Source organism: Ancylobacter sp. VNQ12 (assembly GCF_049445835.1).
Taxonomy (GTDB): Bacteria; Pseudomonadota; Alphaproteobacteria; order Rhizobiales; family Xanthobacteraceae; genus Ancylobacter.
The window spans coordinates 111586-222557 of sequence record NZ_JBMSDU010000005.1 but is presented as its reverse complement, the minus strand read 5'-3'; the positions used below and the strand labels follow the sequence as shown (position 1 = coordinate 222557).

114 protein-coding genes, 1 tRNA gene and 2 pseudogenes (2 of these 117 only partly in view) are annotated in these 110972 nt (G+C 67.8%); 59 read left to right on the top strand and 58 right to left on the bottom strand.

What is annotated here, in order from left to right:
- From ACO2RV_RS10250 to hypE, 15 genes are all read left to right on the top strand, one after another.
- Positions 1-395 carry the 3' portion of a hydrogenase small subunit gene (locus ACO2RV_RS10250; protein ID WP_423292501.1) on the top strand. The gene continues 730 nt to the left of window position 1, outside the view, so only the last 395 of its 1125 coding nucleotides appear in the window; its start codon lies off the left edge, out of view; the stop codon is at positions 393-395.
- A complete protein-coding gene (locus ACO2RV_RS10245; protein WP_423292499.1) occupies positions 392-2209 on the top strand; it encodes a nickel-dependent hydrogenase large subunit in 1818 nt (605 codons plus the stop codon). Before ACO2RV_RS10250 ends, ACO2RV_RS10245 begins: the two co-directional genes overlap by 4 nt.
- Positions 2210-2219: 10 nt before the next feature.
- On the top strand, positions 2220-2975 hold the full coding sequence (gene cybH / locus ACO2RV_RS10240) for a Ni/Fe-hydrogenase, b-type cytochrome subunit (RefSeq protein WP_423292497.1): 756 nt from the start codon (positions 2220-2222) through the stop codon (positions 2973-2975).
- Between the two features lie 295 nt (positions 2976-3270).
- Positions 3271-3888, top strand: a complete 618-nt coding sequence (locus ACO2RV_RS10235) for a HyaD/HybD family hydrogenase maturation endopeptidase (protein ID WP_423292495.1) — start codon at positions 3271-3273, stop codon at positions 3886-3888.
- A 5-nt stretch (positions 3889-3893) separates the two neighbouring features.
- Positions 3894-4250, top strand: coding sequence for a HypC/HybG/HupF family hydrogenase formation chaperone (locus ACO2RV_RS10230; RefSeq protein ID WP_423292493.1), 357 nt, complete (start codon positions 3894-3896; stop codon positions 4248-4250).
- On the top strand, positions 4247-4678 hold the full coding sequence (locus tag ACO2RV_RS10225) for a hydrogenase (protein ID WP_423292491.1): 432 nt from the start codon (positions 4247-4249) through the stop codon (positions 4676-4678). The genes ACO2RV_RS10230 and ACO2RV_RS10225 overlap by 4 nt, the downstream gene beginning before the upstream one ends.
- 8 nt (positions 4679-4686) lie before the next feature.
- Positions 4687-5535, top strand: coding sequence for a hydrogenase expression/formation protein (locus tag ACO2RV_RS10220; protein ID WP_423292489.1), 849 nt, complete (start codon positions 4687-4689; stop codon positions 5533-5535).
- A gap of 4 nt (positions 5536-5539) precedes the next feature.
- On the top strand, positions 5540-6346 hold the full coding sequence (gene hybE, locus ACO2RV_RS10215) for a [NiFe]-hydrogenase assembly chaperone HybE (RefSeq protein ID WP_423292487.1): 807 nt from the start codon (positions 5540-5542) through the stop codon (positions 6344-6346).
- Complete coding sequence (locus tag ACO2RV_RS10210; RefSeq protein ID WP_423292485.1) at positions 6343-7329, top strand: hypothetical protein; 987 nt, start codon at positions 6343-6345, stop codon at positions 7327-7329. Before hybE ends, ACO2RV_RS10210 begins: the two co-directional genes overlap by 4 nt.
- Positions 7322-7663 carry a hydrogenase maturation nickel metallochaperone HypA gene (gene hypA / locus ACO2RV_RS10205; protein WP_423292483.1) on the top strand — a complete coding sequence of 114 codons (342 nt, stop codon included), beginning with the start codon at positions 7322-7324 and terminating at the stop codon, positions 7661-7663. The genes ACO2RV_RS10210 and hypA overlap by 8 nt, the downstream gene beginning before the upstream one ends.
- Positions 7663-8628 (top strand): hydrogenase nickel incorporation protein HypB, encoded by a 966-nt coding sequence (hypB, locus tag ACO2RV_RS10200; protein ID WP_423292481.1) that lies wholly within the window; start codon positions 7663-7665, stop codon positions 8626-8628. Before hypA ends, hypB begins: the two co-directional genes overlap by 1 nt.
- A complete protein-coding gene (locus ACO2RV_RS10195) occupies positions 8625-10097 on the top strand; it encodes a sigma-54-dependent transcriptional regulator (protein ID WP_423292479.1) in 1473 nt (490 codons plus the stop codon). The genes hypB and ACO2RV_RS10195 overlap by 4 nt, the downstream gene beginning before the upstream one ends.
- 10 nt (positions 10098-10107) lie before the next feature.
- The gene (gene hypC, locus ACO2RV_RS10190; protein ID WP_423292477.1) at positions 10108-10419 is read left to right on the top strand and encodes a HypC/HybG/HupF family hydrogenase formation chaperone; all 312 of its coding nucleotides are present in this window, start codon (positions 10108-10110) and stop codon (positions 10417-10419) included.
- A 16-nt stretch (positions 10420-10435) separates the two neighbouring features.
- Positions 10436-11572, top strand: a complete 1137-nt coding sequence (hypD, locus tag ACO2RV_RS10185) for a hydrogenase formation protein HypD (protein ID WP_423292475.1) — start codon at positions 10436-10438, stop codon at positions 11570-11572.
- Complete coding sequence (gene hypE, locus ACO2RV_RS10180) at positions 11569-12621, top strand: hydrogenase expression/formation protein HypE (RefSeq protein WP_423292473.1); 1053 nt, start codon at positions 11569-11571, stop codon at positions 12619-12621. The genes hypD and hypE overlap by 4 nt, the downstream gene beginning before the upstream one ends.
- A gap of 19 nt (positions 12622-12640) precedes the next feature.
- On the opposite strand, the gene nikR is transcribed toward hypE, so the two are convergent.
- Positions 12641-13114: a nickel-responsive transcriptional regulator NikR gene (nikR, locus tag ACO2RV_RS10175; protein ID WP_423292471.1), complete on the bottom strand. Its 474-nt coding sequence runs from the start codon at positions 13112-13114 to the stop codon at positions 12641-12643.
- Positions 13115-13262: 148 nt separating this feature from the next.
- Here nikR and ACO2RV_RS10170 point away from each other — a divergent pair, with 148 nt between their 5' ends.
- Genes ACO2RV_RS10170 through ACO2RV_RS10150 form a run of 5 tightly spaced genes read left to right on the top strand, consistent with a single transcriptional unit; the run spans position 13263 to position 16636 of the window.
- Positions 13263-14045, top strand: a complete 783-nt coding sequence (locus ACO2RV_RS10170; protein WP_423292469.1) for a DUF4198 domain-containing protein — start codon at positions 13263-13265, stop codon at positions 14043-14045.
- A gap of 5 nt (positions 14046-14050) precedes the next feature.
- On the top strand, positions 14051-14665 hold the full coding sequence (cbiM, locus tag ACO2RV_RS10165; RefSeq protein WP_423292467.1) for a cobalt transporter CbiM: 615 nt from the start codon (positions 14051-14053) through the stop codon (positions 14663-14665).
- Positions 14662-15213, top strand: a complete 552-nt coding sequence (locus ACO2RV_RS10160; RefSeq protein ID WP_423292465.1) for a cobalamin biosynthesis protein CbiL — start codon at positions 14662-14664, stop codon at positions 15211-15213. Before cbiM ends, ACO2RV_RS10160 begins: the two co-directional genes overlap by 4 nt.
- Positions 15210-15923, top strand: a complete 714-nt coding sequence (cbiQ, locus tag ACO2RV_RS10155; protein WP_423292463.1) for a cobalt ECF transporter T component CbiQ — start codon at positions 15210-15212, stop codon at positions 15921-15923. Before ACO2RV_RS10160 ends, cbiQ begins: the two co-directional genes overlap by 4 nt.
- The gene (locus ACO2RV_RS10150; RefSeq protein WP_423292461.1) at positions 15920-16636 is read left to right on the top strand and encodes an energy-coupling factor ABC transporter ATP-binding protein; all 717 of its coding nucleotides are present in this window, start codon (positions 15920-15922) and stop codon (positions 16634-16636) included. Before cbiQ ends, ACO2RV_RS10150 begins: the two co-directional genes overlap by 4 nt.
- A gap of 43 nt (positions 16637-16679) precedes the next feature.
- On the opposite strand, the gene ACO2RV_RS10145 is transcribed toward ACO2RV_RS10150, so the two are convergent.
- The 7 genes from ACO2RV_RS10145 to ACO2RV_RS10115 are packed head-to-tail and all read right to left on the bottom strand — an operon-like array spanning position 16680 to position 23776.
- Positions 16680-17726 (bottom strand): threonine aldolase family protein, encoded by a 1047-nt coding sequence (locus ACO2RV_RS10145; RefSeq protein ID WP_423292459.1) that lies wholly within the window; start codon positions 17724-17726, stop codon positions 16680-16682.
- Entirely contained in the window at positions 17723-18937 is a 1215-nt protein-coding gene (locus ACO2RV_RS10140; RefSeq protein ID WP_423292457.1) for an aminotransferase class V-fold PLP-dependent enzyme, read from the bottom strand. Before ACO2RV_RS10140 ends, ACO2RV_RS10145 begins: the two co-directional genes overlap by 4 nt.
- A gap of 6 nt (positions 18938-18943) precedes the next feature.
- Complete coding sequence (locus ACO2RV_RS10135; RefSeq protein WP_423292455.1) at positions 18944-19696, bottom strand: amino acid ABC transporter ATP-binding protein; 753 nt, start codon at positions 19694-19696, stop codon at positions 18944-18946.
- Complete coding sequence (locus ACO2RV_RS10130; RefSeq protein WP_423292453.1) at positions 19693-20817, bottom strand: amino acid ABC transporter permease; 1125 nt, start codon at positions 20815-20817, stop codon at positions 19693-19695. Before ACO2RV_RS10130 ends, ACO2RV_RS10135 begins: the two co-directional genes overlap by 4 nt.
- 1 nt (position 20818) lies before the next feature.
- Positions 20819-22003 carry an amino acid ABC transporter permease gene (locus ACO2RV_RS10125; RefSeq protein ID WP_423292451.1) on the bottom strand — a complete coding sequence of 395 codons (1185 nt, stop codon included), beginning with the start codon at positions 22001-22003 and terminating at the stop codon, positions 20819-20821.
- 28 nt (positions 22004-22031) lie between these two features.
- Complete coding sequence (locus tag ACO2RV_RS10120) at positions 22032-23054, bottom strand: amino acid ABC transporter substrate-binding protein (RefSeq protein ID WP_423292449.1); 1023 nt, start codon at positions 23052-23054, stop codon at positions 22032-22034.
- A complete protein-coding gene (locus ACO2RV_RS10115) occupies positions 23051-23776 on the bottom strand; it encodes a GntR family transcriptional regulator (RefSeq protein WP_423292447.1) in 726 nt (241 codons plus the stop codon). Before ACO2RV_RS10115 ends, ACO2RV_RS10120 begins: the two co-directional genes overlap by 4 nt.
- Positions 23777-24114: 338 nt before the next feature.
- On the opposite strand from ACO2RV_RS10115, the gene ACO2RV_RS10110 reads away from it, so the two are divergent.
- The 3 genes from ACO2RV_RS10110 (at position 24115) to ACO2RV_RS10100 (ending at position 27201) form a co-directional block, all read left to right on the top strand.
- A complete protein-coding gene (locus ACO2RV_RS10110; protein WP_423292445.1) occupies positions 24115-24987 on the top strand; it encodes a helix-turn-helix transcriptional regulator in 873 nt (290 codons plus the stop codon).
- A gap of 93 nt (positions 24988-25080) precedes the next feature.
- A complete protein-coding gene (gene alr, locus ACO2RV_RS10105) occupies positions 25081-26340 on the top strand; it encodes an alanine racemase (protein WP_423292443.1) in 1260 nt (419 codons plus the stop codon).
- Between the two features lie 30 nt (positions 26341-26370).
- Complete coding sequence (locus tag ACO2RV_RS10100; protein WP_423292441.1) at positions 26371-27201, top strand: transporter substrate-binding domain-containing protein; 831 nt, start codon at positions 26371-26373, stop codon at positions 27199-27201.
- A gap of 84 nt (positions 27202-27285) precedes the next feature.
- Here ACO2RV_RS10100 and ACO2RV_RS10095 read toward each other — a convergent pair whose 3' ends face one another.
- Positions 27286-28281, bottom strand: a complete 996-nt coding sequence (locus tag ACO2RV_RS10095) for an NAD/NADP octopine/nopaline dehydrogenase family protein (RefSeq protein ID WP_423292439.1) — start codon at positions 28279-28281, stop codon at positions 27286-27288.
- On the opposite strand from ACO2RV_RS10095, the gene ACO2RV_RS10090 reads away from it, so the two are divergent.
- The 5 genes from ACO2RV_RS10090 to ACO2RV_RS10070 all read left to right on the top strand — a co-directional run bounded on the left by ACO2RV_RS10090 (position 28231) and on the right by ACO2RV_RS10070 (position 32130).
- Entirely contained in the window at positions 28231-28545 is a 315-nt protein-coding gene (locus ACO2RV_RS10090; RefSeq protein WP_423292437.1) for a DsbA family protein, read from the top strand. The two genes, ACO2RV_RS10095 and ACO2RV_RS10090, sit on opposite strands and share 51 nt — an antisense overlap.
- Positions 28546-28550: 5 nt before the next feature.
- Positions 28551-29045, top strand: a complete 495-nt coding sequence (locus ACO2RV_RS10085) for a CMD domain-containing protein (RefSeq protein ID WP_423292435.1) — start codon at positions 28551-28553, stop codon at positions 29043-29045.
- A 2-nt stretch (positions 29046-29047) separates the two neighbouring features.
- A complete protein-coding gene (locus tag ACO2RV_RS10080; protein WP_423292433.1) occupies positions 29048-29626 on the top strand; it encodes a peroxidase-related enzyme in 579 nt (192 codons plus the stop codon).
- 13 nt (positions 29627-29639) lie between these two features.
- Complete coding sequence (locus ACO2RV_RS10075) at positions 29640-30971, top strand: MATE family efflux transporter (RefSeq protein ID WP_423292431.1); 1332 nt, start codon at positions 29640-29642, stop codon at positions 30969-30971.
- A 118-nt stretch (positions 30972-31089) separates the two neighbouring features.
- Positions 31090-32130 carry a transglycosylase SLT domain-containing protein gene (locus tag ACO2RV_RS10070; protein WP_423292429.1) on the top strand — a complete coding sequence of 347 codons (1041 nt, stop codon included), beginning with the start codon at positions 31090-31092 and terminating at the stop codon, positions 32128-32130.
- A gap of 19 nt (positions 32131-32149) precedes the next feature.
- Here the strand turns inward: ACO2RV_RS10070 and ade are convergent, their stop codons facing one another.
- From ade to ACO2RV_RS10030, 8 genes are all read right to left on the bottom strand, one after another.
- Positions 32150-33889 carry an adenine deaminase gene (ade, locus tag ACO2RV_RS10065; RefSeq protein WP_423292427.1) on the bottom strand — a complete coding sequence of 580 codons (1740 nt, stop codon included), beginning with the start codon at positions 33887-33889 and terminating at the stop codon, positions 32150-32152.
- Between the two features lie 4 nt (positions 33890-33893).
- Positions 33894-34853 (bottom strand): aldo/keto reductase, encoded by a 960-nt coding sequence (locus ACO2RV_RS10060; RefSeq protein WP_423292425.1) that lies wholly within the window; start codon positions 34851-34853, stop codon positions 33894-33896.
- Between the two features lie 105 nt (positions 34854-34958).
- Entirely contained in the window at positions 34959-35744 is a 786-nt protein-coding gene (locus ACO2RV_RS10055; RefSeq protein ID WP_423292423.1) for a DeoR/GlpR family DNA-binding transcription regulator, read from the bottom strand.
- Between the two features lie 97 nt (positions 35745-35841).
- Positions 35842-37269 carry a class I adenylate-forming enzyme family protein gene (locus ACO2RV_RS10050; RefSeq protein WP_423292421.1) on the bottom strand — a complete coding sequence of 476 codons (1428 nt, stop codon included), beginning with the start codon at positions 37267-37269 and terminating at the stop codon, positions 35842-35844.
- A gap of 4 nt (positions 37270-37273) precedes the next feature.
- Positions 37274-37831, bottom strand: coding sequence for a biotin transporter BioY (locus tag ACO2RV_RS10045; RefSeq protein ID WP_423292419.1), 558 nt, complete (start codon positions 37829-37831; stop codon positions 37274-37276).
- Positions 37828-38439, bottom strand: coding sequence for an energy-coupling factor transporter transmembrane component T family protein (locus ACO2RV_RS10040; protein WP_423292417.1), 612 nt, complete (start codon positions 38437-38439; stop codon positions 37828-37830). The genes ACO2RV_RS10045 and ACO2RV_RS10040 overlap by 4 nt, the downstream gene beginning before the upstream one ends.
- Positions 38436-39134 (bottom strand): energy-coupling factor ABC transporter ATP-binding protein, encoded by a 699-nt coding sequence (locus ACO2RV_RS10035; protein ID WP_423292415.1) that lies wholly within the window; start codon positions 39132-39134, stop codon positions 38436-38438. The genes ACO2RV_RS10040 and ACO2RV_RS10035 overlap by 4 nt, the downstream gene beginning before the upstream one ends.
- A 115-nt stretch (positions 39135-39249) precedes the next feature.
- Entirely contained in the window at positions 39250-39834 is a 585-nt protein-coding gene (locus tag ACO2RV_RS10030; RefSeq protein ID WP_423292413.1) for a TetR family transcriptional regulator C-terminal domain-containing protein, read from the bottom strand.
- Between the two features lie 63 nt (positions 39835-39897).
- Here ACO2RV_RS10030 and ACO2RV_RS10025 point away from each other — a divergent pair, with 63 nt between their 5' ends.
- Entirely contained in the window at positions 39898-40779 is an 882-nt protein-coding gene (locus tag ACO2RV_RS10025; RefSeq protein WP_423292411.1) for a DMT family transporter, read from the top strand.
- Positions 40780-40800: 21 nt separating this feature from the next.
- On the opposite strand, the gene ACO2RV_RS10020 is transcribed toward ACO2RV_RS10025, so the two are convergent.
- Positions 40801-41634, bottom strand: a complete 834-nt coding sequence (locus ACO2RV_RS10020; protein WP_423292409.1) for an aldo/keto reductase — start codon at positions 41632-41634, stop codon at positions 40801-40803.
- Between the two features lie 106 nt (positions 41635-41740).
- Here ACO2RV_RS10020 and ACO2RV_RS10015 point away from each other — a divergent pair, with 106 nt between their 5' ends.
- Positions 41741-42754 carry an NUDIX hydrolase gene (locus ACO2RV_RS10015; RefSeq protein WP_423292407.1) on the top strand — a complete coding sequence of 338 codons (1014 nt, stop codon included), beginning with the start codon at positions 41741-41743 and terminating at the stop codon, positions 42752-42754.
- A 198-nt stretch (positions 42755-42952) separates the two neighbouring features.
- The gene (locus tag ACO2RV_RS10010; protein ID WP_423292405.1) at positions 42953-44863 is read left to right on the top strand and encodes an autotransporter outer membrane beta-barrel domain-containing protein; all 1911 of its coding nucleotides are present in this window, start codon (positions 42953-42955) and stop codon (positions 44861-44863) included.
- 146 nt (positions 44864-45009) lie between these two features.
- On the opposite strand, the gene ACO2RV_RS10005 is transcribed toward ACO2RV_RS10010, so the two are convergent.
- The gene (locus ACO2RV_RS10005) at positions 45010-46857 is read right to left on the bottom strand and encodes a M3 family oligoendopeptidase (RefSeq protein ID WP_423292403.1); all 1848 of its coding nucleotides are present in this window, start codon (positions 46855-46857) and stop codon (positions 45010-45012) included.
- 166 nt (positions 46858-47023) lie between these two features.
- On the opposite strand from ACO2RV_RS10005, the gene ACO2RV_RS10000 reads away from it, so the two are divergent.
- Positions 47024-47761 (top strand): histidine phosphatase family protein, encoded by a 738-nt coding sequence (locus tag ACO2RV_RS10000; RefSeq protein ID WP_423292401.1) that lies wholly within the window; start codon positions 47024-47026, stop codon positions 47759-47761.
- Positions 47762-47805: 44 nt separating this feature from the next.
- Here ACO2RV_RS10000 and ACO2RV_RS09995 read toward each other — a convergent pair whose 3' ends face one another.
- Positions 47806-48069 carry a hypothetical protein gene (locus ACO2RV_RS09995; protein ID WP_423292399.1) on the bottom strand — a complete coding sequence of 88 codons (264 nt, stop codon included), beginning with the start codon at positions 48067-48069 and terminating at the stop codon, positions 47806-47808.
- 125 nt (positions 48070-48194) lie between these two features.
- Between ACO2RV_RS09995 and ACO2RV_RS09990 the strand changes: the two genes are divergently transcribed.
- Positions 48195-48452: a hypothetical protein gene (locus ACO2RV_RS09990; RefSeq protein WP_423292397.1), complete on the top strand. Its 258-nt coding sequence runs from the start codon at positions 48195-48197 to the stop codon at positions 48450-48452.
- Positions 48453-48637: 185 nt separating this feature from the next.
- On the top strand, positions 48638-49705 hold the full coding sequence (locus ACO2RV_RS09985) for an acyltransferase family protein (protein ID WP_423292395.1): 1068 nt from the start codon (positions 48638-48640) through the stop codon (positions 49703-49705).
- 185 nt (positions 49706-49890) lie between these two features.
- Here ACO2RV_RS09985 and ACO2RV_RS09980 read toward each other — a convergent pair.
- The 4 genes and pseudogenes from ACO2RV_RS09980 to cpdR form a co-directional block, all read right to left on the bottom strand.
- Positions 49891-49965, bottom strand: a pseudogene (locus ACO2RV_RS09980) (KGG domain-containing protein); the annotation flags it as partial.
- A 66-nt stretch (positions 49966-50031) separates the two neighbouring features.
- Positions 50032-50124 (bottom strand): annotated as a pseudogene (locus ACO2RV_RS09975) (KGG domain-containing protein); the annotation flags it as partial.
- Between the two features lie 219 nt (positions 50125-50343).
- Positions 50344-50418, bottom strand: a tRNA-Val gene (locus ACO2RV_RS09970).
- Positions 50419-50518: 100 nt separating this feature from the next.
- Positions 50519-50878, bottom strand: a complete 360-nt coding sequence (cpdR, locus tag ACO2RV_RS09965; protein ID WP_423292393.1) for a cell cycle two-component system response regulator CpdR — start codon at positions 50876-50878, stop codon at positions 50519-50521.
- Between the two features lie 363 nt (positions 50879-51241).
- On the opposite strand from cpdR, the gene ACO2RV_RS09960 reads away from it, so the two are divergent.
- The 3 genes from ACO2RV_RS09960 (at position 51242) to hisN (ending at position 54442) form a co-directional block, all read left to right on the top strand.
- Positions 51242-52129, top strand: coding sequence for an N-formylglutamate amidohydrolase (locus ACO2RV_RS09960; protein ID WP_423292391.1), 888 nt, complete (start codon positions 51242-51244; stop codon positions 52127-52129).
- A gap of 838 nt (positions 52130-52967) precedes the next feature.
- On the top strand, positions 52968-53126 hold the full coding sequence (locus ACO2RV_RS09955) for a hypothetical protein (RefSeq protein WP_423292389.1): 159 nt from the start codon (positions 52968-52970) through the stop codon (positions 53124-53126).
- 530 nt (positions 53127-53656) lie between these two features.
- Positions 53657-54442, top strand: a complete 786-nt coding sequence (gene hisN / locus ACO2RV_RS09950; RefSeq protein ID WP_423292555.1) for a histidinol-phosphatase — start codon at positions 53657-53659, stop codon at positions 54440-54442.
- A gap of 21 nt (positions 54443-54463) precedes the next feature.
- Here the strand turns inward: hisN and ACO2RV_RS09945 are convergent, their stop codons facing one another.
- Positions 54464-55405, bottom strand: a complete 942-nt coding sequence (locus ACO2RV_RS09945) for an alpha/beta fold hydrolase (protein WP_423292387.1) — start codon at positions 55403-55405, stop codon at positions 54464-54466.
- Positions 55406-55499: 94 nt separating this feature from the next.
- Positions 55500-55823 (bottom strand): hypothetical protein, encoded by a 324-nt coding sequence (locus tag ACO2RV_RS09940; RefSeq protein ID WP_423292385.1) that lies wholly within the window; start codon positions 55821-55823, stop codon positions 55500-55502.
- Positions 55824-56107: 284 nt separating this feature from the next.
- Between ACO2RV_RS09940 and ACO2RV_RS09935 the strand changes: the two genes are divergently transcribed.
- Positions 56108-56590: an Hsp20 family protein gene (locus ACO2RV_RS09935; protein WP_423292383.1), complete on the top strand. Its 483-nt coding sequence runs from the start codon at positions 56108-56110 to the stop codon at positions 56588-56590.
- 99 nt (positions 56591-56689) lie between these two features.
- Here ACO2RV_RS09935 and ACO2RV_RS09930 read toward each other — a convergent pair whose 3' ends face one another.
- Positions 56690-57535, bottom strand: a complete 846-nt coding sequence (locus ACO2RV_RS09930; RefSeq protein WP_423292381.1) for a hypothetical protein — start codon at positions 57533-57535, stop codon at positions 56690-56692.
- 464 nt (positions 57536-57999) lie between these two features.
- On the opposite strand from ACO2RV_RS09930, the gene gltB reads away from it, so the two are divergent.
- Entirely contained in the window at positions 58000-62745 is a 4746-nt protein-coding gene (gltB, locus tag ACO2RV_RS09925) for a glutamate synthase large subunit (RefSeq protein ID WP_423292379.1), read from the top strand.
- A 160-nt stretch (positions 62746-62905) separates the two neighbouring features.
- The gene (locus ACO2RV_RS09920) at positions 62906-64330 is read left to right on the top strand and encodes a glutamate synthase subunit beta (protein WP_423292377.1); all 1425 of its coding nucleotides are present in this window, start codon (positions 62906-62908) and stop codon (positions 64328-64330) included.
- A 72-nt stretch (positions 64331-64402) separates the two neighbouring features.
- Here the strand turns inward: ACO2RV_RS09920 and ACO2RV_RS09915 are convergent, their stop codons facing one another.
- The gene (locus tag ACO2RV_RS09915; protein WP_423292375.1) at positions 64403-65842 is read right to left on the bottom strand and encodes a GDSL-type esterase/lipase family protein; all 1440 of its coding nucleotides are present in this window, start codon (positions 65840-65842) and stop codon (positions 64403-64405) included.
- 90 nt (positions 65843-65932) lie between these two features.
- Positions 65933-67306, bottom strand: a complete 1374-nt coding sequence (locus tag ACO2RV_RS09910) for a lytic murein transglycosylase (protein WP_423292373.1) — start codon at positions 67304-67306, stop codon at positions 65933-65935.
- A 236-nt stretch (positions 67307-67542) separates the two neighbouring features.
- Between ACO2RV_RS09910 and ACO2RV_RS09905 the strand changes: the two genes are divergently transcribed.
- A complete protein-coding gene (locus ACO2RV_RS09905; RefSeq protein ID WP_423292371.1) occupies positions 67543-68433 on the top strand; it encodes a UTP--glucose-1-phosphate uridylyltransferase in 891 nt (296 codons plus the stop codon).
- A 102-nt stretch (positions 68434-68535) separates the two neighbouring features.
- On the opposite strand, the gene clpB is transcribed toward ACO2RV_RS09905, so the two are convergent.
- Both clpB and ubiG read right to left on the bottom strand, forming a co-directional pair.
- On the bottom strand, positions 68536-71154 hold the full coding sequence (gene clpB, locus ACO2RV_RS09900) for an ATP-dependent chaperone ClpB (RefSeq protein ID WP_423292369.1): 2619 nt from the start codon (positions 71152-71154) through the stop codon (positions 68536-68538).
- A 225-nt stretch (positions 71155-71379) separates the two neighbouring features.
- On the bottom strand, positions 71380-72123 hold the full coding sequence (gene ubiG / locus ACO2RV_RS09895; protein ID WP_423292367.1) for a bifunctional 2-polyprenyl-6-hydroxyphenol methylase/3-demethylubiquinol 3-O-methyltransferase UbiG: 744 nt from the start codon (positions 72121-72123) through the stop codon (positions 71380-71382).
- A 175-nt stretch (positions 72124-72298) separates the two neighbouring features.
- Between ubiG and ACO2RV_RS09890 the strand changes: the two genes are divergently transcribed.
- The 5 genes from ACO2RV_RS09890 (at position 72299) to ACO2RV_RS09870 (ending at position 79589) form a co-directional block, all read left to right on the top strand.
- A complete protein-coding gene (locus ACO2RV_RS09890) occupies positions 72299-73549 on the top strand; it encodes an aspartate kinase (RefSeq protein ID WP_423292365.1) in 1251 nt (416 codons plus the stop codon).
- An 81-nt stretch (positions 73550-73630) separates the two neighbouring features.
- The gene (gene ptsP, locus ACO2RV_RS09885; protein ID WP_423292363.1) at positions 73631-75898 is read left to right on the top strand and encodes a phosphoenolpyruvate--protein phosphotransferase; all 2268 of its coding nucleotides are present in this window, start codon (positions 73631-73633) and stop codon (positions 75896-75898) included.
- 24 nt (positions 75899-75922) lie between these two features.
- A complete protein-coding gene (gene prfA / locus ACO2RV_RS09880) occupies positions 75923-77020 on the top strand; it encodes a peptide chain release factor 1 (RefSeq protein WP_423292361.1) in 1098 nt (365 codons plus the stop codon).
- Complete coding sequence (gene prmC, locus ACO2RV_RS09875) at positions 77017-77868, top strand: peptide chain release factor N(5)-glutamine methyltransferase (protein WP_423292359.1); 852 nt, start codon at positions 77017-77019, stop codon at positions 77866-77868. Before prfA ends, prmC begins: the two co-directional genes overlap by 4 nt.
- A gap of 599 nt (positions 77869-78467) precedes the next feature.
- A complete protein-coding gene (locus tag ACO2RV_RS09870; RefSeq protein WP_423292357.1) occupies positions 78468-79589 on the top strand; it encodes a DUF4167 domain-containing protein in 1122 nt (373 codons plus the stop codon).
- Between the two features lie 87 nt (positions 79590-79676).
- Here ACO2RV_RS09870 and ACO2RV_RS09865 read toward each other — a convergent pair whose 3' ends face one another.
- Positions 79677-80585, bottom strand: coding sequence for an MOSC domain-containing protein (locus tag ACO2RV_RS09865; protein WP_423292355.1), 909 nt, complete (start codon positions 80583-80585; stop codon positions 79677-79679).
- Positions 80586-80777: 192 nt separating this feature from the next.
- Between ACO2RV_RS09865 and thpR the strand changes: the two genes are divergently transcribed.
- The 5 genes from thpR to ACO2RV_RS09840 all read left to right on the top strand — a co-directional run bounded on the left by thpR (position 80778) and on the right by ACO2RV_RS09840 (position 83854).
- Positions 80778-81311, top strand: coding sequence for an RNA 2',3'-cyclic phosphodiesterase (thpR, locus tag ACO2RV_RS09860; protein ID WP_423292353.1), 534 nt, complete (start codon positions 80778-80780; stop codon positions 81309-81311).
- A gap of 89 nt (positions 81312-81400) precedes the next feature.
- Positions 81401-81796: a YkvA family protein gene (locus ACO2RV_RS09855; RefSeq protein WP_423292351.1), complete on the top strand. Its 396-nt coding sequence runs from the start codon at positions 81401-81403 to the stop codon at positions 81794-81796.
- 203 nt (positions 81797-81999) lie between these two features.
- Entirely contained in the window at positions 82000-82518 is a 519-nt protein-coding gene (locus ACO2RV_RS09850) for an invasion associated locus B family protein (protein ID WP_423292349.1), read from the top strand.
- A 110-nt stretch (positions 82519-82628) separates the two neighbouring features.
- Positions 82629-83402: a hydroxyacylglutathione hydrolase gene (gloB, locus tag ACO2RV_RS09845; RefSeq protein ID WP_423292347.1), complete on the top strand. Its 774-nt coding sequence runs from the start codon at positions 82629-82631 to the stop codon at positions 83400-83402.
- Between the two features lie 11 nt (positions 83403-83413).
- The gene (locus ACO2RV_RS09840; RefSeq protein WP_423292345.1) at positions 83414-83854 is read left to right on the top strand and encodes a cupin domain-containing protein; all 441 of its coding nucleotides are present in this window, start codon (positions 83414-83416) and stop codon (positions 83852-83854) included.
- 128 nt (positions 83855-83982) lie between these two features.
- On the opposite strand, the gene ACO2RV_RS09835 is transcribed toward ACO2RV_RS09840, so the two are convergent.
- Positions 83983-84846, bottom strand: coding sequence for a DMT family transporter (locus tag ACO2RV_RS09835; protein WP_423292343.1), 864 nt, complete (start codon positions 84844-84846; stop codon positions 83983-83985).
- Between the two features lie 172 nt (positions 84847-85018).
- Here ACO2RV_RS09835 and ACO2RV_RS09830 point away from each other — a divergent pair, with 172 nt between their 5' ends.
- Positions 85019-85270, top strand: coding sequence for a PepSY domain-containing protein (locus ACO2RV_RS09830; protein WP_423292341.1), 252 nt, complete (start codon positions 85019-85021; stop codon positions 85268-85270).
- 44 nt (positions 85271-85314) lie between these two features.
- Here the strand turns inward: ACO2RV_RS09830 and phbB are convergent, their stop codons facing one another.
- Entirely contained in the window at positions 85315-86040 is a 726-nt protein-coding gene (gene phbB, locus ACO2RV_RS09825) for an acetoacetyl-CoA reductase (protein ID WP_423292339.1), read from the bottom strand.
- 136 nt (positions 86041-86176) lie between these two features.
- A complete protein-coding gene (locus ACO2RV_RS09820; RefSeq protein WP_423292337.1) occupies positions 86177-87355 on the bottom strand; it encodes an acetyl-CoA C-acetyltransferase in 1179 nt (392 codons plus the stop codon).
- 247 nt (positions 87356-87602) lie between these two features.
- Here ACO2RV_RS09820 and phaR point away from each other — a divergent pair, with 247 nt between their 5' ends.
- Entirely contained in the window at positions 87603-88184 is a 582-nt protein-coding gene (gene phaR, locus ACO2RV_RS09815; RefSeq protein WP_423292335.1) for a polyhydroxyalkanoate synthesis repressor PhaR, read from the top strand.
- A 110-nt stretch (positions 88185-88294) separates the two neighbouring features.
- Here the strand turns inward: phaR and ACO2RV_RS09810 are convergent, their stop codons facing one another.
- The 4 genes from ACO2RV_RS09810 to ACO2RV_RS09795 all read right to left on the bottom strand — a co-directional run bounded on the left by ACO2RV_RS09810 (position 88295) and on the right by ACO2RV_RS09795 (position 92667).
- The gene (locus tag ACO2RV_RS09810; RefSeq protein ID WP_423292333.1) at positions 88295-90001 is read right to left on the bottom strand and encodes an EAL domain-containing protein; all 1707 of its coding nucleotides are present in this window, start codon (positions 89999-90001) and stop codon (positions 88295-88297) included.
- Between the two features lie 134 nt (positions 90002-90135).
- Complete coding sequence (locus ACO2RV_RS09805; RefSeq protein ID WP_423292331.1) at positions 90136-91416, bottom strand: alpha/beta hydrolase; 1281 nt, start codon at positions 91414-91416, stop codon at positions 90136-90138.
- A gap of 204 nt (positions 91417-91620) precedes the next feature.
- Positions 91621-91806, bottom strand: a complete 186-nt coding sequence (gene rpmF / locus ACO2RV_RS09800) for a 50S ribosomal protein L32 (RefSeq protein ID WP_144344354.1) — start codon at positions 91804-91806, stop codon at positions 91621-91623.
- 180 nt (positions 91807-91986) lie between these two features.
- Positions 91987-92667, bottom strand: coding sequence for a transglycosylase domain-containing protein (locus tag ACO2RV_RS09795; protein WP_423292328.1), 681 nt, complete (start codon positions 92665-92667; stop codon positions 91987-91989).
- A 137-nt stretch (positions 92668-92804) separates the two neighbouring features.
- On the opposite strand from ACO2RV_RS09795, the gene ACO2RV_RS09790 reads away from it, so the two are divergent.
- The gene (locus ACO2RV_RS09790) at positions 92805-93740 is read left to right on the top strand and encodes a polyprenyl synthetase family protein (RefSeq protein WP_423292326.1); all 936 of its coding nucleotides are present in this window, start codon (positions 92805-92807) and stop codon (positions 93738-93740) included.
- A 98-nt stretch (positions 93741-93838) separates the two neighbouring features.
- Positions 93839-94111, top strand: coding sequence for a hypothetical protein (locus ACO2RV_RS09785; protein WP_423292324.1), 273 nt, complete (start codon positions 93839-93841; stop codon positions 94109-94111).
- Between the two features lie 85 nt (positions 94112-94196).
- On the opposite strand, the gene leuB is transcribed toward ACO2RV_RS09785, so the two are convergent.
- The 10 genes from leuB to ACO2RV_RS09735 form a co-directional block, all read right to left on the bottom strand.
- Positions 94197-95306, bottom strand: coding sequence for a 3-isopropylmalate dehydrogenase (leuB, locus tag ACO2RV_RS09780; RefSeq protein ID WP_423292322.1), 1110 nt, complete (start codon positions 95304-95306; stop codon positions 94197-94199).
- A gap of 387 nt (positions 95307-95693) precedes the next feature.
- A complete protein-coding gene (locus tag ACO2RV_RS09775; protein WP_423292320.1) occupies positions 95694-97265 on the bottom strand; it encodes a GMC family oxidoreductase in 1572 nt (523 codons plus the stop codon).
- Positions 97266-97280: 15 nt separating this feature from the next.
- On the bottom strand, positions 97281-97817 hold the full coding sequence (locus ACO2RV_RS09770) for a Twin-arginine translocation pathway signal (RefSeq protein ID WP_423292318.1): 537 nt from the start codon (positions 97815-97817) through the stop codon (positions 97281-97283).
- Between the two features lie 79 nt (positions 97818-97896).
- Positions 97897-98292 carry a VOC family protein gene (locus ACO2RV_RS09765; protein WP_423292316.1) on the bottom strand — a complete coding sequence of 132 codons (396 nt, stop codon included), beginning with the start codon at positions 98290-98292 and terminating at the stop codon, positions 97897-97899.
- A gap of 135 nt (positions 98293-98427) precedes the next feature.
- Complete coding sequence (locus ACO2RV_RS09760; RefSeq protein WP_423292315.1) at positions 98428-98781, bottom strand: ribbon-helix-helix domain-containing protein; 354 nt, start codon at positions 98779-98781, stop codon at positions 98428-98430.
- A gap of 91 nt (positions 98782-98872) precedes the next feature.
- Complete coding sequence (locus ACO2RV_RS09755) at positions 98873-99259, bottom strand: RidA family protein (protein ID WP_423292313.1); 387 nt, start codon at positions 99257-99259, stop codon at positions 98873-98875.
- Position 99260: 1 nt separating this feature from the next.
- A complete protein-coding gene (gene leuD, locus ACO2RV_RS09750) occupies positions 99261-99866 on the bottom strand; it encodes a 3-isopropylmalate dehydratase small subunit (protein ID WP_423292311.1) in 606 nt (201 codons plus the stop codon).
- 105 nt (positions 99867-99971) lie between these two features.
- Positions 99972-100529, bottom strand: a complete 558-nt coding sequence (locus ACO2RV_RS09745) for a cytochrome b (RefSeq protein ID WP_423292309.1) — start codon at positions 100527-100529, stop codon at positions 99972-99974.
- Positions 100530-100594: 65 nt separating this feature from the next.
- Positions 100595-101038: a metallopeptidase family protein gene (locus tag ACO2RV_RS09740; RefSeq protein ID WP_423292307.1), complete on the bottom strand. Its 444-nt coding sequence runs from the start codon at positions 101036-101038 to the stop codon at positions 100595-100597.
- Positions 101039-101042: 4 nt separating this feature from the next.
- The gene (locus ACO2RV_RS09735; protein ID WP_423292305.1) at positions 101043-101177 is read right to left on the bottom strand and encodes a hypothetical protein; all 135 of its coding nucleotides are present in this window, start codon (positions 101175-101177) and stop codon (positions 101043-101045) included.
- Between the two features lie 119 nt (positions 101178-101296).
- Between ACO2RV_RS09735 and ACO2RV_RS09730 the strand changes: the two genes are divergently transcribed.
- Positions 101297-101719 (top strand): hypothetical protein, encoded by a 423-nt coding sequence (locus ACO2RV_RS09730; protein WP_423292303.1) that lies wholly within the window; start codon positions 101297-101299, stop codon positions 101717-101719.
- 55 nt (positions 101720-101774) lie between these two features.
- On the opposite strand, the gene leuC is transcribed toward ACO2RV_RS09730, so the two are convergent.
- Positions 101775-103196 carry a 3-isopropylmalate dehydratase large subunit gene (gene leuC, locus ACO2RV_RS09725; RefSeq protein WP_423292301.1) on the bottom strand — a complete coding sequence of 474 codons (1422 nt, stop codon included), beginning with the start codon at positions 103194-103196 and terminating at the stop codon, positions 101775-101777.
- An 82-nt stretch (positions 103197-103278) separates the two neighbouring features.
- Entirely contained in the window at positions 103279-103473 is a 195-nt protein-coding gene (locus ACO2RV_RS09720; RefSeq protein WP_423292299.1) for a hypothetical protein, read from the bottom strand.
- A gap of 237 nt (positions 103474-103710) precedes the next feature.
- Here ACO2RV_RS09720 and ACO2RV_RS09715 point away from each other — a divergent pair, with 237 nt between their 5' ends.
- A complete protein-coding gene (locus tag ACO2RV_RS09715; RefSeq protein WP_423292297.1) occupies positions 103711-103953 on the top strand; it encodes a hypothetical protein in 243 nt (80 codons plus the stop codon).
- Between the two features lie 63 nt (positions 103954-104016).
- Here ACO2RV_RS09715 and rplS read toward each other — a convergent pair whose 3' ends face one another.
- From rplS to ffh, 6 genes are all read right to left on the bottom strand, one after another.
- Positions 104017-104424, bottom strand: coding sequence for a 50S ribosomal protein L19 (rplS, locus tag ACO2RV_RS09710; RefSeq protein WP_423292295.1), 408 nt, complete (start codon positions 104422-104424; stop codon positions 104017-104019).
- Positions 104425-104521: 97 nt separating this feature from the next.
- Positions 104522-105241, bottom strand: coding sequence for a tRNA (guanosine(37)-N1)-methyltransferase TrmD (gene trmD, locus ACO2RV_RS09705; RefSeq protein ID WP_423292293.1), 720 nt, complete (start codon positions 105239-105241; stop codon positions 104522-104524).
- Between the two features lie 9 nt (positions 105242-105250).
- On the bottom strand, positions 105251-105793 hold the full coding sequence (rimM, locus tag ACO2RV_RS09700; RefSeq protein WP_423292291.1) for a ribosome maturation factor RimM: 543 nt from the start codon (positions 105791-105793) through the stop codon (positions 105251-105253).
- A 278-nt stretch (positions 105794-106071) separates the two neighbouring features.
- Positions 106072-106440: a 30S ribosomal protein S16 gene (gene rpsP / locus ACO2RV_RS09695; RefSeq protein WP_183190416.1), complete on the bottom strand. Its 369-nt coding sequence runs from the start codon at positions 106438-106440 to the stop codon at positions 106072-106074.
- A 10-nt stretch (positions 106441-106450) separates the two neighbouring features.
- Positions 106451-106930, bottom strand: coding sequence for a hypothetical protein (locus ACO2RV_RS09690; protein WP_423292289.1), 480 nt, complete (start codon positions 106928-106930; stop codon positions 106451-106453).
- On the bottom strand, positions 106927-108474 hold the full coding sequence (gene ffh, locus ACO2RV_RS09685) for a signal recognition particle protein (RefSeq protein WP_423292287.1): 1548 nt from the start codon (positions 108472-108474) through the stop codon (positions 106927-106929). The genes ACO2RV_RS09690 and ffh overlap by 4 nt, the downstream gene beginning before the upstream one ends.
- 278 nt (positions 108475-108752) lie before the next feature.
- Here ffh and ACO2RV_RS09680 point away from each other — a divergent pair, with 278 nt between their 5' ends.
- On the top strand, positions 108753-110267 hold the full coding sequence (locus tag ACO2RV_RS09680; RefSeq protein WP_423292285.1) for a pyruvate kinase: 1515 nt from the start codon (positions 108753-108755) through the stop codon (positions 110265-110267).
- 10 nt (positions 110268-110277) lie between these two features.
- Here the strand turns inward: ACO2RV_RS09680 and ACO2RV_RS09675 are convergent, their stop codons facing one another.
- Positions 110278-110670: a DUF930 domain-containing protein gene (locus tag ACO2RV_RS09675; protein ID WP_423292283.1), complete on the bottom strand. Its 393-nt coding sequence runs from the start codon at positions 110668-110670 to the stop codon at positions 110278-110280.
- A gap of 211 nt (positions 110671-110881) precedes the next feature.
- Between ACO2RV_RS09675 and ACO2RV_RS09670 the strand changes: the two genes are divergently transcribed.
- Positions 110882-110972, top strand: the start of a protein-coding gene (locus ACO2RV_RS09670) for a heme ABC transporter permease (protein WP_423292281.1). It continues 644 nt past the right edge of the window; 91 of the gene's 735 nt are visible here — the first part of the coding sequence; its start codon is at positions 110882-110884; its stop codon lies beyond the right edge, outside the window.

Here is a 110972-nt window from a genome sequence, read left to right as displayed (position 1 = left end):
GCCAGTATGTCGAGGCCTTCGACGACGAGGGCGCGCGCAAGGGCTACTGCCTCTACAAAGTCGGCTGCAAGGGCCCGACCACCTACAATGCCTGCTCGACCACCCGCTGGAATGACGGCGTCTCCTTCCCGATCCAGTCCGGCCATGGCTGCATCGGCTGCTCGGAAGACGGTTTCTGGGACAAGGGCTCCTGGTATGCCCGCCTCACCGACCTCAAGGGCGTCGGCTTCGGCATCGAGGCCAATGCCGACCGCGTCGGCCTGGCCGCGGCCGGCGTCGTCGGCGGCGGCATCGCGCTGCACGCCGCGGTGAGCGCGCTCAAGCGCGCCCGCCACAAGGACGGCGATCAACAGAACACCGCCGCCGATCACGGGAACAAGGGAGAGGCGGCATGACCATCCAGACGCCGAACGGCTTCACGCTCGACACCTCCGGCAAGCGCATCGTCGTCGATCCGGTCACCCGCATCGAAGGCCATATGCGCTGCGAGGTGAACGTCGATTCCAACAACATCATCCGCAATGCCGTCTCCACCGGCACCATGTGGCGCGGGCTCGAAGTGATCCTCAAGGGCCGCGACCCGCGCGACGCCTGGGCCTTCGTCGAGCGCATCTGCGGCGTGTGCACCGGCTGCCACGCGCTCACCTCGGTGCGCGCCGTCGAGGACGCGCTGCAGATCAAGATCCCGAACAACGCCTTCCTGATCCGCGAGATCATGGCCAAGGTGCTGCAATGGCACGACCATGTCGTGCATTTCTACCACCTGCACGCGCTCGACTGGGTCAACCCGGTCAATGCGCTGAAGGCCGACCCCAAGGCGACCTCGCAGCTCCAGCAGATGGTCGGGCCGGACCACCCCAATTCCAGCCCCGGCTATTTCCGCGACGTGCAGAACCGGCTGAAGAAATTCGTCGAGAGCGGCCAGCTCGGCATCTTCAAGAACGGCTACTGGGACAACCCGGCCTACAAGCTGCCGCCCGAAGCCGACCTGATGGCGGTGACGCACTATCTGGAAGCCCTCGACTTCCAGAAGGAGATCGTCAAGGTCCACACCATCTTCGGCGGCAAGAACCCGCACCCGAACTACATGGTCGGCGGCGTGCCCTGCGCCATCAACATGGACGGCGACATGGCCGCCGGCGCCCCGCTCAACATGGAGCGCCTCAACTTCGTGAAGCTGAAGCTCCAGGAGGCGTTCGAGTTCTCCAAGAACGTCTATGTGCCGGACGTGATCGCCATCGCCTCCTTCTACAAGGGCTGGCTCTATGGCGGCGGCCTTTCGGGGCAGAACGTCATGGACTATGGCGACTACGAGGCGATCCAGGGCAAGAAGAGCACCGACCGCCTGCCGGGCGGCGTCATCCTCAACGGCAACTGGGATGAAGTGCACCCGATCGACACCCGCGATCCCGCCCAGGTGCAGGAATTCGTCGCCCATTCCTGGTACACTTATGGCGACGGCAATGCCGACAAGGGCCTGCATCCCTGGGACGGCGTCACCGAGCCGCAATACAAGCTCGGCCCCGACGCCAAGGGCACCCGCACCGACATCCAGCAGATCGACGAGAACGCCAAATACTCCTGGATCAAGGCGCCGCGCTGGAAGGGCAACGCGGTCGAGGTGGGCCCGCTGGCGCGCTACATCCTCGCCTATGCGCATGGTGTCGACTACGTGAAGGGCCAGGTCGACGACTCGCTCGGCCGCTTCAACGCGCTCGCCGGCACCAGCCTCACCGCCAAGCAGGCGCTGCCGACCACCATCGGCCGCACGCTCGCCCGTGCGCTGGAGGCGCATTACTGCGCCCAGATGATGCTGGACGACTTCGACAACCTGATCGCCAACATCAAGGCCGGCGACAGCTCCACCGCCAATGTCGAGAAATGGGACCCCGCCACCTGGCCGAAGGAAGCCAAGGGCGTCGGCACGGTGGCGGCGCCGCGCGGCGGCCTCGGCCACTGGATCAAGATCAAGGACGGCCGGATCGAGAACTACCAGTGCGTGGTGCCCACCACCTGGAACGGCGGCCCGCGCGATCCCAAGGGCAATATCGGCGCGTTCGAGGCCTCGCTGATGAACACGCCGATGGAGCGCCCGGAGGAGCCGGTGGAGATCCTGCGCACGCTCCACTCCTTCGATCCGTGCCTCGCCTGTTCCACCCATGTCATCTCGCCCGACGGGGAAGAGATGGCGCGGGTGACGGTGCGCTAGGGAGGTGGCGATGAGCGACATCTCCCCCACCCTCGGCGGCACGGCCCCTCCGCCCGCCCCGGCTGTTCCGGTGGAACGCGACGGGGCCGGGCGCAAGCTGACCACGCTCTATGTCTATGAGGCGCCGGTGCGCCTGTGGCACTGGGTGAACGCGCTGTCCATCGTGGTGCTGTGCATCACCGGCTATCTGATCGGCTCGCCCTTGCCCACGCTCTCCGGCGAGCCGAGCGCGCATTACCTCATGGGCACCATCCGCTTCCTGCACTTCGCGGCAGGCTACATCTTCGCCGTGGGTTTCCTGGGGCGGATCGCCTGGGCCTTCTTCGGCAATCGCTATTCGCGCGAGCTCTTCACCTTCCCGTTCTGGCGCAAGAGCTTCTGGCGCGGGCTGTTCGTCGAGGTGCAGTGGTACATGTTCCTGAAGCCGCGGCCGTTGAAGTTCGTCGGCCACAACCCGCTCGCCCAGCTGTTCCTGTTCTGGGTGATGGTGGTGGGCTCCATCTTCATGATCGGCACGGGCTTCGCCCTCTATTCCGAGGGCACGGGCATGGGCTCCTGGCAGGACACGCTGTTCGGCTGGATCATCCCGCTGCTCGGCGGCAGCCTGGCGGTGCACGCCCTGCATCACCTCGGCATGTGGGTGATCATCGTGTTCGTGCTCATCCACGTCTATTCGGTGATCCGCGAGGACATCATGTCCCGGCAGTCCATGGTTTCCGCCATCACCAACGGATACCGCAGCTTCCGAGACGACGATCCTGCCTGAGCCTCCTTCCGGCTTCAGGCGGCAGCCGTGCGGGGGCACGGTGATATGGGCGCGGCTTCGGCCGCGCCCTTTTTTGATGGATTTGTACCTTCCAATTTTCCGAGAAACTGGAAATTATCTTTCCAGAAGGAAATTCAGCCCTGACGCATCATCCTTGTTTTCATACGTATTACCAATGAGTTGGATAGCACTCGCAGCCTTGGCACGGAGATTGAATTAAGAAGCATTAGAAAGAACGGCACAGACCGTTCGCGCATAGGGACTTCAAGGAAACACGCTCGGGAGGCGTCGGCCCATGGACGACGAACGCATTCTTGTCCTCGGCATCGGCAACATCTTGTGGGCCGACGAAGGGTTCGGCGTCCGCGTGATCGAGGCGCTCGACGAACGTTTTGAGCTTCCCGAACATGTGTCGGTGCTGGATGGCGGCACGCAGGGCCTCTATCTGCTGCCCTATCTCGAAGACGCGGCCGGCGTGATCATCGTCGACGCCATCGACTACGGCCTGCCGCCGGCGACGCTGAAGCTGCTTCGGGACGACGAGGTGCCGGCGGTGCTCGGCGCCCACAAGGTGAGCCTGCACCAGACCGGCTTCCAGGAGATCCTCGCCCTGCTGCGCCTGCGCGAGCGCGCGCCGCGCCGGCTGCTTCTCGTCGGCGTGCAGCCGGAGCGGCTCGACGATTATGGCGGGGGGCTCACCCCGGCCGTGGCGGCGCAGGTCGAGCCGGCGCTCGCCACCGTGCTGCGTCTTCTCGCCGAGGAGTTCTCCGTCGTCCCCGCGCCGCGCCGCTCGCGCGAGCATTTCACCGCCCCCGCCATTTCGCGCGAGGACTACGAGACCGGACGCCCCAGCGCCGAGGCCGCCTGCCGCGTCGGTGACGCGCGGGTGCTCGCCGGCCGGCCGCGCGGGTGACCGCCATGTGTCTCGGCCTTCCCATGCGCATCGAGACGATCGACGGCTGGAACGGGCGCTGCCGCCATGGCGATGCGCTGCACGACGTCGACCTGGCGCTGCTGCCCGAGGCCCGTCCCGGCGATCATGTGCTGGTCTTCCTCGGTGCCGGGCGTCGCCTGCTCGACGCCGCGGAGGCGGAGCAGATCGCGCAGGCGCTCACCGCCGTAGAAGCGGTGATGCGCGGCGACGCCACCTCCATCGACGCCGCCTTCGCCGATCTCGCGGGGCGCGAGCCGACATTGCCGCCGCACCTCGCCGCCGAATTCGCCGCCCGTTCCGCCGCCCGCCGCGCTTCCGACCCGGAGGAAACCACGCCGTGACCCTCGCCCGCCCCGCCGCCGACGCGCTGCATCCCCTGGTCGCCCGCCTCGTCGAGGTACAGAACTATCCCTGGCTCGACGGCGAGGCGACCGGCGAGGGGCCGGCCGGCGTGCGGCTGCTGTTCCTTCCCGCCCATGGCCGCGGCCATGTCGAGACGCCGGACATCGCCGTCGTGCTGCCCGAACTCGTCGCCGCGCTCGGCACGGATGGCGGCGCCGTCGCCGGCCCGACCTGCGAGCGGCAGATGCGCGAGACGCTCGGCGGCATCGCCCTGCCGGCCATCGTCGTGCTGCGCGATGGCGCGCCCGTCGGCTCGCTGTCGCGCATGCGCGACTGGGACGAATTCCTCGACCGCCTCGCCCCGCTGGTCACGGCGGCGCGCGAGGGATCGCTGCCCGCCGCCCCGCTTTCCACCGCGCTTTCGTGAGGTCTGCCATGGCTCTGCCCTACGCCACCGTTCCTCCGCTCGGCTACGGCCCCGGCAGCCAGCCGGACGGCGAGGACGGCCTCGCCTACATGTCGATGCCGTCGGGCATGCGCACCTATGAGGCGCACCTGCCGGAGATCGAGGACGCGGAGCGCGCCGGGCCGGCGATCGCGTTCCTCACGGCGATCGAGCAGGCGCTCGCCCACGCGCAGCCCGGCGAGACCACCGTGCTCGCGCTCGATGGGCTGGAAGCGGATGCCCAGGCCCTCGTCAACGAGACGCTGGGCGAGGGCGAGGTATCGGTTCTGGTCGAGACCCCCGCCGGGCGGATCGAGATCCAGGAAGCGACACTCGCCGGGGTGTGGCGGGTGCGCGGCGGGGCCGGCACGTCCGCCCGCGAGCGCATCGAAATCGCCGCCTTCCCGCGCGGGGCGCTGCTGCGCGCCTTTCCACGCGAGTGGTCGGTCGATGTCGACGGCGCCGCCCGCCTGCCGGGCGTGGTGAACGCACCGGCCCTCCTCGCCGAGATCCTGCACAAGAGCCGCGAGCGCCGCACCGGCGACCTGCCGCACGTCATCAACCTGACGCTGCTGCCGGTGACGCCGGAGGACATCGCCGCGCTCGAGGCGCGGCTCGGGCAAGGCGGCGTGGTCATCCTCTCGCGCGGCTACGGCAATTGCCGCATCGACGCGACGGCGCTGCGCGATGTCTGGCGGGTGCGCTACTTCAATTCCAGCGACGCGCTGATCCTCGACACGATCGAGATCGTCGACATACCGGCGGTGGCCTGCGCCGCGCCGGAGGACCTCGCCGATTCCGCCGCGCGCCTCGTCGATATCCTTGAAACGGTGGGCTAGGGCGATGGCGGCTCCGCGCTTCGAAGGCTCATTTCTCGGCGACGTCGCCCGGCTGCCGCCGAACGCGGTGCTGGAATGCAAGATCTGCTGGCACGTCTACGATCCTGCCGAGGGCTGCGAGTACTGGCAGGTGCCGGCCGGCACGCCCTTCGCCCATCTGCCCGATCACTGGCGCTGCCCGCGCTGCGACGGGGCGCGCGACCAGTTCATGGTCATCGATACCAGCGGGGGGACGGGCTTTGCGGCGCCCTCCCCGGCCGCGCCGGTCGACCCGCTGCCAGGCCTCGCCGCCGCGGCGGCGCAGCGCTTCGAGGCCGCGTTCCGCGAGGTGCATGTCGGGCAGATGCGCGGCATGCCGATCGTCAACGAGACGCTCGACGTGCGCGCCATCGGCTTCCGGCCGCATGAGGGACGGGTGGTCGGCGTGCTGGTCACGCCGTGGTTCATGAACATCGTGCTCATTCCGGGACCCGAGGACGACTGGAGCCGCCTGACGGTGGGCTCCCGCACGCTGCTCGACTTCCCCTCGGGGGCTTACGAGTTCATCGCCGCCAACCGCCCCGAGACCGGGCCCTACAGAGCCTGCTCGCTGTTCTCGCCCATGTTCGAATTCACCTCCATGCTGCAGGCGGAAGAGACGGCGCGCGCCGCGCTGGCCGCGCTGTTCGACCCGGCCTTGCGCGACGACGAGGACGAACCCGCCGCCAAGGGCCCCGAGCCGACAGCGGGCGGCACGCGGCGGGCCGAGCCGAGCCGGCGGGCGCTGATCTTCGGCGGTGGCGCCGGCGACGCGGGAGGCCCGCGCGCATGAGCCTCGCCGCGCTCGACATCGCCTTCGACGCGACCGGACGGGACACGCGCTGGCGCTTTGCCCGCGTTTCCGGGCCGGATGTCGCGCGCTGCGTGATCGGGCGCTCCCCGGAGGAGGCGGCGGTGCTGCTTCCCCGCGTCTATAATCTGTGCGGCGGGGCGCATGCGGTGGCGGCCGCCGCCGCGCTCGGCCTGCCGGAGCCCTCGCGGGACGGCCGGGACGAGCGCCTGCGCGACCACGCCGTCGCGGTGTTCGCCGACTGGCCGGCGCTGTTCGGCGGCGAGCCGGACCGGGCGGCGCTACGGCGGTTCGCGGGCGGGGCAGCGGATCGCCTCGCCCTGCGGCGCCATGTACTGGGTGACGATGTCGCCGGCGACGAGCTGGCGCAGGCAACCCCCGCCGAGCTGGAGAAGTGGCTCGGGCGCGGGGCGAGCCCGACCGCACGGCTGATGCGCCGGCTGCGGGAGGCGGCGTCTCCCGATTGCGGCCGGGTGGAACTCGGCCGGCCGGATATGGCGGACCTCGTCGCGGCGCTGGAGGACGAGTTCCCCCATGACGCGCGCGAGACGACGGCGGCGGACGACTGCCGCTCGGCGCCGCTCATTCGTGCCCTTCTGCCCCGCGAGGGAATGAGCCTGTTCGTACGGCTGCTGGCGCGCCTGCTCGACCTTCTCGCCGGCCTCGCCGGAGATCCCCAGCCGGCTCCGCGCGGGAATCCCCCGCCGGGCATCGGCCTCGCCTGCGCGGCACGCGGCCTGCTGGCCCATCGCGCGAGCGTGGCGGGCGGCATCGTCACCGATTACCGGGTGCTCGCGCCCAGCGCGTGGAATCTTGCACCTGACGGCCTGCTGGCGCGTATGCTCGCCGCCTTGCCGGCCAATGACGATACGCCGCTTCTGGCGCGGATCGCGGTTGCCGCCGTCAATCCCTGCGTGCCGGTGCGCCTTCATGTCGGCCGGCGGGAGGAGCGCGCGCATGCATGAGATGGCGATCTGCGAGAGCTTGCTCGATTCCCTGCGCGACGCCGCCCGCGACCATGGTTTCGCGCGGGTGACGCGGGTGCGGCTCAGCGTCGGGCAGTTCGCCGGCGTCGAGGTCGAGGCGCTGCGCTTCGGCTTCGACGTGGTGATGCGCGGCTCGCTCGCCGAGAACGCGGACCTCGTCGTGCTGGAGGAACCCGGCACGGCCTGGTGCTTCGACTGTTCGACCACGGTTTCCTTGCCGGACCGCCTCGCCCCCTGCCCGCATTGCGGCGGCGGGCGGCTGCGCCCGAACGGTGGAACGGATTTGCGCATCAAGGATCTGGAGGTGGTGTGATGTGCGTCACGTGCGGCTGCGGACCCGACGAGGTCTCGATCTCCGATGCCCATGGCGCCCCGCGCGCCAATGGCAACGGCCATCACCACCATTCCCACGATCATGATCATGATGACCATGATCATCACGGCCACTCCCACGGGCATGCCCACGAAGAGCACGGGCACGCGCACCGTCACCCGCATGACCACGCGCATGCTGCGCAGGAGGCCAGCGAGCAGCGCTTGGTGGAGCTGGAAGACCGCATCCTCGCCAAGAACGACGCCTATGCCGCGCGCAACCGCGCCCGCCTCGGTGGCGACGGCGTCTTCGCCATCAACCTGCTGGCCGGTCCCGGCGCCGGCAAGACGACGCTGCTGGTGGAAACGCTGAAGGCGCTCGGCAAGGGCGTTCCGGCGGCGGTGATCGAGGGCGACCAGCAGACCCAGAACGACGCCGAGCGGATCCGCGCCACCGGCACGCCGGCGGTGCAGATCAACACCGGCAAGGGCTGCCACCTCGACGCCCACATGGTCGGCCATGCGCTCGACCAGCTGCCGCTGCCGCCAGGCGGGCTGCTGTTCGTCGAGAATGTCGGCAACCTCGTCTGTCCGGCCGCCTTCGACCTCGGCGAGACGCGGCGGGTGACCTTGCTGTCGGTGACGGAAGGCGAGGACAAGCCGCTCAAATACCCCAACATCTTCGAGACCGCCGATCTCGTGCTGCTCACCAAGGTCGACCTGCTGCCGCATCTCGACGTCGACATGGCGGCGATCGAGCGCAACATCGCCCGGGTCAACCCGACAGCCTCGATCCTGCACTGTTCGAGCCGTGGCGTACCCGGCCTCGCGGCCTGGCTCGACTGGCTCGTCGAGGAACGGCGCCATCTCCTCGGCACGCTGGCGGCGGAAGCGGAGAAGCGGGCGCAGGCCCTGCGCGCCAGCGCCGGGCAGGTCTGGGCCGAGCGCGCGGAGGCGACACCGTGACCGCGACGCGCGCCGCCATCCTCGTCGTCGACGACGAGCCGCGTTCGGTCGAGGTGATCGCCCGCGTGCTCGGCGAGGATTTCGACGTGCACACCGCATTGGGCGCGGCCGAGGCGCTGACGATCCTCGAAAACGAGTGGATCCAGGCGATCTTCTGCGACCAGCGCATGGTCGAGCGCTCCGGCGTCGACCTGCTCACCGAGGTGCGGGGGCGCTGGCCGGACATCGTGCGCATCATCGTCACCGGCTACACCGACCCCTCCGACATGATCGGCGCGATCAACGAAGCCGGCATCCACCAGTTCATCACCAAGCCGTGGCACCCCGACCAGCTCATGCTGGCGGCGCAGGGGGCGACACGGCTCTACCAGCTCCAGCGCGACTATGACCGCCTGTCGCTCGAACTGAAGCTGGCGGCGCCGGCGGCGCAGGCCCGCGTGGTCGAGCGGCACGAGAAGGTGCTGGCGAATTTCCATTTCGACGCGCTGGTGCGCGCGCCCGACAGCCCGCTCAACGAGGTCTGCCGCTCGGCGGCACAGGTGGCCGCTTTCGACATTCCGGTGCTCATTCTCGGCGAGACCGGCACCGGCAAGGAACTGCTGTCGCGCGCCATCCACTATTCCAGCCTGCGCTCGGAGCGGCCGTTCTTCGCGGTGAACTGCGGGGCGATCCCGGACGAATTGCTGGAATCGGAACTGTTCGGCCACAAGAAGGGCTCCTTCACCGGCGCGCACACCAACCGCATCGGCCTGCTCGACCAGGCGGATGGCGGCACGGTGCTGCTCGACGAGATCGGCGACGTCTCCCCCGCCTTCCAGGTCAAGCTGCTGCGCTTCCTCCAGGAAGGAGAAATCCGCCCGGTCGGCTCGAACGATGTGAAGCGGGTCAATGTGCGGGTGCTCGCCGCCACGCACCGCGACCTCGCCGCCGAGGTGAAGACGGGGCGTTTCCGCGAGGACCTCTATTATCGCCTCGCCGCGCTCACACTGACCCTGCCGCCGCTGCGCGAGCGGCGCGGCGACCTGCGCGCGCTGACGCAGCGGCTGCTCGACCATCTCTGCGCCACCCATGGCAAGCGGGTGAAGGGCTTCACCGCCGAGGCGCTGGGCTGCATCGAGGCCTATGACTGGCCCGGCAATGTGCGCGAATTGCAGAACGAAGTGACGCGCATGCTGGTGCTCGCCGGCGGCGAGCATCTCGGCGCCGACCTCCTGTCGCCGCATGTCGTGCACGGCGCGGCGGCCGCCTCCGCCAAGGCCATGCCGTTCGAGACGGCGATCCGCGACACCGGCCCGCTGAAGGACCGGGTCGAGCGGATGGAGGCGCTGATCCTGATGGAAACGCTGGTGCGCTGCCGCTGGAACAAGAGCCGCGCGGCGGAAGAACTCGGCCTGTCCCGTGTCGGCCTGCGGGCCAAGCTCGAACGCTACGGCATCGCCCGTGACGATGCGTTCGCGCGCAGCCATTGAGGAGGAAACCATGTGCCTCGGCATTCCCGGCCGCATCGTCGCCATCGTCGACGAGGACGCGATGCTGGCCACGGTCGACGTCTCCGGCGTGCGCCGGGCCGTCGATGTCGTCTGCGTCGCCACGCCCGGCCGCCCGCTCGCCGATCTCGTCGGCGCGTGGGTGGTGGTGCATGTCGGCTTCGCCATGAGCCTGATCGACGAGGAAGAGGCGGCGGCAACACTGAAGGTGCTCGCCGAGATCGGCGAGGCGGAGGCCGAGATCGAGGCCATCCGCAGCGGCAGCGTCGACTTGCCGTCGTCCGTCATCCCGGCCGCGTCCTGAAGGGGAGAGGCACGCCATGCGTTACGTCGACGAATTCCGCGATCCCGCCCTCGCCCGCCTCCTGATCCGCGAGATCGAGACCATCGCCGCCCGCATGGAGCGCGGGCGCGACCGCCCCTTCGCGGTCATGGAGGTCTGCGGCGGGCACACGCACGCCATTTTCCGCTACGGGCTCGAAGGGCTGCTGCCGGACATCATCGAGTTCGTGCACGGCCCCGGCTGCCCGGTCTGCGTCCTGCCGATGGGGCGCGTCGACGACTGCGTCGCCATTGCCGAGCGGCCGGAGGTGATCTTCGCCACCTTCGGCGACGCCATCCGCGTGCCGGGCTCGCGCAAGAGCCTGCTCACCGCCAAGGCCGAGGGGGCGGATGTGCGCACGGTCTATTCCCCGCTCGACGCGCTGGCGCTGGCGTGCCGCAACCCCGACCGCGAGGTGGTGTTCTTCGGCCTCGGCTTCGAGACCACCATGCCCTCGACCGCGCTCACCATACAGCGCGCTGCCCGTGAGGGCGTGGGGAATTTCTCGATCTTCTGCAACCACATCACCATCATCCCGACCTTGCGGGCGCTGCTGGAGACGCAGGATCTCGGCATAGACGGCTTCATCGGGCCGGGCCATGTGTCGATGGTGATCGGCACCGAGCCCTACCGCTTCATCGCCGAGGAGTTCGGCAAGCCCATGGTGGTCTCCGGCTTCGAGCCGATCGACCTGCTGCAATCGCTGCTCATGGTGCTGCGCCAGCTCGACAGCGGCGTGGCGACGATCGAGAACCAGTATGCGCGCGTGGTGCCGGATGCGGGCAACCCGGCGGCGATGGCGGCGGTCGCCGAGGTCTATGAGCCGCGCGAGACCTTCGAATGGCGCGGGCTCGGCTCCATCGCGCATTCCGGCGTCCGCCTGCGCGAACCCTATGCGCGCTTCGACGCGGAGCGGCGCTTCGCCATGCCGGAGATTCAGGTCGCCGATCCCGCAGCCTGCCGCTGCGGCGAGGTGCTGACCGGCAAGCTCAAGCCCTGGGGATGCCCGATGTTCGGCACCGCCTGCACGCCGGAAACCCCGCTCGGCGCGCTGATGGTGTCCTCCGAAGGCTCCTGCGCCGCCTATTACCAATATGGCGGCATACGCCAGTCCCACCTCGAAGGTGCCGCATGAACCCGCATCTGCGCCCGCCGCGCCGCGCGCTTCCCGCCACCGTCACGCTTGCGCATGGCGGCGGCGGCAGCGCGATGCGCGACCTGATCGAGGAGGTCTTCATCGCCGCCTTCGCCGGTTCCGATGCACCGCTGGAGGACCAGGCCCGCTTCGATCTGGCGGCGCTGGCGGCGGTCGGCGACCGGCTCGCCTTCACCACCGACAGTTTCGTCGTCGACCCGCTGTTCTTTCCCGGCGGCGACATCGGCAAGCTGGCGGTGTGCGGCACGATCAACGATATCGCCGTCGGCGGCGCCCGCCCGGTGGCGCTCTCCTGCGCCATCATCGTCGAGGAGGGATTGCCGGTCGAGACGCTGCGGCGCGTGGCGGGCTCCATGGCGGCGACCGCGCGGGCGGCCGGCGTGCCGATCGTCACCGGCGACACCAAGGTCGTGGCGCGTGGCGCCTGCGACAAGCTCTTCATCACCACGACCGGCATCGGCGTGGTGCGCGCCGGCGCGGACATCGGCATCGGCCGGGCTCGGCCCGGCGATGTCGTGCTGGTGAACGGCCTCCTCGGCGACCATGGCGCGGCCATTCTCGACGCGCGCGGCGACCTTGCGCTGGAAAGCGCCATTGAGAGCGACTGCGCACCCTTGCACGGCCTCGTCGGCGCACTGCTCGACGCCGCGCCAGGCACCCGCAGCCTGCGCGACGCCACGCGCGGGGGCGTGGCGTCCGTGCTCAACGAACTGGCGGAGGCGAGCGGCGTCGGCGTGCGGCTGCGCGAACTGGACCTGCCGGTGCGACCGGAGGTCGTCGGCTTCTGCGAGATCCTCGGGCTCGATCCGCTCTATCTCGCCAATGAGGGCAAGCTCGTCGCCATCGTCCCGCCGGAGCAGGCCGAGGCGGCGCTCGCCGCCCTGCGCGCGCACCCGCTGGGCCGCGAGGCGCAGGCCATCGGCCGGGTGGTCGAAACGCGGCCGGGACGGGTGGTGATGGAGACCCGCTTCGGCGGGGAGCGCATCGTCGACATGCTGGTCGGCGACCAGCTGCCGCGCATCTGCTGATGCGCCTCAGCGGGGCTCGCTAGAACCCGCTTTTCACCCGCAGATGCGTGTGTTCGTGCGGCGCGCCCTGGTTGTGCACATGGTGCGAGCTATCCTCGGCGACCGGGATGAGGCTGAGCGCGCCGTGCATCACGCCGCGTTCGAGAAACAGCGCTTCCGCATAGGCGCTGATGTCGCCGACCCGGCCGCGCATCACCGTCACATCGATCGATGTCGAGTGGTCGAGGGGGACGGAAAGGGCGGCGACGGTCTGGTCGTGCCGGTCGAGCCGGCCCTGCGGCACGCGCGCGGCGAGGTTGCGCACCGACTGGTCGATGGCGCAGCTGACGACGCCGAAACAGGAGGCCAGCGCCGGTCCGCCCGGCCGCGTGGACAGGCCGCGCCGCACCAGATCGCGAATGGCTTCCGAGCGGCTCGTCGCCCCGCTCGCCTCGATGTGGGCATCGAGTTCCGCCGCCAGATCGTCGTCGATGGCAATCGTGATCCGCTGCATGGAAACTCCCCGCCAGTGGCACTGGAAGCTAGGTTATCACGTTGATTTCTTCAAGAAATTCTCGGATTCGACGCATCCCGCCCCTTGCCGGCTGACCTCGTCTCTGAGTATGATTTTTGTAATACTAATTCATACACAAGAGTTCCGCATGCCCGTGATCCCCCATGCCGGTCGTGTCGCCTTCGCCGCCCTGGCGGGGATCGTTCTGGCGGCGCCGGCTTTGGCGCATTTTCAGGAGATCATCCCCTCCGCCGACGTGCTGCCGGAGGGCGGCAAGGTGACGGTCGACCTCGTCTTCACCCATCCCATGGAAGGCGGGCCGGTGATGGCGATGAAGAAGCCGGCGAGGGTCGGCGTACGCGTCGGCGGCAAGACGACCGAGCTGATGGACCGGCTCACCGAGACCCCGGTCGACGGCAAGGCCGCCTGGTCCTTCGCCTACGACCTGAAGGAGCCCGGCGCGGCGATCTTTTATGTCGAGCCGCAGCCTTATTGGGAACCTTCCGAGGGCAAATACATCGTCCACTACGCCAAGGTGATCGTCGACGGCTATGCCTCGGGCGAAGGTTGGGACGATCTGGTCGGCCTGCCGGTGGAAATCCAGCCCCTCACCCGGCCGACCGGATTGTGGACCGGCAACGTCTTCTCCGGCGTCGTGCTGAAGGACGGCAAGCCGGCACCCTTCGCCGAAGTGGAGGTCGAGTTCGTCAATGACGGCACGGTGAAGCCGCCGAACGACGCCTTCGTGACGCAGGTCCTCAAGGCCGACGCCAACGGCACCTTCACCTATGCCATGCCGCGCGCCGGCTGGTGGGGCTTCGCCGCGCTGCTGGAAGGCGACAAACCGATGACCTCGCCCGAGGGCAAGCAGGTGCCGGTCGAGGATGGCGCGCTGATCTGGGTGAAGGCCACCGACATGGGCGGTAAATAGCCCGCATGGCGCATATCCCCGACGGCATCCTCTCCGCTCCCGTGCTCATCGCCGGCGGCATCGTCGCGGCGGGAGGCGTCGCGCTGGAGCTGCGCCGGCTCGACGACCGGATGATCCCGCGCACCGCCATACTGGCGGCGGCGTTGTTCGCCGGCTCGCTGATCGCGGTGCCGGTCGGGCCATCCAGCGTACACCTGCTGCTGGCGGGGCTGATGGGGATCATGCTCGGGCCCGCCACCTTCCTCGCCGTGCTGGTCGCGCTGCTGTTGCAAGCGCTGCTGTTCGGCTTCGGCGGCCTGACCACGCTCGGGGTCAACACGGTGAACATCGCCCTGCCCGGCGTGCTGTTCGGCATGGCGCTGGGGCCGGTGATCCGCAGCACGACCCGACCCTCGGTGCGCATGGCGGCGAGCGCGCTGGTCGGGGCGCTGGCGGTGCTGGGAACGGGAGGGCTCGTCGCCCTGTCGCTCTGGCTGTCCTCGACCGACTACACCCCGGTGGCGAGCGTGGTGATCGCCACCTATCTGCCGCTGGCGCTGGGCGAAGCCTTCGTAACCGCCGCCATCGTCGCCTTCCTCGCCCGCGTGCAACCCGATGCGCTGAGGCCCGTCGCCCCATGATCCGGCTGCTGCTTCCCCTCCTGCTGGCTCTGGCCCTTGCGGGGCCGGCGCAGGCGCACAGATTGAAGGTCTTCGCGACGGTGGAGGGCATGGAGGCGAAGGGCTACGCCTTCTTCATCGGCGGCGGGCGGGCCGAACAGACCCCTTGGGTTGCCAAGGACGCCGCCGGCAGCCGGATCGCGGAAGGGACGACCGATGGCGAGGGCCGCTTTGCCTTCCCCGTCTCCCCGCCGCCGACTTCGGACATCACCGTCACCGTCGACACGCGCGAGGGGCATATCGCCTCCGCGACCCTGCCCGCCGCGCGCTTCGGAGGCGTGGTGACGGCCACGGCGTCGGCCGCCATCGAGACGCCGGCCGCCCCAGCCGCGACCGACGCGCCGCTCGCCGCCCTGGTCGAGGCAGCGGTGCAGCGGCAGGTCGAACCGCTGATGGAACAGATCGACCGGATGGAATCGCGCCTGCGGTTCACCGACATCACCTCCGGCGTGTTCCTCATCCTTGGCCTTGCCGGCATGGGCCTGTGGGCGAGAGGACGGCGCAGATGACGGCGCCGCCGGACCTGCGTCTGCGGATCGTCGCCGCCTTCGTCGCGATCGCCTGCCTGTCGCAGGTGAGGTCGCTGCCGGTCGCAGCCGGCGCCCTCGCGGCGGTCGGCCTGTCCGTCGCGTGGAGCCGGCCGCAGGGGCGACTGTGGCACCGCCTGCTGCATGTCGAGGGCTTCCTGCTGCTGTTGTTCCTGACGCTTCCCTTCACCATGGCCGGGCAGCCGCTGTTCACGCTCGGCCCACTCACGGCCAGCGTCGAGGGTGTCGCGCGCGCGGCGCTGATCGCCTGCAAGGTCTCGGCCTCGGTGCTGATCCTGACCGCGTTGCTCGGCGCCATCGAGCCGGCGCAGCTGGGCGGCGCCCTGCGGGGCCTTTATGTGCCGGAGCCGCTGGTCCGGCTTTTCGTGCTCACGGCGCGCTATGTGTCGCTGATCCGCGACGAGGCCCGGCGCCTGCACGAGGCGATGCGCCTGCGCGCCTTCCGTCCGCGCTCGAACCGCCACACCTGGCGCAGCTATGGCAATCTGCTCGGCATGCTGCTGGTGCGCGCGCTCGACCGCGCGCAGCGCGTGGAGGAGGCCATGCGCTGCCGGGGCTATGACGGCCGCTTTCCGCGCCTTGCGCAGCCTTTGCCCGCCATGCGCGACTGGGCGGGCCTCACCGCGGCGCTCGGCTTCGGCCTCGTCGTTCTGCTGGTGGACCGGCTATGAGCGCGCTTGTCGCCCTTGAGGATGTCACGGTCGCCCGTGACGGCGTGACCGTGCTGCACCGGGTGAACCTTGCGCTCGGTGGCGGCGAGCGGCTGGCGATTGTCGGTCCCAACGGGGCGGGCAAGACGACCCTGCTGCGCACCCTGGTCGGGCTGGAACGCGCCAGCGAGGGACAGGTGCGCCTGTTCGGCACGCCGTGTGGCGGCGAGCGCGAGTTCCGCGCGCTGCGCCCACGCATCGGCTTTCTGTTCCAGGACAGCGACGACCAGCTGTTCTGCCCGACCGTGATCGAGGACGTGGCGTTCGGCCCGCTCAATCTCGGCTGCACGCAGGCGGAAGCCTTCCGCCGCGCCGAGGAGGTTTTGGCGATGCTGGGCATCGGTGCGCTCGCCCCGCGCATCAGTCACCGGCTCTCCGGCGGCGAGAAGCGCCTCGTCTGCCTTGCCGGCCTGCTGGCGATGAAGCCGGACGTGCTGCTGCTCGACGAGCCGACCAACGGGGTCGACACCGAGAACGGGCGCCGCCTGCGCGCGGCGCTGCGCGCCTTCCCCGGTGCGATGCTGCTGGTCTCACATGACGATGGCTTCATCGCCGAGCTGGCGACGCGGGCGATGGTGATCGAGGACGGCAGGCTGTTCCCCGCCGCGCTCCACACCCACGCGCACAGCCACACCCATTCGCACCCGCACATTCACGCGACGACGGAACGTTAGGCCGCCGCAGAGCCGTCGACCGTCCACGCTCCGGCCGGCGGCGTCAGCGCGTTTCGACGATGCGGATGAATGCCTCCGCCGCCCGGCGCACCTGTCCGGCGCTCACGTCGAGATGGGTGACGACGCGCATGCGCGTAGCGCTCTCGACGCCGAAGCGGATTCCCTGCTCGCGCAACCGCGCGGCGGCGATCGAGGTGTCGAGCGCACAATGCGACAGGTCGAGGAAGACGATGTTGGTCGCCACCTCGGCGGGAAACACCTCGACGCCGCCGGCGCCATGGACCATTCCCGCGAAGAGCCGCGCATTCTCATGGTCCTCCGCGAGGCGCTGATAATTGTGCTCCAGCGCGTAGAGCCCGGCGGCGGCGATGAAGCCCGCCTGCCGCATCGCCCCGCCCAGGCGGTGCTTCCAGAACAGCGCCTCCTCCATGAAGCCCCCGGAGCCCGCCAGCACGGCACCGACCGGGCAGCCCAGGCCCTTGGAGAGGTCGATCCAGACGCTGTCCAGCCCTCCGGTGTGCGCGGACATCGGCGTGCCGGAGGCGATCGCCGCATTGGGGAGCCGCGCGCCGTCCATGTGCATGGCGAGGCCATGGGCATGGGTCACGGCGGCGACCTCGTCCAGCGTCGCTATCGGCCAGACGCTGCCGCCGCCGCGATTGGCGGTCTGCTCGACGCTGACCAGCCGGCTGCGCGGCGAGCGATGGCGCGGCATGCGGATCGCGGCTTCGACCTCGCTTGCCTGGAACACGCCGTTCGCGGTCGGCAAGGGGCGGAACTGCGCGCCGGCCAGCGCCGACGCCCCCGCCCCTTCCGAGCCGAACACATGCGCGTTGGCGGCGGTGATGATCTCGTCGCCGGGCCGGCAATGCACCAGAAAGGCGATCTGGTTGCACATGGTGCCGGACGGCAGGAACAGCGCGGATTCCATGCCGAGCAGATCGGCGACGCGCGCGTTGAGCTCCAGCACCGTGGGGTCTTCGTCGCGCTGCTCGTCGCCGACGCGGGCATTCACCATCGCCGCCAGCATGGCGGGCGAGGGCTTGGTCGCGGTGTCGGAAACCAGATCGATCTCGATGGGACGGGTCACGCCTTGGCTCCCCGCAGGTGATGTTGCAGCCGGTCCATGAAGCGGTGCACGTCGTCCTCGTTGTTGTAGAAATGCGCGGCGGCGCGCAGATGGCCGTCCTTGCTGGCGACGCGGATGTCCTCCGCCTCCAGCGCGGCCTCCATCCCGTCGGAGCTGACGCCGTCCAGATCGAAACTGACGATGCCGGCGCGCTCACCCCAGGGGCGTGGGGTGCGCACCTTGAGCCCCTGCCTGTCGGCGAGTTCCATCAGCAGATCGGTGAGGTGGTGGATGCGGGCCTCGATGGCATTGAGCCCGATCCCGGCGATGAACTGCGCCGAGCGGCGCTGCACCGCGAGGCCGATGAAGTTCGGATTGCCGTACTCGAAGCGATGCGCGTCGGGCGCGAAGGCCGGCTCGGTTTCGGTGCGGTCGAGGGTGGCGAAGGAGTATTTCGCCGCGAAAGACGGGCGGAAGCGCTCCAGCGCCTCGGGCGCGACATGCATCAGCCCGGCGCCGGTGACGCTCATCTGCGCCTTGTGGCCGCCGGAGGCGACGACATCGGCGCCGAGAGCGTCGATGCGGCGGTCGAGCACGCCGATGGCCTGGATGCCGTCGATCACGAACAGCACGCCCTTGTCGCGGCAGATCTGCGCCAGCGCGTCGACATCCGCGCGCTCGCCGAGACCGTAGCTCACCCAGGCGACGGAGAGGATGCGGGTGCGCGCGTCGATCGCGGCGCGCAGCGCGTCGGTGGTGACGCGGCCATCAGCCCCGCCGGGAACGACGCGCACCTCGACGCCGCGCCGTGTCAGCGGGCGCCACGGGAAGGTGTTGTTCTCGTGCTCGGCCTCGGAGATGACGACGTTGTCGCCCTCCCGCCAGTCGAATCCCTGCGCAACGATGTTGATGGCTTCCGAGGTGTTCTTCACCAGCGCCAGCGTCTGCGGCGCCGCGCCGAAGGTCTCGCCGACGACGGCACGGGTGATCTCCACCTCGTTCATCGAGAAGGCGCGGCGGCCGGTGGCGCGCGAGTCGATGTCGGCGAACCAGTCGGCCGCAGCCTGCGCGGCGCAGCGCGGCAGCAGCGCCTTGCGGGCGATATCGAGATATGTGGTCAGCTCCGTCGCGGGGAATTCCCGGCGCAGCCGCGCCCAATCCGGCGTGCCGTCGGCAAGACGAGGGACGGGAAGCGGGGCCGTGTCGATCGGCGTGGCCGTGTTCTTGTTCATGGCGTCCTACGTGGCGTGGGAAATCTGCCCGATGAAGGCCCTGGCGCGGGCAGTGGTCGGGCTTTCGAAGAAACGTTCCGGCGGCGCGGCCTCGACGATCTCGCCCTGGTCCATGAAGACCACGAGGTCGGCGACCGTGCGGGCAAAGCCCATCTCGTGGGTGACCACGATCATGGACTGGCCGCTGAGCGCCAGCTCCTCCATGACGTCGAGCACCTCATGGACCATCTCCGGGTCGAGCGCCGAGGTCGGTTCGTCGAACAGCATCACTTCCGGCTCCAGCATCAGCGCGCGGGCAATCGCCACGCGCTGGCGCTGGCCACCGGAGAGCTGGGCGGGGAATTTCAGCGTCTGCGAGGTGAGTTGCACCCGCGCGAGCAGGCCGTGGGCGCGCTCGATGGCGCGGTGCTCCGGCTCAAAGCGAGCATAGACCGCGCCAAGCGTCAGGTTCTCCAGCACGGTCAGATGCGGGAACAGGTTGAAATTCTGGAACACCATGCCGGCCTTGCGGCGCACCGCGTTCAGGCTGTCCTGCGTACCGTCGAGCCGGATGCCGCACACCCGGAGGTCGCCCTCGTGGAACGCCTCCAGTCCGTTGATGCAGCGGATCAGCGTCGACTTGCCGGAACCCGAGGGGCCGCACAGTACGATCTTCTCGCCGGCGGCCAGCCCGAGCGACACGTCGCGCAGCGCATGGTGCTCGCCGTACCATTTATTGAGGCCGGACATCTCGACAACCAGTTCACGGGCGACGGTCATGTCGCCCTCCGCACGCGGCGCCGGTTGTCGCGCTCGATGGAACCGCCATAGAGCGACATGGCGGAGCAGATGATGAAATAGAGCAGGAAGACGAACAGATAGCCCTCGGTGCCGTAGCGCACCCAGTTCGGATCCTGCAGCGCCGCCTTGGTGGCGCCGAGCACGTCGAACAGGCCGAGAATGCTGAAGAAGGTGGTGTTCTTGAAGGCCCGGATGATGTCGTTGAACAGCGCCGGCACCACGATGGCGAGAGCCTGCGGCAGGATGATCTTGCGCATGCGCAGCCAGTAGCCGAGGCCGAGCGCCTTGGCCGCCTCGTCCTGGCCTTCCGGCATCGCCTGCAGGCCGCCGCGCACCACTTCCGCCGCATAGGCGGCGAAGAAGACGATCATGCCGATCTCGGCGCGGATCAGCTTGTCGACGGTGAGCTGCGGCGGCAGGAACAGCGGGAGGATGAGCGCGGCGAAGAACAGCAGCGCCAGCAGCGGAATGCCGCGCACGCCCTCGATGGTGGCGACGCACAGCAGGCGCAGCACCTTGAGTTCCGAGCGTCGTCCGATGGCGAGCATAATGGCGAGCGGCAGACCGCCGGCGATGGTGCCGCCGAAGATGATGAACGTGAGCGGCAGCCCGCCCCAATGGTCGGTGCCCACGGGCGCGAGCCCGAGAATGCCGCCGCGCAGCAGCAGGATGGTCGCGACGAACACCGCCGCCCAGCCGGCCAGCCTCGTGCCGACGCCGAGCAGGCGGGTGGCGGAGACCGCGCCCCAGGCCAGCCAGATCGCGATGATGAGGCCGCCGCGCCATTGCTCGTCATAGGGGTAGGCGCCGAACAGGATGACCCGGTACTTCTCGGCGATGACCGCCCAGCAGGCGCCCGTCGCGGTGCGGCAGGCGGCGCCATTGTCCGGCGCGTACCAGACCGCGTCGACCACGCTCCAGCGCAGAATGTGCCACAGCGCCGTGATGACCACCGCCCCGAGCAGGAAGGTGAACAGGCCGGCGAGCGGCGACTGGAACAGATGGGTGCGCAGGAAGGCACGCAGGCCCCGCGCATCCGCTGGCGGCAGGCGCGGCGGGGAGGAGGCCGGAAGCGCGAAGGAGCGCGGCGCGGTGCTCATCTCAGCGCTCCGGTATCTGCACGAGGCGGTTGACGACATTCGCCGCCGCGCCGATGGCCAGGCACAGCACGAGATAGATCACCGCCATGATGCTGAGCACCTCGATGGTGCGCCCGCTATAGGTGAGCGCCGTATTGGAGATGCTGAACAGATCGGGATAGCCGACCGCCACGCCGAGCGAGGAGTTCTTCACCAGGCTGACATATTGCGCCGCCAGCGGCGGGATGATGACCCGCAGCGCCTGCGGCACCATCACCTTGCGATAGAGGTCGGCGCGGCTCAGCCCGATGGCGTTGGCGGCCTCGATCTGCCCGGCATCGACGCTGACCAGCCCGCCGCGCACGATCTCGGCGATGAAGGCGGCGATGTAGAAGGAGAGGCCGAAATAGATGGCGAGGAATTCGGGGGCGAGCGTGGCGCCGCCGACATAGTTGAAGCCGCGCAGTTCCGGCACGCTCCAGCCGAACGGGGCGCCCGATGCAAGCCACGTCGCCAGCGCCGGCAGCAGGAACACGGCGCATTCGATGGCGCGGACGAGTTTCCACGGCCGCCCGGTGCGGCGGCGATGGCGGTCGGCCAGACGCGCGAAGAGCAGCGCCAGCACGGCGCCCAGCGCCAGCATGCCGAGCACGACGAGAAACACTACACCCGCCTCGGGCGCCGGGACGGTCAGGCCGCGATTGGACGCGAAGACGAGGCCGAAGCACGACAAGGACTGGCGCGGGCCCGGCAGCAGCGTGAAGAAGCTGTACCAGAACACGATCTGCACGAGCTGCGGGGTGTTGCGGAAGGCTTCGACATACGCCTTTGCAAGGCCGGCGACCAAGGCGTTGCGCGACAGCCGGGCGAAGCCGAGAGCGACGCCGATGACGGTGGCGGTGATGACGCTGACCAGCGAGAGCATCACCGTATTGCCGACGCCCACCGCCAGCGCGGCGAGATAGGTCGAGCCCGGCGTGAAGACGAAGAACGCCTCGCCGAGCGCGAACTGCGCGGGATCGAGCAGGAAGCCGAGACCGGACGTCATGCCGCGTTCGGCGAGTGCCCGGCGGGCATTGGTCACCAGCCAGACGGCCAGCGCGAGCAGCACGAGGACGAGCAGCGTCTGCCAGACGATGGCCCGCACGCGCGGGTTTCGCCAGGGTGGCACGGCGGGCGCCACCCTCAGGGGAGAAATATGGCTCATCGCATGCGGCTCGCGGCGGTCACAAGGCTCAGAGCGGCGGGGCGTAGATGAGGCCGCCGTCGGTGTACTGGGCGTTGAGCGCGCGCTCCAGCTTCAGGGGTGAGCCCTTGCCGACATTGCGCTCGAACACCTCGCCGTAATTGCCGACCTGCTTGACGACGTTGTAGGCCCAGGCCGGATCGAGCCCGAGCCCCTTGCTGCCGGCATCCTCGACGCCGAGCAGACGGCGCACGATCGGATCGGTGCTGGTGGCCTTCATCTCGTCGACGTTCTTCGAGGTGATGCCGCTCTCTTCCGCCTGGAACAGGGTGAACACCGTCCACTGGACGATGTCGCGCCACTGCGCGTCATCCTGGCGAACCACCGGGCCCATCGGATCCTTGCCGAACAGCTCCGGCAGGATGACGTAGTCGTCGGGGTTCGGCGCCACCGCCGCACGGGTGGAAGACAGGCCCGAGGAAGACTGCACCGCGACATCGCAACGCCCGCCGAAGAAGGCGGTGTTGATCTCCTTCTGGTCGTCGATGACGACGAGCTTCAGCGTGATCTTGAACTTGGTCTGGATGTCGGCGACCACGCGCTCGGAGGTCGAGCCGGGGCGCACGCACACGCTGGCGCCGTCGAGGTCCTTGGCGCTTTTGACGCCGAGCGCCTTCGGCACCATCAGGCCCTGGCCGTCATAGAAGGTGGGCGCGACGAAATCGACGCCGAGATCGGTGTCGCGGGCACGGGTCCAGGTGGTGTTGGCGACGGTGACGTCGACTTCGCCGGTCTGCAGCGCGGTCAGGCGCGTCTGGTTGTTGGTCTTGAGATACTTGACCTTGGTGGCGTCGCCGAAGATGGCGGCGGCCAGTGCCCGGCAGGTATCGACATCGATGCCGTTCCACTCGCCCTTGCTGTCCACCGCGGAGAAGCCGGGCCGGCTGCCATTGACCGCGCAGGTGACGACGCCGTTTTTCTTCACCGTCTCTAGCGTGGTGGCCGCAGCGGTGCCGCACACGGCGGCAAGGGCTCCGAGCGCGACGAGCCCGGTCGCAAGATGCTTCTTCATTCCGTGTTCTCCAAACCTCTGGTGACGCCTTTGGCGGCGTCGTTTTTCTGCGTTGAACGCCGATTGGCGGCCGAGGCGGCTTCGAGCTTGAGCCGCATGTCGAGGCCGCGCTTGAGGTGCGCGCGCATCAGCTTCCTGGCGACGCGCGGGGCGCGCTGCTCGATGGCATCGAGAATCTCGATGTGGTCGGCGAGCGTCGAGTAGAGGTTCTCGTGCGAGAAATAGCGCGGCAGATGGAAGGCCAGCCGGAAGCGCAGCCGCAGCAGGCGAACCGTCTCCATCAACGCCGCATTGGCGCTCGCCAGCATCAGCAGTTCGTGGAATTCGGTGCCGGCATCGTCGATCTCGACGGCGGTGAAGGCAGAGGGGTCCTGCGCCATGCTGCGCATGCGGGTTCCGCAGGCGGCAAGCGCGGGTGTCGGGCCATGGGTGGCGGCCAGCTCGGCGGCGAGCCCCTCCAGCACGTCACGGACGCGATAGATCTCCGCGAGATCGCCGGCCGAGATGCGCCGCACGAAGGTGCCGCGCGCCGGCTTCACCTCGACCACGCCTTCCTGCTCGAGCTGGTGCAGCGCCTCGCGCACCGGCATGCGGCCCATGCCGAGCTGCTCGGCCAGCTTGCGCTCGGACAGCGGCGCGCCGGCCTCCAGCGCCTGCCCGAAGATCAGGTCGACAAGGCGGTGATAGGCGCGTTCGCGCTCGAATTCGAAGGGCATCTTCATACGCACAGTCTGGTTGACCGGTATACCAGTTGCAAGAACAAATGATCGCCACGGACTGCCTTCGGATTGGTCAGTTCCCGCGGCAAGGGCGAAGCGGCGCCACGTCCGGAGGCGGCTGCCCTCCAGGAGAAGGACGTCGAACCCGCCACCAGCTTGCAGGCCGGGATGGCTTGCGGGCATAGTGCAAGGGCTCTCCCAACGCCGGCCCGACGGATTCCGGCGGAACGCCACGGATCCCGTTCCGCGACCAGATTCAGGGCGATCGGCGGGCGTCGATCGCCGATCATGACGATTTCCCACCTCCGGACCGCCTCATGAGCCTCCCGACCCCGAGCCACATGTTCAAGAAGGGCAATTGCCGGACGGTCATCCGCGAGCAGAGGTCGTGGGCGGACGTCCGCGCCGATCTCGTGAAACGCACCGGCCTGGAGAAAGAGGAGACCGCACTCGCGACTGAGAGCCATCTCATCCTCCTCAATCTCCAGGGCAACGCCGAGCGCGGCGAGTATTTCCTTGATGGTCGACGCGCCGGCTTCATGAGACGCAGGCCGGGAGCCGTGCTTTTCGTTCCCGCCGGCTGCCATTGGTCGGGTTGGGAGGAAGGCGCGTCGACGGCAGCCTATCTTTCCATAGCGATCTCCAGCCAGTTCGTGGACAGGCTGGGCCGGGGAATGTCCCCCCATCCCAGGCCTCATCTCTCGCCCGATCTCGGTTTCTGCGACCCCATCATCATGCAGGCGGCGCGCGGGATCGGGGCGGAAATCGGCGAGAAGACCCCGTACGGCTCTCTTCTGGCCGAAAGCTACGCCGCGACCATCGTCGCGCAGCTGTTCCGGCGGATGAACTACATGCCGCGCCCGATCAGAGGCGGGCTTTCTCCAGCGGTCATGAACCGCCTCATCGAGAGGATCGACGCCGAGCTCGCGTCGGAGATATCGCTGTCGTTTCTCGCCGAGCTTGCCGGTGTCAGCGTTCCTCATCTCTGCCGTGCGTTCAAGCAGACGACGGGCATGCCGCCGCACGCCTTCGTTCACCAGCGGCGGCTCGAACGCGCCAGGGAAGATCTTCGGCACACCGCAAAATCGCTGACGGAAATCGCCCTTGCCTGCGGCTTCTCCAGCTCCAGTCATCTCTCCAATGCGTTTCGCAAGGCATTCGGAATGACGCCGGGCAGCTATCGGACGTCATGGCCGATCAAGGCGGACGACTGAATTTCTCGATAATCCGCTGCAAGCGCATCAATCCGCTGCAAGCGTAGCCTCATCGCGACGGGACACCCTCGGCACCAAAGGGTCGAGGGATTCATGGTCGAGATCGAAGCTCGCGCGGACATCGCGGAAGCGTTGCGTCTTCGCAATCCAAGGGAACGCGTCGGGCCGCTCGACGTGCTCAAAGGCGTTTCGCCGACCGAGCATCGTGGCGCGCCCTCTGCTGCGCCCCCTTCGGCCTTGCAGGCCGCAAGGCCCGCCCGCGACACCTGGTACGAAATCGACCTTCAGGCGATACGGCACAATTACAGGCAGCTGCGCGCCCAGTTGCCGGCCGGGGTGAAGATATTCGCCTGCCTGAAGCGCAATGCGTATGGCTGCGGCGCCGGTCACGTGGCCGAGGCGCTGGCGGCGGAAGGTGCCTATGGTTTCGCCGTCGCCTCGCTGCCCGACGCGATCGCCATCCGCGAGAGGGGCGTCGTCCGGCCGATCCTGCTCTACCCCGGCCCCCTGCCCGGATCGGCACCGGTCATCGAGGCCCTGGATCTCACCATCACCGTCTCCAGCCTCGCGGAGTTGGAGCTCTGGCGCGCCGCCTTGCCGGGCCTGTGCATATTCGTGAAATGCGACCTCGGTTTCTTTCGCGCCGGCGCCACTCCCGGGGAAATCGGAGGGCTGCTCGCCAGCGCGCGGGCCTCGGCACGGGTAGAGGTGCAGGGCCTCTACGCGCATCTGAGCGAGTTGCCGGGCTCGCCTCCCTCTGACGCTCTCACGCAGTTCGCCCGGCTCAGGAGGATCGTCCGCGATGCCGAGGCAGCGGGCACGCTTCCGCCGATCGTCATGCTGTCGAGCACGGAAGGCGTGCTGCGCTATCCCGAGATGGATTTCGATGCCGTCGATCCGGGCGCCCTGTTCATCGGCATGCCGGAAACGGACAGCCCCGTCCGACAGGTCTCGCTCCGGCCGGCGCTCACGGCGATATCGACCAGCCTTGTGGCCATCAAGCATATCGATGCATCGCTCGAACCCGTTCCCGAGCTTCCCGGCTTCAGATCCGGAATGACCATCGGGGTGCTCGGCATGGGCTGGGGCGACGGCTACCCCCGCAGGGTGCCACCCAATGCCGAAGTTCTCGTGCGGAATCGCCGGGCTCCCATCCTCCCCCCCGCTCATCTCGAACATCTTCGGGTCGACCTGACGCATGTGCCAGAAGCGCGCTTCGGCGATCGGGCCCTGCTGCTCGGCCGACAGGGCGGCGAGGTGATCACCCTCGAAGATCTCGCCGCGCAGTGGGGAACCGACATTGTGGGACTTCACGCAGATCTGCGTGACCACATTCCGCGCGTCTACGTCTAATCCTTCCAGAAAACGAAAAGGCGGAATAAAATGCGTGTCTTCGGAATATTATTGCCAATACTTCTTGCCGTGACCGGACCTGCCTTCGCGGATGAGGCGAAGGTGAAGATCGCCACGGAAGGGGCGTTTCCTCCATGGAATGCCATCGACAGCGGGGGAAAGCTCATCGGATTCGATATTGATGTCGGGATGGCGCTCTGCGAACGCGCGAAGCTCAGCTGCGAGTTCGTCACCCAGGATTGGGACGGCCTCATCCCCGGCCTCAACGTCGGCAAGTACGCCGCCATCATGGCCGGCATGTCGATCACCGAGAGGCGCAGGCAGGTCATCGCCTTCTCCCAGCCCTACGCTGTCACGTCGAACTATTTCGTCATGAGCAAGTCGCTCGATCTGCCGGCGAGCGATGCCGATGCCAGGATTGATCTTGGAGATGACAGTGCGGCAAACCAGGCGACACTTGCCGAGCTGAGGGCGAAGCTGCAGGGCCGGACGATCGGCGTGCAGCGCTCCACCAATGCAGAAGCGTTCATGCGCCAATATTTCGGCAACGCCGTGGATGTCCGGAGCTACGACACGCAGGACAATCTGAACCTCGACCTCGTGGCGGGGAGGATAGATGGCGGCCTGGCGGATTACTCGGTCTGGAAGGTGTTTCTGGATTCCAAGGACGCGGGAAGCGCGACCTTGTTCGGACCCGGGATCTCCGGTGGCCTGTTCGGGCCGGGGGTAGGGATTGGCCTGCGCAAGAACAATCCCGAACTGGCGGAGAAATTCAACCAGGCCATCGAATCCGCGCGCGCCGACGGCACGCTGTCGAAGCTCAGCGTGAAATGGTTCGGAGCCGACCTGTCGTCAAAGTGACCGACGAACGGACGTCGGTTGGCCCGCGGCATCTGCGGGCCAACCGGACTCCGGGCGCGTTCCGCAGCCGGAGGGCCTGTCCGTTCACGCCGGATGCGCGTACCCCGTCCGACACAGCGCCATCAACGCATCCATCCCCTGCCGCTCCAATTCGAGGGACGGAAGGATGTCGTTCTCGCTCGCGAGATCGCGCCCGGCAGCGGCGGAGAGCAGGGCGATCCCGGCCTCGTGCAGCAGCGCCGGGTGGCCGCTCATCCGGCCAAGCAGCGCGGTCGGCACCAGGCCGAACGGGACGTCCTCGAAGATGTAGCGGCTGTCAAAGGCGGCGGGACCGAAGCCACCGCGCCCCTCCGCATGCATCTGCTGGTTCATCTCCGACACGCTTGCCATCGGCACGTGGAAGGAGAGCGAGAAGTGCTCGCGCACCGTGCGCACCTTCAGCCCGAAGCGATCGGCAATGGCGAGACGCTCAGCGTCCAGCGCCTCGATCACCCGCCCCACCGCCGGCGTCACATGCTCGCCCTGCCCCCAGGTCTCACCCTTCTCCATGCGCGTGAGGTTGAGCAGCGCGATGCCGAGATGGTTCTGGGGGTTGAGATTGGAGAGTGCGATGGCGAGCAGCCCGTCGCGGCGCACGAAGCGGTCGCCGAACAGCGCCGTGCACAGCGCGTGGCCCTCCTCGATCGCACCCGCCGGGAGGGTCGCGACGTCGATCTTCTGCCGCACCGTGTTCACCCGCACCGAGGTGGGACCCTGCACGCGCGCGGTGAGCAGCGTCGTGCCCCACACGCTGATCGGCACCGACACGCCGCGCAAAGCAAGCGCCCGCGACAGATAGAGCGCGCCGAAGGAACTGTGCGAACTGACGATCACCGGTTGGTCGGGTCGAATATGCGGCGCCACCGCGTCCATCGCCGCGCGATGGCCGTTGCCCGGCATGGTGAGGAGGATCACGTCGGCCGCTGCCACCGCTGCACCGAGGTCGCCAGCAACGCCAACCTTGCCCTCGAAAGTCAGCGCGCCGCCCGCATGGTGATCGCCGCCGACCGGCTGGGCCTGCCGGCGCTCGAACTCAGCCACGCTTTGCTGCGCGCGCTGTGGAGCGAGGAGAAGGATGTCACCCAGCCGGAGGTGCGCATCGAGGTCGCCAACGCCCTTGGCCTCGACGGCGAAAAGCTCGGCGAGATGGAGGAGGCGCCGGAGATCATGCAGGCCTGGCTCGACAGCCATGAAGAGGCGAGGCAGCGCGGCGTGTTCGGCACCCCGACCTGGATCTACAAGGACGTGCTCTATTGGGGCCAGGACCGGCTGTCCTTCCTTGACGAAGCACTCTCTGAGGACTGACCGCCATGTCCACACCCGACGTGATCGAAAGCGTTCTGAAGCTCGATCCCTCCTCGCCGATCCCCGCCCTGCGCGATGAACGCGCGACGCTGAAGCGGCTGACGCAGACCAGCTACACCGCCGCACTCCGCCCGCAGGAGCCGCGCAACTTCCCCTATGCGATGCGTGCCGCGCTCGCCGCCCGCATCGCGGCGGCGTGGAAAAGCGACGAGCTCGCCGCCCACTACCGCGCCCTCCTTCTCGCGGAGAGCCCGAGCGAGCTTGAGACGCAGATCGCCGACCCCGCCTTCCGGCCGGCCGAGCCCGGCCGGCTCGCGGCGGTGCTGCGCCATGTCGACCTGGTGACGCTCGCCCCGAAAAACGCCACCCGCGCCGACATCGAGGCACTGAAGGCCGTCGGCCTCGACGACACCGACATCGTCACCCTCGCCGGGCTGATCGCCTTCGTGAACTATCAGGTGCTGGTCGTCGCCGGCCTCGCCATGCTGCGGGATCACTGAACATGTCCGAGCCTGTCCATGCCTTCACCACCGAGCCGCTCGACTGGCATCCCTATGTCACCCCGGTCGAGCTTGCCGCCGCCAGCCCCCGGCAGCTCGACGCGCTGAAGATGACGCCGTCCAACAAGGGCGTCTCGCCCTATGTGCTGGTGCTTGCCCACGAGCCGGAAATGCTGGCCGAGCGCACGCCGCTGTTCAACGACATCATGTACAGCGAAGGCGGCCTGTCGCGCGCCGGCCGCGAACTCGGCGCGCTCGGCGCGTCGGTGGTCAATCGCTGCGTGTTCTGCGCGGCCGTGCATGCCGCGCGCTATATCCAGCTGGACAAGAAGCCCGAAGTGGTCGCGGAGATCTACGCCCGCGAGACCAGGGCCGACCTGCCGGACCATGAGCAGGCACTGTTCGACTTCGCCGTCGACCTCACCTCTAATCCCGGCGATGTCGGCGGCTACCATCTCTACCACCTGCGGGAGAAGGGCCTGTCCGACCTCGAAATACTCGACCTCATCCATTCGGTGGCGATCTTCGGCTGGGCCAATCGGCTGATGCACACGCTCGGTGAGCCGCATCCCAAGGGTTGAGGCAGGCGCGGCGATGGCCCTCCCGCCGATCGGCACCTCCCGTCCCTTCACGGTCGGCCACCGGGACGTGCTTGTCCTCGCGCTACCGATGATGGCGGCCTATCTCTCCACCCCGCTGGTCGGGCTGGTGGCGACCGGCGTCATCGGCCAGCTCGGCGAGGAGGCGCTTGTGGGTGGCGTCGCACTGGCTGCCGTCATCTTCGACGTCATCTTCGTCTCCTTCAACTTCCTGCGCGGCGCCACCGCCGGCTTCACCGCCCAGTCGCTGGGCGCCGGCGACCGCCTCGCCGAGCAGCGCACCCTGCTCAGCGGCCTCATCATCGCGCTCGCCGCCGGCGTGCTGATCCTCCTCCTGCATGTGCCGATCGGCCGGCTCGCCATTGCCGCCCTCGGCGCCCAAGGCGAGGTGGCCGAGGCTGCCGCGACCTATTTCGGCTGGCGCGTCTGGTCGGCGCCCTTCGCATTGATCAATTTCGTCATCTTCGGCTGGGTCATCGGCCTCGGCCGCTCGCTCGCGGCGATGCTCCTGCAGACGCTGCTCAACGGGCTCAATCTGGTGCTCAGCTTCTGGTGGGTGCTGGAGTTGCGCTGGGGCGTCGCCGGCCTCGGCCTCGCCAGCCTCGCCGCCGAGGGGGCCACCACGCTCGCGGGCCTCGGCCTCATCGCCCTGCGTACCGACCGCAGGCTGTGGCAGTTGCCGGACCTGCCGGCGCTCAGGCGGCTGTTCGCCGTCAATGCCGACATGATGATCCGCTCCTTCTCGCTGCTGATCGGCATCTCGTTCTTCACCCGGCAGAGCGGCACGCTGGGCATCGACGTCCTCGCCGCCAACACCATCCTGCTGCGCTTCTATTTCTTTGGCGTCGCCTTTCTCGATGGCGTCGCCACGGCGGCGGAGCAGCTGGCCGGCCGCGCGGTCGGCGCGCGCTGGCGGCCGGCCTTCGACACGGTGATCCGGCTGACGACGCTCTGGAGTTTCGTCTTCGCCGCGCTGGTGTCGATCGGTTTCTATCTGCTCGCGCCCTGGGTGATCGCGCTCACGGCTCCCACGGCGGAAGTCGCGCGGCTCGCCCATCTCTTCCTGCCCTACGCCGTGGCGCTGCCGTTGGTCGGCGTCGTCGCCTTCCAGATGGACGGCGTCTATATCGGCGCCACCTGGTCCCGCGAGATGCGCAACCTCATGCTGATCTCGCTCGCCGCCTATTTCCTCGCCTGCGCGATCCTGCAGCCGGTCTTCGGCAATCACGGCCTGTGGATCTCGCTGGCGTTCTTCCAGTGCGCGCGCAGCATCGCCTTTCGCTTCATGCTGCCGCGCCTCGCCCTGCGGACCCTGGGACCGTCCTGAGGCCCGGCTTTCCGGTCCCAAGCCGCCCCGCCGGAAGCGCGAATGGCGAGAGCGGGTTTTCGAGCTTTGCCGAATTGTGCTACGCAGCGGCGTGGAATGGCGAACGACAAAGCGATGGTTGGGCGGAAGACCTCTTGCGGTCGCGGGGTTCGCGCTGGTGGGGGGCCTCGCCTGCGGGCCGATTTCCGGCGCATCGCCGGCCTGGGCTGCGGCTGAGCACAAGCCGGCGGCGGCCAATTCGCCTGCGGCGACGACGGCCGGTTCGGCGCCCGAGCTTGTTCCGCCGCCCGCCGACGGGGTCCTGCCCGCCGCGCTTCTGGCGCCTGTCGCGCACGCTCCCCTGGCTCTTTTCGCGCCCTCCTACGCGGGATGGCTGACCGACCCGCCGCGGGGCGCGCTGCCTGTCGAAAAGTTCGCCGCCCGTCGGCAGGTCGTTGCCGAGATCGAGGTGTTCCAGCGGGTGATCGCGGTTCCGCCGCCGGCTCCCCCCTCCTCCGCGGTGACCGCTCTACCCGTCCCGCTGCCGCCGAAGCGGCTCGCCGAACAGCCCCGCATCGTCCTGGCCTCGCTGGCGCCGCTGCCGCCCAGGCGGCTCGTCGGCCCCTTCCCGGTGGTTCCGCAGGAGACGGCGGCGCCCGAGGAGATCGCGGCCCAGGAGGTCGTGCCGGACGACGCGACGGCGCCGCGCGACGACGCGGCCGAGCCGGATGCCAATGCCGCTGCCGAGGATGCCGCGCAGCCCATCGACGACGCGCCCGAGCCGGTCGCCACCCGGGCCACCGCCGACCGCGCGCCGCCGCATATCGAGGCGCTGCTCCAGCGCCACGCCGAGCGCTTCGATGTGCCGGTCTGGCTCGTGCGCCGCGTCGCCTGGCGCGAGAGCAAGTTCGACCCCGGCCAGCGCAACGGCCCCTATTGGGGACTGATGCAGATCCGCGTCGACACCGCGCGCGGCCTCGGCTTTCGCGGCGCGCCCAAGGACCTTCTCGACGCCAACACCAACCTGACCTACGCGGTGGCCTATCTCGCCAACGCGTACCGGGTGGCCGGACGCGACGAGAAGCGGGCGGTGACGCTCTATGCCAAGGGCTATTACTACGAGGCCAAGCGCAAGGGCATGCGCGATTCGCTGATCCGGACCGCGGTGGCCGAGGAATAGCCTGCCGGCAACCGCCCCCTCACCCGTGCGCGCGACCCGGCGAGCCCTGCGGCTCCAGCAGCGCGAAGTGGTCGACGTCGAACATGCCGAAATCGGTGATCTTCAGATGCGGGATCACCGGCAGCGGCAGGAAGGCGACCTGCAGGAACGGCTCGGCCAACACCACGCCGAGCGCCTTCGCCGCCGCCCGCAGCGGGATGAGCGCGTCGTGCACCTCCTCGAAGGTGCCGGTGGCCATCAGCCCGGCGACCGGCAGCGCCAGTTCGGCCGTCACCTTGCCACCCTCGGCAACCACGAAGCCGCCCTTCAGCTCGATCAGCCGGTTCACCGCCACCGCCATGTCCGCCTCGTCGGCGCCGACGACGCAGATATTGTGGCTGTCATGGCCGACCGAGGAAGCGATGGCGCCGCGCTTCATGCCGAAGCCATGCACGAAGCCGCGGCCGATATTGCGGTTCTTGCCATGGCGGGCGACGACGCAGACCTTCACCGCGTCCTTGTCGAGATCCACCTGCTTCTCACCGTCGACCACCGGCAGGTCGAGCGCCACGTCCTCGGTGATGATGCGGCCCGGCACTACGCCCATCACCCGCGTCGCGCTCGTCGTGGCGGGGATGCGGAAATCGGAGGCTGCGACCTTCTCCGCCTTCATCGACTGAAGCCCGACCGGCGCGACGGGGGTGCGCGTGGCGAACAGTTCCGGCGTCACCAGCCGGCCGGCGGCGATGACGTGGCGGACCGAGCACGCCTCCAGATCGTCCAGCAGCACGATGTCGGCGCGGCGGCCCGGCGCGATGAGGCCGCGATCGGTGAGCCCGAAGGCGTTGGCCGCCGACCAGCTGGCCACGCGATAGACATGGTGCAGCGGCGCGCCCTGGGCGATCGCGGTGCGGATCATGTAGTCGAGATGGCCTTCCTCGGCGATGTCGAGCGGGTTGCGGTCATCAGTGCAGAAGGCGAGGAAGGCGGAGGTGTCGGGCGTGATGAGCGGGATCAGCGCGTGCAGGTCCTTGGAGACCGAGCCTTCGCGGATCAGCACCGTCATGCCCTTCATCAGCTTCTCGCGCGCCTCCGGCAGCGTGGTCGCCTCATGCTCGGTGCGGATGCCGGCGGCGATGTAGCCGTTGAGGTCGCGTCCCCCGAGCAGCGGCGCGTGGCCGTCGATATGACCGCCGGAAAACGCCTCCAGCTTGGCGAGGCAGCCCTCGTCCCTGAACAGCACACCGGGGAAATTCATGAACTCGGCGAGGCCGATGCCCGAGGGATGGCCGGTGAGGGCGACGAGGTCGGCCGCCGAAAGCTCCGCGCCGGAGGTCTCGAAGGCGGTGGCCGGCACGCAGGAGGAGAGCTGCACCCGCAGATCCATGATGGTCTGTTCGGCACAGCGCTGGAAGTATTCGATGCCCTCCGCGCCCAGCACATTGGCGATCTCGTGCGGGTCGCAGATCGCCGTAGTGACGCCATGCGGCAGCACGCAGCGGTCGAATTCCAGCGGGGTGACGAGGGAGGATTCGACATGCAGATGGGTGTCGATGAAGCCCGGTACGGCATAGAGGCCGGCGCCGTCTATGACCTCGACGCCCTCATAGCTGTCATAGGTGCCGACGATGCGATCACCGAGAATCGCGATGTCGGTCTCGCTGATCGTGCCGGTGATGACGTCGAGCAGGCGGACGCCCTTGACGACGACATCCGCCGGCGCGACGCCCCGCCCGGCATCGATGAAGCGGCCGATCTCGGCGGCGGACAGCTTGGTCATCGGATCATTCCTTCCAGGCGCTGGCCGCGTCGAGGCGGGCGACCTCGGCCCCGGTCAGATGAAGGCTGGCGGAGGCGATGAGGTCGCTCAGTTGCTCAAGCTTCGAGGCGCTGGCGATCGGCGCGGTGACGCTGGGGCGCGCCATGATCCAGGCCAGCGCGACCTGGGTCGGCGTCGCCTTGCGCGCGGCCGCCACCTCGTCCAGCGCGGCGAGGATGCGCGTGCCCCTGTCGTTCAGGTACTTGCCTACGACCTCGCGCCCGCGCACGCTCTTCTGCGCATCCGCCTCGCTGCGGTACTTGCCGGTCAGAAAGCCGGCCGCGAGCGAGAAATAGGTCACGACGCCGAGCCCGTTGCGCTGGCAGATCGGCTCGATCTCGCTTTCATAGACCTCGCGCTCGCAGAGATTGTATTCCGGCTGGAACACCTCGTAACGCGGCAGCTTTTCCCGCGCGGAGACGGCCAAAGCGTCGAAAAGGCGCGAGGCGGAAAGGTTGGAAGCGCCGATGAGGCGCACCTTGCCGGCCTTGATCAGTTCCTCATAGGCGCCGAGCACGTCCTCGAACGGGGTTTCCGGGTCGTCCCAGTGCGAGAAATACAGGTCGATGTGGTCGGTCTGCAGCCGCTTCAGCGAGGCCTCGGCGGCGGTGCGGATGTAGTCCGGCTTCAGGCAGACGCGGCCGAGGCCCATGTCGGAGCCGACCTTGGTGGCGAGGACGATCCTGTCGCGGTTGCCGCGCGCCTTCATCCACTTGCCGATGATGGTCTCGGATTCGCCGCCCTCATGGCCGCCCGCCCAGCGCGAATAGACGTCGGCGGTATCGATGAAGTTGAACCCCGCCTCGAACAGGCCATCGAGCAGGCGGAAGGACATGGCTTCATCGGCGGTCCAGCCGAAGACATTGCCGCCGAAGCAGAGCGGCGGGACCAGTATGTCGGAGTTGCCAAGGCGGCGAAGTTCCATGCGTCGTTCCTCCGGCTTCATGCGCGGGGGCAAATCTATTGCAGATCGCGCCCCCGGCCAGCCACCCCTGCGTTGTATCTTGGTCGGGTTGACGGCCGGGTGGGTTCAGAAACCGTCCTCGTCGCGAGTGCCGACCTCGATCAGTTCCACCGCATGGCGGGCGCACACGTCGCGCAGCGAGGGAGACGGGATGAGATCGGTGACGAAGGTGTCGATCTCCTCCATCGCGCCGATGCGCACCGGCGCCGAGCGCTCCAGCTTCGAGCGGTCGGCGACGAGGATGACCTGGCGGGCATTGTCGATGATGGCGCGGGCAACCTGCACCTCGCGATAGTCGAAATCGAGCAGCGTGCCGTCCTCCTCGATCGCCGAGGCGCCGATGACGGCATAGTCGACGCGGAACTGGCGCACGAAATCGACCGCCGCCGAGCCGATCACCGCCCCGTCGGCGTGCCGCACCGGGCCGCCGGCCATGATCAGTTCGATCTTGGGGTGGCGGTAGAGCAGCGTCGCGACATTGAGATTGTTGGTGATGACCAGGAGATCCTCATGGTCGCCGAGCGCGCGGGCGACCTCCTCGGTGGTGGTGCCGATATTGATGAACAGCGAGGCGCGGTTCGGCACGATGCTGGCGGCGGCCTCCGCAATGGCGCGCTTGGCGCCCTGCGCCATGGCCCGGCGCGCCTCATAGGCGAGGTTCTCCACGCCCGAGGCGACCACGGCGCCGCCATGCACGCGCGACATGAGCCGGCGCACGCACAGATCGTTGAGATCCTTGCGGATGGTCTGCGGCGAGACCTCGAAGCGGCCCGCAAGGTCGTCGACGCTCACGCGCCCCTGCGCGCGCGCCAGCACGAGAATGTCCTGCTGGCGTGATGAAATGGCGTTCATTCCGCTTCGCTCGTTCCTGCCCCCCGCGCTGGCGCGACGTCCGAGAGAATGATTCTAGTGTCCATCCTGCACAATGGAGCGGCGGGTGCAAACGAGGCTAGCCGGGTGGCGCCGCCTTGTCCGCCATGAGGGCCGCCGCGCGGTGTTGCAGCGCCTGGATGTCCGCCTTGCCGCCAGCGGTGCGCGGCCAGTCGTCGATCACCAGGAAACGGCGCGGCAGCTTGGAGGCCGGCAGGAAGCGCCGGCAATGCGCCCGCAGCCGCCGCTCGTCGCCGGCCCCCGGCCCGCGCAGCAGGGCGACCAGCTCGACCCCGCGCAGTGCGTCCGGCAGGCCCAGCACCACGGCCTCGTCGACACCCGGGGCAGCGGCGAGCAGGGCCTCCACCTCTTCCGGGTAGACGTTCTGGCCGGCGGTCACCAGCATGCGCCGCTCGCGGCCGACAAGGGTGAGATAGCCCGTCGCGTCGAGCCGGCCATGATCGCCGATGGTGAGGAAAGCGCCGTCGCGGCGCGTCTCCTCACCGCCGCCGCACGCATAGGCCTCGAACAGCATCGAGCTCGCGACCCAGATCGTGCCGGTCTCGCCCGGCGGCAGATCGCGCCCCGCGCCGTCGCGGATACGCAGCTCGACGCCCGGCGCGGCGCGCCCGACCGAGCCGGGGGGCACCTCCTCGCCGGGGCCGACCAGCGTGATGAAGCTGGTCTCGGAAGCGCCGTAGAATTCGGCGATGCCGGCATTCGGGAAGATGGCGGCGACGGCGGCGCGGGTCTCCGGCTGCCATTTGGCGCCGCTGATCATGATGCGCCGCACGCCGGGGCAGACGATCGCCTCGGCATGCGCGACCTTGGTGAGCATCTGCAATTGCGTCGGCGTCGCGTAGAGCGCGGTGACGCCATGGAGCGCGATGAGTTCCAGCGCGCGCAGCGGCAGGAAGTGCCGCATCATGACCGCGCTCGCGCCGATATGCAGCGCATGGACGACGCCGTAGAGATGCAGCGAGGCGGCAAGCCCGCCCGGCGCCAGCACGACGTCGTCCGCCGACAGGCCGAACGCCTGCTCGCTCACCGCGAAGCTGTCGATCCATGAGGCGTGCGAGCGCCGGTAGCCCTTGGGCATGCCGGTCGTGCCGGAGGTGAAGCCGACATAGAAGGCCGCGTCGGGCGAGACCGGCATGGCGGGAGCGGGCGGCAGCTGCGGCATCAGGCCGGCCGCCAGCGTCAGCGCCGGCGCGAGCGCGGCGTCGATGGCCGCGCGGTAGGCGGGCGGCCATGAGGGCTCATAGACCTGCGCTACCCGCCCGCTGGTGGCGCAGGCGAAGAAGGCGGCGACCAGTTCCGGTGAATTGCCCATGTCGAGCGCGACGCCCGCGCCCGGCGGCACCACCGCGCCAAGGACGCCGCGCCAATGCGCGACCTGATCGGCGAAGGCGGAACGGCTCAGCACCTCGTCGCCGCACACCAGCGCGGCGTGCGAGGGCTCCTCCCGCGCCAGCAGGTCAAGCCGGTCGCCGATACTGCGTGCCACGACGTCAGCGCGCGCGCGACAGCAGGGCCTCGGGCATGCCGCGCGCCACCGTCTGGGCGACGAGCGCGGTGAGCACCGCCTTGATCGCGTCGCCGGGAAGGAAGACGAGGCTGGCCTTGGCGGCATCGACCAACGAAAGCTGGGTCTTCAGCGCCATGCCCACAATACCGAAGGCATAGAGCACCACGATGCCGCCGACCACCGAGGCCACCAGCGCCGCCGGGAACACCGGCGCCTTGCGCAGCAGCTGCATGATCCAGCCGGCGACGAAGGCCGCCGCCACCCAGCCGAAGATGAAGCCGACGGACGGACTGAAGAACACGCCGAGCCCGCCGCGCCCGCCCGCCAGCAGCGGGGCGCCCAGCGCCACCACGAACAGCAGCAGCACGATGGCGAGCGCGCCGCGCCAGGCGCCCAGCATCACCCCGGCCAGCATGGCGCCCATGCTCTGCGCGGTGATCGGCACGCCGCCGGCGATCGGCAGGTCCAGCCGCGGCAGCAGGCCGAGCACGGCGAAGATCGCGGCGTAGAGCGCGATCTGCACGAGACTGCGATCCTTCATGGGCGGTTTCCTCTCGGCGCGCCGCCGCGCGCGGCCAGCGCCTCGGCGGCATTGTGGGACAATCTCAAGGTGTGGATACAGAACGGCGCCAGCAGACGCCAGCCGCCGCGCCTGCCGGTGCGGGCGCGATAGGATTCGTTCAGCGATTCCCACAGCGCGAACAGAAGCGGCACGAAGCGGATCATCATCGCCACGGCGAGCGCCACGGTGCGCGGCGCCAGCCCGACGAGACGCAGCGGGCTGAGCACCGGCTCGATCGCGTCCATCATCGCGTCCATGCGCGTGGTCATGGTCACGGCATTGGCGAGCAGGACCGTGGCGAGAAGCCGCGCCATGACGACGACGCCGAGCACGATGTCGCCATTCCACGCGTGGAACGTGAGGAGGATGGCAAAGAGCGGCCACATCGGGCGCAGCAGGGCGATCTGGGCCATCGCCGCGCGGCCGAGCGAAGCGTAGAGCGCAAGCGTGGCGGCGAGCAGGCCCGCCATCAGCGGGAGCGAATCGAACGGCGCGACGGCGATGCTGATGAAGGCCAGCGCGAGCAGCTTCCAGCCGGCGGGGATCGCGTGCAGCCAGGTGCGCTCGGCCAGATAGAGCGAGATCACGCCATCCCCTCCGCAAAGGCGCGGTAGGCGCCGACCACCTCGTCCGGTGCGCCGTCGCCGCGCACGCGGCCCTCATGCAGCCAGACGACGCGGTCGTAGCCGGCGAAGGCATCGAGCTCATGGGCGATCATCACCACCTGCTGCGGCAGGGTGGCGATCAGCGCCTCCAGCCGGCGGCGGGTCGGCAGATCGAGATTGGAGAAGGGCTCGTCGAAGACGATCACCTCGGGCTGCATCACCAGCACGGCGATGATGCACAGATACTGCTTCTCGCCCTCGGAGAGCGCGTGCACCGGCCGCTCCGCCCAATGCGCGCGGCCGAAGCGGGCGAGCGCGGGCACGGCCTCCTCGCGCGCCTGCCGGCGCGGCCGGCCGGCCTGCTCCAGGCTGAAGGCGACTTCCTCGGCGACGGTGGGGAAGATGATCTGGTGGTCGGGATTCTGGAAGATAAAGCCGACCTTGCCCGGCAGTTCGCCCGCCTGCTCGCGCGCGTCGAGCCCATGCACGACGACGCGGCCCGCATCGGCGCTCAGCAGCCCGTTGAGAAGGCGCACCAGCGAACTCTTGCCCGAGCCGTTGGTGCCGATGAGGCCGACGCGGCGCTCGGACAGGTCGAGCGAGACGGCATCGAGCACCACCCGCCCGCCGCGCCGCAGGGTGACGTTCTCAAGCAGGATGGACGGCAGGGTCGGCACAGGAAGGTTCCGTAGCGCGAGAGGACAGAGGCGACGCGGACGGGCGCATCGCCGCCCTGCTTATTGAAGCCCGCACACGCTCTTGTCGATAACAGGATGCTGGCGCCTGTGCCGATCAGCGGCTTCGCAGCGCGGCCAGCGTGAATGTGCGGAAGCGGGTAAAGGCGGCGACATCGCCGGCGCGCGCCCGGATGACGGCGCCCTCATAGGCGTCGATCACAAAGGCCGCGGCTTCCGCCGGATCGAGACCGGCATCGAGTTCGCCGGCCTGCTGCGCCTCGGCGATGAGCGCAGCCAGATCCTGCTCCCACAGCGCGAACACCGCCTTGAGCTGAGCGCGCAGATCCTCGCCGAGCGCCGGTGCGGCCTGCGCCAGCACGCCATAGAGGCAGCCGGCCACCCCTTGTTCGGAGATGCTCTCCTGTTCGAGGTGCGCAAGATGCCGCTCCAGCCGCGTCATCGGGCTCAGCGCGGCATCAGCGAACTGCGTCTGGCGGAGCTGGCGATAGTGCTCCGCATAAGCGGCGAGAACCGCGCCGGCGAACTCCTCCTTGCTGGCGAAGAAATGGTAGAAGGAGCCCTTGGGTACCGCGACCGACGCCAGCAGGGGGCCGAGGCCGGTGCCGTCATAGCCATGCGCCAGCATGGCCCGACGGCCGGCCGCAACGATCTTCTCTCGGGTGGGCGATTTGCTTTCCATAACTAGACGACCGGTCTACTCTGGTATATGCATATTTTCAAGGGAAACATGAAGGGACCTTCCATGTCCATGGCGCCTAGCCGTGCCGGCGGCCTTGCCATCGTGCTCGTGGCCACGCTGTTGTGGAGCAGCGTCGGGCTGTTCGTGCGGATGGCCGCGCTCGACGCCTGGTCCGTCGTACTGTGGCGCGGCGTCTTCGCCATCCTCGCGCTGGCCCCCTTCTGGCTCATCGCGACACGCAACAAGACCGCCGCGCTTCGCAGGACGCTGTCGAAGGCTGGCCTCGTCGCCGTGGTGCTGGCGGTGATCGGCAATGTCGGCACGATCGGGTCGCTGAGCCTCACATCGGTGGCGACGGTGATGACGGTCTACGCCACGCTGCCCTTCATCACCGCCGCCATCGCCTTTTTCGCGCTGGGCGAGCCGATGGACTGGCGCTTCGGCGCCGCCGCGGCACTGGCGGCGGCCGGCATCGCCATCACCGCCGGAGCGGCGATCTCCGTGCATGATCTCGGCGGCATCGCGGTCGCGCTGATCATGACGGCGAGCTGGGCCGGGCTGCTCGTGCAGACCAAGAAGCACCCCTCCCTCGACCTGACGCTGATCAGCTTGCTCTCGGCGCTGGCCGGCGCGCTCATCGCCCTGCCCATGGTGCCCTTCAGCCTGCCGGCGCCTCAGGGACTTCTCGCCTGCGTCCTGCTGGGGGTGCTGACGTCCGGCCTCGCCAATGTGCTCACCCTGGTCGGCGGCCGCTCGATCCGCTCCGGCGAGGCCGGCTTCCTGCTGCTGCTCGACGTCGTGCTGGGCCCGCTCTGGGTGTGGCTGGCTTTCGGTGAGGAAGTCGGCCTGCCCGTGCTGCTGGGCGGCGCGCTGGTCGTGGCGGCGGTCGCCGGCTATCTGATCAGCGGCACCTCGCGCCGGATCGCCGACTGCCCGACGGGCTGAGCGCGCCGGGCACCGACAAAATCACAGCATTTCGAGCGCGCGCTTGCGGCTCGGCGGCGGGAAGGCGCTGTCGAGCGCGGCGAGGTCCTCGGCGTCGAGCTTGACGTCGCGAGCACCGGCATTCTCGCGCATGTGCTCAGGATTCGACGCCTTGGGGATGACGATATTGCCGGGGAAGCGCAGCGCCCAGGCGAGCGCGACCTGGAACGGCGTGGCGCCATGCTTGGCGGCGATCTCGCTCAGCGCGCCACGCGTCCTGATGCGGCCCTGTTCGATCGGGCTGTAGGCCATGAGCGGGATCTCGTGCTCCTGCAGCCACGGTACGAGGTCCCATTCCGGCCCGCGGCGGGTGAGGTTGTAGAGCACCTGATTGACCGCGCAGCCCTCGCCGCCGGGGGTCTCGTACAATTCGTTCATGTCGTCGGTGTCGAAGTTCGACACGCCCCAATGGGCGATCTTGCCCTGGCTCTTGAGGTGCTCGAAGCCAATGATGGTTTCCGCCAGCGGCACGCCGCCGCGCCAGTGCAGCAGATACAGGTCGAGCCGGTCGGTCTTCAGCCGCTTGAGGCTGCGCTCGCAGGCGGCGATGACGCCGGCGCGGCTGGCATTGTGCGGATAGACCTTGGAGACGAGGAACACCTTGTCGCGCAGCCCCGTCAGGGCCTCGCCCAGGAAGCTCTCGCAGGCGCCCTCGCCATACATCTCGGCAGTGTCGACCAGTTTGAGGCCGAGCTCGACGCCGAGGCGGACCGATTCGGTCTCTTCCTTCCGCGCATTGGCGCGCTCGCCCATCATCCAGGTGCCGATGCCGAGCGCGGGAACCCGCGTCCCGCCGGGAAGAACCACGCTGCTCATCTTGTCACCTCGCTGTGGGAACTGATGCGGATTGCCACCGCCGCGCCATACACGCAAGCATGCTATCAAGAGAGCGACGCGAAATCCGTCCGTCCTGCGGAACCCCATGCCCCCATCGACCGCCCCGAGCCCCGCCGTTTCCGACGCGCACATCGCGCCAGAGCCGAGTGCGCCCGAGCCCAATCTCGCCATCGGCCTGTCGGCGGTCATCGTCGCGGTAACGGGCGACGCGCCCAAGGTGCTGGCGATCAGCCATGCCGACGGACGCGACGCCCTGCCCTCCGGCCCGCTGGAGCGCGGCCACCGCACACTGGAAGTGGGCCTGCGCTCCTGGGTCGAGCGGCAGACGCTGCAGGAGCTTGGCTATGTCGAGCAACTCTACACCTTCGGCGACCGCGACCGCGGCGAGGACGGCGCGCGCGCACTCTCCCTCGCCTATCTCGCCCTGGTGCGCGAGGCGCGCCCGGCCGGCGACACGCAGGCCGCCTGGCAGAGTTGGTACCGCTATTTCCCCTGGGAGGACTGGCGCGACGGGCGACCCGGCGTGCTCGACGCGCTGGAGCCGGGCCTGCGCGCCTGGGCGGCGGCGGCGGCCAACCCGCGCATGGCGGAGATGCGGGCCGAGCGGGTGACGCTGTGCTTCGGCGGCGCCACCAGCTGGAACGAGGCCAGCTGGAACGACGAGCGCGTGCTGGAGCGCTACGAACTGCTCTATGAGGCCGGGCTGGTCGCCGAGGCGCTGCGCGAGCGCGGCTCCGACCGGACGGCCCCTGCCCTCTCGGGTGCCGAGATGCGCGAGGACAATCGCCGCATGCTGGCGCTCGCCATCGCGCGGCTGCGCGGCAAGATCAAATACCGCCCGGTGGTATTCGAGCTGATGCCGCCGAGCTTCACGCTTCTCCAATTGCAGCGCACGGTGGAGGCGCTCTCCGGCGTGCGGCTGCACAAACAGAATTTCCGCCGGCTGGTGGAGCAACAGCGCCTCGTCGAGGAAACCGGCGAGACCACCAGCGAGACCGGCGGGCGCCCGGCCCGCCTGGTGCGCTTTCGCCGCGAGGTGCTGCTGGAGCGCCCCGCCCCCGGCGTGCGGCTGCCCGGCGGGCATGGCCGGAGGGGATAGCCCCTTTCGTACCGCGCCGGCGATATTACCGAGGACATGGCGGCAGCGGGGAATTGAAACGCCGCCCTTAGTTGTATCCTATTGCCGCAGTGGGGCTGGGGGCAGCGTCGTTCAATGTTGCGCAATCGACCGACGTCGCGCGGAGGGCGCGCGCTGCTGGCGTCGGCCGCGGCAGTATGTTGCGCCGGGTTCTGCGGCGTGGGAACGGCGCGGGCGCAGTCGGTCTGGGACCCGGTGATCAGCAATACGCACTGGTACGTGACCGTGCCGCAGATGCTGGCCTATGCGGCGCCGAGCACCAGCTTTGCCAACCCGATCCCGATCGGCGACCAGACGCTGTGGGCGCTCGGCGCATCGGTAAATGGCAGCTTCACCGGCACCAGCTCGGGCACGCTCGCCATCGGCCCGATCACCTCGGTCTCCGATCTGAATGTGCAGGGCCTCGTCACTCCGGACGGGCAGGTGACGATGGTGTTCACCCCGACCACGGGCGGCCCGACCACCATCGGCATCGGCGTGATGCAGCCGGTGGGCGGCATCACCACCATGGAAATGCAGATGATCACCGGCACCGACCTGCTGGTGAGCCACTGGGCCTATATGGTGCCCTACGACCCCGCGACCTTCACGCCGCCGACGGCACAGGTGGTGCCGAGCAACCTGTCGCCGCAATGGGCGTGGACCGAAGGCACGCCGTGGCGGATCGTCAGCCCCGCCGCCTTCGGCACCAGCCAGCCCGGCACCTTCGTCATCACCGGCTACAAGAGCGGCTATTTCTGGGGACAGGGCCTGCGTCCGGACGGGACGAGCTTCACTTTGCTGGGCTCCATCACCCCGGAAGGGCGGGTCCTGTTCAACACCTCGACCGACGGCACGCTGCTCAGCCTCTATGGCGGCATCGAGGGCGATGCCTCCACGGCGCAGATGCTGCTCGGCACCTATGATTCGACGGCGCTGTTCACCGGCGACATCACCTATGTCCAGGTCGTGCGCCCCTATCAGGAGACGGCGCTGGCCACCGGCACCGTCTCCGCGCTCGGCGCGGCGCAGGTGCTGTACGGCGTGGCCGGCACCACGGAGGGGCTGACCGGCACCATGGCGCCGGTGACGCGGGTGCTGAACGACCTCTCCGGCCCCGCGCTGTCCGGTGCGCTCAGCCAGACCGTGCCGGTGCTCTCCGGCGCCGCCGCGCAGGCCACCGCGAACACGCAGCGCATGCTCGGGCAGGTCGTCGCCAACCGGCTGACGGACGCCGACGCCGCGCCGGACCGGAACGTCTGGGTGCAGCCGCTGGGCGGCGCCGGTCGCCAGAGCGCGCTCGACGGCGTGCCCGGCTACACGATGAGTGGTGGCGGCTTCGCCATCGGCGCGGACCGCACGCTCGCCTCCGGCACCCGCATCGGCGGACTGTTCGCCTTCGCTTCCACCTCGATCGAGGCCAGCACCGACACCGCCACGGCGAGCCTCGCCCAGGGCTCCGCCGACCTGCAATCCTATGTGCTGGGCGTCTATGGCGCGCATGAGCTGGCGCCGGACGTGAACCTCACCTTCTCGATCAATGGCGGGATCGTCGACACCTCCACCGCGCGCACGATTTCCTTCATGGGCGCCGTCGCGGAAGGCGGCTACCACAGCCTCGTGCTCGACGTCAGCGCCGGCCTGCACAAGAGCTTCGCCATGAGCGAGGCGCTCACGCTGACGCCGGGAGTGCGACTGGATTTCCTGAACGTGAATTCGGGCGGCTATGACGAGAGCGGGGCCGGCCCGCTCGACCTCGACGTGGAGTCGCAGAGCTACCAGGAGCTGTTCATCAGCGCGGAACTGGCGCTGCGTTACCAGCTCACCGACAGTCTCGACCTGACGGCGCGCGGCGCGGCCGGCTACAACACGCTCGACACGGCGAGCGAGGTGACGGCGAGCTTCAGTGGCGGAGGCGATCCCTTCATCACCACCGGGCCGGATGTCTCGCGCTGGCTGTTTACCGGCGGGGTCGGCCTCGCCTCCCCCGTCACCGACGATTTCACCCTCGGGGTGAACTACGACATGCAGGCCAGCCCGTCCGGCTATTTCAACCAGATCGGCTCGGTACGGCTGAAATTCCGTCTCTAGAGCGCTTTCGATGAACTCCGGTTCACCGAAAGCGCTCTAGATTATTGTTCTGACGCATTTTCTTCACGCGAACCGGACTCCACTTCGCTCGAAAATGCTTTAGCCGAAATCCCGGCGCCGCGGCGGCGCCGGGAACGGCGCTTGCCTCAGCCTTCCAGCGTTTCCAGTTCGGCGATCATCCGCTCGATGAGATTGAGCCCGGTCTGCCAGAAGGCAGGGTCGCGCGCATCGAGGCCGAACGGCTTGAGCAGCTCCGAATGATGCTTGGTGCCGCCCGCCGCCAGCATGGCGAGATAGCGCTCGGCGAAGCCTTCCTCGGCGTTCTCGTAGACCGCGTAGAGCGAATTCACCAGGCAGTCGCCGAACGCATAGGCGTAGACGTAGAACGGCGAATGGATGAAGTGGCCGATATAGACCCAGTAGTTCTCGTAGCCGGGGCCGAGATGGATGGCTTCGCCCAGGCTCTCGCCCTGCACTTCCAGCCAGATCTGGCTGATGCGCTCGGCGGTGAGCTCGCCATTCTTGCGCTCGGTGTGGATGCGGCGCTCGAAGGTGTAGAAGGCGATCTGCCGCACCACCGTGTTGATCATGTCCTCGACCTTCGAGGCCAGCATCGCCTTGCGCGCCTTGGCGTCCGGCGCGGCAGCCAGCAGGCGCTGGAAGGTCAGCATCTCGCCGAACACTGAGGCCGTCTCGGCGAGCGTCAGCGGGGTCGGCGCCATCAGCGCGCCGTTCGGCGCGGCGAGCACTTGGTGCACGCCGTGACCCAGCTCATGGGCGAGCGTCATCACGTCGCGCGGCTTGCCGAGATAGTTGAGCAGCACGTAAGGGTGCGCCGAGGGCACGGTGGGATGCGCGAAGGCGCCGGTCGCCTTGCCCGGCCGCACGCCGGCATCGATCCAGCTCTTGTCGAAGAAGTCGCGGGCGATGTCCGCCATGCGCGGCGAGAAGGCGGAATAGGCGCCGAGCACGGTATCGCGGGCCTCGTCCCAGCCGATGGTGCGGGTCTCGACCTTGGGCAGCGGGGCGTTGCGGTCCCAGTATTCCAGCTTCTCCTTGCCGAACCATTTGGCCTTCAGCTTGTAGTAGCGGTGCGCCAGCCGGGGATAGGCGGCGTGGACGGAGGAGACCAGCGCGTCCACCACCTCGCGCTCGACGCGGTTAGCGAGATGGCGGGAATCCGCGATGTCCTCGAAGCCGCGCCAGCGGTCGGAGATTTCCTTGTCCTTGGCCAGCGTGTTGGTGACGAGGGTGAACAGGCGGACATTCTCGTCGAACACCTTGGCCAGCGCCTGCGCCCCAGCGCGGCGCTTCTCCTCCTCCGGCTCGGCGAGGAAGTTCAGCGTCTGCTCCAGCGGCAGCTTCTCGCCGTCGACCTCGAAGCGCAGCCCGGCAATGGTCTCGTCGAACAGCCGGTTCCACGAGCCGCGCGAGGTGACGCCCTTCTCATGGAACAGCTGCTCGATGCGGTCGTCGAGCTGATAGGGCTTCTCCGCCCGCACATCCTCGATCCACGGCCGGTACTTGCCGAAGGCGGGGGTCGCCAGCGCCGCCTCGACCTTGGCGTCGTCCAGCCGGTTCAGCTCCAGCGTGAAGAACAGCAGGTGCGTGGAAGCCTCGGTCAGCTTCTCCTGAACGTCGCCATAGAATTTGGCGCGCACCGGATCGGTGGTATCGCCGGAATAAACGAGGCCGGCAAAGGAATAGAGCCGGCCGAGCAGATCCTCTATTCTTTCGTAGCGCGCGACGACAAGCGCCAGCTGCCCGCCCGCATCCGCAGCGTCGAGCATACCGGCGAGCTTGCCCTTGTGAGCTTCCTCGAACTCGGCGCACTCGGCGGCGGCGCGTTCGAGGTCCGCCTTGAGCTCGGGCGAATCGATGCCGGGATAGAGATCCGTCAGGTCCCACTGCGGCAATTGGCCGAGGGCGGCGGAGGCAGTGGCGGCTTCGGGAGAGCGGGGGGCGGAGGCAAGAAGGTCGAAACGGCGCTGCATGATCACTCCGGCGGGGAAACATTTCTTGGTGCCAGTGATATCGTGCGCAGGGCCGGCGTATCAATCCGTGCGTGCCGCTTCTTCTGCATCCGGCGCGTCATGCTTGCGGGAAGACATGGCCCTCTCCATGCTCGCATCGCAACGAAATGCCGCGCGGGGAGTACCGATGACGCGACGACCTACCGGCTTCCTGATCGCGATCGCGGCGGCGATGATCGGCCTTCTCGCGGCCGCACCGCGGAGCGAAGCGGCGCCGAAGCGCATCATCATCGTCCGTCACGGGGAAAAAGCAGGCCCGCCTTCCCTGTGCAGCCTCGGCAAGGAGCGCGCGCGGGCGCTCGCCGCGCAATATCTCAGCCCGACCAGCCCGATGAGCCTGCTCAAGGGCGAGAAGCCGGCGGCGATCCTCGCCATCACTTTGCATACGCTGGAGACCGCGCGCCCGACCGCCGCCGTGTGGGACATGCACGTCCCCACCAACGCGCTGATGCTGACGCCGATCAGGAACAACCGCTACTTCAACTCGCTGGTGAATACGCAGAACCGCAAGGTGGCGCGCGACCTTCTGGAAAATCCGCGCTGGCACGGCACCACCGTGGTGATGTTCTGGGAGCATTTCCACATCGCCAGCGAGGCGCTGGAACAGGAATTCGCCGGCGAGAAGGTCACCTTGCGCCAGCTGCTCAACCTTGGGGAGATCAAGGGCGTGCCCGGCGGTGTACCCAAGACCTGGCCGAACGGCAACTATAATTTCTTCTGGATACTGGACTACGACAGCCCGACCGCCACCGTGCCGACGAAATTCACCGTGGTACGCCAGTATTTCGCGCCGCCTTTCGCCAACCTGCCCTCAAACGACTGGGGAGCGCCCGAGCCCCGCCCAGCCGATTCCGGCTGCACCTGAGCGGGACGCTCCCCATTCGGAGCGGCTTGCGTGACGACCGCGCGTCAGTTGAAAGCGCGCTTCACCTGCTGAGCGGGCGAATTGTAGCCCTGGTACAGCGGGGCGAGGATCGGCTGGAACAGGCCATTCTGACGGTTCTGGTGCACCTGCTGGCGACGCACCTTCTCGCGGCTGAGCACATCCTTCTGCTCCTCGCTGCCGATGACAGGCAGCGGCCGGGTCGAGGTGGAGGTCGCATGGGCGGGCACAGCGAACGGTGCGGCAATGACGACGGTAATCGCCGCGACAGCAAAAGCTTTCGATAACATTTCTGCCTCCCGTTGAAGTCGTTCTGCCGGATTAACGAGGAAATCGCGATTTGGTTGCATCACGGGGCGGTGGGCGCGCGTCACCGTGCCGGGAACAGACGCGCGCGCTCGCGCGTTGAACAACCATGGAACGCACGATCACACCGCCTTGCCTCATCCCGCCGCTGCGGCTGCGCGACGGAACGGGCCTCACCGAGATCGCCTCGCTGGACGAGGCGCTGGTCTTCGCCGAGACCCATCCGCTGCCGAAGGGCGACTATGAGGGCCTGATCCGCCGGCTGCAGGCCGCGCGCGAGACCGAGGATGTGATCGAGGCCGGTAACGCCTTCAAATGGTGGGCGGAAAGCAACGCCATCCTCGTCGAGCCCGGCCTGCCGGAGTAGCCGGCGCGGCGCGCGCCAGCCGCATCGGCCGATATTGCAGGGCCGCGTACCGGTTTCCGGTATGCGGCCCTTTTTCATGCGCGCGCCCACGGGCGGACACGGACGAGGCGGCGCCTTGATCCGCAGGTCGATGTAACTATCATCCTACCCACCGCACGCTGGCGACCCGAGGGGCTTTTCAGAGCATGAAATACATCCCGGAGCTGGATGGTTTGCGCGCGATCGCCGTGTTCATGGTTGTCTTCGGTCATTCCGCGAGCACCCTCGCGGGCGGGTATTCCGGCTGGCTCGCGCCGCTGTTCTTCGTGTCGGACGGCAATCTGGGCGTGCTGATCTTCTTCGTGCTCAGCGGCTTCCTCATCACGTCCCTGCTCATCAACGAGCGCGAGAACACTGGAACGGTCAGCATCTCCGCCTTCTTCGTGCGGCGCACTTTGAGGATCTTTCCCGCCTTCTATACCTATATCGGCTTCGTCGCGCTGCTCGTGGCCACGGGATACGCCGCCGCCTCGCTGCCGCAGATACTCGGCGCCTCGCTGCACGTCTGGAACTATATCGGCGTCCTGGGCATAGGCCACACGCCGGTGCAGGGCACGGTCATCCTCGGGCATTTCTGGAGCCTGTCGCTCGAAGAACAGTTCTATTGGCTATGGCCGGCGGTTTTCCTCGCTTTGACACTGGCGGGGTCGAGGACCCTGATCCTGCTGCTGATCCTGCTGGTGCCGGCGCTGCGCATCCTAGTGTATTTCCTGTACCCCGATCAGCGCCCCTATCTCGGCATGATGTTCCATACCAGCATTGACGGCATCGCCGTCGGCGTCGGCGCCGCGCTGTTCCGGGCGCAGCTGACCGACATCCTCATGCGCGCGGGGCGGCGGATCCCGATCGGCGCCCTGCTCCTCGGCTACATCCTCCTCCTATCGCCGCTGCTGCGGTTTCATCTCGCCGGCATGTGGTTCGCCACCTACGGCAAGACCATCGACGCCGTGATGATCGCGGCGCTGATTCTCGTGGTCGGTTCGCAGCCCGATCTGCGCATAGCCGCGCTGCTGCGCACGCCGGCCTTCCGGTTCTTCGGCAAGATCTCGTTCAGCCTCTATCTGTGGCAGCAGATGTTCTGCCTCGCCGGAAGCCCGCTCGCGCTGCCGTTTCCCCTCGGCATCCCGGTGGCCATCGCCTTCGCGGCGGCGAGCTACTATCTCATCGAGCGCCCGTTCCTGGCGCTGAAGCCGCGACGCCCCGTCGCCGCCTGACGCGCGCGCACGAAAACCCCCGCGCCAGCGGCACGGGGGCTTCGCGATAGCGGGTGGCCGGCGAGCTAGAGCCTGATCCGATCAGGTTGAGACAAGCTGATCGGTAAATCAGTCTCCAATCTACGAGTAGAGAACGCGTTATCCGATCAGATTGCGCTGCAGTCTGATCGGCGCGTGCTCTAGCGCTGGCCGCCCTTGTGGCCGGCGTCGCGCGCCCGCTCGCGATCCTCGGCGAAATTGCCGGCGCCGCCGCGATGGTCCTTCTGATCGCGATGCTGGTCGCCCTGCTGGCGATTGTCGCCGCCGGTCTGACTCTGCTGGCGGCTGTGCTCGCCGCCCTTGCGGCCGGCCTCGCGGGCGCGCTCGTGGTCCTGCGAGAAATTGCCGGAACCGCCGCGCTGATCGTTCGGGTTAGCCATTGGGACCTCCATTAGGAATGTCGCCCCCCGTGCGGAATCAACCGGGCGGCGCGCGCCCGGTTCCGGAAAATTCGTCTTATCTTCAAGGGCGGTAACAGGCTGGCGCGCCGACGGCATCATCGTGCGGACGCCGCTGCGGAAAGCGCCAATCGGGGAGATCCGCGGCCAAGGTCGTACGGGAAGAGGAGAATGACGGGGCCGCATCGGCGGCCGGGGGAATGGTGGGCGCGACAGGGATTGAACCTGTGACCCCCTCGATGTCAACGAGGTGCTCTCCCGCTGAGCTACGCGCCCATTCCGTGGTCTCTTGCGAGCGGGGCTTCCCTATAGCCATAAGCCCGCCGCGGTGCAAGCCACCCCTGAGGGGTCACTTGCCGCGTCATCCACAGTCCCGTCACGCCGCCAGCATCTTGCCGACCTCGTTGACGAGATCGCGCAGGTGGAACGGCTTGGACAGCACCTTGGCATCCTTCGGCGCCTGATTGTCGGCATTGAGCGCGACGGCGGCGAAGCCGGTGATGAACATCACCTTGATATCCGGATCGAGTTCGGTCGCCTTGCGGGCGAGCTCGATCCCGTCCATCTCCGGCATCACGATGTCGGTGAGCAGCAGTTCAAACGGCTCCTCGCGGAGCCGGTCATAAGCCGAGCGGCCATTGTCGAACGAGGCGACCTCATAACCCGCATTCTGCAACGCCTTCACGAGAAAGCGGCGCATATCGTGGTCGTCCTCGGCGAGCAGGATCTTCAACATCCCTTGCACCCTGATTCGCACGCCGGGCGGACCGGCGATGAATCCCGCGCCCGGCTACATGTTCCCCCATCGGTACTCCCGCGCCTCTTAGCACATCGTGAATCGCGGCGGAGGTTCGCCGTTCCGGCCTATCGTGATTAACGAGCCGTAGGCGCAGCGCGTCCCCAGGCGGGATGCGCGCCCCTTCCGCCGCCGGACAGCGGCACCGGCTCTCGCGGGCACGTGTTCGCAAAGCCATGGCCACGCGCGAGTTGAGCGTTCCCGGCACGGAATGCTCATGTTACAGAGGAATTCCTGACGTTTGACCACGGGGACGGCGCCGGCGCGGCGTCGCCCCGATTTTTGCGGGCTGGTCTGATTGGCATGATGGCCGTCGTTGCGGACATGATTGACCCGGCATTCGAGGTCGTGGAACCGGCCGGAATCGCCCTGCCCTTCCTGTTCAATTCCCCGCACAGCGGCGTCGTCTATCCCCGCGCCTTCGTCGAGCAGGCGCGGCTGGACCTGCCGCTGCTGCGCCGCTCCGAGGACACGCTGGTCGACGCGCTGTTCCGCGACGTGACCGGGCTCGGCATGACCTTCATGCGCGCGCATTTTCCGCGCTGCTATCTCGACGTGAACCGCGAACCCTACGAGCTCGACCCCCGCATGTTCGAGGGGCGGCTGCCAGCCTATGCCAATACGCGCTCCATGCGCGTTTCCGGCGGGCTCGGCACCATCGCCCGCATCGTCGGCGAGGCACAGGAGATCTATGGCCGGCGCATTCCGGTGGATGACGCGATCGCCCGCATCGAGGCGCTGTACAAGCCCTATCACCGCACGCTGCGCCAGCTGATGGTGCAGATGCAGCGCAATTTCGGCGTGGCAGTGCTGGTCGACTGCCATTCAATGCCCTCGGTGTGCCACCGCGACGAGCGCTCGAAGGTCGATATCGTCATCGGCGACCGCTACGGCACCAGCTGCGCGCCGATCATCCCCGACATCATGGAGGCTGAGCTGCGCCGGCGCGGCTACTCCGTGGTGCGCAACAAACCCTATGCCGGCGGCTTCATCACCGAGCATTACGGCAATCCCGCCTCGGGGATGCACGCGGTCCAGATCGAGATAAGTCGCGCACTTTATATGCACGAAGCCACTTATTGCGCCTCTCAGGAGTTCGAGAACGTGCAGCGGGACCTGCTGGAAGTGGCGTCCGCATTGACGAAAATTGCCCAGCTGGAGCTGGCCGGCCTGCGCACGGCCGCCGAATAGACGTTATTTATCAGACAGTTACGAATTTCATTACAAAAATTTGATGGCATGATGCGAAACGTCGCATAAGAGCCTTGCATTTTGGGAATGAGAGCTATACGAATTCTGCACGCTCGGTTCCGGGCACACATTCCCTCTACCATTCGGGGCTGATGCCGCGAGGAGCGGTGGGGGAAGATCGACCCGGAAAACCAGCCGCCCTTCTTTGGGTACCGGTAACGCCAAGCGAGGAAGACATCGAAGAGCGGCTCAAGCCACCGCGATGCACCTCGATCCGGTACAAAAGAAAGAGGCCGCTCACGCAAGGCGGGAGCGGCCCAAGTCTAGGGAGGAAACGCCCAAGGAGGGCTATACGGAGCGACGCCAATCGCTGCGTACGAGAGTGAAGATGTCGACGCATTGCGGATTAATCAAGGCGGGCACGCTCATTTTCTGGCATACCAGATACAACTAACCGTCCGGTGTGGCGCAAATGTCGCTCCGGAGGCCGCATCGTACCGACATTCACCGTGTGGACGCTCGACATATGCCCGGGATGCATGGCTTCGCGCCAGCTTTCCACAGGCTCCGTGTCGGGCGTCGTTCTTTTTAACCCCCGACTCCATCATCCGCACCGGACATGCCTCGCACTGCGGCCGCGCGAACGCGAGCGCCACGGTTCGACTTTAGGCATGAGCGATGGAATGCGAGGGACGACCGGCAGCGCCTGGCCGATCATGGGACACCGCCAGCTCCCGGAAGCCACTGTCGGCTGACGTAGCGCACAAAAGAAAAAGGGCCGCTCACGCATTCGGAGCAGCCCAAGTCTAGGGAGGAAACGCCCAAGGAGGGCGGCGGCATGGCAACGCCAATCACCGTGCCGCACTGCAATATTAATAACTGTGCGCCGCACAAAGAGCAAGAGCAAAAGCGAAACAAACGAAACCTGAATCCTGCCGCGGGGGCGCGAATGATGACAAACGCGCCTTTTTCGATGGCCAGCTCTCGCGAAGCCTGAGCTACGCGCCTCAGACGGTCGGAGCCGGTTTGGCCGTCGGATAGACACGACGAGGCGATCGGCGCCTGCGCCGCAAACAGTCTGATATTTCAGATGGTTGCTGGAAAAGAAAGGGGCCGCTCACGTTGCCGGAGCGGCCCAAGTCTAGGGAGGAAACGCCCAAGGAGGGCAGCGGTAAGGCAACGCCAATCGCCTCACCGCACTGCGATAATATGGCAGCTTCGCTTCCCGATAGCAATCGATCCGCGTGCCCAATCCTTGATCTTGCTGGAATAGCAGCCATGCGCATCACGCAGGGCGTACACGCCTTCGCAGCAGCGCCAATGGCGGCGTGGGACGCATGGCACATTCTCCCGCCGCCGCCGAGCGCATTCTCGCCTGGCTCGCCTTCCCGCCAAGGCACGTACAGCAGGCGCGCGAAACGCCCCACGAACCTGCGCGGGGCGCACGCATTGCCGAGCCGCGCGGCTGCGGATAAGCCTGTGCGCCGTGCCGGCGGCCGCCGGCGGACCAGCGTGGAGCGCATGGGCATGGGTGCGGTGGATTTCGAGAACTTCGTGCATGAACTCGCCACCGTATCGGGCCAGGCGATCCTGCCCTTCTTCCGCACGGCGCTCGGCGTCGAGGACAAGAGCCACGGCCGGGCCTTCGATCCCGTCACCGCCGCCGACCGCGCCGCCGAACAGGCGATGCGCACGCTGATCCGCCACAACTTTCCCAGCCACGGCGTGCGCGGCGAGGAATTCGCCGACGAGAGCCCCGACGCCGACTATGTGTGGGTGCTCGACCCGATCGACGGCACCAAGTCCTTCATCGCCGGCATGCCGGCGTGGGGCACGCTGATCGGCCTGTGCCGCGACGACCAGCCGGTCTACGGCATGATGCACCAGCCTTTCATCGGCGAACGCTTCTTCGGCGACGGCGCGCAGGCGCGCTATCGCGGCCCGGCCGGCGACCGCAAGCTCGTCACCCGCCCCTGCGCCGCGCTGGAGGAAGCGATCCTGCTCACCACCAGCCCGCGGCTGATGGGCGAGGCCGACCGCGCGATCTATTCGACGGTGGAGGAGCGCGTGCGCCTCGCCCGCTATGGCGGCGACTGCTACGCCTATTGCATGGTCGCCGCCGGCCATGTCGATCTCGTCATCGAGACCAACCTGAACGAATACGACATCGTGCCGCTGATCCCGGTGATCGAGGGTGCGGGCGGCATCGTCACCAGCTGGGAGGGGACCTCCGACCTCTCCCGCGGGCGCGTCGTCGCCGCCGGCGACCGGCGCGTGCACGAAGCGGCGCTGAAGATGCTGCAGGGCGGCTGATGCCCCTGGCGCGGGTCGCGCCTACACCCGGCTGCCCGGAATGAAGGCGTCGAAAGCGGCGAACAGCGGTTCGCGGAAGAGGTCGCGTTCCTGCAGCAATTCGTGCCGCGCCCCGGGGATCACCACATGCGAGCCGGCGATCAGCCGCCGGGCGAAGCGCTCGATCGCCGGCGTCGAGACGATGCGGTCGGCGCCGGCAGCGACGATGAGCAAAGGCTGGCGGATGGCGCGCGCGGTCGCCGGGTCCTCGAACAGCTCCATCAGATCGAAGGCCGATGCCATCCAGCCGATGGTCGGCGGGCCGACATCGAGCTGCGGCTGCTCCAGCGTGATGGTGAGATTGCGGGCGAAGCGGACGGGATCGGAGGTCAGCCGGTTGCCGTCGAAATGCAGCTCATTGAGCGGCTTGATCTTGCCGGTCGGCACATAGAGCTTCGACAGGCCGCAGCCCCGCAGCAGCCGCGCCAGCCGCCGCGCCGCGACATCGTGCTTCAGCAACGACAGTTCCAGCATGGGCGCTACCAGCAGCATGCGGTCGAACAGCCGCTCGCCGAGCCGCGCGGAATCGAGCAGCACCGCCGCGCCCATGGAGTGGGCCAGCGCGAAGAACGGCGCCGGGCAAGAAGGCAGCACCGCCTCGCGCATGAAGACCTCGAGGTCGACCCCGTAATCGGCGAAATCCTCGACGTGGCCCTTCATCGGGTTGCGCAGCACGCGTTGCGAGCCGCCCTGCCCGCGCCAGTCCAGCACCGCGACGGCAAAGCCGCGCCGCAAGAGATCGCGCACCGTCTCGAAATATTTCTCGATCTTCTCGGTGCGGCCGGGAAACACGCAGACCGTGCCGCGCGTCGCCCCTTCCGGCCGCCAGCGCGCGAAGCGCAACGCTACGCCGTCCTCGGTGGTGATGCTCCCGGATTCCGCCCCCTCGGGCACAGGATTGTCCTTGGTACTGAACAAGATCATCGGGCGGGCATCGCGCGGGAGGAATGGGGTACGAACTGTTCCGAGGGCTTATACCGGAGCCCCACCGCATCACAAGGCGGCGGGCGGGCGCACCTCAGTAGCGCTTGTCGCCGAAGCCGATCACCTTCATGCCGTTGATCGCGCCGGAAGCGCTGTCCACCACCACCTGCACGCGCTCGCCGCGCGGGCCGTTGGCCTCAAGGATGAGGGTGGGTCCGCGCCGGCGCACCACTTTGACATTGGTGAAGCCGCGCGCCGCGAGCATCCGCGCGGCCGCGGCGTCGTCGACCCCCCCGCCCGCCGGCGGAGCCTCATAGGGCGCAAAGGGGCCGGGCGGCGGGCCGAGGGTCTGGGCATGCGCCGTCCAGCCCCCGCTCGCTCCCAAAAGGGCGCCGAGCAGGAGAAAGGCAACCAGCACTCTCGAAACCGGGCAAGCCACGCCGGATCCCTTTACCGCAAGATGAAATTTCCACGCCTGTGCAGTGGATAAGCCGAAGGCACTGAATAGGAACCGAGCCGGCCGTTCATCCACCGTTCATCTTCGCGGCCATGCAGCAACCCGCGCGAGGCGAAAAACCCTCTTGCGAACACGCACGGCCTTCCTATCTCGAAGATGTACCGGCCATGAGGCGGTACGCAAATGGGTTCTGCTCAGGCGAGAGGACCCACAACCTGCATGTCGCTTTAACGTGAGGATATGCCATGCGTACGTTTGACTTCTCCCCCCTTCACCGTTCGACCGTCGGCTTCGACCGGCTGTTCTCGCTGCTCGACCAGGTCGGCAATGTCGATCCCGGCACCACCTATCCGCCCTATAATATCGAGCGGACCGGTGAGAACGCCTATCGCATCACCGTCGCGGTAGCCGGCTTCAGCGATCAGGATCTCGACATCGAGGTGAAGGAAAACGGCCTCGTCATCCGTGGCGAGCGCAAGGCTGACACGTCAGTCAAATCCGGCGAAGTGCTGTATCAGGGCATCGCCGCTCGCGCCTTCGAGCGTCGTTTCCAGCTTGCCGACCATGTGGAAGTGCGTGGCGCCAGCCTCGCCAACGGCCTGCTGCACGTCGATCTGGTGCGCGAGATTCCCGAGGCGATGAAGCCCCGCAGCATTCCGATCGCGGTGGGCGGCAACGCGCCGCGCGCGATCGAGGCGAAGACCACCGAGGCCAAGGCCGCGGCCTGACCCCGCGCCAGCGCAGAGCCGGACCGTAGATGATGACGGCGCCCCGGGAGACCGGGGCGCTTTTGTTTTGAGACGCCTCGGCCCCGGAAGACCGGGCCGCTAGGGCGCCAACGTGGCCGGCGGGTTCTCGCGCACCACCACCGAGGCGGTGCCGGCGGAAGAGGTATCGCCGGTGCCGGTACCTGTCCCGGTTCCCGTGCCCGCCTTTGCCGCATTCGGGGCGGTGCCGGGCGGCACGGCGACGCCGGGGATGACGCGCACGGCACCGGGCTGTGCGGCGGCCTCGGCACTGGCCGGTTCGGCGGGCTTCTCGGTGGCGGGCTTTTCCGCAGCGGCCGGTTGCGGCGAATCGGCCGGCTTCGGCGCATCCGTCGATGTGGCCGGCACCGCCGAGGGCGGCGGCGCGGCGGCGGGCTCGTCCGGCACGATGGGCGCGGGCGCGGGAACGGCGGCAAGTTCCGGCGGACGCTTCGGCGGTATCGGCGCAGCGAAGACCGGTCCGCCTCCTGTCGGGGGCGCGGCATAGCGCCGGCCCGTGCTCGTGGAGCCGGACGGCGAACCGACTGCCGGGCCGATCGGATGCATGGCGAGGATCTGCCCACTGCTTATGTCGATGCGCACGCGCTGGCGCACGCCGCCGGCATCGGTGGCGTCGACCACATAGGTGGGACCGTCGGCGCGCAGGCGGCCGACCGCGCGCATGCCCATGGAACGGAGCATCGGCTCGACGTCCTGCGGCGGCAGGCCCGCGCGGGGCGCGTAGACGGGGGGCGGACCATAGACCGGCGGCGGCGCGTAATAGCCGGGCCCCGGCTCGTAATAGCGTTCGACATAGACGCCGCCATAGGGCCGGAAATAGACCTGCGCGCTCGCAGGCGAAACCGCCAGGCCCAAAGCGGAAGCCGACAGCGCGGAAGTGAGCGCGATCATGCGCCGCATCGGCATCGAAGCCTCCAAGCGAAGAGTTTCCTTGGCGTCACTACAGCCGAGGAATGCGGCACCGCCGAGACGAGGCAACGGGCATGCTCCCGCGCAACCTGCCTTATTTGCACCCATTCCAGCCTGGGGACGCATGGGCAACAGCATTGCGCCGGAGCGCGCGTCGCCTTACCGTTCGTTTCGCCGGAACGACCCGCTTCGCAACAAGAATGAAAAATCGCCGGGCAGCCATGCCATGCGGCGCTTGTACGCGGGCGGCAATTCTGGCATCTTCGCGATTGATAGGGAAGCCATGCTGTCCTATCATGGAGATAGGCTGTCGCTCATGGCACGTCGCTCACGCGACTTCATGGCACGGCCGATGCTAGCGTCACACGTGGGCGGCGTGCATCTTCGCGAGGGCGGACGCCCCCGCGAGGCCGAAAGGCTCCGGCGCGCCGACCAGTACCGACCCTAAGGGAGAGACGGGAATGAGTGAGGAATTTGGCGGCGTTGCCGCGCGCATGATCGGCGAGGCCACGGTTCGTCCGGCCGCGACGGATCGCGCCGACGCCAAAGCCATTCCCCACCAAGCCATTTATCCCGCGACTCCGGGGTTCCCGCGCGCGCAGGGTCTGTATGACCCGCGCAACGAGAAGGATGCCTGCGGCGTCGGCTTCATCGCCGACATCAAGGGCCGCAAGTCGCACGCCATCGTGCAGGACGGCCTGCGCATCCTGCTGAATCTCGAACATCGCGGCGCGGTGGGCGCAGATCCACGCGCGGGCGACGGCGCGGGCATGCTGGTGCAGATCCCCCACAAGTTCTTCGCCAAGGAAGCCGCCAAGCTTGGCTTCACCCTGCCCGAGCCCGGCAAGTACGCGGTCGGCCACGTCTTCCTGCCGCAGGAAGCCGAGGGCCAGCAGATCGTGCGCGAGACCTTCGAGCGCGTGGTCGCGGCCGAGGGCCAGGTGCTGCTCGGCTGGCGCGACGTGCCGACCGACAACACCTCGCTCGGCCACACCGTGCTGCCGACCGAGCCCAAGCATGTCCAGGTGTTCATCGCTCCCGGCGAGGGTAGCGTGGACGAGGAGGCGTTCGAGCGCCGCCTGTTCATCCTGCGCAAGGTGGTGTCCAACGCGGTCTATGACGCCAAGGATCCCCGTACCGCCGGCTATTACGTGGTGTCGCTGTCCTGCCGCACCATCGTCTACAAGGGCATGTTCAACGCCGACCAGCTCGGCGCCTATTATGCCGACCTGCACGACGAGGATTTCGAGAGTGCGGTCGCCCTCGTGCACCAGCGCTTCTCGACCAACACTTTCCCGGCCTGGTCGCTCGCCCATCCCTACCGGATGGTCGCCCATAACGGCGAGATCAACACGCTGCGCGGCAATGTGAACTGGATGGCGGCCCGCCAGGCCTCCGTCGACAGCGAGCTGTTCGGCAACGACATCTCCAAGCTGTGGCCGATCTCCTATGAAGGCCAGTCGGACACCGCCTGCTTCGACAACGCACTCGAATTCCTCGTGCAGGGCGGCTACGAGCTGCCGCACGCGGCGATGATGCTGGTGCCCGAAGCCTGGGCCGGCAACCCGCTGATGGACGAGGAGCGCCGTGCCTTCTACGAGTACCACGCCTCCATGATGGAGCCGTGGGACGGGCCGGCGGCCATCGTCGCCACCGACGGGCGCCAGATCGTCGCCACGCTCGACCGCAACGGCCTGCGTCCGGCGCGCTATCTCGTGACCAAGGACGAGCGCATCGTGCTCGCCTCGGAAATGGGCGTGCTCACCTTCCCCGAGGACGAGATCGTCACCAAGTGGCGCCTCCAGCCGGGCAAGATGCTGCTGGTCGACCTCGAGGAAGGCCGCCTCGTTCCTGACGAGGAGGTAAAGACCTCGCTCGCCCAGGCGCATCCCTACAAGGAATGGCTGAAGCGCACCCAGCTGGTGCTCGAAGACCTGCGCGCCGTGGAAGCGCGCGAGGTCCGCACCGACGTGTCGCTGCTCGATCGCCAGCAGGCGTTCGGCTACACCCAGGAAGATCTCAAGCTGCTTATGGCGCCGATGGCGACCACCGGGCAGGAAGCGGTCGGCTCCATGGGCTCCGACACACCGATCTCGCCGCTGTCGAAGCGCTCCAAGCCGCTGTTCACCTATTTCAAGCAGAACTTCGCGCAGGTCACCAACCCGCCGATCGACCCGATCCGCGAAGAGCTGGTGATGAGCCTCGTCTCGTTCATCGGGCCGCGGCCAAACATCTTCGACCTCGAAGGCAATTCGCGCCGCAAGCGGCTCGAAGTGCGCCAGCCGATCCTGACCAATGGCGATCTGGAGAAGATCCGCTCCATCGGTTTCATGGAGGAGCGCTTCGACACTCGCACGCTCGACATCACCTACCCCTCCGACAAGGGCGCGGCGGGCATGGGCGATGCCGTCGAGCGGCTGTGCGAGCGCGCCGAGGCGGCGGTGCATGGCGGCTACAACATCATCATCCTGTCGGACCGGCTGGTCGGGCCGGATCGCATCCCTATCCCCTCGCTGCTGGCCACCGCGGCCGTGCACCATCACCTGATCCGCAAGGGCCTGCGCACCTCCGTCGGCCTCGTCGTGGAGACGGGCGAGGCGCGCGAGGTGCACCATTTCGCCTGCCTGGCCGGCTATGGTGCCGAGGCGATCAACCCCTATCTCGCCTTCGAGACCATGATCGACATGCGCGTCGACATCCCCGAGGAGGTCGACGAGTACGAGATCGTCAAGCGCTACATCAAGTCGATCGACAAGGGCCTGCTCAAGGTCATGTCGAAGATGGGCATCTCGACCTACCAGTCCTATTGCGGCGCGCAGATATTCGACGCGGTCGGCCTGTCGACCGAGGTCGTCGAGAAGTACTTCTTCGGCACCGCCTCCTCCATCGGCGGCATCGGCCTTGCGGAGATCGCCGAGGAAACCGCGATGCGCCACCGCGACGCCTTCGGCGACGCGCCGGTGTACCGCACCTCGCTCGATGTCGGCGGCGACTACGCCTTCCGCCTGCGCGGCGAGGAGCATGCCTGGGATCCGGAGACGGTCGCGGTGCTGCAGCACGCCGTGCGCGGCAATGCGCAGGACAAGTACCGCCACTTCGCCAAGCTGGTGAACGAGGCCGGCGCCAAGACGCTCAACATCCGTTCGCTGTTCCGCGTCCGCCACGCGGAGGAGCTCGGCCACACCGCCATTCCGCTCGATGCGGTCGAGCCGGCGGTGGAGATCGTCAAGCGCTTCGTCACCGGCGCCATGTCGTTCGGCTCCATCTCGCGCGAGGCGCACACCACGCTCGCCATCGCGATGAACCGCATCGGCGGCAAGTCGAACACCGGCGAGGGCGGCGAGGAAGCGACCCGCTTCAAGCCGCTGCCGAATGGCGACAGCATGCGCTCGGCGATCAAGCAGGTGGCTTCCGGCCGCTTCGGCGTGACGGCGGACTACCTCGTCAATGCCGACATGATCCAGATCAAGATGGCGCAGGGTGCCAAGCCCGGCGAAGGCGGCCAGCTGCCCGGCCACAAGGTCGACGCGGTGATCGCCAAGGTGCGCCACTCGACGCCGGGTGTCGGCCTGATCTCGCCGCCGCCGCACCACGACATCTACTCGATCGAAGATCTGGCGCAGCTGATCTACGACCTGAAGAACGTGAACCCCGAGGCCGACATCTCGGTGAAGCTGGTGTCGGAAGTCGGCGTCGGCACGGTTGCGGCCGGCGTCGCCAAGGCGCGCGCTGACCACATCACCATCTCCGGCTTCGAGGGTGGCACCGGCGCCTCCCCGCTCACCGCAATCAAGCATGCCGGCAGCCCGTGGGAGATCGGCCTTGCCGAGGCGCACCAGACGCTGGTGCTGAACAATCTGCGCGGGCGCATCGCCCTGCAGGTGGACGGCGGCCTGCGCACCGGGCGCGACGTCATCATCGGCGCGCTGCTGGGGGCGGACGACTTCGCCTTCTCCACCGCGCCGCTGATCGCGGCGGGCTGCATCATGATGCGCAAGTGCCACCTCAACACCTGCCCGGTCGGCGTCGCCACGCAGGACCCGGTGCTGCGCAAGCGCTTCAAGGGTACGCCGGAGCATGTGATCAACTACTTCTTCTTCGTCGCCGAGGAAGTGCGGGAGATCATGGCGTCGATGGGCATCGCCAGCTTCAATGAGCTGATCGGCCGCTCCGAATGGCTCGACAAGCGCGTGGCCATCGAGCACTGGAAGGCGCACGGCCTCGACTTCTCGCGCATCTTCGCCAAGCCCGAGGTCGGCCCCGAGGTCGCCATCCGCCATACCGAGCGGCAGAACCACCCGATCGAGCACGTGCTGGACCGCACGCTGATCCACCAGGCCATGCCGGCGCTGGAGAGCGGCGAGAAGGTGGTGATCCACACGCCGATCAAGAGCATCAACCGCTCCGTCGGTGCGATGCTCTCCGGCGAGGTCGCCAAGCGCTATGGCGATGCCGGCCTGCCGGACGACACCATCGACATCCATCTGACCGGCACCGCCGGCCAGGCTTTCGGCGCCTTCCTCGCCACCGGCGTGTCGATGACGCTGGTGGGCGAGGCCAACGACTATGTCGGCAAGGGCTTGTCGGGCGGGCGCATCGTGGTGCGCCCGGCGGACAATGCCGCCATCGTGCCGGAGAACTCCATCATCGTCGGCAACACCGTGCTGTACGGCGCGACCTCCGGCGAGGTGTACTTCCACGGCGTCGCCGGCGAGCGCTTCGCCGTGCGCAACTCGGGCGCCATCGCGGTGGTCGAGGGTACGGGCGACCATGGCTGCGAGTACATGACCGGCGGCGTGGTCGTCGTCATCGGCCAGACCGGTCGCAACTTCGCGGCCGGCATGTCCGGCGGCGTGGCCTATGTGCTGGACGAGGACGGCAGCTTCAAGAAGCGCTGCAACCTGTCCATGGTCGACCTTGAGCCGGTCGAGGAGGAGGAAGACCTCCTGGAGCGCCTGCACCACCATGGCGGCGACCTGGAGTTCAAGGGCCGCATCGACATCATGGCGGATATGGGCCATCACGACGAGGAGCGCCTGCATCAGCTCATCGCCAAGCACCTGCACTACACGGGTTCGAAGCGGGCGCAGACCATTCTCGACAACTGGACCGAGTACCGCTCCAAGTTCGTCAAGGTGATGCCCGTCGAGTACCAGCGGGCCTTGCGCGACATGGAGAAAATGCGCGGGTTGCAGGCGGCCGAATAGGCCGCCCCCTCCTCCGCGCGGGGTTCGACGCGGGGCGGCCCGAGGGGGCCGTTGGCGCGGCCGTGTGCCGCGCCGTCATTTCCCAACTGGCATGATTGATGTATCTGGCACCTGGGGTGGAACGGCTCCAAGGTGGCGGTGCTCCGCGAAAGAGGGCGCAATGGGTAAGGTTACGGGCTTTCTCGAGATCGATCGGCGCGAGGCGAAGTATCAGCCCGCTTCCGACCGCATTCGCCACTTCCGCGAGTTCACCCTGCCGCTGCCGGATGCCGAGGTCGCCAACCAGGCCTCGCGCTGCATGGATTGCGGCGTGCCGTTCTGCCATGGGCCGAATGGCTGCCCGATCCACAACCAGATCCCGGACTGGAACGACCTCGTCTATAACGGGAACTGGGAGGAGGCGACGCGCAACCTCCACTCCACCAACAACTTCCCCGAATTCACCGGCCGCATCTGTCCCGCGCCCTGCGAGGAAGCCTGCACGCTGAACCTCGAGGATGTGCCCGTCACCATCAAGACGGTCGAGCAGGCCATCGCCGACAAGGCATGGAAGTCGGGCTGGATCAAGCCCGAGCCGGCCGCGCACAAGACCGGCAAGAAGGTCGCCGTGGTCGGCTCCGGCCCGGCCGGCATGGCCGCCGCGCAGCAACTCGCCCGCGCCGGGCACGAGGTGCATGTCTATGAGCGCGAGCCCAAGGCCGGCGGTCTGCTGCGCTACGGCATTCCCGACTTCAAGATGGAGAAGCACTACATCGACCGCCGCGTGGCGCAGATGGAAGGCGAAGGCGTCACCTTCCACTATGGCGCACATGTCGGCGTGACCGTGCCGCTCGACGAACTGCTCGAAGGCCACGACGCCGTGCTGATGTGCGGCGGCTCGGAGGCCCCGCGCAATCCGGCGCTGCCCGGCCAGGAGCTGGAAGGCGTGCATTACGCCATGCCCTACCTGGTGCAGCAGAACCGCCGCGTCGGGCACGAGGATGTCGGCCGCGACGAGCCCATCCTCGCCGCCGGCAAGCATGTGGTGGTGATCGGCGGCGGCGACACCGCCTCCGACTGCGTCGGCACCGCCTTCCGTCAGGGCGCGCTCTCCGTGCACCAGCTCGACATCCGCCCGGTTCCCCCGATCAAGGAGGACAAGCTGGCGGTGTGGCCCTACTGGCCGACCAAGTTCCGCACCTCGACCAGCCAGGCGGAAGGCGCCGACCGCGAATTCGCCGCCGCCACGCTCGGCATCGAGGGCAAGAAGGGCCGCGTCACCGCGGTCAAGTGCGCCCGCGTCGACGCCAAGCGCCAGCCCATCCCCGGCACCGAGTTCCTGATCAGGGCCGACCTCGTCTTCATCGCGCTCGGCTTCGTGCATCCGGTGCATCAGGGCATGCTGGAGCAGGACGGCCTCACGCTGGACCGGCGCGGCAATGTCGCCGCGCCTGATACCGACTACGCCACCACGGTGCCGAAGCTGTTCGCCGCCGGCGACATGCGCCGCGGCCAGTCGCTGGTGGTATGGGCGATCCGCGAGGGCCGGCAGGCCGCGCAGTCGATCGACACCTTCCTGACGGGCGCCTCCGTCCTGCCGCGCTGAGCGTCCCGCAGGGAACTGACCCGCACATGAAAACGGCGCCCCTCAAGGCGCCGTTTTTCTTTGCTCACCCGGTCAGGGCGCCGCGGTGCCCATGCCGGCACCGCTGGTCGGCGTGCCGGGAGCCGCGAGCGCGGGCACGGGGCCGGAGGGCAGCGCCGTGCCGCCCGGCATGGCGGGCACCAGCGGCTCGGCGGTGGCCGCAGGCTGACCGGCCGGCCAGCGGAAATCATCCGTGCGGCCGGCCACGGCGGGAAGCGCCTCGCCGCTGACCAGCACGCGAGAAGGCTCCGGCTGACCGTCGGAGACCGCCGGCATGGCGGCCGGCGCCGTGCCGCCGGGAGCGCCGGCCAGCGCGCGGGCGCCCGGCGCGGCGCCACCGGTGAGCAGGATGATCGAGGGGCGGGTGTCGGCCGGATTTTGCGTCGCCGCAGCCGGCGTCGCATCACCCGGTCGGGACAGCAGGTCGTCCAGCTCGCGGTCGACGAAGAAGGCGAGCTTGCGCCCACCCGCGCGGGTGAAGCCGATGCCATCGGCGGTGCGCAGGCGGCGGCGCTGGCCGTCGACGGCGGGGCCGGACATCATGAACTTGCCGTTCTCGTCGACGAAGCCGTCGCTGGCATCGACGAAGATCAGCCCGGCCCGCTCGACCTGGTCCTTCACCAGTGCATTGTACTGCGTGCGGCGCTCGTTGAGGTCATCATCCTCCACCGGCGGCAGGCCGACGACCGCCACCGGGCGGCCCAGCGCCTTCAGGCTGGCGAGCACCTCGTCGAGCCGCCGGCCATAGATCTCGCGCCAGCGCAGGTCGAGCAGTTCCGCCCGACCGGCGGGATCGTCGATCGGCGCCAGATCGTTGGCGCCGGCAAACAGCACGATGACGTTGGGCGGCTCGCCGGGCGAGAGCTGGCGGATCGTCGAGAGCCAGTCGAAGCTGCTGGCCGGACCGAGGCCGGAACCGGCTTCGCTGCGGCCCGCCACCGCCACGCCCTCGCGGTCGGCGGCGAAGGCATCGGCAAGCCCCTGCGCCAGCGGGCCGGCATATTCGTCGCCGAGCACCAGCACGACCTGGGAGACGTCCTTGCCCTCGCTGCGGGCGGCGGCGACATTCTCGAACACCGTGCCGCGCGGCTCGGCGGGCGGCGCCACGACGGGCGCCCGCACCACGGGAGCCGGATCGACCCCGCGCGGCAGGCGCGGCGCCACCGTGCGCGGACGGTCGCCGCCAAACAGGTTGATCAGCGGCTGGAAGGGCGACCAGCTCTCGCGCGGCGCGGGTGCCGCCTGCCTTTGCTGGGCGCGGCTCGGCGCCTGCTGGCGCTGCTGCACGGGGGGGCGGACCTGCTGCTGACGCTGAGGCTGCGAGGGTCGCGAGCTCGGCTGCCCGACATTGCCGGGTGGCCGGAACCAGTCGCTCTGCGCCAGCACCGGCGGGCTCGCCAGCAGCAGCGCGCCGGCAAGCAGCGCGCCGGCGGCCAGCACCTTCAGAGCCCGATCGAAGCGGCGCGCGGCCATGGCATGCCCTTGGCAGGAAACAACGTGACGCAGCGGTGGACCATTATAGCGGCAGTTTCAAGCCCCGCCCGCCCGACGCCGCGCACGATCTCACGAGCCGCTGCGGTTGCGCAGCGAATCGAGCACCTCGCCGGAGGGCAGGCCATCCGCCGGCAGGCCGACGCTGACCTGATATTCGCGCACCGCGTCGCGCGTCTTCTCGCCGAGTGCGCCGTCATGCGGGCCGACATAAAGCCCGCGCGAGGCAAGCCTTTGCTGGAGTTCGGTGCGCTCCAGCCGCGACAGCGCCCGCGCGTCCTCCGGCCAGGGCTGCACGAACGGCCCACCGCCACGAATGCGGTCCGCGAGATGGCCGATGGCGAGCGCATAGGCGTCGGCCGGGTTGTAGCTGAGAATGGCCTTGAAATTGTCCGTCATCAGGAAGACCGGGCCCTTGGCCCCGGCGGGCAGCAAGAGATACGCCATCTCGTCGCCACTCGGCATCGGGCGGCCCTCCGGCCGACGCACGCCGAGCGCCCACCACTCGCGCATCGGCTTGCGGATGCTCTTGCTGGCCTGCGCGTAGTTGAAGCGTGCCGGCAGCACGACCTCATAGCCCCAGCTGCGGCCGGCGACCCAGCCGCCACGCTTCAGCTTGTTGGCGGTGGAGCCCATGGCGTCGGCGACCGAATCCACCACGTTACGGTGGCCGTCGCCGTCGAAATCCACAGCATCACGCTGGAAGGCGGTCGGCATGAACTGGGTCAGGCCGAAGGCGCCGGCCCAGGAACCACGCAGATGGCTTTCCGGCACGTCGCCCTTGTCGACGATGCGCAGCGCGGCGACGAACTCATCGCGGAAATAGGCTTGGCGGCGGCCGACGCAAGCCAGCGTTCCCGTCGCCTGCAACACGGGATAGGAGCCGCGCGCGCTGCCGTAATTGGTCTCGATGCCCCAGATCGCCGCGACCACATAGGGATCGACACCATAGGTGCGCCCGACCGCGTCGAACACGGCGGCGTTCTGCGCCATCGCTTCGCGCCCCTTGCGGATGCGGGTCTCGGAGACCAGCATGGTCACGTAGTCGCCGGCGGTGCGGGCGAATTCCGGCTGCGTCTGCAGCTTCTCCATGATGCCCATGTCGGGCTTCAGCCCGGCGGTGTAGCGGCGGAAGCCGGCAGCCGAAACGCCCTTGGAGCGCGCCAGCGGCTCCAGCGAGGCGATGCAGCGGCTGAAATTCGCCTCCGCGCGCGCCAGCGCCTGCGGCGTCATCTCGGGATGGGACGAGGCGGCGGGCGCGCTCGGTGTCGCGGCCGGATGCGAAGGGGCCATGCTGGCGACGGGCGCAGGACGGGCGGAGGGCGCCGCCAGCGCGCCGGTCACATCGTCCGGCGAGGCGCAGCCGGCAAGCCCGAGGCACATCATCATCGCGCCGGCGATGCCGCCGGCATGATGCCGGCCGAGGACCGTCGTCCGATTACTCATAGCGCTTACCCTTACGCGAACTCGAGGCGAGATTAGGGAGCCGCCATGGTTTCAGCGAGCTTAACGGGCAGACGATTCGGGGACGCCCCGCAGTTTGGCCCTCATGCGGACCCGTTTTGTCGGCACAGCGTTATAGGGTGCGTGTCAAAGCCGTCAGGAAGACGTTAAGTTCGATTTTGTAGCAAAGCTCCTGGCACGTCCTCCTTCACCGTCACCAACAGCGGCATGTCCTCCCTATGGCTACTCCGATCCGTAAAGCGATCCTTCCCGTTGCCGGCCTCGGTACGCGTTTCCTGCCCGCCACCAAGGCGGTGCCGAAGGAGATGCTGACCGTGGTTGACCGCCCCGTCGTCCAGCATGTGGTCGACGAGGCGCGCGCCGCCGGCATCGAGCACTTCGTCTTCGTCACCGGCCGCAACAAGGGCGTCATCGAGGACCATTTCGATCGCCAGTACGAGCTGGAGGCGACCCTGTCCGAGCGCGGCAAGTACCAGCTGCTCGACGTCCTGCGCGAAGAGACGCTCGGGCCGGGCAAGTCCAGCTTCACCCGCCAGCAGCTGCCACTCGGCCTTGGCCATGCCGTGTGGTGCGCCCGCGACATCATCGGCAACGAACCCTTCGCTCTGCTGCTGCCCGACATGCTGCACAAGCCGCGCAACGGCAAGGGCTGCCTGGCGCGCATGGTCGACGCCTATAAGAAGACCGGCGGCGGCAACCATCTCGCGGTCTACGAGGTGCCGACCGACCAGACCGACCAGTACGGCATTGTCGGCCTCGGCGACGAGGTGGCCGACGGCGTGCACAAGATCGCCAAGATGGTGGAGAAGCCGAAGAAGGACGTCGCCCCGTCCAACCTCGCCATTTCCGGCCGCTATATCCTCCAGCCGGAAATCTTCGACCTGCTCGCCACCCAGGAGCGTGGTGCCGGCGGCGAGATCCAGCTGACCGACTCCATGCTCAAATTGGCCAAGGGTCAGGATTTCTACAGCGTGACCTTTGACGGCGCGATCTATGACTGCGGCTCGAAGCTCGGCTTCCTCATGGCCAATGTCGCCTATGCGCTGGACCGCCCCGACATCGCCGACACCTTCCTTCCCGAGCTGAAGGCGCTGCTGGCGAAGGTGTGAGGGCGTCTCGTCGCGAAGTACTGTCATCCCGGACGAAATCCGAAACGAAAAAGGGCGCCACTCACGTGGCGCCCTTGTCTGTTTGCGTGACCGGCGGCGCCGTCAGGCCGCCTCCTCCACCGCGCCGGGGCGGGTGTCGAACAGCAGCTCGTTCGCCCCGCGCTCCACGCGCACCACGTCGCCGTCCTTGACCGTGCCGGCGAGGATGCGCCCGGCCAGCGGGTCCTGCAGCAGTTTCTGGATCACCCGCTTCAGCGGGCGCGCGCCATAGGCCGGGTCGTAGCCCTTCTCGGCGAGGAAATCGCGCGCCTCGGGGGTGATCTCCAGCTGGATCTTGCGCTCCTCCAGCAGCTTGTCGAGCCGCTTGACCTGGATGTCGACGATCGCGCCCATCTGCTCGCGCCGCAGACGGTGGAACAGCACGATCTCGTCGACGCGGTTGAGGAATTCCGGGCGGAAGTGCGCGCGCACCACGCCCATAACCTCGTCGCGCACCGCTTCCGTGTCCTCGCCGTCCGGCTGGTTCACCAGATACTCGGAACCGAGGTTCGAGGTCATGATGATCAGCGTGTTGCGGAAGTCGACCGTGCGGCCCTGCCCGTCGGTCAGGCGCCCGTCGTCGAGCACCTGCAACAGGACGTTGAACACGTCGGGATGGGCCTTCTCCACCTCGTCGAACAGCACGACCTGATAGGGCCGGCGCCGCACCGCTTCGGTCAGCGCGCCACCCTCCTCATAGCCGACATAGCCGGGAGGCGCGCCGATCAGCCGGGCCACCGCGTGCTTCTCCATGTATTCCGACATATCGATGCGCACGAGGGCGGTATCGTCGTCGAACAGGAACGAGGCCAGCGCCTTGGTCAGCTCGGTCTTGCCCACGCCCGTGGGCCCGAGGAACATGAACGAGCCGATCGGCCGGTTGGGATCCTGAAGTCCCGCCCGCGCGCGGCGCACCGCGGTCGAGACGGCTTCCACGGCCTCCTTCTGACCGATGACGCGGGAGGAGAGCACCTCCTCCATGCGCAGCAGCTTCTCCTTCTCGCCTTCCAGCATCTTGTCGACCGGCACGCCGGTCCAGCGCGAGACGACGCCGGCGATGTGATCGGGCGTCACCGCCTCCTCCACCATGGCGCCGGCCTTCACCTCGGCAGCGAGATCCTTCGCCTCGATGGCGGCGAGCTTCTTCTCCAGCGCCGGAATGGTGCCGTAGGCGATCTCGCCGGCCTTCTGGTACTCGCCATTGCGCTGGGCGATGGCGAGGTCCGCGCGCGCCTTCTCCAGATCGCTCTTGATCTTCTGCGCGTCGCCGAGCTTCTCCTTCTCCGCCTTCCAGCGCGAGGTGAGCGAGGAGGACTGCTCCTCCAGATTGGCGAGCTCCTTCTCCAGCTTCTTCAGCCGGTCCTTCGAGCCCGCGTCGGTCTCCTTCTTCAGCGCCTCCTGCTCGATACGCAGGCGCACGATCTCGCGATCGATGCTGTCCAGCTCCTCGGGCTTGGAATCCACCTGCATGCGCAGGCGCGAGGCCGCCTCGTCGATCAGGTCGATCGCCTTGTCGGGAAGAAATCGGTCGGTGATGTAGCGGTTCGACAGCGTCGCCGCCGCCACCAGCGCCGAGTCGGTGATGCGCACGCCGTGGTGCAGCTCGTACTTCTCCTTGATGCCGCGCAGGATGGACACGGTGTCCTCCACGCTCGGCTCATTGACGAAGACGGGCTGGAAGCGGCGGGCAAGCGCGGCGTCCTTCTCGATATATTTGCGGTACTCGTCGAGCGTGGTGGCACCGACGCAGTGCAGCTCGCCGCGCGCCAGAGCGGGCTTCAGCAGGTTGGAGGCGTCCATCGCTCCATCCGTCTTGCCGGCGCCGACCAGGGTGTGCAGCTCGTCGATGAACAGGATGATGCCGCCCTCGGCCGCCTCGACCTCGGAAAGCACGGACTTCAGCCGCTCCTCGAACTCGCCGCGATATTTCGCGCCGGCGATGAGCGAGCCCATGTCGAGCGAGAGCAGGCTCTTGTCCTTCAGGCTCTCCGGCACGTCGCCGTCGACGATGCGCAAGGCGAGGCCCTCGACGATGGCGGTCTTGCCGACGCCGGGCTCGCCGATCAGCACCGGGTTGTTCTTGGTGCGGCGCGACAGCACCTGAATGGCGCGGCGGATTTCCTCGTCGCGGCCGATCACCGGATCGAGCTTGCCCTCGCGCGCTGCCTCGGTGAGGTCGCGGGCATATTTCTTCAGCGCGTCATAGGCGTTCTCGGCCGTGGCGCTGTCGGCCGTGCGGCCTTTGCGCAGCGCCTCGATGGCGGTGTTGATCTTCTGCGGCGTGGCGCCGGCCTTAGCGAGGATCTTGCCCGCCTCGCTGTCCTTCTCCAGCGCGAGCGCCAGCAGCAGCCGCTCGACGGTGACATAGCCGTCGCCCGCCTTCTTCGCCGCCTGCTCGGCCGCCTCGAACACGCGCGCCGTCGCCGGCGCGAGATAGACCTGTCCCGCACCCGAACCCTGCACCTTGGGCAGCTTCTTCAGCGCCGCCTCGGTGTCCGCTAGTACGATGCGCGGATCGCCGCCGGAACGCTGGATCAGCCCGGCGCACAGACCCTCGGGATCGTCCAGCAGCACCTTCAACAGGTGCTCGGGGGTGAATTGCTGATTGCCCTCGCGCAGCGCAAGCGACTGCGCCGACTGCACAAATCCACGCGCGCGTTCAGTGTAGATCTCGAAATTCATCTGTCCCTCCAGACCCCTCCCGTCGCCCTCTATGGAGGCACGAGCGGTTATCGGGATTGCGGCGCCCGTATCCCGGCCACCGCCGCGGGCCCCGTCATGGCGACCCGCTCAGCCTCATGTAGTGTGGCCGATCGGCAACGGAAGGGCCTTGAGCAGGGTCAAGGAAGGCTTTTTGCCGTCCTCTCCTTTTTCACCTCTTCCCGGCGGAGAGAGGGAGGGAGCGCATCACGCCGGCCGCTCGGCCATCATCATGTAGTTCACCGCAAGGTCGCCCGAGCGCCGCCATTCATCCGCGAGCGGGTTGAACACCACGCCCTCGCGGTCGATCACGCTGAGCCCGCCGGCCTCCAGCGCGGCGGCGAGTTCGTCCGGGGTGACGAACTTGTTCCAGTCATGCGTGCCGCGCGGCAGCCAGCCGAGCACATATTCCGCCCCGACAATGGCCAACGCGAAGGAGCGCTTGGTGCGGTTCAGCGTCGCGGCGAACATCAGCCCGCCCGGCTTCACCATCTCGGCCGCCCGGGCGAGGAACAGCTCCATGTCGGCGACATGCTCGACCACTTCCATGGCCAGCACGACGTCGAAGCGCTCGCCGGAATCGGCCAGCGCTTCCGCCGTGGTGGCGCGGTAATCCACAGCCACGCCGCTCTCCTGCGCATGCAGTGCGGCGGTGCCGACGTTCCGCTCGGCCGGATCGATTCCCACCACCGAAGCGCCCATGCGCGCCAACGGCTCGCTGATGAGGCCGCCGCCGCAGCCGATATCCACAAGCCTGAGCCCCTCCAGCGGGCGGATGGAACGCGGGTCGCGGCCGAAATGCGCGATGATCTTCTCGCGCAGCCAGGCCAGCCGGACGGGATTGAACTTGTGCAGCACCCGCATCTTGCCGCGGGGATTCCACCATTCGGCGGCGAGCGCGGCGAAGCGCTCCACTTCGCGGGGATCGACGGTGGTGGCGGTCTCGGACATCGAATCTCTCATGCGGTAGTTCGGCTCAGCCCGGAACATTTCCAGCCTCGGCCAAAGCACGCCTCTTGCCGTTGCGGGCGAGGCGCGAGGTGGATATGTATACGCGCCTTTTCGGCCGGGCACCCCTCCCCAAAAGCCCGGCCCCGACAAAAGAACACGGTTACGGTTTCCTATAATGGCACGTCTGGTGATGAAGTTCGGCGGCACATCGGTCGCCAACATTGACCGCATTCGCAACGTCGCGTGCCATGTGAAACGGGAGATCGAGGCCGGCCACCAGGTCGCCGTCGTGGTGTCGGCGATGTCCGGCAAGACCAACGAACTGGTCGGCTGGGTGCGCGAGACCGCCGTGCTGCACGATGCGCGTGAATATGACGCCATCGTCGCCTCCGGCGAACAGGTCACCTCCGGTCTTCTGGCCATCGCGCTGCAGGAAATGGGCATCCCGGCCCGCTCCTGGCAGGGCTGGCAGTTGCCGATCTCGACCGACGACGCGCACGGCTCGGCCCGCATCCTCTCGGTCAACGGCGACGAGATCGTCAAGCGCTTCGCCACTGGAGAGGTTGCGGTCATCGCCGGCTTCCAGGGTATCCATCTGGAGAGCGGCCGCCTCACCACGCTCGGGCGCGGCGGCTCGGACACCAGCGCGGTGGCGGTCGCCGCCGGCATCAAGGCCGACCGCTGCGACATCTACACCGATGTCGACGGCGTCTACACCACCGACCCGCGCATCGTCCCGAAGGCGAAGCGGCTGGAGAAGGTCGCGTTCGAAGAAATGCTGGAGATGGCCTCGCTGGGGGCCAAGGTGCTTCAGGTGCGCTCGGTCGAGCTCGCCATGGTACACAAGGTGCGCACCTTCGTGCGCTCCAGCTTCACCGATCCGGACGCCCCGGAACTCAAGACCGCCGGCGACCCGCCCGGCACCCTGATCTGCGACGAGGAGGAAATCGTGGAGAGTGAAGTCGTCACCGGCATCGCCTTCGCCCGGGACGAAGCCCAGGTCAGCATCCGCCGCGTGCCGGACAAGCCCGGCATCGCCGCCAGCGTGTTCGTGCCGCTCGCGGAGGCCAACATCAACGTCGACATGATCGTGCAGAACATCTCGGCCGAGGGCTTCACCGACATCACCTTCACCGTGCCGACGGCGGACTTCGAGCGCGCCAAGGCGGCCCTCGCCAGTGCGCGCGACGAGATCGGCTTCGAGACCATCGTCGGGGCGACCGACGTGGTGAAGATCTCGATCATCGGCATCGGCATGCGCAGCCATGCCGGCGTCGCGGCGCGGGCCTTCAAGGCGCTTTCCGAGCGCGGCATCAATATCCGCGCTATCTCCACTTCCGAGATCAAGATCTCGGTGCTGATCGACGCAGCCTATACCGAGCTTGCCGTTCGGACGCTGCATTCGGTATACGGGCTCGACGCCTGAGGCACAGGCCGGGCGCGATGCGAGTCGCGCCTTTCGATCGACGATCCGGGGTTGCGGGCTCCCGGAAACCGAGGATTGCTCATGCGTAGCGCGCTTGGCGGTCCGCGCGTGCTGTTGCGGCGTCTCCGTGAAGTCATGGCGGAGCCCGTCAGTGCGCAGGACCGCCTCGACAAGATCGTGGTGCTGATCGCGGCCAACATGGTGGCCGAGGTCTGCTCGGTCTATGTGCTGCGTGTCGACGGCACCCTTGAACTTTACGCCACCGAGGGCCTGAACCGCACCGCCGTGCATCTGACGGTCATGCGCATCGACGAGGGCCTCGTCGGCACGGTCGCCCGCGAGGCGGAACCGATCAGCCTGTCCAACGCGCAGGCCCACCCCGCCTTCTCCTATCGGCCGGAGACGGGCGAAGAAATCTATCACTCGTTTCTCGGCGTGCCGATCCTGCGCGCGGGCAACACGCTCGGCGTGCTGGTGGTGCAGAACCGCGCCCACCGCTCCTACACCGAGGAAGAGATCGAGGCGCTGCAGACCACCGCGATGGTGCTGGCCGAAATCATCGCCTCGGGTGAACTCACCGCCCTCGCCTTGCCCGGCGCCGAGCCGGCCGCACGCCGCCCGCTGCACCTCAAGGGCCTCGCGCTGTCGGAAGGCATCGGCCTCGGCCATGTCGTGCTGCACGAGCCGCGCATCGAGGTCACCAAGGTCATCGCCGACGACCTGCCCGCCGAGCTGAAACGGCTCGACGGCGCGGTGGAGACGCTGCGGCACTCCATCGACATCATGCTGGAGGACGAGGGCGTCGCCCGCGTCGGCGAGCACCGCGACATCCTTGAGACCTACCGCATGTTCGCGCATGACCGCGGCTGGATCGGCCGCATGCGCGAGGCGGTCCTGACCGGCCTCACCGCCGAGGGTGCGGTGGAGCGCGTGCAGTCGGACACCCGTGCGCGCATGCTGCGCATGACCGACCCGTATCTGCGCGAGCGGATGCACGATCTCGACGATCTGGCCAACCGCCTGCTGCGCCAGCTGACCGGCCGCGCCGGCGGCTCGGACCGCGCGCGCCTGCCCGACAACGCCATCATCGTCGCCCGCAACATGAGCCCGGCGGCGCTGCTCGACTATGACCGCGCCCGCATCCGCGGCCTCGTGCTGGAGGAAGGAGCGGCGACGAGCCACCTCACCATCGTCGCCCGCGCGCTCGGCATCAGCGCGGTCGGCCATGTCGAGAACATCGTCGGCCAGGTCGATGCCGGCGATGCCGTCATCGTCGACGGCGTTTCGGGCGAGGTGCATGTGCGCCCGCCTTCCGATGTCGAGGACGCCTACGCCGAGAAGGTGCGCTTCCGCGCCAAGCGGCTGGAGCGCTACGCCGCGCTGCGCGACCTGCCCACCGTCACCCGGGACGGCATCGAGATCGAGCTGCATCTCAATGCCGGCCTGCTGGTCGACCTGCCGCACATCGAGGAAACCGGGGCGACCGGCATCGGGCTGTTCCGCACCGAATTGCAGTTCATGATCGCCTCGGCCTTCCCGCGCACCAATGAGCAGCTCAAGCTCTACCGATCGGTGCTCGACGCCGCGGGCGAGCGACCGGTGGTGTTCCGCACGCTCGATATCGGCGGCGACAAGGTGCTGCCCTATATGCGCGCCATCGAGGAGGAGAACCCGGCCCTTGGCTGGCGCGCCATCCGCCTCGGGCTCGACCGTCCGGGCCTGCTGCGCAGCCAGATCCGCGCGCTTTTGCGCGCCGCCACGGGCCGCGAATTGCGGCTGATCTTCCCGATGGTCTCCGCGGTCGAGGAATTCGACCGCGCGCGGCATATCGTCGAGCGCGAGCTGACTCATCTGCGCCGTCACGGCCACGGCTTGCCGGAACGCGCGCTGATCGGCGTCATGCTGGAAGTACCGGCGCTGCTGTTCCAGCTCGACCAGCTGTTCCAGCGCGTCGACTTCGCCTCGGTCGGCTCCAACGACCTCGTGCAGTTCCTCTATGCTGCCGACCGTGCCAATCCACGCGTCGCCGAACGCTTCGACCCGCTCGGCCCTTCCTCCCTCAGGGCGCTGAAGCTGATCGCCGACAAGGCGGCGCAGTACGGCAAGCAGGTGACGCTGTGCGGCGAACTCGCCTCCAAGCCGCTGGAGGCGCTGGCGCTGCTGGCGATCGGCTATCGCAAGCTCTCGCTCTCGCCCGCCTCCTACGGGCCGGTGAAGGCGATGCTGCTTGAGCTTGACCTCGGCAAGGTCGCCGCCATGGTCGCCCCGCTGCTGGAGGCCGGTTCGGAGGCCTCGACCCTGCGCCCGCAGCTCAAGGCCTTCGCCGAGAAGGCGGGACTCCCATTGTGAGCCCGCCGCTGTGAGTATCCGCCCGTGACCAATCTGCCCGATGCCCGGCTCGACCAGCTCGTCGCGCGCCATGCGGAAATCGAGCATGCGCTCTCTGCCAGCCCGGAGGCGGAGACCTATGTGCGGCTGTCGCGCGAATTCGCCGACCTCTCGCCGCTGGTCGACAGCGTGAAGGCGCTGCGCGCGGCCGAGCGCGAGCTGGCGGACGCCCGCGCCCTCGCCGCCGACGCCGCAGGCGACCGGGACATGGCCGCGATGGCCGAGGAGGAAGCCGCCGCGCTTGAGGCGCAGGTGGAGGAACTCTCCCGTGCCGTGCGGCTCGCGCTGCTGCCCAAGGACGCGATGGACGAGCGCGGCGTTATCCTCGAAGTGCGCGCTGGCACCGGCGGCGACGAGGCGGCGCTGTTCGCCGGCGACCTGTTTCGCATGTATGAGCGCTTCGCCGCGCTGAACGGCTGGTCGGTCGAGGTGCTGTCGATGACCGAGGGCACCGCCGGCGGCTTCAAGGAAATCGTCGCCGCGCTGCACGGCCACGGTGCCTATGCCAAGCTGAAATTCGAATCCGGCGTCCACCGCGTGCAGCGCGTGCCGGAGACCGAGGGCTCGGGACGCATCCACACCTCCGCCGCCACCGTCGCGGTGCTGCCGGAGGTCGAGGAGGTCGACATCGACATCAACGAGGCGGATCTGCGCATCGACGTGTTCCGCGCCTCGGGTGCCGGCGGCCAGCACGTCAACAAGACCGAGAGCGCGGTGCGCATCACCCATATCCCGACCGGCACCGTTGTCGCCGTGCAGGATGAGCGCTCGCAGCATAAGAACAAGGCGCGCGCCATGGGCATGCTGCGCGCCCGGATCTATGAGGCCGAGCGCGAGAAGCGCGACAGCGCCCGCGCCAGCGAGCGCAAGCTGCAGGTCGGCTCGGGTGACCGCTCCGAGCGCATCCGCACTTATAATTTCCCGCAGGGCCGCGTGACCGATCATCGCATCGGCCTCACCCTGCACAAATTGCCCGAAATCCTCGCCGGCGACGCGCTGAGCGAGCTGACCGAGGCGCTCACCACCGAATATCAGGCGGCGCTGCTGGCGGAAGCCGAGAGCAGCGGCTGGGGCGAGCGGTGACCAGCCGGGCGGAGCTGCTGCGCGCTCTGGCGCGGGACTTCGCGAGCGCCGGCCTGGAAGCGCCCGAGCGCGAGGCGCGCGCCCTTCTCAAGGCCGGACTCGGCCTGGCCGACCTCGACTTGGTGGCGCGCGGCGAACAGCCGGTCGCGGACGAGAATGCGGCGCGGTTGAATCAGCTCGCCGCGCGGCGCATGGCAGGCGAGCCGCTAGCCCGGCTGACGGGCAGGCGTGAATTCTGGAGCCTCGAGTTCGCCCTCGCGCCCGACACGCTGGTGCCCCGCCCGGAGACCGAGACGCTGATCGAAGCGGTGCTGGAGGTGTTTCCCGACCGCGCCGCGCCGCTCACGGTCCTCGACCTCGGCACCGGCACAGGCGCCATCCTCGCCGCGCTCCTAAGCGAATACCGCAACGCCGCCGGCCTCGGCATCGACCGGGCCGAGGGAGCGGCGCGGCAGGCCCGCGAAAATCTCGCGCAGCTGGGGCTGGCGGAGCGTGCGCGGGTGATCGTCGGCGACTGGGCCAGCGCGATTTCCACGCGCTTCGATCTCGTCGTCTCCAATCCGCCTTATATTCCCAGCACGGATATCGCGTCGCTCGATGTCGAGGTGCGTGTCCATGATCCGCTTCTCGCCCTCGACGGCGGCGCCGAAGGGCTCGACGCCTACCGCGCCATCGCCGCCGATCTTCCCCGCCTGCTGGCGGGTGGCGGGCGGGCGGTGCTGGAACTGGGCATCGGCCAGGAGGCGGACGTGGCCGGGCTGATGGCGGCAAGCGGGCTCCCGGCCGATGGGCCGGCGCGGCGCGACCTTGCCGGCGTCGCACGCGCCATCGTGAGCGTAACCGCCTGAAATTACCGACGCTGTTGCAAAAAAGCGCTTGGAACGAGGTATCGAACCGACTAGTGTTAATTACAGGAATCGTCCTGAGACATCATCAAACATAGTGATCCGGTCCGCGATTGCCTCGGCAGTCGGTCGAGATTGTCACTCATCCGGATGCGCGCTGTGCGCGGCAATGTTTCGAAAAGGGCGAATGCTTCACGGTTTGTCGGTGTGGCCTCGGTTACACGATGAAGCATGGGAACGGCTGAAGCGCGACGTTTGCGCTCGCCGGTTTCCGGTCGGGTGATCTTCGACCGGAATCGTTCGCAGCCGGCTCAGCCGGTCGCGGGGCATCATGGCGATGCACTCCCATGGAACGAAGTCCAATGGTCGGCGGCGACCTTCGGCACCACTGGAACCCTGACGGTTCCGGCATGCGCGAGGTCTACGCCTTCCAGGGACAACTCTCTCCCGACGTTTCTTTCGCTGATGGCCGACGGCCGAAGGCGAGAGAACGGCGATTAATCAAGGCGATGACCCCGCCTGTAGCCGATCCGGGATTTCCCCGCCGGCGGCGTACCGGCTCAGAGACCAGCTCGATGCGAAATAATAATCAGCAGAAGCGTATGCGCAGCCGTAACAACAACAATAACAACAACGGCAACCGGCGCAGCCAGAACCCGCTTACGCGCGTCTATGAATCCAACGGCCCCGATGTGAAGGTGCGCGGTACCGCCCAGCATATCGTCGAGAAATATCAGCAGCTCGCGCGGGACGGGCAGGCCTCCGGCGACCCGGTCGCCGCCGAGAACTACCTCCAGCACGCGGAGCACTATTTCCGCATCATCCTCGCCGCACAGGCCCAGTTCGGCGTCACCGCCCAGCCGTTCAACCGGCAGGAAGAGGAAGAGTTCGAGGACGAGATGGAAGAAGGCGGCGCCGAGGGGCAGCCGAGCTTCCAGGCCCGCGAGCCGCAGAACCAGCGCGAGGGTGGCCAGCCGCGCGACAACGCTCCGCGCGAGGGCGGCCAGCGCGATTTCTACCGCGATCGCGATCCGAATCGCCGCGACAATCGCGACAACCGCGATCGGGGCCAGGGCCAGGATCGCAATCAGGAGCGCGGCTTCCGCGAGGACCGTGGTCCGCGCGAGGATCGTGGTCCGCGTGAAGACCGCGCGCCGCGTGAGGATCGTGGCCCCCGTGAGGATCGGCCCCGCGAGGAGCGCGGCGACAACCGCGAAAACCGCTGGCAGCGCGACAATCGGCCGTTCCGTGAACCGCGCGAGCCGCGGGAGCCGCGCGCGACCGGCGAAAATACCTACCGCGATCCCGCCCAGCAGCCGCAGCCGCGCCTCGGGCCGGAAGTCGAGTCCGAGATCGGCCTGCCGGCCTTCATCACCCAGAGCAGCAATGCGGTGCCGGCTCCTGCCGCGCCCCGCGCCGAGGCTGCCCGGGTTGAGCCCGTCAAGTCCGAGCCGGTGAAGATCGTCGCCCCGGAGCCGGTCGCCGTCGAGGCGCCGGCCGTCGAGGCCGCTCCCGCGCCGAAGCCCACGCGCGGCCGCCGCGCCGCGGCCGCCCCCGTTGCCGAGTCTCCCGCCGTCGAGGCCGCTCCTGCGGCGCCGACCAGCGAGGACGAAGGCGAGGCCCGCGCCCCGCGCACCCGCCGTCGCCGCTACCGTCGCGCCGATGGCGAAGGTGAGGGCGAGGGCGGCGGCGGAACGCCGGTCACCGCCGAAGCCGGCGAGTGAGCGCGCCGCGCCCCTGCTAAGGACGGCTGCAGAAATGAAAAGGCCCGGTTCAGCCGGGCCTTTTTGCATGGCGGGGGCGGTTTGGCGTCAGAGCGTAATGCGCACCGAGTCGCCCTCGGCGACCAGTCCGCCTTCGAGCACCTCGGCGAAGATGCCGCAATCGGTATGGCCAAAGCTGCGCATCAGCGTGCCGGGAATGTCGAGGTCGCGCCTGGCAGTGACGGGATCCACATTGGTCGCGGCGCAGCGGAAGATGCGCTGCGTGACCTTGAGGCGGACATGGTTGCCGATCTCGATGGTCTGGCCGACGAGGTCGAACTCCTCCCAGGGCTCCATGCCGTCGAGATAGAAATTGGCGCGGAAGCGCAGCGGATCGACCGGCTGGCCGATGATCTCGCCCAGCGCGCGGCAGCTCGCCAGGTTGATCAGCGAGATGAAGCCTTCCGTGGTGTCGACGAAACGGAAACCCTGCGGCGCCTGGAGCACCCTGGGCGCGCCGCGCAGTTCATAGCGGGAATAGCGCTGGAAGAAGCCCTCGATCGCCTCGCGCCCTTCGGGCGTGCGCAGATCCCCGCGCACGGCTTCCGTGCCCTCGTGCCGGACGACCAGTTCGCCCGCCGCATCGTCGTAGATCGCATCGAGCGCGGCGAGGCGCTCATTGCGCATGAGCATCAGGAACTTGATCTTGGGCTGGAAGGACGGCGCCTCGGGCATGAAGCCAGAAGGGCCGTTCTCGATGGCGAACAGCCGGTCGCCCGGAAAATAGCTACCCTCCGCCAGCTCCACCACTTCCATCCGCTCAGGCGTCAGCCCCTTCACGGGATAGCGGTAGATCGAGGCGATGCTGGCAAAGCTGATCGGTCCCGTGAGCACCTCTTCCGGCGAGTCAACCTCGGCCGGCAAAGGAACATCTTCGGGAGGCGGGGCCCCGGCTGGGGCGGACACGTCGGCGAACAGGTCGCCGATCGCATCACCATTTTCAGTCGATTCGCTCATGGACCCCCACCATATAGGCTTCCCCCCGATCCGTCAGCCGAAGCTGCCTGCGGACAGGGCAAACAGGGGCGCGAACGCGCTCGTGTTCGGGCTGTCGCATTTTCCGCTTTTCCTCAGGGTACGAATCCGTATCAAATCGAACCTGTTTCTTCGCGGGAATATTTCCCCCGCGAGAGATTCAAGGAGGGTGCAATGCCGCGGCTCTTCACCGCCCTCGAAATTCCGTCGGACATCGCGGAAACGCTGTCCATGCTGCGGGGCGGCCTTCCCGGCGCGCGCTGGATCAGCCCGGAATTTTACCATGTCACGCTGCGCTTCATCGGCGATGTCGACCATGCGGTGGCACGCGACGCCGCCGCCGCGCTCGACGAGATCGACCGGTTCGGCTTCGACCTGACGCTGTCGGGCGTCGACCAGTTCGGCAATCACAAGCCGCACTCGATCTTCGCCGGCGTGAAGGCAAATCAGGCACTGACCGAGCTTCACGCCGAGCACGAACGGGCGATGAAGCGCATCGGTCTGCCGCCGGAGGGGCGCAATTTCCGCCCTCACGTCACGCTGGCGCGCCTGCGCGACGTCGCGCCGCGCCAGGTGGCGGAATATCTCGCTCTGCGCGGCTATTTCCGCAGCCCGACCTTCGAGGTCTCGCGCTTCGTCCTGTTCTCCTCGCGCGATTCCGTCGGCGGCGGCCCCTACCGCATCGAGGCAGCCTACCCGCTGCTCTGACGCCGGCCTTTCACGGGCACCGCCATTGCGAAAAGCCATGGCCGGGGCCATCTCGACTGTCGAACAGAACCCACCGGATGGGAACGAGGATGGCCGCGCGGTCCGACGGAACTTTCGACGACCCGACCTTCGAGCAGGGAGAATTCGGCTTCGATGCCGCTCCCGGCAATGAGGCGAAGGTGCGTGCCGGCTTCTGGCGCAAGATCGCCTCCGGTGCCGCGCGCGTTCCCTTCGCCGAGGACGCCACCGCCGCCTATTACTGCGCGCTGGACGCCCGCACGCCGACGCGGGTGCGGGCGCTGCTGTTCGGGGCGCTGGCCTATTTCCTGCTGCCCACGGACGCGGTGCCGGACATCCTTCCCGCTCTCGGCTTCACCGATGATGCCGCGGTGCTCGCCACCGCGCTGAACCTGCTGGCGAGCCACATCACCCCTGCCCACCGCACCGCCGCGCGCGATGCTCTCGAGCGGATGCGCGGGCGCTGAACCCGCTGTTCCCAGCTTTATTTACCGCTCGTTCACCATGGTCCTGATTTTGCCGCCAAGCTTCGCGCATTTGATCGGCAAAGCCTCCGCTTTCCCGAGGCAAGGGTTCACAGCCGCCGGACGGGCGGATATCCCTGAACGGGCTTGAACGGAGAATCGTGCAAACCCGCACAGCGGCAAGACGAACACGGAGGATAGAGACCATGGCACGACGTATCGTGCGCGCGGCACTCGCCGGCTTGGCACTGGCGTTTATCGGCGCAACAGGTGCCAGTGCCCAGGGCGCGCCGAAACTGGTAGGCCAGTTCGGTGACTGGGGCGTCTACAAGGACGAGAGCGGCGGCGGCAAGATCTGCTACGCGCTTTCCCAGCCGAAGACGCGGCTGCCGGCCGGTCTCAGCCGTGATCCGGCGTATTTCTTCATTTCCACCCGCACGGCCGAGAACGTGAAGGGCGAGGTAAGCGTCGTCATGGGCTTCCCGCTGAAGGAAGGCGTCGATGCCACCCTGACCATCGGGCCGACCTCGTTCGATCTCTATACCCGCGGTACTGGCGCCTGGGTGCGCAACGCCGCCGAGGAGGCACGCCTCGTCGACGCGATGCGCAAGGGGCGCGACGTCGTGGTGAAGAGCACCTCGCTGCGCGGCAACGTCACCACCGACACCTATTCGCTCTCGGGCATTTCCGCAGCGATCGATCGCGCCGCGCAGGAATGCCGCTGACAGGAATAGCGCTGACGTCCCGGCGTCCGCTGCACTAACATGCCGAAAACGCGGACGCGCCCGGCGCGCCCGCGTTTCTCGCCCTCCGATGGACCAGCCCGAGAAGCGCCATGCCGGTCGAACTGCGTCTCATTCCCTGCCTCGCCGACAATTACGCCGTGCTGCTGCGCGACACCGTCACCGAGGCCACGGCGGTCATCGACGTGCCGGAGGCGGCGCCGGTGCTCGCCGCGCTGGAGCATGAGGGCTGGGACCTCACCCATATCTTCGTCACCCATCATCACACCGACCACATCGCCGGCGTGCTGGCGCTGAAGGAACGTTACGGCGCTCATGTCACCGGTCCGAAGGCCGAGCGCGACACCATTCCCGGGCTCGACACCGCCGTAGTGGATGGCGATCCGGTCGCCGTAGGCAGCCTGGTCGGTCGCGTACTGGAAACGCCGGGCCACACCAAGGGCCATGTCGTCTTCCTGTTCGAGGAGGAGCGACTGCTGTTCTCCGGCGACACCCTGTTCGTCATGGGCTGCGGGCGCCCGTTCGAATGCGACCCGCCAGTGCTGTGGGAATCGCTGCTGCGCCTGCGCGCGCTGCCCGACGACATCGCGGTCTATTGCGGGCACGAATACACCCTCTCCAATGCCCGCTTCGCGGTCAGCGTCGATCCCGACAACGAAGCGCTGGCCGCCCGGCTGAAGGAGGTCGAGGCGCTGCGCGCGGCAGGCGAGCCGACCTTGCCGACCACCATCGGCGCGGAGAAGGCAACCAACCCGTTCATGCGCGCCGACGACCCCGAGCTTGCCGCCCGCATCGGCCTGCCCGATGCCGAGCCGGGAGCGGTGTTCACCGAGCTGCGTAGCCTCAAGAACAGTTTTCGCGGCTAGGGGTTGCCTCTATGAGCACCCCTGCCCTCACCGCCCAGGAGGTCATCGCCCGGCTCGGCCTCGCGCCGCACCCCGAAGGCGGGTATTTTCGCGAGACCTTCCGCGACGAGCGCCGCACCGAGGACGGTCGCGCCGTCTCCACCGCGATCTACTTCCTGCTGGCGGCCGGCGAGCGCTCGCACTGGCACCGTGTCGATGCGGTCGAGGTCTGGCACTGGCACGCCGGTGCGCCGCTGGAACTCTCCATCGCGGTCGAGGACGCCGGCCCGGTCGAGCACTACCGGCTCGGCGCCGACCTCACGGCCGGCGAAGAGCCCCAGCGCGTTGTCCCGCACGGCGCCTGGCAGGCAGCGCGCAGCCTCGGCGCGTGGACGCTGGTCGGCTGCACCGTAGCGCCCGGCTTCGAGTTCGCCGGCTTCGAGCTCGCCGCGCCCGGCTGGGAGCCGGGTTGAGTTTTTACTTGGGGCAAATTCTCATCGCAAAAGTCTGCAACTTTCGCGGAACATGCCCTAGAGACTGATTTACGAGTGGAGAACGCGTTATCCGATCAGATTGCGCTGCAATCTGATCGGCGCGTGCTCTAGCGCCGCGCCAGCAGCGTCGCTACCGCCGCGCCACCGACGATGAGCGCGCAGGCTGCCGCCAGCGACCAGCTCGCCGCCGCAAAGCCCGTCGCCACCAGGAGCAGGGTGGAGAGCACCGGCGCGGCATAGGAGGCAACGCCGAGCAGCCGGATGTCGCCGCGCTTCATGCCGATGTCCCAGGTGTAGAAGGCGATGCCCACCGGGCCGATACCGAGCGCGATCACCGCCAGCCACTCCCGGCCCACCGGCCAGATCGACGGCTCGAATGCCACATGGCACAGCGCCGACAGCAGCGCGGTGGCGAGGCAGAAGCCGGCCACCACCTCAGTCGGCACGCTGGCGAAGCGGCGCGAGGCGACGGAATAGACCGACCACACCACCGCGCAGACCGCCGCCGCGAGATAGCCCGGCACATATTCCGCCGCGAAGCCGAAGCCGCCGGCCTTGGCCCCCAGCAGCACGACCGTGCCGGCCAGCCCCATCAGCGCGCCGACAATATGCGCCGGCCGCAGCTTCTCGCCCGGCAGGAAGGCCGAGAACAGCACGATGAGCAGCGGCCACAGATAGGCGATCAGCCCCGCCTCGGCCGGCGGGGCGAGCTTCAGCGCCGAAAAATAGAAGAAGTGGTAGCCGAACAGCCCGCCAACGCCGTGCAGCCATACCGGCCAAGGCTGGCGGAACACCCCGAGGCCGACACCGCGCGCCAGCCCGGCAATGAGGCCGACCAGCCCACCAATGGTGAAGGTTAGCGCCGTCAGCAGAAAGGGCGGCACCGCGCCGGTCGCGGAGGTGGCGAGCGCCAGCGTCGCCCAGAGCAGGATGGCGGTGAAGCCGGTGAAGGTGGCGGTGGAACGGGACATGTGGCGGGGACCTTCGAGTCGAACGGCCCCTTATGGCCGCGACTTGCTCGCCCGCCAAGCGCCCGCCGCCAAAGCGCCTCCCCCAAAACGCCCCACGAACGGCGATGGACGTCGTTACCGCCAGAGCTTACGTTTAGGCAGCCTGCTTCAGGTTCACCCGAGGAGAACTCCGATGACGCGCCCGGCCCTCGCCTTCGCCTTCGCCTTCGCTCTCCTGTCCACGGCGGCATTTGCGCAGGCCACTATCGGCATCGACGAGGCGCTGGTGATCGTGCGCGCCCACGGCATGGCGACGGTCGCCAAGCTCGAGCACGAGCACGAGAAGGGCCAGTCCAAATGGGAGGCCGAGGGCCTCGATGCCAAGGGCAAGAAGATGGAGATCGAGATCAACGCCGTCGACGGCAAGGTGATCTCGATCAAGTAGGCTTCGGCCGGCAGACAGGCTTCGCATGCAACCGCCCGCGCGTCTCACGCCATGTACTGCCCACCATTGACCGTGAGCGTCGAGCCGGTGATGAAGCCGGCCTCGTCGGCCACGAGGAACACCACGCTGCGCGCGATCTCCTCCGGCTCGCCCAGCCGCCCGAGCGGGATCTGCGGCAGCACATGCTTGTCGAGCACGTCCTGCGGCACCGCCTTGACCATCTCCGTGCCGATATAGCCGGGGCAGATGGCGTTGACGGTGATGCCCTTCTTGGCGTTTTCCTGCGCCAGCGCCTTGGTGAAGCCGATCTCGCCGGCCTTGGCGGCGGAATAGTTGGTCTGGCCCGCCTGCCCCTTCTGTCCGTTGATCGAGGAGATGGTGACGATGCGGCCGAAATTGCGGTCGCGCATGCCCTCGATCACGTTGCGGCACATGTTGAACACCGAATTGAGGTTGGTGTTGATCACCGCCTGCCACTGCTCCGGCGCCATCTTGTGCAGCATGCCGTCGCGGGTGATGCCCGCATTGTTGACCAGCACGTCCACCGGGCCGAGCTTCGCCGTCACCTCCGCGATGCCCGCCTTGCAGGCCTCGAAGTCGGAAACGTCCCATTTGAAGGCCGGAATACCGGTCTCGGCGGTGAAGTCGGCGGCGGCGGCGTCATTGCCCGCATAATTGGCGGCGACCTTGTAGCCGGCCGCCTTCAGCGCCTTGCCGACGGCGGCGCCGATACCACGGGTGCCGCCGGTGACCAACGCAACACGACTCATTTCACTCACCCCCCTCTGGCGTCCTTCCCCAAGGACTGCGCGACGGCTTGTACGTCGCCTTTTCCTCACAGCAAGGTGGGTTTCCCCATCTTGCCGCACCATCTTGTCACAGACCGCACGGGCTGCGTCCTGCGCGTCACTCGCGCTCGATGCACATGGCGATGCCCATGCCGCCGCCGATGCACAGCGTAGCGAGGCCCTTCTTGGCGTCGCGCTTCTGCATTTCGTAGATCAGCGTGGTGAGGATGCGCGCGCCGGACGCGCCGATCGGATGGCCGATGGCAATGGCGCCGCCATTCACATTGACCTTCGACGTGTCCCAGCCGAGATCCTTGTTCACCGCGCAGGCCTGCGCAGCGAAGGCCTCATTGGCCTCGATCAGGTCGAGGTCGGCCGCGCTCCAGCCGGCCTTCTCCAGCGCGCGGCGCGAGGCCGGGATCGGGCCGGAGCCCATGATCGCGGGATCGACGCCGGCCTGCGCCCAGGAGACGATGCGCGCTAGCGGCTTCTTGCCCGCGCTCAGGGCCTTTGCCGCGGTCATCAGCACCACGGCGGCGGCACCGTCATTGATGCCAGAGGCATTGCCCGCCGTCACCGTGCCATCCTTGGAAAAGGCCGGACGCAGCTTCGTCATCGAATCGAGGGTGGCACCGTGGCGGGGATATTCGTCGTCGGAGACGATGATGTCGCCCTTGCGGGTGGAGATGGTGACCGGGACGATCTCGTCCTTGAAGCGCCCGCTCTTCTGCGCCGCCTCGGCCTTGTTCTGCGAGGCGACCGCGAAGGCGTCCTGCTGCTCGCGGGTGATCTGCCACTGGCGGGCGACGTTCTCGGCGGTCGTGCCCATGTGGTAGCCGTTGAAGGCATCCCACAGGCCGTCCTTGATCATGGTGTCGACCATCTCGAGCGAACCCATCTTGGTGCCGTTGCGCAGATTCGCGCAGTGCGGCGCCTGGCTCATCGACTCCTGGCCGCCGGCGACCACGATGTCGCTGTCGCCATTGAGGATCGCCTGATAGCCCAGCGCCACCGCGCGCAGGCCCGAGCCGCACAGCTGGTTGACGCCCCAGGCCGGGCTCTCCACGGGAATGCCCGCCGCGACCGAGGCCTGGCGCGCCGGGTTCTGCCCGGCGCCGGCGGTGAGGATCTGGCCCATGATGGTCTCGCTGACCTCACCGGGGGCGACGCCTGCGCGCTCCAGCGCGGCGGTGATGGCGACCTTGCCAAGCTCATGCGCCGGCAGCGACGAGAGCGCCCCGTTGAACGCGCCGACGGCCGTGCGTGCGGCACCGACGATGACGATGTCGTCCTTCATGAAACAGACCCTCCCGATGCGGTCCTTGCGGTGCCTTTGCGGAACGCGACACCGTGCACTGTTTAAATGTGCCGCCATCGTGGGTGGCGCAACTGATCCATGTCAATGCCGGCCGGTAAATTCCCCCGGTCATCGCGCTGTCATCGTCTCGCGCTCAAGCCCCTTCGCGCACTGCACAATCCAGTAGCCGACGGTGTGGAAACGTCCTAGAGTTTCAAGGGGAAACGAACAAGGCGACTGGATCAAGATGGCCAAATCAAACGAACCCGTCACCATCAAGAAGTATGCGAACCGCCGCCTCTACAACACCGGCACAAGCACTTATGTGACGCTTGAAGACCTCGCCCAAATGGTAAAGAACGGCGAAGACTTCGTTGTTTACGACGCCAAATCGTCCGATGACATCACCCATTCTGTCTTGACGCAGATCATCTTCGAGCAGGAGGGAAAGGGGCAGAGTCTGCTGCCGATCAACTTCCTACGCCAGATCATCCGCTTCTACGGCGACAGCATGCAGATGCTGGTTCCGCGCTATCTCGACATGTCGATCGAGAACTTCACCAAGGAACAGGGGCCGCTGCGCGAGCAGTTCGCCAAGACCTTCGGTGTCGGCGTCGGCGGTTTCGGCGTGATGGAAGAGCAGGTGCGGCGGAACATGGAAATCTTCGACCGCGCCTTCAAGATGTTCCTGCCGAACGGGCGCGTCGACGAACAGGCCCCCGGAACAGCGGCACCGGCCCGCACCGACGATTTCGATGAGCTCAAGCGCCAGGTCGCGGACATGCAGCGGCGGCTCGACCAGCTCGGCGACGGCTCCAAGAAGAGCTGAGTCCCGGAAGGGTCGATGAGACAAGGGCCGCTGCGACAAGCCGGACCGGGCGCGAGGTTGCCGTGCCCGGCGGCTTCACGTTGCCGGCATGGTGTGCCCGGCCAATGCGCTCAGGTGCCGGCGACCGCGTTGGTAGAGACAGGTGCGGCCGCCGCCAGCCCGATGAGCTGGCCCTGCAGATAGCTGCACCCCCACTCGACCAGTTGCCGGCCGGTTTCCTCGTCGAGCACCCATTCGGCGACGGTCTCGATGTCGAGATTATTGGCGAGTTCCAGCAGGGCTCGCACGAAATGGCGGTCCTCGCCCGATTCCATCATTGAACAGATGAAGCTGCCGTCGATCTTGAGAAGATCGAAGCCGAGGCGGCGCAGGCTGCGGAACGAGGTGTGGCCGACGCCGAAATCGTCCATCGCGACGCGGCAGCCCAGATCGTGCAGCCAGCTCACCCGCCGCCGCATCGTCTCGACATCGGCGATGTTCGCCGATTCCGTCAGCTCGACGATCAGCCGCTCGCACAGCCTCTCCCGCGCGCCTTCCTCCAGGATGCGCTGCCAGATGCCGTCATGAATCGAGGCCGGCGACACGTTGACCGACAGCCGGAGCGCCGCATCCTCGCGCAGCGCCGCCAACGCCAGCTCCATCGACCGGCGGTCGATCAGCCGGGTCAGGCCGAAACGCTCGGCCGCCGGCATGATGGTGGCGCCGTCATAGACCCGCCCGTCATGCCCGTGGATGCGCACCAGCGCCTCGTGGAAGGCGATCTCGCGCGTGCGGCTGTGCGCGATCGGCTGGAAGGCGAGCGCGATCCGCCGCTCGCCTATGGCCGACACGATGTCGTCGGCGAAGCGCAAATTGGCCCGCCGCTCGATCGTCTTGTCGGCTCCCGGCGTGTAGATCTCGACGCTGCCGCGCGCGGTCGCACGGGCATTCTGCAGCGCATCCTGCGCATGCGAGAAGATCTCGGCGACGCTGCGTGCGTGGCGCGGCGCCACCAGTCCGCCGGCCGAGACATTGGCCACCACCGCCCCGGCACTGGTGCGCGGCGGGGTGGCGTTGACGCTGGTGAGGAAGCGCTGCGCACTGGTCAACCCTTCCGGCGGAAGGGCCGGCAGGATCACCCCGAACTTGCTGCCCGAGAAGCGCGCGATCTCCTCGCCGGGGCCGAGCTGCGCGCGCAGCCGCATCCACACGATGTCGAGCACCTCGTCGCCGACCTGGAACCCATAGGCGTCGTTGAGGCGCCCCAGATGGTCGATCCCGAACAGCAGGAAGCCGAACTCGTCGCCGGACAGGAAGGCATCACCGAGCCGGGCATCGAGCAGGCGCGCCAGGCGCTGGCGCTCGGGCTGCGGCTCGGCTTCGCCCGGCGCGCCCGAACCACGCACCGGACGCCCGACCGAGAGGCGACGCACCATGCCGTCGACCCGCTGAAGGCGCCCGCCATCATCGAAGAAGCCGACGCCGCGATCCTCCACCCAGAGGCGCTTCGGCGGCTCGTCCTGCGGCGAGACCAGGCAATAGACCGTTTCGAACAGGCGTGTGCCGGGGCGGATGCCGGCAGAATGGCTGGCGAGCGCCGCCTCCGCGCGGCCCAGGCCGGAGCCGGGCGCGATCAATCCGTCATAATCCCGGCCACGATCGGCACAGCCGACTCGCTCCGGGCCGAGCAGCTCGCTCGCTCCCGCGCTCCAGATCAGCCGATCGTTGCCGAGGGTCCAGGAATAGGCCGCGCCGCCGAGCCCGCGAACGGTGTCCGCAACCGCCATCGTCGACAGCGGCTCATTGCCGATCTCGCGATGAGCGGCGGTCTCAGGCATGGCGGGGCGCCCGAAAGGGACGACACGGCGATTTCATCGGATATATGCAGCCAAATTCATCATGATTTCGAAATATAACATCGATAGGCCCGCGCGCCGACACTGAGGAAGGCGCGAACCTCAGGCGCGCCGTTTCACGGGTTCAGCACGCCAGCGGCAACCGCCTTGTCGGCGACTTCCTCCACCGGCTCCGCTTCCGTCGCCGGAAGCGGGGCGGCATTCGCGGCCGGCTTCGGCGCGTCCCTCGTCGGCAGCGCGCTCGTCGCCACGGTCCGCAGCTGGGCCGTGTCGGCGCCGGCGAAATGAATGCCGGAGAGGCCGAGCTTGTTCATCAGCTCGTTCTGGGAGTTGGCCGGCTGCGCCCGCGCCATCACGCCTCTCAGCTCCGGGGCGAGTTCGGCAAGCTGGGCGAACTTGCTGTGGTTGAAACCGTCCGTCGACTTCACATTCGTCATGTCGACGACAACGGCGCCGAGCCCGACCAGTTCCGCATCATTGGTGAAGGCGCCGAGGCGCGGCTTGTCGCCGGCGATGAAGTCGGAGAAGGCCAGTGCCTTGTCGTCGCGCGAGACGATGACGATGAACGGCTTGGCCGGCTTGCCGAAGCGCCGGAGCTGGGACTTGAAGACGTCGACGTCGATGTCCGGCGCGGCGAGGATGATGTTGCCGACCTTTTCCTGCGGCAGCCCGCGCCCGGAGATCTGGATCTGCCGCAGCGCCTCGACGGTGACCCAGTTCCCCATGGAATGGGCCATGATCGACACCCGCTCTGCGCCGCTGTCGAAGATGAGATTGATCGTCTCTTCAAGCCGGTCGCGCGCGGCCGTCGCGCTGTTGTTGTCGTAGACATAGTCGGCGACGCTGCCGCGCGAGGCCCAGGTGAACAGCACCGGCACGGCGGTCGACTTCGAATCCTCCGCCATCTGCGTGAAGCGGTACAGCGCCTCGGAAAACAGCGTGTTGTAGCCGTGGACGAACAGGAAGACGGTCTTCTCTCCCTTCGGACGCAGTGCCAGCTGCGCCTTGAGGTCGTTGGTGAATTCCTGCGGCGTGTCGCGGTAGACCGCCTCGCGCACCGTCATGTCGGTGGCCGGGTTGGGTTGGCCGCGGGGAATTTCGGTCATGCCCGGCTTGTGGGTCGGCGGAACGGTGATGTCGACCTTGGCGAAGGAAAGCGCCGGCGTGCGTTCGCCATTGTAGAACACGCCCGGCTTGGGATCACGGGCACGCGACGAGGCGACGAGGATGACGTGTTCGCTGGCGCCCGGCACCGACGTGCTGACAACGTCGAGCGCATCCGCCCCCGGCCGGCCGGCGCATCCGGCGAGAAGGCCGGCACACACGAGCACCACCCCCACCAGCGCCATACGTACCGTCGCCGTGCCGGCGCTGGAAGAATTATGCCCGATACGCAACACAACCGGTCCCCACAGCTTTCAAGCCGATGTCGTCATAGCATTTCGGCACGCAGATGAGAAACGCTCAACTCAGGGACGAACGCCAGATCCGCGGCAGGGTTAAGACACACGAAAGCCGGCCTCGCAGGCGAGGCCGGCCAATCCTGATAACGGATCGATATTCGCACGGACACGCCAGCCGGCGTTGCCCAGCAGCCGGGATCAGGCCTCGGCCTTGACCTTCAGCACCTGACGGCCCTTGTACATGCCGGTCTTCAGGTCGAGATGGTGCGGACGGCGCAGCTCGCCGGAGTCCTTGTCCTCGACATAGGTCGGCTTGGCGAGGGCATCGGCGGAACGGCGCATGCCGCGACGCGACGGGCTGGTTTTCTTCTTCGGAACGGCCATCAGTCTTCTCCTGTACCGGCATGGCTCACGCTCTGTCAGGAGGGCCGGCGCCGGGGTCGTGCGTAATTCGAGTGGCGGCTTATACAGATTCATGCGCGCGAGCGAAAGGGGGGCGCGGCAGTCCTTTTCCGCGGCGTCATGAACGTCGCGTGCAGGACCGTCAAGCCGACATGGCGCGCCTCAGGAGCGCAGGCCGAGGCAGGCGGTGAGTTCCGGCCCCTCGCGCGGCAGCCGGGCCTGCAGGTTTCCCGCCAGCCGGCTGAGCCCCGGACCGGGCCGGCGGGCATCCCGGCGGAACGGATTGGGCAGCATCACCGCCAGCAGCGCCGCCTGCCGGCCGGAAAGACTGCCCGCGCCCACACCGAAGGCACGGCGGGCGCCCGCCTCGACGCCGAACTCGCCGGTCGGGCCCCACTCCGCGATGTTGAGATAGATCTCCAGCTGTCGCCGCTTCGACATCACCGCGTTGAGATAGAGCGCCAGCGGAAACTCCAGCCCCTTGCGGATGAAGCTTCGCCCGTTCCACAGGAACAGATTCTTGGCGAGCTGCATGGTGATGGTGGAAGCCCCGCGCGCCGGCTCGCCGTCATCGGCCGTGTCCATCACATTCTGCAGTTCGACGAGGTCGACGCCAAAATGCTGGCAGAACCGGGCATCCTCGGACGCCAGCACGCTGCGGATCAGCGCCGGCGAAATCGACTCGATCGGCACCCAGATGCGCGTCACCGGCGCCAGCACCGCCTGCCGCGCCAGCATGAGCGTCGAGACCGGCGGCACGACGTGATACAGCAGCCCGAGCAGCAGCGGCGCCGCGACGATCAATACCGCCGCCTTCCATACCCATGACCACACTACGCCCATCCGCTCTCCCTTGCCCCAGCGATGTTACCCAGAGGCGCCGGCCGGGTCGACCGGAAGCCGCGTCGTCACAGCTGCTTGACCGGCCGCGGCGGCTCGGGCAGGCAGGCGGCAGCCGTGAAACGAGAAGGCCCCTCCCCATGCCCGCCTCCACGCCCGCGAGCACGTCCCCCCGCCTTGCCCAGGCGCTCGCCGATTCGGCGCAAGCTGTCAGCACCTATATCGATGCGGCCATCACTCGCAGCGGCGTGCCGAGCGCACGGCTGGCGGGCGCGATGCGCCATGCCGCGCTGGCCGGTGGCAAGCGGTTGCGGCCCTTCCTTGTCATCCAGTCCGCCGCGCTGTTCGGCGTGACGCGGGAGCAGGCCCTACCCGCCGCCGCCGCACTGGAATGCGTGCACTGCTACTCGCTGGCGCATGACGACCTGCCGGCGATGGATGACGACGACCTACGGCGCGGCCAGCCGACCGTGCACAAGGCCTATGACGAGGCGACCGCCATCCTCGCCGGCGACGGGCTGCTGACCCTCGCCTTCGAAATCCTCTCCTGGGAGGAAGCGGGCCCGGATGCCGGCGTGCGCATCGCCCTCGTCGCCGGGCTCGCGCGCGCGGCCGGCGCCGGCGGCATGGTGGGCGGCCAGATGCTCGACCTCGCCGCCGAAGGGCGGTTCGACGCAGGCGACCCCGCCGCCCTCAGCGCCCCCGCAATCCAACATCTGCAGGCACTCAAGACCGGCGCGCTGCTGCGCTACGCCTGCGAGGCAGGGGCCGGGTTGGGGCGGGCCAGCGCCCGCGAAAGCGCGGCGCTCGACCTTTATGCCCGCGCCATCGGACGCGCCTTCCAGATCGCCGACGACCTGCTGGATGTGGAGGGCGACGCCGGCACGGTGGGCAAGGCGGTGGGCAAGGATGCCGCCGCCGGCAAGGGCACGCTGGTCGGCCTGATGGGTGTGGAGGGCGCGCGGGCGGAGCTGGCGCGGCTGGTGGCGGAGGCGATTTCCGCGCTCGAACCCTTCGGCAGCAAAGCCACACTCCTCAATGAAGCGGCTTACTTCATCGCCGAACGGCGGAATTAGTAATTCCCTCATCTCGACGGAACGATAAGTTCCGACCATATGTTGTCGTGGCGTTAAGTTGCGTCGTCCGACTCGGGACGCCGCTACGGGAGGTTAAAATGCGTGTCGCCCCGTTCATCCTTGCCGGCCTGATCGCCAGTGCCGCCCTCGTCGCCACCGCGCCGGTGCAGGCGCAGGAGACGCGCATCATCATTCGCAAGCAGCCGCCGCGCTCCTTCCTGGACCCCGGTCCGGTGGTGAAGCCCGGCACGACGCGCGATCTCAACTACGTCTACGCGACATTCCCGCGCTACCCGACCTATGGCGACACCAGCACGATCACCGGCACGCGCTGGCCGCTGCCGAGCGCCTTCGAACTACCCGGCTTCTGATTCGCCTAAGCAAGCCTCCTGCCGCATGAAAAAAGCCCGGCTCGCGCCGGGCTTTTGTTTTTCGCAGCAGGGAAAGGGAGGCCGGTCAGGCCGCCTTGCCGAGCTCGGCGATGACGGCATCGCCCATGCCGGCGGTGCCGACGCGGGTCATGCCTTCCGACCAGATGTCGCCGGTGCGGTAGCCATCGGCCAGTACGGCGGAAATCGCCGCCTCGATGCGGTCGGCCGCTTCGATCTGCCCGAAGGAATAGCGCAGCGCCATGGCGAGCGAGCCGATCATGGCGATGGGATTGGCGAGGCCCTTGCCGGCGATATCCGGCGCGGCGCCGTGCACCGGCTCGTAGAGCGCGCGGCGCTTGCCGGAAATCTCCTCCACCGCGCCGAGCGAGGCCGAGGGCAGCATGCCCAGCGAGCCGGTGAGCATGGCGGCGACGTCGGAGAGGATGTCGCCGAACAGATTGTCGGTGACGATGACGTCGAACTGCTTGGGCGCACGCACCAGCTGCATGCCGCAGCTGTCGGCGAGCTGATGCTCCAGCGACACGTCATTATAGTCGGAGCCGTGCACCTCGCTCACCACCTGCTTCCACAGCACGCCGGTCTTCATGACGTTGTGCTTCTCGGTGGAGACCACCTTGCCGCGGCGGGTGCGGGCGAGTTCGAAGGCGACGCGGGCGATGCGCTCGATCTCGTAGGATTCATAGACCTGGGTGTCGACCGCGCGCTTCTGCCCGTCCAAGAGGTCGGTGATGGTCTTGGGCTCGCCGAAATACACGCCGCCGGTCAATTCGCGCACGATGAGGATGTCGAGCCCCTCGACCAGCTCGCGCTTCAGGCTGGAGGCATCGGCGAGCGCGGGATAGCACATGGCCGGGCGCAGATTGGCGAACAGCTGCAGGTCCTTGCGCAGGCGCAGCAGGCCCGCCTCGGGGCGCGCCTCATAGGGCACGTTGGCCCATTTCGGCCCGCCCACCGCGCCGAGCAGGATGGCGTCGGCGGCAAACGCCTTGGCCATCGCCTCCTCGGAGATCGGCTGACCGCAGGAATCATAGGCCGCGCCGCCGACGAGGTCCTCCTCGATGGCGAAGGAAGCGAGCCCCTGCGCATCGAGCCAGGCGATGACCTTCTTCACTTCGGCCATCACTTCGGTGCCGATGCCGTCGCCGGGGAGGAGGAGGAGCTTGTGGGTGGCCATGGGTTCCCTCGCGTGCGCCTGTATGCCGCCTGTGTGCGGTGCTCCCGGCCGGAGCGGCCCGTCGAGCGAGGCGAGTGCTAATGGCTGGCGCGCGCCCTTGCAAGCGGCGCCGGCCCGCCCGCGCGCAAAAGAACGCCGCCGGCGGGTCCGCACCGACGGCGAGGAAGGGAGGCGACACACCGTCATCTCTCGAACCACCTCATCCTGAGGTGCCCGGCAAAGCCGGGCCTCGAAGGATGCTCGTCCGGGTGCGCTGTAACGAGCATCCTTCGAGGCTCGCTATGCTCGCACCTCAGGATGAGGATGCTCTGTGGATCGCTCTCCGCTCGGGTGGCGATCCCGGAGCGGCCTTTCGGCCGTCCGGGATGACGGCCGTGGGCAAGGCCCTCAGATCGTCTTCCTGGTCATCTCCCCGGCGATGAAATCCGCCTGCCGCAGCGCCAGCGCCACGATGGTCAGCGTCGGGTTCTCCGCGCCGCCGGTGGTGAACTGGCTGCCGTCGGCGATGAACAGGTTGGGGATGTCGTGCGTCTGCCCGTGCTTGTTCACCACGCCGTCGCGGGCCTTCTCGCTCATCCGGTTGGTGCCGAGATTATGCGTGGAGGGATAAGGCGGCGTCGGGAAGGTGCGCACCGCGCCGACCGAGTCATAGATCGCCGCGCCCTGCGTGTAGGCGTGGTTGCGCATGGCGACGTCGTTGGGATGGTCGTCGAAATGCACATTGGCGACCGGCAGGCCGTACTGGTCCTTCGCGTCGGTGTTAAGGGTGACGCGGTTGGTCTCCTGCGGCATGTCCTCGCCGACGATCCACAGCCCGGCCATGTTGACATAGCCGTCCATGGCGGAGGTGAAGGTCCGGCCCCAGCCGCCCGGATCGAGGAAGGCGGCCATGAACGGCACACCGAGCGAGAGCGTCTCCATCTCGTAGCCGCCGACGAAGCCACGCTTGGTGTTCAGCGGCGCCTCGTCGCGCACGATGCCGGCCATGGTGGTGCCGCGATACATGTGCACCGGCTTCTCGAAGATGCCGTACACCGATCCCGTCATGTGGCGCATATAGTTGCGCCCGACCTGGCCGGAGGAGTTGGCGAGACCGTCCGGGAACATGGCGCTGGCGGAGTTGAGCAAGAGGCGCGGGCTCTCGATCGAGTTGCCGGCCACCGCGACGATGCGGGCCTTCTGGCGCTGGGTCTTGCCGTCCTTGTCGACATAGACCACGCCGGTGACCTTGCCGGAGGCATCGTGCTCGATCTTCTGCACCATGCTCTGCGGGCGTACTTCCAGATTGCCGGTCGCCTCGCCGCGCGGAATCTCGGCGACCAGCGTCGACCACTTCGCGCCGGACTTGCAGCCCTGGAAGCAGAAGCCGATCTGCTGGCAGGAGCCCCGGTCGGCGCGCGGTTCGCTGTTGATCGCCATGCGGCCGGTCGAGACTTCCTTGTAGCCGATCTTCTTGGCACCGGCCTCGAACACCTTGAAGTTGTTGTTGCCGGGCAGGCCGGGAATACCGTTGGTGCGGGTCACGCCCATGCGGTCCTCGGCCTTGGCGTACCACGGCTCCAGCTCCGCGAGCGTGATCGGCCAGTCGAGCAGGTTGGCGCCCTCGAGGTCGCCATAGGTGGTGCGGGTCTTGAACTCGTGCTCCTGGAAGCGCAGCGAGGCGCCCGCCCAGTGCACGGAGGAGCCGCCGACCGCCTTGACGATCCAGGCCGGCAGGTTGGGGAAGTTCTTGTGCACGCGCCAGGAGCCCGACGTGGTGCGCATGTCGGTCCAGGCGAGCTGGGAGAAGCTGTCCCACTCGTTATTGATGAAGTCTTCGGTGTTGTGGCGCTGGCCGGCTTCAAGGATCACCACCTTGATGCCCTTGAGCGCCAGCTCGGTGCCCAGCGTGCCGCCACCGGCACCGGAGCCGACAACGACGACGACGGAATCGTCATTCAGGTCGAAGGGTGCAGACATGGTTCGGTCCTCCCCTCACAGCCAGGCGATGTCGTTGAAGCCGCGGTCGATGTAACCGCCCTTGTCGGCCGAGGAGCCCTCATAGCCGAAGATCGGCCACACCTCTTCCTGGTTGTAGAGGCTGACCACGAGGCCCCCGCGCACCTTCTGGAAGAAGGCGCCGTCCTCGATCTCGCGCAATATGGCGACGCGCTGGTCCTCCCAGCCGAGATCGGCATAGGCGACACCGTGCTTCGCCTTGGCGAGCGTATCGAGGGTGACGACGCCGTCCTCGACCAGCGCCTTCAGCGCGGGATCCTTGGCCGCATCCGCCTCATAGGGCTTCATGGCGATGGCGTAGTAGCGGTCGGGGATGCGATCATGCGGGTAGACGTCGCGCGCCATGACGATGAGGGTGCGCATGGTCTCCGGCTTCAGCGCGGTGACCTCCAGCCCCCACGCCTCGCGCGGATTCATCACCGCCGCGCCGCTCACCAGCAGCGCGCCCGCGGCGCCGATGCCGGCGAGCAGGGCGCGGCGTGATGGACCTCTCCTGTCGATCAGTGTTGGCATTGTAACCTCCCAGGTATTTTTATGTATTATTCAGTTGTTTTGCGCCGTCTGGCGGACCGACGCGAGATAACGGCACGTCTCAGCGGTAGCGACCGTGCTTCTTCAGCACCTCGATCTTGTAGCCGTCGGGATCGGTGACGAAGAAGAACGTCGCGAGGAGAGCGCCCTCGCGGAAGAACTCCTTGATCGGCGTGGGATTGAGGCCGGCATCGATGAAACGCGCATGCTCGGCGGCGAGATCATCCACTGCGAAGGCGACGTGGCCATAGCCGTCACCGAGCGCGTAGGGCTCGGTGCGCCCGTGATTGATCGTCAGCTCGACCTCGAAATCGGCCTCGGCATTGCGCAGATAGACCAGGGTGAAGCCGTCGAAGCCGAAGCGGTCGGCAATGTCGAGCCCGAAGGCGCGACGGTAGAAATCGACCGAGCGCGCCTCGTCGAGCACACGGATCATCTGATGTATGGCCTTCGCCACCTGTTCCTCCGGCGTGAACCTCGTGGCAGCGGGGAATCCGCTGCGTGACGAGGATGCTAGGCCGCGCAAAAGGCGAGTGGTGGTAGGCTGCTAGCACATCACCGCGATGTGCTTTTCGAGGGCGCGAGCGCGCCCCTACTCCGCCGCTTCGAGCTGGATGCGCCGGCTCTCGCAGGCATAGCGCTCGCGCGCGGCCGCCGGGCTGATCGCCGGCCGGCCCGCCGCGGGGCGCACCTCGGCGAGATAGATCAGGCAGGAGCAGCGCAGCAGCGAGGCGAAGTTGCGCACCTCGCCATGCAGGTTCAGCACCTCGTCATGCAGCGTGGTGACGAATTTGCCCAGACTCATGCCCTGATGGGCGGCGACCTCTTCCAGCACCGTCCAGAAGGCCGCTTCCAGCCGGATCGAGGTCGAATGGCCACCGATCCGCACCGAGCGGGTCTGGCCCTCATAGGTCTCGGGCGCTTGGCCCGCGAAGATGTGGCACATGGGGCGTCTCCCGGAACGTCCTTTTGTATTTTGAACGATTCCACCCCCGGAAGACGGCGCTGTAAAGGCCGAAATTGATGCCTGCCGGGCGCTACGCCTTTTTGCGGGCCGTCACCTCGATCTCGATCTTCATTTCCGGCTGCAGCAGGCCGGCGACGATGAGCGTCGCGGCGGGGCGCGCGGTAGCGAAGTACTGGCCGAAGATCGGGAACACTTCCTCGGCATATTCCGCCCGGGTCACGATGTAGCGCACGCGCACCACGTCATCGAGGCCGGCGCCGGCCTCGCCGAGCGCCGCCGCGATATTGCGGAAGCAGCCATGGGTCTGCTCGATCAGGTCCTCGGGCAGCTGCATCGCGCCATAGTCGTAGCCGGTGGTGCCGGAGACGAAGATGTCGCGCCCGTCCACCACCGCACGGGAATAGCCGGCGACGGCCTCGAAGGACGAGCCGGAGGAAATAAGGCGGCGTTCGCTCATGTCACGCCCACGGACGCTCATCGGCGAGCTTCGCCTCGAAGGACTTGATCTTGTCCGCCTTGACCTGGGTGAGGCCGATATCGTCGAGCCCGTTCAGCAGGCAGTGCTTGCGGAAGGGATCGATGTCGAAGGTGATGCTGCCGCCGTCCGGGCCGGTGATGGTCTGGCTTTCCAGATCGACGGTGATGCGCGCATTGGCGCCGCGTTCGGCATCGTCGAACAGCGCGGCGAGCTGCTCCGGCGTCACCACGATCGGCAGAATGCCGTTCTTGAAGCAGTTATTGTAGAAGATGTCGGCGAAGGACGTGGAGATCACGCAGCGAATGCCGAAGTCGAGCAGCGCCCACGGCGCGTGCTCGCGGCTCGAGCCGCAGCCGAAATTGTCGCCGGCGACGAGGATCGACGCGCCCTTGTAGGACGGCTTGTTGAGCACGAAGTCCGGGTTGTCCGAGCCATCGTCATTGTAGCGCAGCTCCGAGAACAGGCCGGCGCCGAGCCCGGTGCGCTTGATCGTCTTCAGATACTGCTTCGGAATGATCATGTCGGTGTCGACATTGACCAGATGCAGCGGCGCGGCGATGCCGCTCAGGGTGGTGAACTTGTCCACGGCGTCCTCCTTCGTCCCGGATGGCCGCCGCTGGGGCCGCCACCCGGAAAATTCCCGCTCTCCATAGCACGAAGCGCGGGACGAATGCCCAGACGCCCGCGCCCACTATCTCGGCAGCATGCGGCGCAGCACGTCGTCCTTCAGGACGAAATGATGCACCAGCGCCGCAAAGGCATGCAGCAGCGCCAGAATAACCAGCGCGTTCGCCAGCACCTCGTGCAGCTCCTGTACCGAACGGGCCGCCTCGCGATCCACCGCGACAGGCGCGGGTATCGCGAACAGGCCGAAGAACGTCACCTCGTTGCCGCGCAGGAAGGCGAGATAGATGCCGACGAGAGGCGTGACGATCAGCAGTACATAAAGCAGCACATGTGCGACGGCCGAGGCCAGGTGAACCGGCCGCGACAGGGCCGCCGAGGGCGGCGGAACCGGCCCGGCGATGCGAAACGCGAAGCGCAGCGCCACCAGGCCGAGAATGGCGAGCCCCACAGAGATGTGGGTCCACCAGATATAGGCCCGGCCGACGGATCCCCGTTCGAACAGGCCTTCGAGATAGGTCACCCCGTAGACGACGATGATGGCGATCACCGTCAGCCAGTGGAGCGCGCGAAGCGGCGGGCTGTAGTGGTCGACGGAGGAAACGCTGGAGATCGGTCGGCTCATAGTCGGATACCTCTCAAGATTGGAAGTATTCTAACTTCGTGCGACCTCCTTCCCAATGCGTTTACCTACTTATCCGCCTCCTCCTCGACCCGCTCCATGTCCTCGTCCGACAGGCCGAAATGGTGGCCGATCTCGTGCACGAGCACATGGGTGACGATATCGCCCAGCGTTTCCTCGTTCTCGGCCCAGTAGTCGAGAATGGGCCGCCGATAGAGGAAGATCATGTTCGGCAGCGCGCCGGCAGCAGTCTCGTAGCCTTGCGCCAGCCCGATGCCCTGGAACAGGCCGAGCAGGTCGAACTCGCTCTCGGCCTCCATCTCCGCCAGCACCTCGTCGGTCGGGAAGTCCTCCACCCGCACGACGAGATTGCCGCACATGGCGCGGAACCCCTCCGGCAGCCGCGCATAGGCATCAGCGGCCATCACCTCCATCTCGGCCAGCGTCGGCGCACCGAGTTTCAGCCAGACGGTCGGATCACGGGTCGGATCATTGGCTGTATCGCCGCTCATCGCCTCACCTGAGATAGGTCGTGAAGAAGTAATAGGCGAGCACGAGGCAGGCCAGGACCGCCAGTCCGCGCCCGAGCCGCCGGCCCCACACTTCCATGGGGTCGTTCTCGGGCGGGTCGCTGAAGGGCGGGCGGCTCATACCGCGTTCTTTCGGATTCGCATGTTTCTCCACCCGTCACGCTGCGTCAGAGGGGCTTTCGGCGCGTCTTTCCGTCCCCACCTCAACCGTGGGCGACGTCCTACAGAAGGACGACACTGATGACCAAGACGACCTCTCGCGTTGCCGGCACGCTGAAGACCGGGCTTCTCGCACTTTCCCTCGTCGCGGCCGGCGCCAGCGCGGCTTCCGCGCACGGTTTCGGTGGCGGCGGCGGCCATTTCGGTGGCGGCCATATGGGCGGGGGCTTCTCCGAACATATGGGCGGTGAAGGGTTCCATGACGGCTTCCATGGCGGCCCGGCGTTCCACATGGGCGGCTATGGCGGCGGGTTCTTCTTCCCCCGCGCGTTCCACGCCCATTACGGCGACTTCCGCCATCGCGGTTTCCTGCCCTACGGCCCCGACTATGCCTTCGCGCCCTATGACGTCTTCCGCGACGACGACCCCAACTGCTTCGGCCGGGTCGTGAAGCTCGGGACGCACGGCCATTACAGCTATGTCCGCGAGGGCGGCTGTACCTGAGCCATGTTCCGCCCCGCGACCCGGCTCCGCAAGGAGCCGGGTCGCGCCCGCCCGCTCAGAGCGCGTGCGGCCATTTGCGGATGTCGACGAAGTGGCCGGCGATCGCCGCGGCCGCCGCCATCACCGGCGAGACGAGGTGGGTACGGGCCTTGTGGCCCTGCCGCCCCTCGAAATTGCGGTTCGACGTGGAGGCGCAGCGCTGCTCGGGGCCGAGCTTGTCGGCATTCATGCCCAGGCACATGGAGCAGCCCGGCTCGCGCCAGTCGAAGCCCGCCGCCTTGAAGATGGCGTCCAGCCCCTCGGCCTCGGCCTGCAGCTTCACCAGCCCCGAGCCCGGCACGACCATGCCGGAGACGCCCTCACGCACCTTCTGGCCGCGCACGATGGCGGCCGCGGCGCGCAGATCCTCGATGCGGGCATTGGTGCAGGAACCGATGAACACCTTGTCGATGGAGATGTCGGTGATCCTCGTCCCCGGCGTCAGGCCCATATAGGCCAGCGCGCGCTTCTTGGCCTCGCGCTTGCCCTCGTCGAGGATCAGCTCGGGATCGGGCACCACGCCCTCGACCGAGATCACGTCCTCCGGGCTGGTGCCCCAGGAAACGATGGGTGGCAGCGCTGCGCCGTCGAGGCGGATTTCCTTGTCGAAGAAGGCGCCCTCATCGGTGCGCAGCGTGTCCCAGTAGCGCAGCGCCGCGTCCCATGCGGCGCCCTTCGGCGCGCGCGGGCGGTCCTTCACATAGGCATAGGTGGTCTCGTCGGGCGCCACCATGCCCGCGCGCGCGCCGCCCTCGATGGACATGTTGCAGACCGTCATGCGGCCTTCCATCGTGAGGTTGCGGAACACCTCGCCGGCATATTCGATGACATAGCCCGTGCCGCCGGCGGTGCCGGTGGCGCCGATGATGGCGAGCGTCACGTCCTTGGCGGTCACGCCGTCGGGCAGCCTGCCGTCGACGGTGACGCGCATGTTCTTGCTCTTCTTCTGGATCAGCGTCTGGGTGGCGAGCACATGCTCGACCTCCGAGGTGCCGATGCCATGGGCGAGCGCGCCGAAGGCGCCATGCGTCGAGGTGTGGCTGTCACCGCACACGATGGTCGTGCCCGGCAGGGTGAAGCCCTGCTCCGGGCCGATGACGTGAACGATGCCCTGGCGCTTGTCGAGCTCGTTGAAATATTCGACGCCGAAATCGCGCGCGTTCTCGGCCAGCGTCTCGACCTGGGTGCGGCTCTCGGGATCGTCGATGCCGAAGCGGCGATCGGTGGTCGGCACGTTGTGGTCGACCACGGCGAGCGTCTTCGAGGGCGCATGCACGCGCCGGCCGGCGAGACGCAGGCCCTCGAAGGCCTGCGGGCTGGTCACCTCATGCACGAGGTGGCGGTCGATATAGAGCAGGCAGGTGCCATCCTCCTGCCGCTCGATGACGTGGTCGTCGAAGATCTTGTCGTACAGGGTACGCGGTGCGGACGTGCTCATATCGGCATCTCAACTGAAAAGGAATGTCGTCCGGGGCTCGCAGAGGCGCAGCCGGGAACGCGCGGCGCGTTCCGGGCGGCGCTCAGCTAAGGCCCGCCACCGCGCAGGCGGTGAAACGGCCGAAGAAGCGCGCCGGCAGGCGGACATGGTCCGGCACGGCGGCGAAGCCGATGGTGGTCGGCAGCCGGCGTCGAACCTCCGGGCGCGCGCCATCGGGGGCGACGGAGACTTCCGCGCCCAGGCTCGCTTCCCGCATGTTGCCGGCCTGCATGATCATGGAACTCTTCTAGCAAGTCTCGCGCGCCCGAACAATCGGCGGCGAAGCGTCGCGGCCTCACAGATGGGCACGACCGCGTGAAGCCGCAAGCCGTCGGCGCAACTGCTGAAATAATGTATTACATAGTATTTCGGAGGCTGACCCGACCACATTTCCGCATATTACGTTGGGTTATTAAGTTATAGCGCAATGCCGGACGCTGCGTTAGCATTCCTCGATCGCACGAGGGAGGGTTGCATGCGCCTGACTGACATCGCCCTTATCCTGGCGGCCGTCGGTGCGCTGGTGGCCGCGGTGGAAAATCACAACCGGGTCGAGGTCGTGCCGGCGGAAGTGGCGCCGAAGGCGGCCACGCTCATCACCTGCCCGCTGCGCAAGCCGGACTTCGCCACCGTCATGCAGGCGGCCTTCCTCGGCGACGGCACGCTGCTGGTGGAGCAACAGACCAACACCCGCGTTCGCCATATCAAGGATTGCTGACGAGAAACAAAAAGACCGGGGCATGCCCCGGCCTTTTCGCTTGAACGGTTCAGAAGGCGTCGATCACTCGGCGGCGACCGGAGCGCCCTTTTTGCCCTTGCCGGCGTTCTTGTCCTGGCGCTCGGCGATACGGGCCGACTTGCCGCGACGGTCGCGCAGGTAATACAGCTTGGCGCGGCGCACCTTGCCGCGGCGGACAACCTTGAGGCTGTCGATGTTCGGCGAGTAGAGCGGGAACACGCGCTCGACGCCTTCGCCGTAGGAAATCTTGCGGACGGTGAAGCTCTCGTTGATGCCGCCGCCATTGCGGGCGATCACCACGCCTTCATAGGCCTGAACGCGCGAGCGCTCGCCTTCCTTCACCTTCACATTGACGATGACGGTGTCGCCCGGCTGGAAATCGGGGATGGCCCGGATTTCGGACAGCTTGGCAGCCTGCTCGATGTCGAGCTCGCGGATAATATCGACCATTTTATCACCTCAGGCGAAATCGGCCTTTGCCGTTCGCATCTTGCTGTTGTCAGTTTGGTAGTGATGGCGCGCCCTATACGCGAAGTTGCGCCGCTTGTCATGCCTTCTTCGTCGCAGAACGGTCATGCGCCGCCGCATAGGCCTCCCACAGGTCCGGCCGCCGCGCCTTGGTGACGCTTTCCGCCTGCTCGCGCCGCCAGCGGGCGATCTTGCCGTGGTCGCCCGAGGTGAGGATGGCCGGGATCTCCAGCCCCTCGAAGCTCGGCGGCCGCGTATATTGCGGATATTCCAGCAGCCCGGCGGAGAAACTCTCCTCGGTGCCGGATTCGGGATGGCCCATCACCCCCGGCAGCAGCCGCACGCAGGCGTCGAGCAGCACCAGCGCGCCGATCTCCCCGCCCGACAGCACGACGTCGCCGACCGAGACTTCCTCCAGCCCGCGCGCCGCGACCAGACGGTCGTCGACCCCCTCGAAGCGGCCGCAGACGATGACGGCGCCCTCGCCCGCCGCCAGCTCGCGCACGCGCTTCTGCGTCAGCGGCGCGCCGCGCGGAGTCATCAGCAGGCGCGGGCGGGCGTCGCCCTGCGGCGCGGCGGCATCGACGGCGCGCGCCAGCACGTCGACGCGCATCACCATGCCCGGCCCGCCGCCGGCCGGCGTGTCGTCGACCGAGCGGTGGCGATCCGTGGCATGGTCGCGCGGGTCGATCGTCTCGACGGTCCACGCACCCTGCCCCAGCGCGCGCCCGGCGAGCGACACGCCAAGCGGACCGGGAAACATTTCGGGGAAGATGGTGACGATGGAGGCGCGCCACATGTGCCGCGCCTAGCCCTGATCCGCGTCGGGAGGCGGGGTTTCCTCGCGCGCCCATTCTCCGGGTTCGACGATGAGGCTGCCGGCCTTGATGTCGATGGTCGGCACCACGGCGCGGGTGAAGGGCAGCATCAAGGTCTTGCCGCCGGCCTCGGGGGCGATCTCGAGAATGTCGCCGGCGCCGAAATCATGCACCGCCACGACCTTGCCGAAGGCCTCGCCCTCGCCGGTCACGGCTTTGAGGCCGATCAGGTCGGCATAATAGAAATCGTCCTCGTCCTCGGTCGCGGGCAGCAGCGCGCGGTCGACATGGAGGCCCTGATTGGTCAGCGCTTCCGCCGCCTCGCGCGTCTCGACGCCTTCCAGCCGGGCGACGAAATGGTCCTTCGCCGGCCTGAGCGCCTTCAGCTTGAAGACGCGCGCACCGCTCTCGTCGGTCAGCGGCTTGTAGCGCTTGAGCGAATCCGGGTCGTCGGCGAAGACGAACAGCCGCACCTCGCCCTTCACCCCGTGCGGGGCGCCAATGCGGGCGAGCATGATGCGGTCGGTCGGCATGAGGTGATCCGGCGTCGTTCTGAAATGACCATCCTTCGAGGCCCGGCTGCGCCGGGCACCTCAGGATGACGTCGCTCCAGGAGCCACGTCATCCTGAGGTGCGAGCGACGCGAGCCTCGAAGGATGCCATTCGTGGCACTCTGCGTGGCTGGAGCACTCCCTTGGTAAGGGAGCGCTCCAGAGTTCGGCTACCTCCGTCCCTCGCCGGAAGGGCACTCCCTTCACACGGGAGGGGTCGGAGGTTCAGCGGCGCATAGCGGACGAGGAAGGCAGAAGCCTCACTCGGCCGAGGCGGCAGCCGCGGCGGCGGCTTCGGCGGCCTTGGCGGCTTCGGCGGCGCGCTCCTGCGCCTTCTTGCCGGGAACGGCCTTCTCCGGGTTGTTGCGAGCGGCGCGCTTCACCAGCTCGAGGCTGTCAAGGAAGCGGGCGACGCGGTCGGTCGGCTGGGCGCCCTTGGCGAGCCAGGCCTTGGCCTTCTCGACGTCGAGGGTGAAGCGGTCGGCGGCGTCCTTGGGCTTCAGCGGATCGAAGGTGCCGATCTTCTCGATGAAGCGGCCATCACGCGGGGAGCGCGAGTCGGCGACGACGATGCGGTAGTAGGGACGCTTCTTGGCGCCGCCACGGGCGAGACGGATCTTCAGGGACATGACTTTAACCTCATTTTTGAATTTCGTTCTTCACGCGGTTCCATTCCGATTTTAGAATAGACCTCGTCAGATCCACCATTTCCTTACGATGGATTCTTGCCTCATCAACGTCATCACTGACGCTCTTTCTAAGCAACTTTTCCAGCTTTCGTTCTGCTTCATTATCAGAAGCGGGATTTAACATCAGCAACATCCTAGTTTTAACTGCTGATATATCGAAGAATAATCTTCTTCGCGTCTCCGCTAATTCTTGTTTACGAAATCCACTGGATTTTGCGTAGTCTCTTTTTATCAAAGCAAGCTCATACTGAAGCCTATAAAATAGAGAGAGAGCTTCTCTAAGCTCAGATATCCAAATCATTCTATAGTCGGAGATTTTTTGGTTTTTATTAGACTTTATATTAGAAATTGATGTAAAAAATGTCACCATAGCTATAGCCATAGTTGCTAAGCCGACAGCTAAATTTCCAAAATCAACTTGGAAATTCATTTCTTTTTCTCCGGCCCTTTGCCGAAGCCCGGAAGGCCGTCCGGCTTGCCCAGCCCCGGAAAGCCGCCGGGAAGACCGGGCAGCTTGCCGGGGAAATTCGGCGGCAGGTTCGGCAGGCCACCGCCCGCCCCGCCCGGCATCTTCTCCGCCATCTGCTTGAGCTGCTCAGGGCTCGGCATGCCGCCGCCCCCGCCCAGCCCGAACATGGAGGCCAGGCCCGCCATCGGGCCGCGCTTGCCGCCCGCGGCCCCGCCCATGGCCTTCATCATGTCGGCCATCTGGCGGTGCATCTTCATCAGGCGGTTGACGTCTTCCACCTTGGTGCCGGAGCCGCTCGCGATGCGCTTGCGGCGGGAGCCGTCGAGCAGCTTCGGGTTGCGCCGCTCCTTGCGGGTCATCGAATCGATGATCGCCTTCTGCCGCTTGATCACGCCGTCATTCATGCCGGAGGCGGCGAGCTGGTTCTTCATCTTGCCGACGCCGGGCAGCATGCCCATCAGCCCACCGAGACCGCCGAGCTTCTCCATCTGGTCGAGCTGCATGCGCAGGTCTTCGAGGTCGAACTGCCCCTTGCGCATGCGCTCGGCAGCGGCCATCGCCTTTTCGGCGTCGATGTTCTCGACCGCCTTCTCGACCAGCGAGACCACGTCGCCCATGCCGAGGATGCGTCCGGCGACGCGGCGGGGATCGAAATCCTCCAGCGCGTCCATCTTCTCGCCGGTGCCGATGAGCTTGATCGGCTTGCCGGTGACGGCGCGCATGGAAAGGGCGGCACCGCCGCGCCCGTCGCCATCGGCGCGGGTCAGCACGATGCCGGTGAGGCCGACGCGCGCGTCGAACGCCTTGGCCGTGGTGACGGCATCCTGACCGGTGAGGCTGTCGGCGACCAGCAGCACTTCATGCGGGCTGGTCGCGGCCTTCACCTCGGCCACTTCCGCCATCAGCGCCTCGTCGAGCGTGACGCGGCCGGCGGTGTCGAGCATCACCACGTCATAGCCGCCGAGGCGGGCGGCCTCCATGGCGCGGCGGGCGATCTGCACCGCCGACTGCCCGGCCACGATGGGAAGCGTGGCGACGCCGACCTGCGTGCCCAGCGTGGCCAGCTGCTCCATCGCTGCCGGACGGCGGGTGTCGAGCGAGGCCATCAGCACCTTGCGGTTGCCTCGGTCGGTCAGCCGCTTGGCGATCTTGGCGGTGGAGGTGGTCTTGCCCGAGCCCTGCAAGCCGACCATCAGCACCGGCACCGGCGGGGCGGCGTCGAGGTCGATCGGCTTGGCGTCCGAGCCGAGCATGGCGACAAGCTCGTCATTGACGATCTTAACCACCATCTGGCCGGGGGTGACGGACTTGATCACCTCGGCGCCGATGGCGCGCGTGCGCACCCGGTCGGTGAAGGAGCGCACCACGTCGAGCGCGACGTCGGCCTCGATCAGCGCGCGGCGAACCTCGCGCATGGCCTCGTTCACGTCGGCCTCGGTGAGGGCGCCGCGCTTCTTCAGCCGATCGAATATGCCGCCAAGGCGGTCACTTAATGAATCGAACATGCGTTCGCTCAGCTCCTGTTCCCGCACGGAACCTGCACAATGCCGAACGCGCCCGAGGGCGCATCGCGCTGTCGGGCGTTAACCTCCGGACTCGGGTTCCGGGCGGCGGGACGGCTCGCGAAGTGTGCGAGGATTGGCGGTCTGTTAAGCTGACGGGGTCGCAAAGTCAAGTTTTGCGCCCGTCGGCACCCGCGCGCGCCACCCCGTTGCGCTGGGTCATGGCCGCGTCACGACCGCCGCCTAAGGTCCGGAGCCGTTGGCACGAAGGATGGGGCGCCATGCTCGATATCACCTCCGACCCGCATCGCGAACCCGATGCCACCGCACTGTTCGACGCTGTCACCGCCCTGCGCGAGGATGTGCTGGCCGGCGCCGCGCCGCTGATCACCCGCTACGCCGTGCAGGCCGGCCGCGAGGACGCGGCGCTGGTCAACCTCGCGCACTATCTCAGCCTGCGCCGCCACGACCTGCGCTCCCTGCAGCGCCAGTTGATGCGGCTCGGCCTGTCCTCGCTCGGGCGGCTGGAGAGCCGCGTGCTGCCGACGCTCGACGCGGTGATCGCCGCGCTGGCGGCGCTGGCCGGCCGCGAGGGGACGTCCGCCCCCGCCGACGCACCGGACTTCTTCGCCGGCGAAGCGCGGCTCGACGCCGCCAGCCTGGCCATATTCGGTCCCGAGCCGGAAGGCCGCTACACCCGCATCATGGTGACACTGCCGAGCGAAGCCGCCAGCGAGCCGGACTATGTGCTGAACCTCGCCCGCCACGGCATGGATGTCGCCCGCATCAACTGCGCGCATGACGATGCCGCCGCCTGGCGCGCCATGGCGGGCCATGTGCGCAGGGCCGGCGAGCGGCTGGGGCGCCGCATCACCGTGCTGATGGACATCGCCGGCCCGAAGATCCGCACCGAGGCGGTGCTGCCGATGAAGAAGGGCAAGCCCTCGGGCCGGCTGCTGCCCGGCGACGCGCTGCGCCTCGTCGCCCATGGCGAGCCGCATCTCGACGAGACCGCCGGCTTCGCAGCCGCGGTCTCGCTGCCGGAGATCGTCACCCGGCTCAGCGTCGGCCACCGCGTGCGCTATGACGACGGCAAGGTCGAGGGCGTGGTCGAGAGCGTGGACGCGGCGGAGGGCGAGGCGCTCATCCGCATCCTGCACACCCGCGCCGACGGCACCAAGCTGAAGCCGGAGAAGGGCATCAACCTGCCCGACACCGCGCTCGGCCTCTCCCCGCTCACCGCCAAGGACGATGCCGACCTCGCGACCGTGCTCGAATGCGCCGACCTCATCGGCTATTCCTTCGTCAGTCGGCCGGAAGACCTCGACCTGCTCGACGAGGCCATCGCCCGTCACGGGCGCGCGCATCCCGATGCCCGCCCGCTCGGCGTCATGGCCAAGATCGAGCGGCCGGAAGCGGTGAAGAACCTGCCGGACCTGATCGCCCGCGCGGCCCGGCGGGGGCCGTTCAGCGTGATGATCGCCCGCGGCGACCTCGCCGCCGAGATCGGCTTCGAGCGGCTGGCCGAGATGCAGGAAGAACTCCTGTGGATCTGCGAGGCGGCTGCCGTGCCGGCGATCTGGGCGACGCAGGTGCTGGAGGATCTGGTGCGCGACGGCATTCCCTCGCGCGGCGAGATGACCGATGCCGCCATGGCGGCGCGCGCCGAATGCGTGATGCTGAACAAGGGCCCGGCCGTGGTCGAGGCGATCGACCTGCTCGACCGGCTGCTCGGCCGCATGGCCGGCCACCTCGACAAGAAGACCCCGGTGCTGCGCGCGCTCCGCTCCTGGTGAGGAAAGCCGCTCACTGCCCGACGAGGTAGTGGCTACCCCATTCCGAATTCGGGATCGCCGCGCCGAGCTTGTAGGTGAAGCTCTTCACGTCAATCCCGTCATGCTCGGTCTCGCACTCATAGGCGAGGTGGTACCAGGTATTGCCCGAGCGGATCGCCGCGCCGGGCGCCTTGATCTTCCAGCCCTTGATGACCGGATCGTGATAGGCATAGGCGACAAGTTCGTCCGGCTTCATGCCCTTGGTGTCGCGGCCGACCTCGCCCATGGCGCGGGCGTTGCACCGCTGCTCGATACGTTCGGAAGGCTCCAGCAACATCATCTGCTCGCTGGGTGAGCGCGCCTGCGCGCCGGTCAGGCCGGCGCCGAGCGTTAGCGCGACCAGCGCGAGATCGGCCAGTCTCACGGCGACAAGCCTTGCGCCTGCCGGCTTTGCGGCGACAAATCTCGCGGCTTCAGCTTTCGCGGCGTTCGACACAGCCATGCGCTCTCGAATCCCCGTTTCGAATCGTCCGCCCGTTTCAATCCGCAACTTGTGACCATCCTGTGGCCCCATCCGCATTGTGCCGCACCTCGCGCGTGTTGCCGGGCATCGATGGGCAGATTAGAACCGCCCCATGGCGCTGATGGATCTTGCCAACCCCACCCGCTTCCTCGCCCTTTCCGGGCGGGTGCTGCCGTGGCTTGCCGTCGCCTCGGTGGCGACGC

Bases quoted from the DNA above. Each gene is read 5' to 3' on its own strand.
- ACO2RV_RS09920 (WP_423292377.1), top strand. From the start codon at position 62,906: ATGGGTAAGGTTACGGGCTTTCTCGAGATCGATCGGCGCGAGGCGAAG.
- ptsP (WP_423292363.1), top strand. From the start codon at position 73,631: ATGCGTAGCGCGCTTGGCGGTCCGCGCGTGCTGTTGCGGCGTCTCCGT.
- ACO2RV_RS10000 (WP_423292401.1), top strand. From the start codon at position 47,024: ATGACGCGACGACCTACCGGCTTCCTGATCGCGATCGCGGCGGCGATG.
- ACO2RV_RS09775 (WP_423292320.1), bottom strand. From the start codon at position 97,265: ATGTCTGCACCCTTCGACCTGAATGACGATTCCGTCGTCGTCGTTGTC.
- ade (WP_423292427.1), bottom strand. From the start codon at position 33,889: ATGACCAAGCTGTCCGCCGCCGAGATCGGCCGCTTCATCGATGCCGGG.
- ACO2RV_RS09810 (WP_423292333.1), bottom strand. From the start codon at position 90,001: ATGCCTGAGACCGCCGCTCATCGCGAGATCGGCAATGAGCCGCTGTCG.
- hybE (WP_423292487.1), top strand. From the start codon at position 5,540: ATGGCGGCTCCGCGCTTCGAAGGCTCATTTCTCGGCGACGTCGCCCGG.
- phaR (WP_423292335.1), top strand. From the start codon at position 87,603: ATGGCCAAATCAAACGAACCCGTCACCATCAAGAAGTATGCGAACCGC.
- ACO2RV_RS10075 (WP_423292431.1), top strand. From the start codon at position 29,640: ATGGCCCTCCCGCCGATCGGCACCTCCCGTCCCTTCACGGTCGGCCAC.
- hypD (WP_423292475.1), top strand. From the start codon at position 10,436: ATGCGTTACGTCGACGAATTCCGCGATCCCGCCCTCGCCCGCCTCCTG.
- ffh (WP_423292287.1), bottom strand. From the start codon at position 108,474: ATGTTCGATTCATTAAGTGACCGCCTTGGCGGCATATTCGATCGGCTG.
- ACO2RV_RS10030 (WP_423292413.1), bottom strand. From the start codon at position 39,834: ATGGAAAGCAAATCGCCCACCCGAGAGAAGATCGTTGCGGCCGGCCGT.
- ACO2RV_RS10025 (WP_423292411.1), top strand. From the start codon at position 39,898: ATGTCCATGGCGCCTAGCCGTGCCGGCGGCCTTGCCATCGTGCTCGTG.
- ACO2RV_RS10090 (WP_423292437.1), top strand. From the start codon at position 28,231: ATGGTGATCGCCGCCGACCGGCTGGGCCTGCCGGCGCTCGAACTCAGC.
- ACO2RV_RS09850 (WP_423292349.1), top strand. From the start codon at position 82,000: ATGGCACGACGTATCGTGCGCGCGGCACTCGCCGGCTTGGCACTGGCG.
- ACO2RV_RS09890 (WP_423292365.1), top strand. From the start codon at position 72,299: ATGGCACGTCTGGTGATGAAGTTCGGCGGCACATCGGTCGCCAACATT.
- ACO2RV_RS09915 (WP_423292375.1), bottom strand. From the start codon at position 65,842: ATGGCCGCGCGCCGCTTCGATCGGGCTCTGAAGGTGCTGGCCGCCGGC.
- ACO2RV_RS09865 (WP_423292355.1), bottom strand. From the start codon at position 80,585: ATGAGCGAATCGACTGAAAATGGTGATGCGATCGGCGACCTGTTCGCC.
- cbiQ (WP_423292463.1), top strand. From the start codon at position 15,210: ATGACGGCGCCGCCGGACCTGCGTCTGCGGATCGTCGCCGCCTTCGTC.
- ACO2RV_RS09990 (WP_423292397.1), top strand. From the start codon at position 48,195: ATGGAACGCACGATCACACCGCCTTGCCTCATCCCGCCGCTGCGGCTG.
- ACO2RV_RS09835 (WP_423292343.1), bottom strand. From the start codon at position 84,846: ATGTCCCGTTCCACCGCCACCTTCACCGGCTTCACCGCCATCCTGCTC.
- ACO2RV_RS10235 (WP_423292495.1), top strand. From the start codon at position 3,271: ATGGACGACGAACGCATTCTTGTCCTCGGCATCGGCAACATCTTGTGG.
- ACO2RV_RS09735 (WP_423292305.1), bottom strand. From the start codon at position 101,177: ATGAGCCGCCCGCCCTTCAGCGACCCGCCCGAGAACGACCCCATGGAA.
- ACO2RV_RS09830 (WP_423292341.1), top strand. From the start codon at position 85,019: ATGACGCGCCCGGCCCTCGCCTTCGCCTTCGCCTTCGCTCTCCTGTCC.
- ACO2RV_RS09745 (WP_423292309.1), bottom strand. From the start codon at position 100,529: ATGAGCCGACCGATCTCCAGCGTTTCCTCCGTCGACCACTACAGCCCG.
- ACO2RV_RS09785 (WP_423292324.1), top strand. From the start codon at position 93,839: ATGCGTGTCGCCCCGTTCATCCTTGCCGGCCTGATCGCCAGTGCCGCC.
- ACO2RV_RS10005 (WP_423292403.1), bottom strand. From the start codon at position 46,857: ATGCAGCGCCGTTTCGACCTTCTTGCCTCCGCCCCCCGCTCTCCCGAA.
- ACO2RV_RS10110 (WP_423292445.1), top strand. From the start codon at position 24,115: ATGTTCAAGAAGGGCAATTGCCGGACGGTCATCCGCGAGCAGAGGTCG.
- ACO2RV_RS10080 (WP_423292433.1), top strand. From the start codon at position 29,048: ATGTCCGAGCCTGTCCATGCCTTCACCACCGAGCCGCTCGACTGGCAT.
- ACO2RV_RS09770 (WP_423292318.1), bottom strand. From the start codon at position 97,817: ATGCCAACACTGATCGACAGGAGAGGTCCATCACGCCGCGCCCTGCTC.
- ACO2RV_RS10015 (WP_423292407.1), top strand. From the start codon at position 41,741: ATGCCCCCATCGACCGCCCCGAGCCCCGCCGTTTCCGACGCGCACATC.
- ACO2RV_RS09905 (WP_423292371.1), top strand. From the start codon at position 67,543: ATGGCTACTCCGATCCGTAAAGCGATCCTTCCCGTTGCCGGCCTCGGT.
- ACO2RV_RS09680 (WP_423292285.1), top strand. From the start codon at position 108,753: ATGCTCGATATCACCTCCGACCCGCATCGCGAACCCGATGCCACCGCA.
- ACO2RV_RS09985 (WP_423292395.1), top strand. From the start codon at position 48,638: ATGAAATACATCCCGGAGCTGGATGGTTTGCGCGCGATCGCCGTGTTC.
- ACO2RV_RS09945 (WP_423292387.1), bottom strand. From the start codon at position 55,405: ATGATCTTGTTCAGTACCAAGGACAATCCTGTGCCCGAGGGGGCGGAA.
- ACO2RV_RS10115 (WP_423292447.1), bottom strand. From the start codon at position 23,776: ATGAAGATGCCCTTCGAATTCGAGCGCGAACGCGCCTATCACCGCCTT.
- ACO2RV_RS10170 (WP_423292469.1), top strand. From the start codon at position 13,263: ATGCCCGTGATCCCCCATGCCGGTCGTGTCGCCTTCGCCGCCCTGGCG.
- ubiG (WP_423292367.1), bottom strand. From the start codon at position 72,123: ATGTCCGAGACCGCCACCACCGTCGATCCCCGCGAAGTGGAGCGCTTC.
- ACO2RV_RS10210 (WP_423292485.1), top strand. From the start codon at position 6,343: ATGAGCCTCGCCGCGCTCGACATCGCCTTCGACGCGACCGGACGGGAC.
- ACO2RV_RS09910 (WP_423292373.1), bottom strand. From the start codon at position 67,306: ATGAGTAATCGGACGACGGTCCTCGGCCGGCATCATGCCGGCGGCATC.
- ACO2RV_RS09730 (WP_423292303.1), top strand. From the start codon at position 101,297: ATGACCAAGACGACCTCTCGCGTTGCCGGCACGCTGAAGACCGGGCTT.
- ACO2RV_RS09690 (WP_423292289.1), bottom strand. From the start codon at position 106,930: ATGAATTTCCAAGTTGATTTTGGAAATTTAGCTGTCGGCTTAGCAACT.
- ACO2RV_RS09720 (WP_423292299.1), bottom strand. From the start codon at position 103,473: ATGATCATGCAGGCCGGCAACATGCGGGAAGCGAGCCTGGGCGCGGAA.
- ACO2RV_RS10140 (WP_423292457.1), bottom strand. From the start codon at position 18,937: ATGAACAAGAACACGGCCACGCCGATCGACACGGCCCCGCTTCCCGTC.
- ACO2RV_RS10125 (WP_423292451.1), bottom strand. From the start codon at position 22,003: ATGAGCCATATTTCTCCCCTGAGGGTGGCGCCCGCCGTGCCACCCTGG.
- ACO2RV_RS09840 (WP_423292345.1), top strand. From the start codon at position 83,414: ATGAGCACCCCTGCCCTCACCGCCCAGGAGGTCATCGCCCGGCTCGGC.
- ACO2RV_RS10045 (WP_423292419.1), bottom strand. From the start codon at position 37,831: ATGAAGGATCGCAGTCTCGTGCAGATCGCGCTCTACGCCGCGATCTTC.
- ACO2RV_RS09755 (WP_423292313.1), bottom strand. From the start codon at position 99,259: ATGAGCGAACGCCGCCTTATTTCCTCCGGCTCGTCCTTCGAGGCCGTC.
- ACO2RV_RS09995 (WP_423292399.1), bottom strand. From the start codon at position 48,069: ATGTTATCGAAAGCTTTTGCTGTCGCGGCGATTACCGTCGTCATTGCC.
- hypC (WP_423292477.1), top strand. From the start codon at position 10,108: ATGTGCCTCGGCATTCCCGGCCGCATCGTCGCCATCGTCGACGAGGAC.
- ACO2RV_RS10085 (WP_423292435.1), top strand. From the start codon at position 28,551: ATGTCCACACCCGACGTGATCGAAAGCGTTCTGAAGCTCGATCCCTCC.
- rpsP (WP_183190416.1), bottom strand. From the start codon at position 106,440: ATGTCCCTGAAGATCCGTCTCGCCCGTGGCGGCGCCAAGAAGCGTCCC.
- rpmF (WP_144344354.1), bottom strand. From the start codon at position 91,806: ATGGCCGTTCCGAAGAAGAAAACCAGCCCGTCGCGTCGCGGCATGCGC.
- leuC (WP_423292301.1), bottom strand. From the start codon at position 103,196: ATGAGCACGTCCGCACCGCGTACCCTGTACGACAAGATCTTCGACGAC.
- ACO2RV_RS09955 (WP_423292389.1), top strand. From the start codon at position 52,968: ATGGCAACGCCAATCACCGTGCCGCACTGCAATATTAATAACTGTGCG.
- hisN (WP_423292555.1), top strand. From the start codon at position 53,657: ATGGGTGCGGTGGATTTCGAGAACTTCGTGCATGAACTCGCCACCGTA.
- ACO2RV_RS09795 (WP_423292328.1), bottom strand. From the start codon at position 92,667: ATGGGCGTAGTGTGGTCATGGGTATGGAAGGCGGCGGTATTGATCGTC.
- hypE (WP_423292473.1), top strand. From the start codon at position 11,569: ATGAACCCGCATCTGCGCCCGCCGCGCCGCGCGCTTCCCGCCACCGTC.
- hypB (WP_423292481.1), top strand. From the start codon at position 7,663: ATGTGCGTCACGTGCGGCTGCGGACCCGACGAGGTCTCGATCTCCGAT.
- clpB (WP_423292369.1), bottom strand. From the start codon at position 71,154: ATGAATTTCGAGATCTACACTGAACGCGCGCGTGGATTTGTGCAGTCG.
- ACO2RV_RS10135 (WP_423292455.1), bottom strand. From the start codon at position 19,696: ATGACCGTCGCCCGTGAACTGGTTGTCGAGATGTCCGGCCTCAATAAA.
- ACO2RV_RS09855 (WP_423292351.1), top strand. From the start codon at position 81,401: ATGGCCGCGCGGTCCGACGGAACTTTCGACGACCCGACCTTCGAGCAG.
- nikR (WP_423292471.1), bottom strand. From the start codon at position 13,114: ATGCAGCGGATCACGATTGCCATCGACGACGATCTGGCGGCGGAACTC.
- ACO2RV_RS09870 (WP_423292357.1), top strand. From the start codon at position 78,468: ATGCGCAGCCGTAACAACAACAATAACAACAACGGCAACCGGCGCAGC.
- ACO2RV_RS09935 (WP_423292383.1), top strand. From the start codon at position 56,108: ATGCGTACGTTTGACTTCTCCCCCCTTCACCGTTCGACCGTCGGCTTC.
- cbiM (WP_423292467.1), top strand. From the start codon at position 14,051: ATGGCGCATATCCCCGACGGCATCCTCTCCGCTCCCGTGCTCATCGCC.
- hypA (WP_423292483.1), top strand. From the start codon at position 7,322: ATGCATGAGATGGCGATCTGCGAGAGCTTGCTCGATTCCCTGCGCGAC.
- ACO2RV_RS09930 (WP_423292381.1), bottom strand. From the start codon at position 57,535: ATGCCGATGCGGCGCATGATCGCGCTCACTTCCGCGCTGTCGGCTTCC.
- ACO2RV_RS10100 (WP_423292441.1), top strand. From the start codon at position 26,371: ATGCGTGTCTTCGGAATATTATTGCCAATACTTCTTGCCGTGACCGGA.
- ACO2RV_RS09740 (WP_423292307.1), bottom strand. From the start codon at position 101,038: ATGAGCGGCGATACAGCCAATGATCCGACCCGTGATCCGACCGTCTGG.
- leuB (WP_423292322.1), bottom strand. From the start codon at position 95,306: ATGGCCACCCACAAGCTCCTCCTCCTCCCCGGCGACGGCATCGGCACC.
- ACO2RV_RS10150 (WP_423292461.1), top strand. From the start codon at position 15,920: ATGAGCGCGCTTGTCGCCCTTGAGGATGTCACGGTCGCCCGTGACGGC.
- rimM (WP_423292291.1), bottom strand. From the start codon at position 105,793: ATGCCGACCGACCGCATCATGCTCGCCCGCATTGGCGCCCCGCACGGG.
- ACO2RV_RS10060 (WP_423292425.1), bottom strand. From the start codon at position 34,853: ATGGAACTTCGCCGCCTTGGCAACTCCGACATACTGGTCCCGCCGCTC.
- ACO2RV_RS10020 (WP_423292409.1), bottom strand. From the start codon at position 41,634: ATGAGCAGCGTGGTTCTTCCCGGCGGGACGCGGGTTCCCGCGCTCGGC.
- thpR (WP_423292353.1), top strand. From the start codon at position 80,778: ATGCCGCGGCTCTTCACCGCCCTCGAAATTCCGTCGGACATCGCGGAA.
- rplS (WP_423292295.1), bottom strand. From the start codon at position 104,424: ATGGTCGATATTATCCGCGAGCTCGACATCGAGCAGGCTGCCAAGCTG.
- gloB (WP_423292347.1), top strand. From the start codon at position 82,629: ATGCCGGTCGAACTGCGTCTCATTCCCTGCCTCGCCGACAATTACGCC.
- gltB (WP_423292379.1), top strand. From the start codon at position 58,000: ATGAGTGAGGAATTTGGCGGCGTTGCCGCGCGCATGATCGGCGAGGCC.
- alr (WP_423292443.1), top strand. From the start codon at position 25,081: ATGGTCGAGATCGAAGCTCGCGCGGACATCGCGGAAGCGTTGCGTCTT.
- ACO2RV_RS10055 (WP_423292423.1), bottom strand. From the start codon at position 35,744: ATGAACGCCATTTCATCACGCCAGCAGGACATTCTCGTGCTGGCGCGC.
- ACO2RV_RS10230 (WP_423292493.1), top strand. From the start codon at position 3,894: ATGTGTCTCGGCCTTCCCATGCGCATCGAGACGATCGACGGCTGGAAC.
- ACO2RV_RS09760 (WP_423292315.1), bottom strand. From the start codon at position 98,781: ATGTGCCACATCTTCGCGGGCCAAGCGCCCGAGACCTATGAGGGCCAG.
- cybH (WP_423292497.1), top strand. From the start codon at position 2,220: ATGAGCGACATCTCCCCCACCCTCGGCGGCACGGCCCCTCCGCCCGCC.
- ACO2RV_RS09715 (WP_423292297.1), top strand. From the start codon at position 103,711: ATGCGCCTGACTGACATCGCCCTTATCCTGGCGGCCGTCGGTGCGCTG.
- ACO2RV_RS10120 (WP_423292449.1), bottom strand. From the start codon at position 23,054: ATGAAGAAGCATCTTGCGACCGGGCTCGTCGCGCTCGGAGCCCTTGCC.
- ACO2RV_RS09960 (WP_423292391.1), top strand. From the start codon at position 51,242: ATGATGGCCGTCGTTGCGGACATGATTGACCCGGCATTCGAGGTCGTG.
- phbB (WP_423292339.1), bottom strand. From the start codon at position 86,040: ATGAGTCGTGTTGCGTTGGTCACCGGCGGCACCCGTGGTATCGGCGCC.
- ACO2RV_RS10220 (WP_423292489.1), top strand. From the start codon at position 4,687: ATGGCTCTGCCCTACGCCACCGTTCCTCCGCTCGGCTACGGCCCCGGC.
- ACO2RV_RS09820 (WP_423292337.1), bottom strand. From the start codon at position 87,355: ATGAAGGACGACATCGTCATCGTCGGTGCCGCACGCACGGCCGTCGGC.
- ACO2RV_RS10160 (WP_423292465.1), top strand. From the start codon at position 14,662: ATGATCCGGCTGCTGCTTCCCCTCCTGCTGGCTCTGGCCCTTGCGGGG.
- cpdR (WP_423292393.1), bottom strand. From the start codon at position 50,878: ATGTTGAAGATCCTGCTCGCCGAGGACGACCACGATATGCGCCGCTTT.
- ACO2RV_RS10245 (WP_423292499.1), top strand. From the start codon at position 392: ATGACCATCCAGACGCCGAACGGCTTCACGCTCGACACCTCCGGCAAG.
- trmD (WP_423292293.1), bottom strand. From the start codon at position 105,241: ATGTGGCGCGCCTCCATCGTCACCATCTTCCCCGAAATGTTTCCCGGT.
- ACO2RV_RS10130 (WP_423292453.1), bottom strand. From the start codon at position 20,817: ATGAGCACCGCGCCGCGCTCCTTCGCGCTTCCGGCCTCCTCCCCGCCG.
- ACO2RV_RS09790 (WP_423292326.1), top strand. From the start codon at position 92,805: ATGCCCGCCTCCACGCCCGCGAGCACGTCCCCCCGCCTTGCCCAGGCG.